107 protein-coding genes, 3 tRNA genes and 1 pseudogene (1 of these 111 running past the window's edge) are annotated in these 115,343 nt (G+C 63.3%); 44 read left to right on the forward strand and 67 right to left on the reverse strand.

All coding sequences use genetic code 11. The features are described from left to right. Positions 1-138: 138 nt before the first annotated feature. Both CH281_RS14805 and CH281_RS14810 read right to left on the reverse strand, forming a co-directional pair. A complete protein-coding gene (locus CH281_RS14805; protein ID WP_256983572.1) occupies positions 139-912 on the reverse strand; it encodes a crotonase/enoyl-CoA hydratase family protein in 774 nt (257 codons plus the stop codon). A gap of 58 nt (positions 913-970) precedes the next feature. Next, the gene (locus CH281_RS14810; protein ID WP_057473813.1) at positions 971-1,759 is read right to left on the reverse strand and encodes an SDR family NAD(P)-dependent oxidoreductase; all 789 of its coding nucleotides are present in this window, start codon (positions 1,757-1,759) and stop codon (positions 971-973) included. 93 nt (positions 1,760-1,852) lie between these two features. Between CH281_RS14810 and CH281_RS14815 the strand changes: the two genes are divergently transcribed. From CH281_RS14815 to CH281_RS14825, 3 genes are read left to right on the forward strand one after another with little or no spacing between them, the layout of a single operon-like run. Beyond that, positions 1,853-3,001: an acyl-CoA dehydrogenase family protein gene (locus CH281_RS14815; protein ID WP_094694652.1), complete on the forward strand. Its 1,149-nt coding sequence runs from the start codon at positions 1,853-1,855 to the stop codon at positions 2,999-3,001. A gap of 16 nt (positions 3,002-3,017) precedes the next feature. Then, a complete protein-coding gene (locus CH281_RS14820; protein WP_094694654.1) occupies positions 3,018-5,159 on the forward strand; it encodes an acetate--CoA ligase family protein in 2,142 nt (713 codons plus the stop codon). Continuing rightward, positions 5,156-6,208, forward strand: coding sequence for a CaiB/BaiF CoA transferase family protein (locus CH281_RS14825; RefSeq protein ID WP_094694656.1), 1,053 nt, complete (start codon positions 5,156-5,158; stop codon positions 6,206-6,208). Before CH281_RS14820 ends, CH281_RS14825 begins: the two co-directional genes overlap by 4 nt. 7 nt (positions 6,209-6,215) lie before the next feature. On the opposite strand, the gene CH281_RS14830 is transcribed toward CH281_RS14825, so the two are convergent. Together CH281_RS14830 and CH281_RS14835 are read right to left on the reverse strand one after the other, a co-directional pair. Next, a complete protein-coding gene (locus CH281_RS14830; protein WP_094694658.1) occupies positions 6,216-6,857 on the reverse strand; it encodes a TetR/AcrR family transcriptional regulator in 642 nt (213 codons plus the stop codon). 59 nt (positions 6,858-6,916) lie between these two features. Beyond that, positions 6,917-7,948 carry a TIGR03617 family F420-dependent LLM class oxidoreductase gene (locus tag CH281_RS14835; protein WP_094694660.1) on the reverse strand — a complete coding sequence of 344 codons (1,032 nt, stop codon included), beginning with the start codon at positions 7,946-7,948 and terminating at the stop codon, positions 6,917-6,919. A 286-nt stretch (positions 7,949-8,234) separates the two neighbouring features. Between CH281_RS14835 and CH281_RS14840 the strand changes: the two genes are divergently transcribed. Together CH281_RS14840 and CH281_RS14845 are read left to right on the forward strand one after the other, a co-directional pair. Continuing rightward, positions 8,235-8,459 (forward strand): OB-fold domain-containing protein, encoded by a 225-nt coding sequence (locus CH281_RS14840; RefSeq protein WP_057473807.1) that lies wholly within the window; start codon positions 8,235-8,237, stop codon positions 8,457-8,459. Next, complete coding sequence (locus CH281_RS14845) at positions 8,456-9,607, forward strand: thiolase family protein (protein ID WP_256983575.1); 1,152 nt, start codon at positions 8,456-8,458, stop codon at positions 9,605-9,607. The genes CH281_RS14840 and CH281_RS14845 overlap by 4 nt, the downstream gene beginning before the upstream one ends. Positions 9,608-9,678: 71 nt before the next feature. On the opposite strand, the gene CH281_RS14850 is transcribed toward CH281_RS14845, so the two are convergent. Then, entirely contained in the window at positions 9,679-10,083 is a 405-nt protein-coding gene (locus CH281_RS14850) for a MarR family winged helix-turn-helix transcriptional regulator (protein WP_057473806.1), read from the reverse strand. A gap of 67 nt (positions 10,084-10,150) precedes the next feature. Between CH281_RS14850 and CH281_RS14855 the strand changes: the two genes are divergently transcribed. Further along, entirely contained in the window at positions 10,151-11,065 is a 915-nt protein-coding gene (locus tag CH281_RS14855) for an SDR family NAD(P)-dependent oxidoreductase (RefSeq protein ID WP_162247535.1), read from the forward strand. A gap of 242 nt (positions 11,066-11,307) precedes the next feature. Here CH281_RS14855 and CH281_RS14860 read toward each other — a convergent pair whose 3' ends face one another. The 4 genes from CH281_RS14860 to CH281_RS14875 all read right to left on the reverse strand — a co-directional run bounded on the left by CH281_RS14860 (position 11,308) and on the right by CH281_RS14875 (position 17,318). Then, positions 11,308-12,351 (reverse strand): ABC transporter permease, encoded by a 1,044-nt coding sequence (locus CH281_RS14860; protein ID WP_094694662.1) that lies wholly within the window; start codon positions 12,349-12,351, stop codon positions 11,308-11,310. Continuing rightward, entirely contained in the window at positions 12,344-13,843 is a 1,500-nt protein-coding gene (locus tag CH281_RS14865) for a sugar ABC transporter ATP-binding protein (protein ID WP_179274200.1), read from the reverse strand. Before CH281_RS14865 ends, CH281_RS14860 begins: the two co-directional genes overlap by 8 nt. A gap of 39 nt (positions 13,844-13,882) precedes the next feature. Next, positions 13,883-14,941: a sugar ABC transporter substrate-binding protein gene (locus CH281_RS14870; protein ID WP_143544817.1), complete on the reverse strand. Its 1,059-nt coding sequence runs from the start codon at positions 14,939-14,941 to the stop codon at positions 13,883-13,885. An 802-nt stretch (positions 14,942-15,743) separates the two neighbouring features. After that, complete coding sequence (locus CH281_RS14875; RefSeq protein ID WP_094694668.1) at positions 15,744-17,318, reverse strand: amidohydrolase; 1,575 nt, start codon at positions 17,316-17,318, stop codon at positions 15,744-15,746. 296 nt (positions 17,319-17,614) lie between these two features. On the opposite strand from CH281_RS14875, the gene CH281_RS14880 reads away from it, so the two are divergent. Continuing rightward, positions 17,615-19,354: an amidohydrolase gene (locus CH281_RS14880; RefSeq protein WP_057473798.1), complete on the forward strand. Its 1,740-nt coding sequence runs from the start codon at positions 17,615-17,617 to the stop codon at positions 19,352-19,354. A 184-nt stretch (positions 19,355-19,538) separates the two neighbouring features. On the opposite strand, the gene phnA is transcribed toward CH281_RS14880, so the two are convergent. The 3 genes from phnA to CH281_RS14895 are packed head-to-tail and all read right to left on the reverse strand — an operon-like array spanning position 19,539 to position 23,211. Then, positions 19,539-20,897 carry a phosphonoacetate hydrolase gene (gene phnA / locus CH281_RS14885; protein WP_094694670.1) on the reverse strand — a complete coding sequence of 453 codons (1,359 nt, stop codon included), beginning with the start codon at positions 20,895-20,897 and terminating at the stop codon, positions 19,539-19,541. Then, positions 20,894-21,823 (reverse strand): LysR family transcriptional regulator, encoded by a 930-nt coding sequence (locus tag CH281_RS14890; RefSeq protein WP_094694672.1) that lies wholly within the window; start codon positions 21,821-21,823, stop codon positions 20,894-20,896. The genes phnA and CH281_RS14890 overlap by 4 nt, the downstream gene beginning before the upstream one ends. Further along, on the reverse strand, positions 21,820-23,211 hold the full coding sequence (locus tag CH281_RS14895) for a cation:dicarboxylate symporter family transporter (RefSeq protein WP_179274201.1): 1,392 nt from the start codon (positions 23,209-23,211) through the stop codon (positions 21,820-21,822). Before CH281_RS14895 ends, CH281_RS14890 begins: the two co-directional genes overlap by 4 nt. 299 nt (positions 23,212-23,510) lie before the next feature. Between CH281_RS14895 and CH281_RS14900 the strand changes: the two genes are divergently transcribed. Further along, entirely contained in the window at positions 23,511-24,674 is a 1,164-nt protein-coding gene (locus CH281_RS14900; protein ID WP_094694677.1) for an epoxide hydrolase family protein, read from the forward strand. A 53-nt stretch (positions 24,675-24,727) separates the two neighbouring features. On the opposite strand, the gene CH281_RS14905 is transcribed toward CH281_RS14900, so the two are convergent. Next, positions 24,728-25,585, reverse strand: a complete 858-nt coding sequence (locus CH281_RS14905; protein ID WP_032385625.1) for a MerR family transcriptional regulator — start codon at positions 25,583-25,585, stop codon at positions 24,728-24,730. A gap of 211 nt (positions 25,586-25,796) precedes the next feature. Here CH281_RS14905 and CH281_RS26905 point away from each other — a divergent pair, with 211 nt between their 5' ends. Continuing rightward, positions 25,797-25,940 carry a hypothetical protein gene (locus CH281_RS26905; protein WP_155289472.1) on the forward strand — a complete coding sequence of 48 codons (144 nt, stop codon included), beginning with the start codon at positions 25,797-25,799 and terminating at the stop codon, positions 25,938-25,940. A 30-nt stretch (positions 25,941-25,970) separates the two neighbouring features. Here CH281_RS26905 and CH281_RS14910 read toward each other — a convergent pair whose 3' ends face one another. Then, the gene (locus CH281_RS14910) at positions 25,971-26,621 is read right to left on the reverse strand and encodes a TetR/AcrR family transcriptional regulator (protein ID WP_256983578.1); all 651 of its coding nucleotides are present in this window, start codon (positions 26,619-26,621) and stop codon (positions 25,971-25,973) included. A gap of 86 nt (positions 26,622-26,707) precedes the next feature. Between CH281_RS14910 and CH281_RS14915 the strand changes: the two genes are divergently transcribed. Further along, a complete protein-coding gene (locus CH281_RS14915; protein WP_094694681.1) occupies positions 26,708-28,144 on the forward strand; it encodes an MDR family MFS transporter in 1,437 nt (478 codons plus the stop codon). A 134-nt stretch (positions 28,145-28,278) separates the two neighbouring features. Beyond that, positions 28,279-28,914, forward strand: coding sequence for a hypothetical protein (locus CH281_RS14920; RefSeq protein ID WP_200937324.1), 636 nt, complete (start codon positions 28,279-28,281; stop codon positions 28,912-28,914). A gap of 28 nt (positions 28,915-28,942) precedes the next feature. On the opposite strand, the gene CH281_RS14925 is transcribed toward CH281_RS14920, so the two are convergent. The 3 genes from CH281_RS14925 to CH281_RS14935 form a co-directional block, all read right to left on the reverse strand. Further along, a complete protein-coding gene (locus tag CH281_RS14925; RefSeq protein ID WP_057473790.1) occupies positions 28,943-30,187 on the reverse strand; it encodes a globin domain-containing protein in 1,245 nt (414 codons plus the stop codon). Positions 30,188-30,228: 41 nt separating this feature from the next. Then, on the reverse strand, positions 30,229-30,669 hold the full coding sequence (locus tag CH281_RS14930) for an RrF2 family transcriptional regulator (protein ID WP_048319493.1): 441 nt from the start codon (positions 30,667-30,669) through the stop codon (positions 30,229-30,231). 95 nt (positions 30,670-30,764) lie between these two features. Continuing rightward, complete coding sequence (locus CH281_RS14935) at positions 30,765-31,793, reverse strand: nitronate monooxygenase (protein WP_094694683.1); 1,029 nt, start codon at positions 31,791-31,793, stop codon at positions 30,765-30,767. A 26-nt stretch (positions 31,794-31,819) separates the two neighbouring features. Here CH281_RS14935 and CH281_RS14940 point away from each other — a divergent pair, with 26 nt between their 5' ends. Next, positions 31,820-32,755 (forward strand): LysR family transcriptional regulator, encoded by a 936-nt coding sequence (locus tag CH281_RS14940; protein ID WP_256983579.1) that lies wholly within the window; start codon positions 31,820-31,822, stop codon positions 32,753-32,755. 344 nt (positions 32,756-33,099) lie between these two features. Here CH281_RS14940 and CH281_RS14950 read toward each other — a convergent pair whose 3' ends face one another. Continuing rightward, on the reverse strand, positions 33,100-33,639 hold the full coding sequence (locus CH281_RS14950) for a TetR/AcrR family transcriptional regulator (protein WP_032393227.1): 540 nt from the start codon (positions 33,637-33,639) through the stop codon (positions 33,100-33,102). A gap of 98 nt (positions 33,640-33,737) precedes the next feature. Between CH281_RS14950 and CH281_RS14955 the strand changes: the two genes are divergently transcribed. Further along, positions 33,738-35,336 carry an MFS transporter gene (locus CH281_RS14955; protein ID WP_094694687.1) on the forward strand — a complete coding sequence of 533 codons (1,599 nt, stop codon included), beginning with the start codon at positions 33,738-33,740 and terminating at the stop codon, positions 35,334-35,336. 74 nt (positions 35,337-35,410) lie between these two features. Here CH281_RS14955 and CH281_RS14960 read toward each other — a convergent pair whose 3' ends face one another. The 6 genes from CH281_RS14960 to prpD all read right to left on the reverse strand — a co-directional run bounded on the left by CH281_RS14960 (position 35,411) and on the right by prpD (position 42,286). After that, positions 35,411-36,439: a methionine synthase gene (locus CH281_RS14960; RefSeq protein ID WP_094694689.1), complete on the reverse strand. Its 1,029-nt coding sequence runs from the start codon at positions 36,437-36,439 to the stop codon at positions 35,411-35,413. 26 nt (positions 36,440-36,465) lie between these two features. After that, on the reverse strand, positions 36,466-37,437 hold the full coding sequence (locus CH281_RS14965) for a putative oxygenase MesX (protein WP_094694691.1): 972 nt from the start codon (positions 37,435-37,437) through the stop codon (positions 36,466-36,468). 230 nt (positions 37,438-37,667) lie between these two features. Continuing rightward, positions 37,668-38,621 carry a LysR family transcriptional regulator gene (locus CH281_RS14970; protein ID WP_094694817.1) on the reverse strand — a complete coding sequence of 318 codons (954 nt, stop codon included), beginning with the start codon at positions 38,619-38,621 and terminating at the stop codon, positions 37,668-37,670. A gap of 130 nt (positions 38,622-38,751) precedes the next feature. Continuing rightward, on the reverse strand, positions 38,752-39,873 hold the full coding sequence (locus CH281_RS14975) for a bifunctional 2-methylcitrate synthase/citrate synthase (protein ID WP_094694819.1): 1,122 nt from the start codon (positions 39,871-39,873) through the stop codon (positions 38,752-38,754). Then, entirely contained in the window at positions 39,873-40,784 is a 912-nt protein-coding gene (gene prpB, locus CH281_RS14980) for a methylisocitrate lyase (protein ID WP_094694693.1), read from the reverse strand. The genes CH281_RS14975 and prpB overlap by 1 nt, the downstream gene beginning before the upstream one ends. Beyond that, positions 40,784-42,286, reverse strand: a complete 1,503-nt coding sequence (prpD, locus tag CH281_RS14985) for a 2-methylcitrate dehydratase PrpD (protein ID WP_094694695.1) — start codon at positions 42,284-42,286, stop codon at positions 40,784-40,786. The genes prpB and prpD overlap by 1 nt, the downstream gene beginning before the upstream one ends. Before the next feature lie 180 nt (positions 42,287-42,466). On the opposite strand from prpD, the gene CH281_RS14990 reads away from it, so the two are divergent. Further along, entirely contained in the window at positions 42,467-43,894 is a 1,428-nt protein-coding gene (locus tag CH281_RS14990; RefSeq protein ID WP_179274202.1) for a short-chain fatty acyl-CoA regulator family protein, read from the forward strand. 151 nt (positions 43,895-44,045) lie between these two features. Here the strand turns inward: CH281_RS14990 and CH281_RS14995 are convergent. From CH281_RS14995 to CH281_RS15025, 7 genes are all read right to left on the reverse strand, one after another. Next, positions 44,046-44,122, reverse strand: a tRNA-Leu gene (locus CH281_RS14995). Between the two features lie 44 nt (positions 44,123-44,166). Beyond that, the gene (locus tag CH281_RS15000; RefSeq protein WP_094694697.1) at positions 44,167-45,603 is read right to left on the reverse strand and encodes a short-chain fatty acid transporter; all 1,437 of its coding nucleotides are present in this window, start codon (positions 45,601-45,603) and stop codon (positions 44,167-44,169) included. A 116-nt stretch (positions 45,604-45,719) separates the two neighbouring features. Next, entirely contained in the window at positions 45,720-46,664 is a 945-nt protein-coding gene (locus CH281_RS15005; RefSeq protein ID WP_094694699.1) for a Ppx/GppA phosphatase family protein, read from the reverse strand. After that, positions 46,661-47,191: a DUF501 domain-containing protein gene (locus CH281_RS15010; protein ID WP_032371198.1), complete on the reverse strand. Its 531-nt coding sequence runs from the start codon at positions 47,189-47,191 to the stop codon at positions 46,661-46,663. Before CH281_RS15010 ends, CH281_RS15005 begins: the two co-directional genes overlap by 4 nt. Beyond that, positions 47,188-47,676, reverse strand: a complete 489-nt coding sequence (locus tag CH281_RS15015; RefSeq protein WP_256983580.1) for an FtsB family cell division protein — start codon at positions 47,674-47,676, stop codon at positions 47,188-47,190. The genes CH281_RS15010 and CH281_RS15015 overlap by 4 nt, the downstream gene beginning before the upstream one ends. A 259-nt stretch (positions 47,677-47,935) precedes the next feature. Beyond that, the gene (gene eno, locus CH281_RS15020; protein WP_027496113.1) at positions 47,936-49,222 is read right to left on the reverse strand and encodes a phosphopyruvate hydratase; all 1,287 of its coding nucleotides are present in this window, start codon (positions 49,220-49,222) and stop codon (positions 47,936-47,938) included. A gap of 87 nt (positions 49,223-49,309) precedes the next feature. Next, on the reverse strand, positions 49,310-50,020 hold the full coding sequence (locus CH281_RS15025; RefSeq protein WP_045842124.1) for a lytic transglycosylase domain-containing protein: 711 nt from the start codon (positions 50,018-50,020) through the stop codon (positions 49,310-49,312). 189 nt (positions 50,021-50,209) lie between these two features. Between CH281_RS15025 and efeU the strand changes: the two genes are divergently transcribed. From efeU to CH281_RS15045, 4 genes are all read left to right on the forward strand, one after another. Then, positions 50,210-51,091, forward strand: coding sequence for an iron uptake transporter permease EfeU (gene efeU, locus CH281_RS15030; RefSeq protein WP_027496111.1), 882 nt, complete (start codon positions 50,210-50,212; stop codon positions 51,089-51,091). Positions 51,092-51,105: 14 nt separating this feature from the next. Further along, entirely contained in the window at positions 51,106-52,245 is a 1,140-nt protein-coding gene (efeO, locus tag CH281_RS15035) for an iron uptake system protein EfeO (protein WP_094622315.1), read from the forward strand. Beyond that, on the forward strand, positions 52,226-53,476 hold the full coding sequence (gene efeB, locus CH281_RS15040) for an iron uptake transporter deferrochelatase/peroxidase subunit (RefSeq protein WP_094694703.1): 1,251 nt from the start codon (positions 52,226-52,228) through the stop codon (positions 53,474-53,476). The genes efeO and efeB overlap by 20 nt, the downstream gene beginning before the upstream one ends. A 95-nt stretch (positions 53,477-53,571) precedes the next feature. Beyond that, positions 53,572-54,213 carry a dihydrofolate reductase family protein gene (locus tag CH281_RS15045; RefSeq protein WP_094694705.1) on the forward strand — a complete coding sequence of 214 codons (642 nt, stop codon included), beginning with the start codon at positions 53,572-53,574 and terminating at the stop codon, positions 54,211-54,213. Positions 54,214-54,326: 113 nt separating this feature from the next. On the opposite strand, the gene CH281_RS15050 is transcribed toward CH281_RS15045, so the two are convergent. Then, positions 54,327-54,695 carry an ArsR/SmtB family transcription factor gene (locus CH281_RS15050; protein WP_027496107.1) on the reverse strand — a complete coding sequence of 123 codons (369 nt, stop codon included), beginning with the start codon at positions 54,693-54,695 and terminating at the stop codon, positions 54,327-54,329. 89 nt (positions 54,696-54,784) lie between these two features. On the opposite strand from CH281_RS15050, the gene CH281_RS15055 reads away from it, so the two are divergent. Beyond that, positions 54,785-56,764 (forward strand): heavy metal translocating P-type ATPase, encoded by a 1,980-nt coding sequence (locus CH281_RS15055; RefSeq protein ID WP_094694707.1) that lies wholly within the window; start codon positions 54,785-54,787, stop codon positions 56,762-56,764. Here the strand turns inward: CH281_RS15055 and CH281_RS15060 are convergent. From CH281_RS15060 to CH281_RS15075, 4 genes are all read right to left on the reverse strand, one after another. Beyond that, entirely contained in the window at positions 56,753-57,667 is a 915-nt protein-coding gene (locus tag CH281_RS15060; protein ID WP_027496105.1) for a MazG family protein, read from the reverse strand. The two genes, CH281_RS15055 and CH281_RS15060, sit on opposite strands and share 12 nt — an antisense overlap. Positions 57,668-57,669: 2 nt before the next feature. After that, positions 57,670-61,335, reverse strand: a complete 3,666-nt coding sequence (gene mfd, locus CH281_RS15065) for a transcription-repair coupling factor (RefSeq protein ID WP_048319481.1) — start codon at positions 61,333-61,335, stop codon at positions 57,670-57,672. 174 nt (positions 61,336-61,509) lie between these two features. After that, positions 61,510-62,154: a ScbR family autoregulator-binding transcription factor gene (locus CH281_RS15070; RefSeq protein WP_094694709.1), complete on the reverse strand. Its 645-nt coding sequence runs from the start codon at positions 62,152-62,154 to the stop codon at positions 61,510-61,512. 188 nt (positions 62,155-62,342) lie between these two features. Continuing rightward, on the reverse strand, positions 62,343-62,981 hold the full coding sequence (locus CH281_RS15075; protein WP_032364106.1) for a TetR/AcrR family transcriptional regulator: 639 nt from the start codon (positions 62,979-62,981) through the stop codon (positions 62,343-62,345). 253 nt (positions 62,982-63,234) lie between these two features. Between CH281_RS15075 and CH281_RS15080 the strand changes: the two genes are divergently transcribed. From CH281_RS15080 to CH281_RS15120, 9 genes are all read left to right on the forward strand, one after another. Next, a tRNA-Gln gene (locus tag CH281_RS15080) sits at positions 63,235-63,305 on the forward strand. A 53-nt stretch (positions 63,306-63,358) separates the two neighbouring features. Further along, positions 63,359-64,831, forward strand: a complete 1,473-nt coding sequence (gene glmU / locus CH281_RS15085; RefSeq protein ID WP_027496101.1) for a bifunctional UDP-N-acetylglucosamine diphosphorylase/glucosamine-1-phosphate N-acetyltransferase GlmU — start codon at positions 63,359-63,361, stop codon at positions 64,829-64,831. After that, complete coding sequence (locus tag CH281_RS15090; RefSeq protein WP_027496100.1) at positions 64,828-65,811, forward strand: ribose-phosphate diphosphokinase; 984 nt, start codon at positions 64,828-64,830, stop codon at positions 65,809-65,811. The genes glmU and CH281_RS15090 overlap by 4 nt, the downstream gene beginning before the upstream one ends. 148 nt (positions 65,812-65,959) lie before the next feature. Beyond that, positions 65,960-66,601 carry a hypothetical protein gene (locus CH281_RS15095; RefSeq protein WP_027496099.1) on the forward strand — a complete coding sequence of 214 codons (642 nt, stop codon included), beginning with the start codon at positions 65,960-65,962 and terminating at the stop codon, positions 66,599-66,601. Between the two features lie 18 nt (positions 66,602-66,619). After that, positions 66,620-67,819, forward strand: a complete 1,200-nt coding sequence (locus CH281_RS15100; RefSeq protein ID WP_032373017.1) for a sensor histidine kinase — start codon at positions 66,620-66,622, stop codon at positions 67,817-67,819. Next, positions 67,816-68,475, forward strand: a complete 660-nt coding sequence (locus tag CH281_RS15105; RefSeq protein WP_032364108.1) for a response regulator — start codon at positions 67,816-67,818, stop codon at positions 68,473-68,475. The genes CH281_RS15100 and CH281_RS15105 overlap by 4 nt, the downstream gene beginning before the upstream one ends. Before the next feature lie 81 nt (positions 68,476-68,556). Next, complete coding sequence (locus CH281_RS15110; RefSeq protein ID WP_032371206.1) at positions 68,557-69,312, forward strand: ABC transporter ATP-binding protein; 756 nt, start codon at positions 68,557-68,559, stop codon at positions 69,310-69,312. Further along, positions 69,309-70,691: an ABC transporter permease gene (locus CH281_RS15115; RefSeq protein ID WP_027496095.1), complete on the forward strand. Its 1,383-nt coding sequence runs from the start codon at positions 69,309-69,311 to the stop codon at positions 70,689-70,691. The genes CH281_RS15110 and CH281_RS15115 overlap by 4 nt, the downstream gene beginning before the upstream one ends. A gap of 197 nt (positions 70,692-70,888) precedes the next feature. Continuing rightward, on the forward strand, positions 70,889-71,746 hold the full coding sequence (locus CH281_RS15120) for a DUF559 domain-containing protein (RefSeq protein WP_057473764.1): 858 nt from the start codon (positions 70,889-70,891) through the stop codon (positions 71,744-71,746). Positions 71,747-71,854: 108 nt separating this feature from the next. Here CH281_RS15120 and egtD read toward each other — a convergent pair whose 3' ends face one another. Genes egtD through egtA form a run of 4 tightly spaced genes read right to left on the reverse strand, consistent with a single transcriptional unit; the run spans position 71,855 to position 76,113 of the window. Next, positions 71,855-72,820, reverse strand: a complete 966-nt coding sequence (egtD, locus tag CH281_RS15125) for an L-histidine N(alpha)-methyltransferase (RefSeq protein ID WP_032371208.1) — start codon at positions 72,818-72,820, stop codon at positions 71,855-71,857. A gap of 9 nt (positions 72,821-72,829) precedes the next feature. Continuing rightward, positions 72,830-73,570, reverse strand: coding sequence for an ergothioneine biosynthesis protein EgtC (gene egtC / locus CH281_RS15130; protein WP_094694711.1), 741 nt, complete (start codon positions 73,568-73,570; stop codon positions 72,830-72,832). Continuing rightward, complete coding sequence (gene egtB, locus CH281_RS15135; RefSeq protein WP_176457017.1) at positions 73,571-74,875, reverse strand: ergothioneine biosynthesis protein EgtB; 1,305 nt, start codon at positions 74,873-74,875, stop codon at positions 73,571-73,573. After that, entirely contained in the window at positions 74,872-76,113 is a 1,242-nt protein-coding gene (egtA, locus tag CH281_RS15140) for an ergothioneine biosynthesis glutamate--cysteine ligase EgtA (RefSeq protein WP_094694713.1), read from the reverse strand. The genes egtB and egtA overlap by 4 nt, the downstream gene beginning before the upstream one ends. 143 nt (positions 76,114-76,256) lie before the next feature. Here egtA and CH281_RS15145 point away from each other — a divergent pair, with 143 nt between their 5' ends. Further along, positions 76,257-77,426 carry an aminotransferase class V-fold PLP-dependent enzyme gene (locus CH281_RS15145; RefSeq protein ID WP_094694821.1) on the forward strand — a complete coding sequence of 390 codons (1,170 nt, stop codon included), beginning with the start codon at positions 76,257-76,259 and terminating at the stop codon, positions 77,424-77,426. A gap of 48 nt (positions 77,427-77,474) precedes the next feature. Here the strand turns inward: CH281_RS15145 and CH281_RS15150 are convergent. Further along, positions 77,475-78,302: pseudogene (locus tag CH281_RS15150) on the reverse strand (DMT family transporter); the annotation flags it as partial. Between the two features lie 74 nt (positions 78,303-78,376). On the opposite strand from CH281_RS15150, the gene CH281_RS15155 reads away from it, so the two are divergent. The 3 genes from CH281_RS15155 (at position 78,377) to pth (ending at position 80,508) form a co-directional block, all read left to right on the forward strand. Then, a complete protein-coding gene (locus CH281_RS15155; RefSeq protein WP_032371212.1) occupies positions 78,377-78,985 on the forward strand; it encodes a TetR/AcrR family transcriptional regulator in 609 nt (202 codons plus the stop codon). Positions 78,986-79,170: 185 nt separating this feature from the next. Continuing rightward, complete coding sequence (locus tag CH281_RS15160; RefSeq protein ID WP_027496086.1) at positions 79,171-79,833, forward strand: 50S ribosomal protein L25/general stress protein Ctc; 663 nt, start codon at positions 79,171-79,173, stop codon at positions 79,831-79,833. 81 nt (positions 79,834-79,914) lie between these two features. Continuing rightward, complete coding sequence (gene pth / locus CH281_RS15165; RefSeq protein ID WP_027496085.1) at positions 79,915-80,508, forward strand: aminoacyl-tRNA hydrolase; 594 nt, start codon at positions 79,915-79,917, stop codon at positions 80,506-80,508. On the opposite strand, the gene CH281_RS15170 is transcribed toward pth, so the two are convergent. Beyond that, entirely contained in the window at positions 80,509-82,143 is a 1,635-nt protein-coding gene (locus tag CH281_RS15170; RefSeq protein ID WP_094694715.1) for a fatty acyl-AMP ligase, read from the reverse strand. It abuts the gene before it with no gap. A 129-nt stretch (positions 82,144-82,272) separates the two neighbouring features. On the opposite strand from CH281_RS15170, the gene CH281_RS15175 reads away from it, so the two are divergent. The 3 genes from CH281_RS15175 (at position 82,273) to CH281_RS15185 (ending at position 85,377) form a co-directional block, all read left to right on the forward strand. Next, positions 82,273-83,955: a peptide chain release factor 3 gene (locus tag CH281_RS15175; RefSeq protein ID WP_027496083.1), complete on the forward strand. Its 1,683-nt coding sequence runs from the start codon at positions 82,273-82,275 to the stop codon at positions 83,953-83,955. Positions 83,956-83,964: 9 nt separating this feature from the next. Continuing rightward, positions 83,965-84,618, forward strand: a complete 654-nt coding sequence (locus CH281_RS15180; protein ID WP_032364119.1) for a nicotinamide mononucleotide transporter family protein — start codon at positions 83,965-83,967, stop codon at positions 84,616-84,618. A gap of 147 nt (positions 84,619-84,765) precedes the next feature. Further along, positions 84,766-85,377: a hypothetical protein gene (locus CH281_RS15185; RefSeq protein WP_027496081.1), complete on the forward strand. Its 612-nt coding sequence runs from the start codon at positions 84,766-84,768 to the stop codon at positions 85,375-85,377. An 11-nt stretch (positions 85,378-85,388) separates the two neighbouring features. Here CH281_RS15185 and CH281_RS15190 read toward each other — a convergent pair whose 3' ends face one another. From CH281_RS15190 to CH281_RS15205, 4 genes are all read right to left on the reverse strand, one after another. Beyond that, entirely contained in the window at positions 85,389-86,387 is a 999-nt protein-coding gene (locus CH281_RS15190; RefSeq protein WP_032373028.1) for an enoyl-CoA hydratase/isomerase family protein, read from the reverse strand. A gap of 45 nt (positions 86,388-86,432) precedes the next feature. Continuing rightward, positions 86,433-87,116 carry a DUF4166 domain-containing protein gene (locus tag CH281_RS15195; protein ID WP_027496079.1) on the reverse strand — a complete coding sequence of 228 codons (684 nt, stop codon included), beginning with the start codon at positions 87,114-87,116 and terminating at the stop codon, positions 86,433-86,435. A gap of 106 nt (positions 87,117-87,222) precedes the next feature. After that, on the reverse strand, positions 87,223-89,019 hold the full coding sequence (locus CH281_RS15200; protein WP_027496078.1) for an ABC-F family ATP-binding cassette domain-containing protein: 1,797 nt from the start codon (positions 89,017-89,019) through the stop codon (positions 87,223-87,225). Continuing rightward, positions 89,019-89,954 (reverse strand): 4-(cytidine 5'-diphospho)-2-C-methyl-D-erythritol kinase, encoded by a 936-nt coding sequence (locus CH281_RS15205; RefSeq protein WP_032390828.1) that lies wholly within the window; start codon positions 89,952-89,954, stop codon positions 89,019-89,021. The genes CH281_RS15200 and CH281_RS15205 overlap by 1 nt, the downstream gene beginning before the upstream one ends. 182 nt (positions 89,955-90,136) lie before the next feature. Here CH281_RS15205 and CH281_RS15210 point away from each other — a divergent pair, with 182 nt between their 5' ends. Both CH281_RS15210 and CH281_RS15215 read left to right on the forward strand, forming a co-directional pair. Beyond that, on the forward strand, positions 90,137-91,126 hold the full coding sequence (locus tag CH281_RS15210; RefSeq protein ID WP_027496076.1) for a helix-turn-helix transcriptional regulator: 990 nt from the start codon (positions 90,137-90,139) through the stop codon (positions 91,124-91,126). A 12-nt stretch (positions 91,127-91,138) separates the two neighbouring features. Next, positions 91,139-91,954, forward strand: a complete 816-nt coding sequence (locus CH281_RS15215) for a DNA/RNA non-specific endonuclease (protein ID WP_094694717.1) — start codon at positions 91,139-91,141, stop codon at positions 91,952-91,954. A gap of 10 nt (positions 91,955-91,964) precedes the next feature. Here CH281_RS15215 and rsmA read toward each other — a convergent pair whose 3' ends face one another. From rsmA to CH281_RS15230, 3 genes are all read right to left on the reverse strand, one after another. Next, complete coding sequence (rsmA, locus tag CH281_RS15220; protein WP_032364124.1) at positions 91,965-92,840, reverse strand: 16S rRNA (adenine(1518)-N(6)/adenine(1519)-N(6))-dimethyltransferase RsmA; 876 nt, start codon at positions 92,838-92,840, stop codon at positions 91,965-91,967. A 28-nt stretch (positions 92,841-92,868) separates the two neighbouring features. Further along, the gene (locus CH281_RS15225; RefSeq protein ID WP_027496073.1) at positions 92,869-93,996 is read right to left on the reverse strand and encodes a resuscitation-promoting factor; all 1,128 of its coding nucleotides are present in this window, start codon (positions 93,994-93,996) and stop codon (positions 92,869-92,871) included. Between the two features lie 102 nt (positions 93,997-94,098). Next, entirely contained in the window at positions 94,099-94,926 is an 828-nt protein-coding gene (locus CH281_RS15230) for a TatD family hydrolase (protein ID WP_094694719.1), read from the reverse strand. 21 nt (positions 94,927-94,947) lie between these two features. On the opposite strand from CH281_RS15230, the gene metG reads away from it, so the two are divergent. Continuing rightward, positions 94,948-96,498, forward strand: coding sequence for a methionine--tRNA ligase (metG, locus tag CH281_RS15235; RefSeq protein ID WP_032389925.1), 1,551 nt, complete (start codon positions 94,948-94,950; stop codon positions 96,496-96,498). 52 nt (positions 96,499-96,550) lie between these two features. Here metG and CH281_RS15240 read toward each other — a convergent pair whose 3' ends face one another. Beyond that, complete coding sequence (locus CH281_RS15240) at positions 96,551-97,930, reverse strand: WS/DGAT/MGAT family O-acyltransferase (RefSeq protein WP_048319650.1); 1,380 nt, start codon at positions 97,928-97,930, stop codon at positions 96,551-96,553. A gap of 187 nt (positions 97,931-98,117) precedes the next feature. Here CH281_RS15240 and CH281_RS15245 point away from each other — a divergent pair, with 187 nt between their 5' ends. Both CH281_RS15245 and CH281_RS15250 read left to right on the forward strand, forming a co-directional pair. Next, complete coding sequence (locus tag CH281_RS15245; protein ID WP_094694721.1) at positions 98,118-99,122, forward strand: alpha/beta hydrolase; 1,005 nt, start codon at positions 98,118-98,120, stop codon at positions 99,120-99,122. Positions 99,123-99,136: 14 nt separating this feature from the next. After that, positions 99,137-99,565, forward strand: a complete 429-nt coding sequence (locus tag CH281_RS15250) for an SRPBCC family protein (RefSeq protein ID WP_027496068.1) — start codon at positions 99,137-99,139, stop codon at positions 99,563-99,565. A 3-nt stretch (positions 99,566-99,568) separates the two neighbouring features. On the opposite strand, the gene rsmI is transcribed toward CH281_RS15250, so the two are convergent. Then, entirely contained in the window at positions 99,569-100,393 is an 825-nt protein-coding gene (gene rsmI, locus CH281_RS15255) for a 16S rRNA (cytidine(1402)-2'-O)-methyltransferase (protein WP_027496067.1), read from the reverse strand. 107 nt (positions 100,394-100,500) lie between these two features. Here rsmI and CH281_RS15260 point away from each other — a divergent pair, with 107 nt between their 5' ends. Beyond that, entirely contained in the window at positions 100,501-102,012 is a 1,512-nt protein-coding gene (locus CH281_RS15260) for a dolichyl-phosphate-mannose--protein mannosyltransferase (RefSeq protein WP_094694823.1), read from the forward strand. Positions 102,013-102,036: 24 nt separating this feature from the next. Here CH281_RS15260 and CH281_RS15265 read toward each other — a convergent pair whose 3' ends face one another. The 3 genes from CH281_RS15265 to CH281_RS15275 all read right to left on the reverse strand — a co-directional run bounded on the left by CH281_RS15265 (position 102,037) and on the right by CH281_RS15275 (position 103,573). Beyond that, positions 102,037-102,459, reverse strand: coding sequence for a DoxX family protein (locus CH281_RS15265; protein ID WP_027496065.1), 423 nt, complete (start codon positions 102,457-102,459; stop codon positions 102,037-102,039). A gap of 69 nt (positions 102,460-102,528) precedes the next feature. Further along, positions 102,529-102,897, reverse strand: a complete 369-nt coding sequence (locus tag CH281_RS15270; RefSeq protein WP_027496064.1) for a GntR family transcriptional regulator — start codon at positions 102,895-102,897, stop codon at positions 102,529-102,531. 7 nt (positions 102,898-102,904) lie between these two features. Beyond that, a complete protein-coding gene (locus tag CH281_RS15275; RefSeq protein WP_027496063.1) occupies positions 102,905-103,573 on the reverse strand; it encodes an SDR family oxidoreductase in 669 nt (222 codons plus the stop codon). 63 nt (positions 103,574-103,636) lie between these two features. Between CH281_RS15275 and arsC the strand changes: the two genes are divergently transcribed. Then, positions 103,637-103,984 (forward strand): arsenate reductase (glutaredoxin), encoded by a 348-nt coding sequence (gene arsC / locus CH281_RS15280; protein WP_094694723.1) that lies wholly within the window; start codon positions 103,637-103,639, stop codon positions 103,982-103,984. 13 nt (positions 103,985-103,997) lie between these two features. Here the strand turns inward: arsC and CH281_RS15285 are convergent, their stop codons facing one another. Beyond that, complete coding sequence (locus tag CH281_RS15285) at positions 103,998-105,236, reverse strand: arginine deiminase (protein ID WP_027496061.1); 1,239 nt, start codon at positions 105,234-105,236, stop codon at positions 103,998-104,000. 64 nt (positions 105,237-105,300) lie between these two features. Here CH281_RS15285 and soxR point away from each other — a divergent pair, with 64 nt between their 5' ends. Further along, a complete protein-coding gene (gene soxR / locus CH281_RS15290; protein WP_027496060.1) occupies positions 105,301-105,801 on the forward strand; it encodes a redox-sensitive transcriptional activator SoxR in 501 nt (166 codons plus the stop codon). On the opposite strand, the gene CH281_RS15295 is transcribed toward soxR, so the two are convergent. From CH281_RS15295 to CH281_RS15335, 10 genes are all read right to left on the reverse strand, one after another. Then, positions 105,717-106,619 carry an SDR family oxidoreductase gene (locus CH281_RS15295; RefSeq protein WP_032407705.1) on the reverse strand — a complete coding sequence of 301 codons (903 nt, stop codon included), beginning with the start codon at positions 106,617-106,619 and terminating at the stop codon, positions 105,717-105,719. The genes soxR and CH281_RS15295 overlap by 85 nt on opposite strands. A 74-nt stretch (positions 106,620-106,693) precedes the next feature. Beyond that, positions 106,694-106,849, reverse strand: coding sequence for a hypothetical protein (locus CH281_RS26910; protein WP_167329154.1), 156 nt, complete (start codon positions 106,847-106,849; stop codon positions 106,694-106,696). Positions 106,850-106,906: 57 nt separating this feature from the next. Beyond that, on the reverse strand, positions 106,907-107,581 hold the full coding sequence (locus CH281_RS15300; RefSeq protein ID WP_027496059.1) for a ScbR family autoregulator-binding transcription factor: 675 nt from the start codon (positions 107,579-107,581) through the stop codon (positions 106,907-106,909). A 190-nt stretch (positions 107,582-107,771) separates the two neighbouring features. Beyond that, the gene (locus CH281_RS15305) at positions 107,772-108,089 is read right to left on the reverse strand and encodes an AraC family transcriptional regulator (RefSeq protein ID WP_256983587.1); all 318 of its coding nucleotides are present in this window, start codon (positions 108,087-108,089) and stop codon (positions 107,772-107,774) included. A 116-nt stretch (positions 108,090-108,205) separates the two neighbouring features. Next, positions 108,206-108,658 (reverse strand): GyrI-like domain-containing protein, encoded by a 453-nt coding sequence (locus CH281_RS15310; protein ID WP_027496057.1) that lies wholly within the window; start codon positions 108,656-108,658, stop codon positions 108,206-108,208. A gap of 163 nt (positions 108,659-108,821) precedes the next feature. Then, entirely contained in the window at positions 108,822-109,694 is an 873-nt protein-coding gene (locus tag CH281_RS15315) for an SGNH/GDSL hydrolase family protein (RefSeq protein WP_179274204.1), read from the reverse strand. A 221-nt stretch (positions 109,695-109,915) separates the two neighbouring features. After that, positions 109,916-110,800, reverse strand: a complete 885-nt coding sequence (locus tag CH281_RS15320) for a glycosyltransferase family 2 protein (RefSeq protein ID WP_176458045.1) — start codon at positions 110,798-110,800, stop codon at positions 109,916-109,918. 167 nt (positions 110,801-110,967) lie between these two features. Continuing rightward, positions 110,968-111,588, reverse strand: a complete 621-nt coding sequence (locus tag CH281_RS15325) for an acyltransferase (RefSeq protein WP_256983589.1) — start codon at positions 111,586-111,588, stop codon at positions 110,968-110,970. Then, complete coding sequence (locus CH281_RS15330) at positions 111,585-112,427, reverse strand: glycosyltransferase family 2 protein (RefSeq protein ID WP_143544819.1); 843 nt, start codon at positions 112,425-112,427, stop codon at positions 111,585-111,587. The genes CH281_RS15325 and CH281_RS15330 overlap by 4 nt, the downstream gene beginning before the upstream one ends. 261 nt (positions 112,428-112,688) lie before the next feature. Beyond that, complete coding sequence (locus CH281_RS15335) at positions 112,689-113,822, reverse strand: hypothetical protein (protein ID WP_179274205.1); 1,134 nt, start codon at positions 113,820-113,822, stop codon at positions 112,689-112,691. An 82-nt stretch (positions 113,823-113,904) separates the two neighbouring features. Here CH281_RS15335 and CH281_RS15340 point away from each other — a divergent pair, with 82 nt between their 5' ends. Beyond that, a complete protein-coding gene (locus CH281_RS15340; RefSeq protein WP_027496056.1) occupies positions 113,905-114,453 on the forward strand; it encodes a hypothetical protein in 549 nt (182 codons plus the stop codon). A 49-nt stretch (positions 114,454-114,502) separates the two neighbouring features. Here the strand turns inward: CH281_RS15340 and CH281_RS15345 are convergent. Both CH281_RS15345 and sepX read right to left on the reverse strand, forming a co-directional pair. Further along, positions 114,503-114,575: transfer RNA gene (locus tag CH281_RS15345), tRNA-Ala, on the reverse strand. A 56-nt stretch (positions 114,576-114,631) separates the two neighbouring features. After that, positions 114,632-115,343, reverse strand: partial view of a divisome protein SepX/GlpR gene (gene sepX / locus CH281_RS15350; RefSeq protein WP_032371228.1) — the 3' portion only. 161 nt of this gene lie beyond the right edge of the window; 712 of the gene's 873 nt are visible here — the last part of the coding sequence; its start codon lies beyond the right edge, outside the window; the stop codon is at positions 114,632-114,634.

Consider the following 115,343-nt stretch of genomic DNA (forward strand, 5'->3'; position numbering starts at 1 on the left):
GTCCAACGCCTCGAAAAACCGCACCTTCAACCCAGCACATGCCACGATCCCCGCAACTCCCTCAAATCGAGGGTGTTGCGGGGATCGTTAGAACCCGCCAACTGCCGACCCGGGCCTTTCAGTGTCGTCGACCCACAGCTAGCGGTCGGTCCACCGCGCTGGACGCTTTTCCAGGAATGCCGCAATGCCCTCGTGGCGATCCGGAGACGACAAAGCAGGTTCTGCGATCGTGAACAGGGCATCGAACGCATCGGCTTCGGTCGCCCACGAATTTGACCGCCGCACAATCTCTTTGGTTGCCCGCACCGCGCTCGGCCCGTTCGCCGCGATCGTGCGCGCCAGAACCATCGCGTCATCGAGCGCTTCCCCAGGTTGCGCGATCGAACTGACCACTCCCCATTGGTGCATCTGCGACGCAGAGATCTTCTCGCCGGTCAGCGCCAATTCCATCGCTCGATGGTACGGAATCCGCACGGGCATCCGGATCAGACCCCCGCCCACTGCAACCAGGTTTCGACGCACTTCCGGCAATCCGAAAACGGCATCGTCGGCCGCCACGATAAGATCGCACGCGAGAGCGAGTTCCAGTCCGCCGGCCAGAGCAAAGCCCTCGACCGCAGCGATCACGGGCTTCGCAATCGACGTTCGGGTGAAATGGTTCTGCGCTTGCTGTCGCGAGCTGTACATCGGCTCACCGTCTTTGGCGGCCTTGAGGTCGCGTCCCGAACAGAACGACCCACCGGCCCCGGTGAGGATCACGACCAGAACGGACGGGTCGGTGTCACACCTGCGCAGCGCCGCGTCGAGTTCCGTGCGCAACTCCAGATTCAGGGCATTCTTCGCCTCGGGCCGGTTCAAGGTCACCACTGCGACATCGCCTTCCACTCGGCTCAGTACTACCTCGTTCGTCACGATCGCTCCCCTCGTGGTCGGTGGTCGGGTTGACGCCTCGGCACGCTCTCGGATGCACTCATAGCGCGAAGGAGTATCCGCCATTGACGGGAATCGTCTGACCGGTTACCCAGGACGAAGCATCGGAGGCGAGCATGAGAACCATGTTCGCCGCGTCGTCCACCTCGCCGGGACGACGAATGATGTAGCGGCTCATCATCTTTTTGACCGCGGCCTCGTTCTCCATACCCTTCTCCGTTCGAGGTGTTCGGGTAGCGGCGAGAGATACGCAATTCGCGGTGATGCCGAACCTTCCGAGGCTGGCGGCCAGCGAGCGCGTGAAGCCTGCCGTACCGGCTTTACCGGCGGCGTACGTTTCCCTACCCGGCTCCCCGAATCGAGCCGCGTCGGAGATCATGTTCACGATTCGGCCGTACCCGTGCTCGATCATCGCCGGAGCCACCGCATGGCACACGTTCAGCGGTCCGTACAGGTTGGTCCCCAGGTAGCCGTGCCACTCCGTGGGCGTCTGCTCCCAGAACGGACGCGTCATCTCGTCTGTCGGGTTGGGACCGGCGTTGCCGGCATTGTTGACGAGGATGTCGATGCTGCCGAACATCTGAAGCGACTGTGCAACTGCGTCATTGACCGATTCCAAATTCGACACGTCGCCGGCGATGGCCAACGCTTTCGCCCCCGCCGCCTCGACCTCCGCGGCAACGGCCTCCGCACGGTCGAGTCGGTAGTCGTTGATGACCACAGCTCCGGCCCCATGCTCCGCGAAATGCAGCGCTATCCGACGGCCGACGCCCTGCCCTGCACCGGTGACGAATGCGGTACGCCCCTTCAAAGCCAAAAGATCAGACATGTCAACTCCTTGTTTGCTGGACGGTCAGCAAGTATTCTAGATGGCGTAGGTCACAGATGTACAGAGGCGATCCGTCACAGGAAAGGTTTCGACATGGATTTCGAGCCGAACGAAGAACAGCGCCAATTGCTGCGCAGCATCAGAGGTTTCATGCAATCGGAGGTCGAACCTCTCATCGCCGAGCACGAGCGGTCCAAGACCTTCCCCCATGACCTGTTGCCGCGCCTTGCGCAGTTCGGTTACCTCGGTGGCTGGCTGCCGGAAAGCCTCGGAGGCATGGGGATCGACCACATCACCTGGGCGATGATGATGGAGGAACTCGGGTACACGTGGCCATCGCTGCGCACCATGGTCAACATCACCAATGCTCCGATGGAGAAACTCGCTCGGACCGGTTCCGACGAGCTCAAGGCCCGATATCTGACACCGCTGTTTGCCGGAGAAGCAAAGATCTTCAACGGTCTCACCGAGCCGGATGTCGGTTCGGACGTGTCCAGTGTTCGCTTCCGTGCCGACCTCGACGGAGACCACTGGGTCCTCAGTGGTACCAAGATGTGGATCACCGGAGGAGCCTTCGCAGATTGGGGAACGGTCGTCGCCCGTACGTTCAGCCCGACGTGCGACGGTGCCCTGTCACTGTTCCTGGTCGACAGAAGAGAATCGCCGTACGAGGTCAGGGCTATCGACACCATGGTGTTGCATTCGACCGGGACGGCCGAGTTGACCTTCGACAACGTGCGTATTCCGCGTGGGAACCTCATCGGCACGGAGGGTGACGCCCTCCGATCGACGTTGGCCGGACTCGCCGGGGCCCGTATCAACATCGCCATGGGTGCTGTCGGTGCCGCACAGAAGGCATACGATCTTTCGGTCGAATATGTCAAGGGGCGCAAGCAATTCGGGAAGAGCATCGCGTCGTTTCAGCTGGTGCAGCAACACATCGTGCAGATGCGAATGAAGATCGACGCGGCCCGGTCACTGTCGTACATGGCAGCAGCAGCGATGGACAACGGAAGACCGGCCACACTCGAGGCGTCGTTGGCCAAGCTGTATGCGAGCGAAGTAGCCCACGAAGTGGCGAGTGCGGCTATGCAGGTTCACGGGGCGATCGGCTATTCCACCGAATACCCGATCGAGCGAATCTTTCGGGACACCCGAGGAAGCAGCATCCCGGAAGGTACCACCGAAATTCAGACACTCATCGCCGGTCGAGAAATTCTCGGCATCTCGGCTCTTCGTTGAAGGACGTTCTGCTTTCATGACAACCAGTGATCTCACCCGCCTGTTCAACCCGAAGTCGATCGTTGTGGTCGGCGCATCGGAGAAGTCCGGCAGCATCGGCAACTGGGTGGTGAAGAACCTCCTCGAACATTCCGACTTCGAAGGCGCGCTGTACCTGGTGAACCCGAAGAAGAACGTGATCGACGGGATCACCGCGCTTCCCGACGTCGCATCGCTACCCGAGCCCGTCGACGTAGCCATCGTTGCGGTTCCTGCCTCGCACGTAATAGCTGCACTGCAAGAATGCGGCACCAAGAATGTCTCGTTCGCCCTGGTGTTGACCTCGGGCTTCGCAGAGACAGGAGATACCGGGATCGCGGATCAGCAGAAGATCAGCGACATCGCACAGCGAACCGGGATGCGAGTCATCGGCCCGAATTGCCCTGGGCTGTGCAATATTGCCGACAACATCGGAATGACCTTCTCCCCGTCCTTTCGTAACGACCGCAGTGTCGGACCGATCGGACTGGCAACCCACGGAGGAGGCCTGGGCCGAAACATGCTTCAGGCCGGAGCCAGAGGTGCAGGTGTGTCTCTGTGGGCGTCTCTGGGCAATGCCGCCGATCTCGATGTTCCTGATGTCATCGAGTATTTCGCGCACGACCCGCGCATCGCTGTAATCGCCACGTTGCTCGAAGGAATCGCCGACGGACCGGCCTTGATCCGGGCAGCGCGCATAGCCGCGGCAGCAGACAAACCTGTGGTGGCCCTGAAGGTCGGAAGATCGGAATACGGCGCAAGAGCAGTTCAGTCGCACACCGCAGCGATCGCAGGCTCTGCTGTGGTCAATTCAGCGGTACTGCGACAACTCGGCGTGATCGAGGTCGACGACACGGACGAGCTCATGGACGTCGGCTGGCTCCTGTCGAGGGCACAGCCCGCCCCGTCGACTCGGGTAGCGATCTGGGGCGCGTCGGGCGGTGCCTTATCTTTGTGTGCCGATCACGTGGGACAAGCGGGCCTGACACTCGCACAGCTCCAGGAAGATACCGTCCAGAGACTGTCCGCCATCCTTCCCAGCTTCGCCTCCACAGCGAACCCGGTGGACATCACCGCTGCTGCCATCGCCGATTCGTCGATCGAACAGAAGAGCTTGGAGATTCTCGCCGAAGACCCTGGAGTCGACGTGATTCTGGCTCCCCTGGCGCTGGACTACGGCGAGCGCACCGCAGGGACATCGCTCAGTCTTGCGGCAGTGCAGAAGCTGGTCACCGTTCCAATAGTTCCGATCTGGATGAGCGACGTGCACGGCAAGGGGTACGACATCCTTGCCGAAGCCGGGTTCTGCAGCCCGCGGGGGCTGTCCAAGGGGGTCCTCGCAGTCGCGCGATGGGCCGAATACGGGCGCTGGCGCGACGGACAGAGCACCTCTCCTACCCCGGCTCCCTTCGCAGTCCAACCCGCGCGAGACGAACTCGATCTGCCGCGCTCGGTCGCGACCGAGCCCGAAGCCAAAGCGTGGCTCGCCGAGCACGGGGTCACCGTTCCCCGGGGGTTCACCGTGCACGACGACAAGGGCGTTCACACTGCGATGAGCGGACTCCGTGCGCCCGTCGTCGCCAAGGTGGTGAGCACCGACCTCGCCCACAAAACAGACGTCGGCGGTGTCGTCGTCGGCCTACAGGACGCCGAGTCCGCCTGTCGGGCAAGACAGGACATCCTCGCCGCAGTCGCGGCCAAGGCTCCGGGAGCATCGGTTCGGGGCATACTCATCGAGGAGATGATGACCGGCGATTCGGTGGAAATGATCGTCGGCGTGCACCGCGACCCTGTCTTCGGTCACCTCATCACAGTGGGTGCCGGCGGTGTATTCGTCGAATTGCTGAACGACACTGCGCGCCATCTTCTTCCTCTGGATCGCAGCACGGCATTGAAGTTGATCGAGTCTCTGCGGATGTATCCGATTCTGGCCGGCATGCGTGGCGGCGCAACCTACGACATCGACGCGCTCGCCGACTTGTTGGTCTCGGTCTCCGACTGCGTGAGTGCGCATCGAAGCAGCATCGAAGAGGTCGACCTCAATCCTGTAATAGTGCGACCTGCCGGTTCGTCGGGGCCGGGATCCGTCGCACTGGACGCCCTCGTGGTGACCACGACCATGTCGAAAAGCCCGGCATGACAATGCCTCTGGAGGGCGTTGTCGTCGTCGACTTCACCGAGCTGCTTCCGGGTCCCTTCCTGACTCAGGCCCTGGTGGACATGGGGGCCAGGGTCATCAAGATCGAGCGTCCCGGCGGCGACAACGCCCGGCACCTCGGTGCGGGAGCGTTCGCGGCTGTCAACCGCGGCAAGGAGCTACGGACTCTCGATCTGAAGACCGACGCCGACGTCGAGGCTGCGTGGACATTGTTGCGAGACGCAGACATCATGATCGAGGGCTACCGCCCCGGAGTGATGGCGAAGCTGGGTCTCGGACCTGATGCCGTTCGGGCGCAGTTGCCGCACATGGTCTATCTGTCACTGTCGGGATACGGGCAACTGGGTCCGCTTGCGCAGACCCCCGGACACGACATCGACTACGCCGCCCGATCCGGAGTACTCGCCCTGGCCGGCGAAGCAGGACACGACCCCGTCTGGGGCCCCGGCGTTCCGGTGGGTGACCTCGCGGCAGCAACGTACGGCGTTGGATCCGTGCTCGCCGGCCTCGTCGCACGGCAGAGAACCGGGCAAGGATGCTTCATCGATCTCGCTATCCGAGACTGCCTGGCTCACTGGCTGAATCCTCGACTGGGTGCCTTTGCGGGAGGAGCGGTGGAGAGTGTCACCGAGCAACGCGTGGCCGCCCTGGAGCGGCCCGCGTACGGAGTATTCCGCTGCAGCGACGACGCTCTGATCACAGTGGCCGCTATCGAGGACCACTTCTGGAGTCGACTGGTGCAAAGCCTCGACTTGGACGACTGGGCAGGACCCCGATACGCCACGTTCTCGGGCCGTTCCCTGTGCGTCGACGAGATCAACAGCGCTCTTGCACAACGTCTCTCGACCATACCGAGTTTCGACGCGCTGCAGCTGTTGACGAGCTCCGGGGTGCCCTCGGCCCCGGTGCTCGCGCCCTACGCTGCGGTCGAGTCGGTACGAGAGAGGAGCACCTCTCTGGTGGTCGACGACCCCACAGCCGGCCCTCTCGTGCACTTCCCCGCCCTGTTCGACCATGGAACGCACACCTGAAATCTGCCTACGCGGCTATACCGTCGACAAGCCCCAGAACAGCCGTACGGGCGGCGTCGAGGTCGACGTCCTGCGGGTCGACGAGAAACTGCAGAGCCGCTCCCCGGAGTACACCCTCGAGGACCACGGCGTAACCGACCGGATCGACACTGTCTCGGATCGTTCCGTCTCGCTGGCCTCTGGCGAGCAGTTCGCCGAATTCCGAACGCATCACCGCAAAACTTTCTCGCACCGAACGCCTGATCTCCGGCGCTTCACTGATCGACTCGGTCGCCAACACCAACATCGCCTGTGCGGGAAGCGGATTGACTGCCAGTCTGCCCAAGTACGAACTCAACACATTACGCAAAGCATCGATGCCGGTTACGTCGTCGCCGATCAATCGTTCCGTATCAGCGTGATAGCGGTCCTGCACCGCGTGAATCACGCTCTCCATCAAGGTCGACTTGGTTCCGAAGTGGTACCCGATGAGCCCCCGACTCACGCCGGCCTCCTGCTGGATGCGTGTAAAGGTCGCGTTCCGAAATCCCTCGTTGACGAGGATCGACAGGGTCGCATCGATCAACGCGGACCGAGCATTCGAACTGCGTTCTTCCTGAGTCATCGAGCGTTTACCGTTGTCTTTGCTTCGCGCGTCTGTGGTTGCCATCTCCAACAATCCTAAGGTCGTTCCAGCCTCGCCCCGAGCCTGCCATGGATTCGCGTCGGCTACGTGCTCTCACGCAATGCAGTTACTACATCCGCCATCGACGTCGCCGAAACCGGGGTGCACGGATACAGCGCCACTCGATTCCACACGCCGTCGACGCGCTCGCGGAGAGCATGTGCAAGCTCGCGCTCGGCGGCAACGACGCCGATAGTGGTCAACACCTCGTCGTCGATCAGCGCTGTCATCACGTCCCAGCGTCGCGAGTCGTCGGTCTTGGAGAGGCGGTGCAGCTCCTCTCCGAGTGCTTCCCAGCCGTGCAGTGCCAAAACCGGTCGATATGCCGGCGTGCTGCCGTGAAAAGCGATCTGACGGCGCAACGCGTGGACGGAAGCCTCGAACGTTTCGTCGGACGATCCGGTGGCAATGAGGATTCCGCCGCTGACTTCGTACGGCTCGTCGGCGCGGATACTTGCGCGCCGAGCCTCGAAGGCCCTGGGCAGCAACACCTCCGACAGGTATCGACGAGTCGTGAACGGATGAACCAGCAGTCCGTCACCGACTCGGCCGGCCACGCGTGTCATTGCCGGTCCGACCGCAGCCACCGAAATCTTTGGGGAACCGAAGGGCATCTCACGTCGGAACGTCAAGTTCATCAACGTGTGCCGATAGAACTCACCGCGAAAATCGAGCGCGTCACCGGTTTCCCAACAACGCCAGATTGCACGAACGGCGTCTACGAATTCCTCCATGCGCTGTGCGGGACGGCTCCAGGGCATACCGAAGCGACGTTCGATATGCGGCCTGATCTGACTGCCCAGACCCAGGACGAACCGTCCTCGAGACAGGGACGCCAGGTCCGCCGCCGAAATTGCCGTGCTCATAGGGTTGCGCGCGAACGCCACCACTACCGCACTGGTCAGCCTGATCTGTGATGTTGCCGTGGACGCGACCGTGAGTTGCACCAGCGGATCGTGGCGTGCCTCGATGGCTTGAAGTCCCGCGTAGGGCCCCTGTTCGGCCGATGTGCATACCGACGAGAGCTCATCGAGATCGACCAGATCACCGAGGCGGAAGTCCACTGGTATACCCATCGCTCGATCTTGTCATTTTACTTGCTGTCTGTACAGCAAGTTGCTAACTTGGTGTTGCGCGACGGTCTTCGTCGAGAAACGGATTGCACCTCGATCTGGTTTCGGTTGCACGTGCACATTCGCTCTTTACCAACACTTCAATGCATTTCCTCGCTCAGAGAGAAGACTACGAATGCAAACAGATGCACAGCCCCTGTCGGGAATGAAATGTCGTCTTTGCGGAACGATCTGCTTGCCAGTTCAGACCTTCGGATGTGAGCGATGCGGCAGCGTCTCCCCTGATTTCATGCCTACGACTCTGTCCGGAAACGGACAGGTACGTTCCGCGGTGACAGTCAGCGAACATCCGAACAAATCTCTGTCGACCCCGCTCGCCATCGGAACGGTGGTTCTGGACGAGGGAATCGCAGTGCGGTCTCGACTCGAACCGGGATGCAGCGCGGGCGATCGCGTCGAAGCACGTGAGGCAGACGGCGCATTGGTCTTCTACAAGACGGAGGGCGAACTGTGAGTCGCGAGAACATGAGCACGTTGCGCCCAGTGTACGTCGTCGGGATCGGTCTGCATCCGTACCAGCGAAAGTCGGATACGAGCTTCGTCGATCTCGGCCTCACCGCAGTCCGTGCGGCACTTGCCGATTCCGGGGTGCCGTGGAACTCGGTCGAAGCGGCCTATACCGGGACGACGCGGATCGGAATGGCCGTGTCTCGACCCATCCTTCGCCATCTCGGAGTCACCGGAATTCCGATGACGCAGGTGGAGAACGCGTCTGCGTCCGGTTCCTCGGCATTCCGATGTGCCATTCGCGATGTCGCGGCCGGCTTCGCAGATGTGGTTCTGGCAGCGGGGGTCGACAAGGTCGGCGCGAGCGTGCGGGCGGAAAGTCTGACGGGTGTAACTCCCTACGACGATGGGATCCTCACTCCGCCGGTGCATTACGCACTTCTTGCGGCGGAATATCTCAGCACTCGCCGCGCCGACGTTTCCGACTTGGCCCGAGTCGCAGTGAAGAACCACAACAACGCGGCCAAGAACCCCTTCGCGCAACGGCGAACGGAACGAACGCTCGACGAGATACTCGACGATCGCCCTATTGCCGGCGCACTGACACGGTTGCAATGCTGCCCCGTCGGTGAAGGTGCCTCCGCCGTGATCGTCGTATCCGAGGATGCGATCGATCGCCTCGAACTGGACAGGAGCAGAGCAGTCCGAGTTCTGTCGAGCGCTCAGCGATCGGAGGAGCTCTACGGCACGAAGAGCCATGACGTCGAATTAACACGTGTGACCACTGCGGAGGCTCTCGCCGAGGCCGGCATCGGCACGGAGGACCTGGACGTTGTCGAACTGCACGATGCGTTCACGATCGAGGAACTCCAATACGTCGAGGCGATGGGTATCTGCGCAGAGGGCGAGGCTCCTGGCCGCCTGCGCGATGGTGAATTCGATATCGGTGGCAGAGTCGCAATCAGCCCTTCCGGCGGGCTCCTGGGTATGGGCCATCCCGTCGGACCCACCGGCGTCGGACAGATCGTCGAAATCACGCGACAGCTGCGCGGCGAGGCAGGAGAACGCCAGCAACCGTCGGCACGATATGGACTTGCCCACTTGGTTGGAATCGGCGCAGTCAGTATCGCCCACGTCCTGAGTGCACCCCAATAAGACCACATTCGACAGCAGCGATCCCACGCATGTGCAGCAACCTGAGATCACAGACAGCCTGACTCCCGGCTTCAACCGCGCAGGGCATCCAGAGTGCTCACGAACAACGCCAGTTCCTCCTCGGCCAGGCTCTTCAGCGGACTGACGGACGTCAGCGCCTGGCCGAGGCGTCCTCGTGCGCGCGCTCCGTCATCGGTCAATCCGACGAATTTGCGCCTCCCGTCGACCGGGTCGGGGGTCCGTTCGACGAAACCGCGGGCTTCCAATTGCTTGACGACGAATGTGGCATTGGAGGCATTGCATCCCAGTTGTGCGGCAACCTCGGACATCGTCAGGTCGGTTCGATCCGGGTGAACTTTCCAGAGTGCATGCGCCGTAACGAGTGTCAGGCCCTCCCGCGTGGCATACGGCAGAAAATCGTCGTTGATCCGAAGCGCAAGTTCTTGCAAGCGCAGGGTCGCCTCGAGAATGTCCACATCAGCAGACTAGCACTCCTTCAAGTCTTGAAGTACCTTGATAGTTCAAGACTTGAAGGAGATGCGGATGTTGAAACTGGATCGACTCGACGGGCGCACGGTCGCCGTCACAGGCGCTACGTCGGGAATCGGATATTTCGTTGCCGAACGGCTGGCGGGCCTGGGTGCCGAGGTGATCGTGGTGGCCCGATCTCCGGAACGAGGACGACATGCAATCGGCCTTCTACCCCACTCCGATCGCCACCGGTTCCTGGAGATGGACCTGACGGACATCGACTCTGTCCGTCGGGCGGGGGAAGAGTTGAGCAACACCGCACAACTCGATGGTCTGATCATGAATGCAGGCTTGGTTGCTGCACCCGCGTCGTTCGAGAGTGGTCCCTTCGGCGTAGAGCTGACTGTGGGCACGAATGCGCTCGCACATGTGGAACTACTCCGTCTCGCCCTTCCATCCTTGGAACGGGCACCGGGTGCCCGAGTCGTGAGCATCGGAAGCATGCTGACGCAGCGCATTTCGTTCGATCCGAACAACTGGCTGTCACAGCAGTCCTATCGCCCACGTGCGGCGTACGCCATGTCAAAACACGCGACGGAGATTCTGGGTTTCGAGCTGTCCCGCAGACTTCGGAGCCGGCATTCTTCGGTCGCGTCGATCGTTGCCCATCCAGGCGGAGCAATCGACGCATTGACCGCTGATCGGCCGGGGATCCACACTCGACCTGTCGTTTTCCGAGCAGCTGCCCGGGTCCTCGGGCCCGCATTCACGTCCGTGGTGCAGGGCAAGGACTCGGCTGCCGAATCAGCGGTAGCGGCAATCGCAGCTCGCGATCTACCGCTCGGGCAGGTCTACCTCGGTCCGCGAAGGAATGCCTCGGGCCCACCGGTGATCACCGAACCCGTTCGTACAAGCCGTGATCCGGAATTGGGCGCATTCCTCTGGAACGAAACCGAACGCATCATCGGTGCCTCCATCGTCGCGTGACGTGCCCCGATACTGTCCCCACGATGATCAGCTCCCCAGATTCGAATATTGGCTTCCGATCGGCGTCGGATATCCGAAAACAAAGAGCTGATGCGTGGTGCACACTGCCGCGAATCATGTTGTAAGCCTGACTCGATCCCGAGCATGGCATCCGATTGCCAAGAGATTCGTGTCGTCGACATCCCACCACGCACACCCCATTGCGGATGCAAAAGCACCGTCCGTAAATGCGCGCGGCGTCCTCAGGTCGATCGAGACTGAAGTTTGTCGAGCAGCACAGCCACGACCAGAACGGTGCCAGTAACAACCCCCTGCCAAAATGCGGAAACTCCCATCAAACCGAGTCCGTTTTGCAGGACGGCAATGAGAAGCACTCCTACTACTGTCCCGAAGACTCCACCCAGGCCGCCGTAGAAACTGGTTCCCCCGAGTAGAACGGCGGCACCGGCAGTCAAAGCCAAACTCGCACCAGCGGTCGGTGACGCTGATGCGAGTCGACTTGCATCCACCATGCCCGCCACCGAAGCGAAAAGTCCGCCGAGACCGTACACGCACACGTATACCCAAGAGACGTTGATACCCGCCAATCGTGCGGCTTCCGGGTTACCGCCCACCGCATAGACGGCGCGCCCGAACGACGTGAAGCGGAGCAAGTAGCCACTCAACACCAGGACCGCGAGGCTCAGGACAACCGGCACGGGAATGGTCATGATAGTGCCGTTTCCGAGCGCGTATAGAAGGCTCCCCTCCTCGATGGGTATCGTGTTGGTCTTACCGTTCGTCACAACGTTCAGCGCACCGGTGAAAAGGGACGTGGTGCCGAGAGTGACAACGAAGAAGTTGAGGCGAATACGTCCGATCAGCACTCCGTTCACCGCTCCACCCAGCAGAATTCCCGTAAGACCGCCCAGCACAAGAGCTATCACCTCCGGTAGTCCGGACTCCAGGGCGCGGTACGCGACATACCCGGCCGCGGCGTAGATTGCTCCAACGGAAAGATCGAAACCTGCAGACAATACTACGAACGTAAGACCAATAGCCGTAATCATCAACGCGCTATTGCCGGACAGCACATTCAGGATGTTTGCTTTCGTGAAGAAGAACTCCTGCGTTACCGATAGGTAGACGACCATGATGAGAAGCGCGGCCAATGCTACACCGAACCCGCGGAAGTTCTTCAGTACAGCACCCGCCGACGTCGACATCCCCGGACGTTCCGCACGGTCGGGCGTAGGCATCTCCGCGTCGGACGAATCTTTTGGCGCGGCAACGGTTGGTTCAGACATTAATAACTCCTGCGGCGAGTTCAGCAATTGTCAATTCATCGAGCTGATCGGATGGGCGGTCGGCGACAATCCGGCCACGAAACATCACCAGTACGCGATCGCACACACCGAGCAGCTCGTTGTTTTCGGAAGAACTGATGAGAACAGCCACGCCCTGCGACGCGAGCTCCCTCAGAAGCCGATAGATCTCGGACTTGGCACCTACATCCACACCTCGCGTGGGCTCGTCCATCAGCAAGACTTTGGGCGCGCTCGACAGCCATCGGCCTATGACCACTTTTTGCTGATTGCCACCCGACAGGCTTCCCGCAAGCAGACTCATGTCAGCTGGTCGAACCTGCAGTTCTTGCATGGCGCTGGAAGCAGCGACGCGCTGACTTCCTCTGTTGATGGGCAGGAGATTCAGCCTGTTGTTTGCAATGAGACTCAAGTTGTGGAACACGCTTGCGCCCGGAACGAGCCCTTCGCCTTTACGGTCGCCGGTGACGAACGCCAGGTCCCGCTGGATGGACCGACGAGGTGTCCGACGGGTGTAGGCCTTCCCCTCAACCGTCACATCTCCTGTACCTGCATCGGCACCGAAGATGGACCGGACGACCTCGACTCGACCACAACCCACCAAACCCGCAAGTCCGACGACTTCCCCGGGCCGAATGTCGAAACCAACGTCCTCGACGCGGTCAGGAGCCGACAGGTGACGGACCGATAGGGCCGGTTTGTCCGATGGGAATCGAGTCTTGGCAATTTCTCGATGGAAGTAGTCTGTGAGAGGCCTGCCGACCATCAATCGAGTAATTGTGCCTTCATCGGCTTCGGCCAGGTCCATCGTCTTCACCAGCGCGCCGTCACGTAGCACGGTGACGCGGTCTGCCACGGGTTCGATATCTTGAAGCCGCTGAGAGATGAATGCGATGGCCAAACCGAAACTCTTCATTTTACGAATGATGTCGAACAGCGATTCCGTCAATTCCGCAGTGAGCGAACTCGTAGGTTCGTCGAAAATGACAACCGAAGACTTCGACGCAATGGCCCGGGCAATCGCGACGACCTGACGATCACCCGGACCAAGAGTGCCTACTATTCGATCGGACCGTATCCCGGAACCTAGCTCGCCCAAGGCCTCGGTCGCGCTCCGGTGAGCTTTGGTCCAATCGATTCGGAATCGCGAGCCGGGCAAATTCCCCAACGCAATGTTCTCCGCGACTGTCAGGCTTTCCACAACGGGCACCTCCTGCGCAACCATTGCGATGCCGGCCCGGGATGCCTGAAGTGGGTTGGCGAACTTCACCGGCTCACCCCGTAGCAGCACATGACCGCTGCTGGCAGTGACTTCACCGTAGGCAATCTTCATCAGGGTGGACTTACCGGACCCGTTCTCGCCCAACAATGCGTGCGCTTCTCCAGCGCGGATCTCGAAGTCGACTCCCTTCAGGGCATGAGTTCGGCCAAAGCGTTTGTGGACGGACTGCATCTGCAAGAGCGGTGGTTCCATGCGTGTCTCCTGGGGAATCATTCCAATGCGCGTTCGAGACTAGTTGGCAAGTCTTACAACGTCTTCCGGGCAACCGCCGCCTTGTGCACAGGTGATTTCACCCGACTCGATCTGTGCCGCCGCGTCGGCCCACGGCAAACGATTGCCAGCGTTACCCGCGGTATAGAGCTCGGTTGGGCTTTCCACGAACGCAGGCACTTCCTGTCCGTTCAGAACGGCACGCGAGATCGACTCGAGTATCAGTCCGGTGCGCCACGGGACCAGGTCGATCGTCGCGCTGAGACGACCGTCCTCGACTGCCTTGATCCCATCCTCGTCGCCGTTCTGGCCCACGATCACCACATCGTCGAGACCGGCCGCCTTGACTGCAACAGCAGCTCCGATCGCGGCCGCATCGTTGTAAGCCATGATTCCCTGAATATCGTTCTGGTACTTCGTGAGAGCAGTCGCGACCACCTTCTGGCCGCCGGCGATATCATCGGTAGGGTCGTCGACACGGCCGAGCCAGTCGATGGCGCTGCCCTCTGTCGTGTTCTTCTCGTACTGTGACATCATCGTCTCGAGGATGGGAACCGGCACACCAAGGCCAACTCCCAGTACATTTCCCTTGCCGCCCAGTTTATCTTTGACAAAATCGGACAGCAGTTTGGAACCGCGATAGCTGCCGCCGGTATCTACATTCGACGTGAGGACTCCTGGATCGGACTCTGGCGATTCCAGACCGGCCCAACCGACAACTTTGATGCCCGCGGCGTTCGCCCTTTGAAGAGCCGGCTTCAGCGAATTTGCGTCCAACGGATAGACGACAATCAGGTCGACCTGTTGTGCTATGAGCTGGTCTACGTCCGTTACCTGCTTCGCGGGATCCAGTTGCGCATCGAGGGCCTTCACCGCGATGCCGTCCCGGGCAGCAGCCGAAGTGAACGTATCTTGAGTCATCTTCAGAATTGGCTGGGCACCCTGCGGATTCGAGATTCCCACGGTGAATTTCGAGTCTCCCTCGGGGCCAGGATTGGACGCGCAGGCACCCAAGACCAACGCTGCGGTGAGGACGATCGGCACGATCGTGGCTACAGAGCGGCGGGTTGTTTTCGTCAATTGGTTCCTCCAAAGAGCCGTAACGTTTTCCGGTGGTATGCGAGTCACTCTGAGCGAAAAAACTGCGGTCGAGGTGTGACGAGTACAACATGTGTCCGTGACCGGTTTATGGCGAAGTTTCGCTGAACGAAACAACCCGGAACAGGGTCTTGGATCGACCGCATGACGATGCCAGGTGGATCTGCAGCCGCGATTCGTTCCAATCCGTCGATGGATTAGTCGAACCTGCAGACCAAGCCTTTATCCGAGGCCGGCACACCGACCTTTCGCATCTTTGCGACCATGACGGGCCGAAGAACGGAGGACGACAGTGGATACCGCGCCCCGACACGACGGCAGAACAGCGAACACCCCCTCTGTGCGACTACGCCGAGGGCGCATTTTGCTCGGCAGACTTCTCGGGTACTGCCGCCTCGTCGATGGGCAGTCATCGGGCGTCCTGGTGCCGCTCGCTGTGGAGCTGGCGACACAAGCAGCTTTACGGCCGCGAGCCTCACCCGGCGTCTTGTGAGAGCGGTGTGCTCGTCGGCAGACCCCGTTTGCACACAACGACACCGAGGTGAATTCGATGACCGTAGAGCCATGTGCGCGCTGCGTTACAGCCCAACGGGAAGGCCGCAACGACCCACGTGACCCTGTTCGTTGGACGCACCTGCTCGAAGAGAAGTCGTGCTCCGGGACTACGAACAACACGTCCCCGTCACGACGTGGGACAGTACAAAAGCAGGTCTATCGCCGAAATCCTGTGACTGCGCACGGAAATTGACCACGCCGTAGTTCTTGTCGGGACATCGACTCCAACCTAGGCTTCGGCTTCGGCTTCGGCTTCGTATACGGTACGTCCAGCGAAGACCGTGCGAAGCACTTGTGTCCCGCCGATCGAGCTGGTCGGGATGTCGAACAAGTTGCGGTCGAGCACGATGAAGTCGGCATCCTTGCCGACTTCGATGGTGCCACGGTGCTCGCTCCGTCCCACTGCATGGGCCCCATTTATCGTCATCGCCGCCAACCCCCTCGCGAGGTCGATCGACTGTTCTCCGTGTTCGATGGCACCCTGCAGCGCTGGAAATAGATTCGGCGAGGCGGCGATACTCCAGTCTGTGCCGAAGGTCATCTCTGCTCCAGCTCGTGCCACCGAGTCGAATTCGTACAGGTGACTGACCCCGTGCTCCGGAAGATGCCATACGGCGGGCGACATCTCGGCACCCACTCGTAGCGCCGCGAAACGCTCGAAATCGTCTTTGTGGACCAGGCAGCAGTGCGCCAATTCATGCCGGGGTCCATCAGGTCCATTGACGGAACGAGCATGTTCCACGGCGTCGAGCGCTCGCCGGATGGCTCCTTCGCCGCCGCAATGCACCTTGACCATCAGTCCCGCAGCGTCGAACCGCACCATGGCAGCATTCATTTCATCCTGCGGGATCAGTAGGTTCTCCTCATCGACAGTGCCATCGTCGTGAATGCACGATTGAGTCCAGTAAGGCGGAATCGGTGACCCGTCGAGCCAGAACTTCACGAAGCGGGTGTCGACGTGGTTCGACGCGAAATCTTCGTGATGATCGATCATATGATCGAGGACATCAAGCCCGGCCATTCCGAAGGACTCTTCCCGCCAAACAAGATGCGCTGCCACGTGAAGCTGCAGTTCGTCGGCGGAGTCGAGCTGGCTCATCACCCTGAGCAGCTGCTCCGTTGACGAGGCATCCTGTACAGAGGTCACCCCGTACCTGTGGTTCAGATCGCGGGCGTAGCGAATTGCTTGCGACATGACACTGTCTGCATGTGTGCCAAGCGCACGAAACACCGGCCAACGGGCCTGTTCGTAAAGCTCACCCGTCAACCGACCCGTTGCATCTCTGATGACTTCACCGTTTTCGGTATCCGGTGTTCCGTCGTCGATGCCCGCAAGCCTCAGCGCACAGGAATTGACCAACACATTGTGCGCCGATCTGTCGTGGAGAACAACGGGCTCGTCCGGGAATTCGCGATCAAGGAAGGCACGGTCAGGGCCCTTGTCACCGAACGAATCAGGCCAATACCGTCCACCGATCAGCCACCGGTTACCCTGACGATCAACAGGTCTCGGCCCGTTCCAGCTGCGAAGGGCGTCCAAAATTTCGGCCTCTCCCGCGCCGTGCGGCAGCGCTACTTCCCAGCGATTCAGACCACTGACCAAGTGGGTATGGGCATCATGAATTCCCGGCATGACCATACGTCCACCCAAGTCGATGACCTCGTATGCCTCGGAGATTTCCTCCGCCAGTGAAGCCGAGTCACCGACAGCCGATATCTTGCCCTCGCTTTCGAGAATAACCGAAGCCCAAGATGCGGGTGACTGCCCCGTGTATACGGCCGCATTCACGTAAGCCTTCTGCATAAAAACTTCTCCCGTTCATTTCGTTCATGGCAGTCGGGTGTCGATTCGCAGTTGTGCACAGCTAGGGCTCATGACGTACAAATCCAACCGTCTCGCCCGAATTACGCTTTACCACTTCGTTATTCGATCGCGTTCACTCGCACATTTCACGAACCATACCGCTGCCACGTTGCACGCCTGGCACGAAATACTGGCCCGATTGTTTCGGTGAGCGAACCGATCGACTTATTCGCCAGACGGTCCGATCAGTGAACTCTCTCGCTTGACGCCGGTGACGACGAGCGCACTATGTACCTATGACTGCACTCGTGACCGAAGTTGCTTACGCCGATACAGTGCTACGGGGTGGCCCCGTGCTCGATCTGTCCGATTGGAAGCCGGGCGATCGCGTAACTCAGCCTTGGCGGGGAGAACGGCCTCGCGCAATTGCGATCAGGCAAGGCAATATCGTCGCGCTCGGAACCGCCGCGGAAGATCTGATCGGGCCAGATACGCAGGTCGTCGAACTGAACGGCAATACTGTGATTCCCGGAATCAATGACGGTCACCTGCACTTCACGGCCTACTCGGTCACAAGCCACACCTATGTAAAACTGGGTACCGACATCTTTACCAATGTCGATCAGCTGGCCGGCTTCCTGACCGCGGACCGGATCGATGAAAGCGGCTGGATTCGCGGGCACGGCTGGGACGCCCTCACCCTCGGCCGTAAGCTGACTGCGTCCGACATCGACAGCGTCCTTACGGTCAACGGCATCGCCGGCACCCCCGTCGTACTTTTCGACTGGAGCGGTCATTCGCTCACGGCGAATAGCATTGCTCTCTCGCTCGCAGGTATCACCGCCGACACACCCGACCCGGCCGGCGGTGTCATCGAACGCGACGCTGACGGGAACCCGGAAGGGTTTCTCACCGACTCAGCGATTTCATTGTTGATCGCAGTGGTTCCACCAGTGCCGAGAGAACAGCTACTCGATGCCTACCGCGCGGGCCAGGCCGATCTGCACGCACTCGGAATCACGGCCCTTACCGAACCTGGTCTCGGTCCTGGCCATCGGGCACTGTTGGACGGATCGGGTTCGGTCGAGGCATTGGACGCGCTGGCCGACCTTGCCGAGGCCGGTGACTTGACTATGCGAATTTCAGTACTGGTCCTGCCCAATGGAACAGGTGGAGCCAACGCCGCAGACGTGAAATTTCACCTGGACGCGGGTCTCGCCCATCGCTACGAGGACCGCGACGTCGACCCACGAAGGTTGACGATCGCCGGCGTCAAGGTTTTCGCGGACGGCACACCGCAGAACGGCACCACTTGGCACAAAGACCCCGTTCACGAGCAGAACCCTCCAGGGCATCACTGCGGACACATGGTAATAACCGGCGACACCGATGTCGACAAGGTCGCAGAGCTGCGCGAGATCATCAAGATCGTCGACGAGGCCGGACTTCAAGTCGCCATTCACGCAATCGGCGATCAAACAGTCGAAACCGTTATCGACACCATCGCCGAAATTGCTCCGAACAGCCCGTTGCGGCACTACCTCATTCATACCACCGAGTTGTACCCCAGCGGATGGGAAACGCTGGCTGCCAATGGAATTGGTGCGTGCTTCAATCCTGTGATCATGGGCACCTTCGTGCGATTTCTTGCCAAAGATCGAATTTTGCGTACGGAGCCGATCAAATCGACCCTTCACGCCGGCGTTCGTCCGGGGATTACCTCGGACGCTCCAGTGGTACCGCCCGACTGGCGCCCCGCAGTTGTCAATGCTGTGACACGTGCCCATTGCTGGGAAGGCCCTGTGCCGGCAGAGGACCACGAAGGCATAACCACCGTGGACGCCCTTGCGCTGTTGACCGGCGGTGCAGCCATCCGAGACCGTGCGGAACTGTGGCGCGGGACGCTGGCTGTCGGGCAACGCGCCGACTTGGCAGTGCTCGAGGGTGAATGGCCGAGTGATGAGGACGTCGAATCGCTGCTCGACCGTAGAATATTACGCACCTTGATCGATGGCGAAACTGTCTACACTGCTTGACAATAGAGCCCGGGGTTGTCGAAGTTGAGGCCAGCGCTCAACCCGGCATGAACTCGGCGGGACGGGCCATGGCCGGATGCTGGTTCGCCCCGTCGGGCATGACGTGTCCGACGGGGCGCCTCCGAGACTCTGCACTCGGCGTGATCGGCCTAACGAGGTCCTCGAGTCGTTGCTTGCCTGCTGCTCAGCCGGCGGCGAGAGCCTCTGCTTCGGCAACCAATGTTGTTGCTATCCAGAACGCGTCGTAGTTGTGCACCACCGCCGGCTCGCCGTAGGGCTCGTCCAGTTGCTCGGGCTGCGGCAATCGGCGGTTGATGATGAATGGGATTTGCAGTTCACCCAGCGCTCCATGCGAGCGGAGCGGTGCGTCCAATCCGCTGAGATCGTGCCAGTCAGCGTATCGACCCACCGCTGTCCCGGCTTCGGCGAGCAGAATGATGTCTCCGATCCGGTCCGCCGGCTGGTGGTAGATCTCCACAGCTTCATCTCGGGTGTGGACTGCCTGCACCCCGTCCAATTTCCGCAGTTGTTCGATGACAAAATTCCTGTCCGCGTCGGCCGGCAGGTAGATGCTGGCGAACGAACCGAGTGCCCCGTGGTGCACCGTGTACGGGTCGGTGATCGGGAGGATCACGCGAATGCCCTCTGCGCCCTCGCTATTGGCATCTGTCGGAGCGACTCCGAGAATGCGACGCACCTCGTCCTCTACATAGACCACACGCGTGACACCGTCGGCGTCGGTCTTTGCACTCATTCCGTGGTCGGCAGTCAGCACGACAACTGCTCCCAACGCGTCGAGTCGCGCTGCATAGGAATCGATCATCGCGTAGAAGGCGTTTGCGACGTCGGTCCCGGGGGCGTGCTTGTGCTGGATGTAGTCGGTCAACGTCAGATACATCAGGTCCGCACCACGGGATTCGAGGATCTCGACTCCGGCGGCGAGCGCGAATTCCGAGAGGTCCGCCGAATACACCTGCGGCAAGGGCTTTCCGACCAGTTCGAGGACGTCGTCGATTCCATTGTCGGCGATAGTTGCCTGATCGGCCTTCTCCGCCGAGAAGCAGATGCCGGTCCGGGACGGCATTTCGAATGTCCCGCTGCCGTTCATGCTTGGTCCCTCTTCGACGAGCCCGGCACCGAGCAGGCGTCGTAGCTTGTCTTTCGCGGTGACCACCACGACGTCGAGGCCGGCGTCGTTGGCTGCTGCGAAGACGGTGGGTGCCCGGAGAAACCGCTTGTCATTCATGAGTACTTCTTCGCCGGTCGCGGTGTCGTAGATGTAGTTGCCGCTGATTCCGTGCACCTTGGGGGGATGTCCGGTGGCGATGGAGATGTTGTTCGGGTTGGTCAACGCCGGCATAGCGCAGTGCGCGGGCCACGAACTCGACTCACCATCGAGGATGTTGCTCAGCCACGGCATCAGTCCGGCCTTCATCGCCTCGACGTGATAGTCGGGCTCACTGCCGTCGATGCAGATCACCACCACCGGCGCCTCCGGCAGGACGTAGGTACGGGAATTGACGCTGAACGTACGGGACTTCATGGTGTAACTCCTTGTTGTGAATGTGTCGTGGTGGGAATGCCGTCGGCGACGAGAGCGAGGAAATGCTCTTCGGCTCGGCTCAGGTGGCGGTCGTTACGATGTATCAGAGAGACCGGCCGGGGCGATGGCAGCGGGTCCAGGTTCAGCTCGGCAATCCTGTTCGACGCCAACGCATCTTGGCATGCCACTCGCGGCAGGAAGGACATACCCAAACCTTCCGCCACTGCGGATACGATCGCACCGGTACTCGCCAGAGTCCATGTGCGAACAAGTGGGATTTTCCAACTTTCCAGCAGCGATTCCTGGAATCGCCTTGTTGCAGATCCCTCTTCACGCAAGAGGACAACCGAGCCCCGCAGGGTTCGAGAATCACCCGACAACCCTGCCAACGGGTGCGCACGGGAGACGATGACTGTTTGTTCCTCCGGCGCGAGTGGCACGACGGTGAGCAAAGGGCTGTCCACCTCGTCGGCGAGAATTGCCACTCCGACATCACCGTCGAACACTTTGCGTAGCAATGTGGTCGAGTTCTCCACCCGCAGATCGAGAGTGACCTCCGGGTAGGCAGCTGTGAATTTTCGCAACGTAGCGGGAAGGAAAGAGCCCTCGGTGGTTGTCGTCGTCGCCCCTACGACGAGGGCCCCGGTCAACGGCCGCAGGCTCATCTTGGCCAAATCGTCCACAGCCTCGTCGGCGACAACGATCAGGCGACGGGCGTGTGCGAGCAGGACGTTGCCTGCCTCGGTCGGCGCGAAGTGCCGGCCGGTTCGTTCGATGAGCAGTGATCCCACTTCGACTTCGAGCTGCCGCAGCTGTGTCGACGCCGTGGATTGGGTGATGCCCAGAGCGCGCGCCCCAGCGGATACGCTGCCGGCATCCACGATGCCCACGTACACTCGTAGCCGTTGCAGACTGGTGAGCGTCATCGTGCCGAGGGGACAGGTTGTGGATCCGGCACGAGTGCCGTGGTGTCGAAATCCTTTGTCACCTTGTTTGATTCGAGCACGAAGCCCGGCTGGTGTCCGGCCATGATCGCGTGCACCTTGTCCGGCTCGATTTCACCCTGCCAGCGGGCGACGACGATGCCCGCCACCGCATTGCCGAGCGAATTCACCACCGCGCGGCACTCGGACATGAACCTGTCGACCCCGAACACCAGCATGACACCGGCCACCGGTATCAGGTTCGTCGCGGAAACACTGGTGGTGAGCATGACGAATCCCCCGCCGGTGACCCCCGCAGTTCCCTTGGAGGCCAACAGCATCACCAAGAGCAGGATTACCTGTTGGCCCAACGAAAGGTCGATGCCGAGTGCTTGAGCTATGAATACCGTCGTCAAAGTCAGGTAGATACACGTGCCGTCGAGGTTGAAGGAGTATCCGGCGGTGACACTGATGCCTGCCGTGCCTTTCGTGACGCCGATATTTTCCAGTTTGCGCACGATCCCCGGCAACGCGACCTCCGACGACGACGCACCGAGAGCGAGCAGAACCTCGTCTTTGAAGTAACGCAGCACTCGCCACGGCCGCAAGCCGACCAGCATGAGGATGCCGCCCAGGACGACGACGACAAACACCAGGGACGTGGCATAGAACGTCGCAATCAGTTTGGCCAGCGCACCCAACGAAGCGGCACCGAAATTTCCTGCGGTGAAGGCCATGGCCCCGAATACACCGACCGGTGCCGCCCACACCACGATTCTGACGACCTGAAAAAGCGCCTCGCTCAGCCGTTCCACACCGCGAGCGATGTCACGTCCGCGCTCCCCCATCAGCTGGAGGCTGATGCCGAAGAGAATTGCGAAGAACAGAATCGGGAGGATGGCACCGTCTGCCAAACTGGCAATGATGTTGGACGGGATGATCTGAAGGATGTAGTCGTACCAGGAGAGGTCCTGGCCGGCGGCGATGCCGTCCGCGACCTTGTCGGTCACTTCGAGCGAGTCGACTTCCGTGTTCAGGCCCGCGCCCGGTTCGATCATATTGACGGCAAGGAGGCCGAGGCCGAGTGCGATCGAGGTGACAACTTCGAAGTAGAGAAGCGACCGCAGAGCGACCTTTCCGACCGAACCGAGATTCGCGACCGCGCCGATGCCTGCGACGACCATGCACAGCACCAATGGTGCGAGCGTCATCGTCAGAAGGCTGACGAAGGCGTCGCCCAGTGGTTTGAGGGCTTTGCCGGTCGTGGGCCAGAGGAGGCCGACCGAGGTGCCGAGGGCCATGGCGATCAGAACCCAGATGTACAGATGTCGGTACCACGGGGTTCGTCGCGCTGCGACCACAACCCGTTCCGCGCTCGATGGATATGACATGGCCAGTCCTCCTCGTGGCGATTCGGTACCGCCTGTGACCATGGTCCGAACCGAATCGGGCACACCAGTGAACGAACAATGGCCGGAGCGTGAACGGGGCAACCAATCTTACCGACGACCCGATGGGCCCCTATCGCCGAACTGGATGGCCGAGGACTTCGACCCCTTCGGTATCGAATCGATCGGTAGTGGCCGAAGCTCTGTAGCGACGAAACTGACTCTGGCACAGCGGCGGACGTGACCACGTGGTCCCACCGACTCCCCTGACCCCGGCCACATCAGGACGTAGACTCCCCTTCATGACGCGTCCCGAACCATTCGTTTCGACGACTCTTGCTGCGGCGCTGGATGACCTGAGAACACGACTTCGCGCAACACGGTGGCCGGACAGTCCTGCCGATGCTGGGTGGTCACTCGGTGTCGACGTCGGTTACCTTCGTGAACTCGTCGAATACTGGGCCGACGAATTCGACTGGGGAGTGCAGGAGTCTGCCCTGTCGAAGCATCCTCGATTCCGGGTCGACGTCGGCGATCTGGGCATCCACTTCGTGCACGCGCGGGCAGTGGCACCTGTGGGCCCGGTTCTTCCCGTGGTGCTCAGCCATGGATGGCCGGACTCGTTCTGGCGCTACTCGAAAGTGGTGTCGCTACTGACCGATCCGGGCGCACACGGTGCCGACCCCGCCGATGCATTCGACGTCATCGTGCCCGACATGCCAGGTTACGGCTATTCGGATACACCGGCAGGCACCCCTTTGAATTCGATTGCGGTTGCCGGTCTTTGGGCCGAGCTGATGCACATTCTGGGGTACACCCGTTATGGGGCTGCCGGAGGCGACATCGGAAGCGCCGTGAGCCGCTACCTGGCACTCGATCACCCCGACTCTGTCGTGGCCGTCCACCGTATGGATGCGGGACTGCCCGTGTTCACCGGCGACCGCGCCGAACTGTCACCGCAGGAGCAGGACTTTCTCGACAGGTCCGCCGCGTGGGGCAGTACAGAGGGTGCATACGCTGCGATGCACCGCACGAAACCGCAGACCGCTGCCGTCGGGTTGACCGACTCCCCGGCCGGGTTGGCCGCATGGATCGTCGAGAAGCTGCGAGGGTGGACCGACGGCGACGGTGACATCGAGCGCAATTTCACCAAGGACGAGATCCTCATGAACGTCACCCTCTACTGGCTCACCGAGACCATCGGCTCGTCGATGCGTATGTACAACGCCAACGCGTCCATTCCCTCGGAGCAGCACGCCCGCCGCGTCGAGGTGCCGTCGGGGTTCTCGTTCTTTTCGGGTGACCTCTTCACGAATCCGCCCCGCGCGTGGCTCGACCGCGTCGCGAATGTCGTTCGTGTAAGAGAACTTCCGCGCGGTGGGCACTTCGCTCCGTTCGTGGAGCCCGAGCTGTACGCTCGAGAACTACGCGAGTTCTTCCGACCGTATCGCGCAGCCCTTGCGTAGAGCGCCCCAACACACCTGAATTCCTCTGCGCCCATCACCTGATTCCCGAAGCGCTACCGGGGTTCGTCGAGTTCCAGGGCCAATTCCATGCACCGCAGGCGTGCAGGAGAGAAGTCGTACGGCATCATCCGGACGGCCTCGGTGAGGCTCGTCGACCCGCACGCCGGACCGGCGTCGGCGGGAGCGGGGTGCGACTCGTCCCAGGCGTCGAACCGGGCGTCGTCGGCCTGCGCCAGGCCGGAGCTCTCGATGACCGCATGGAGGGCGGTCTCGAAGGCGTGCCGTTCGGCCGCGACCTCCGCCACGCGGGGGTCGTCGACGGAGACCGAGTCGTCGAGCGCCCCTTCAGCGGCGTCGACTCGGTCGGAATACTCTCGCAAGTCCAGGTGGGTGGCCAGGGCGATGACACGCGATGCCTGGACCGACGCGCCGAGCTCGCCGAAGATCCGCTCGGTCACGAGCAGGGTGTCCAGGTCGTCTTGCCGCACCGCTCCCTGGGGCAAGTCGACGAGGCGCTCACTCACCACATCGGAGAGCAGGCCCAACCTGCTCCCCCGCGCACGCATGCGCTGCACGGCGGTCCGTTGCCGCTCGAGTTCGGCCTGCCGGGCGACGATGACCCCTTCGAGCCGATCAAGGATGCGCGCGACGTCGCTGTCGGAGGTGCCGGACGCGTCGGCCAACGCGTCGCGGATATCGTCGAGGGCAATGCCGGCGTCCGCCATTCGGCGGATCCACATCAGCCGAATCATCTCGTCGTAGCCGTAGCGGCGGCGGTCGTCGCTGCCCCGCTCGGGCTCCGGCAACAGACCCATCTGGTGATAGTGGCGAATCGCTCGCGGAGTGGTGCCGACGAAGGCGGCGGCTGCCCCGATCGTGACTTGGCGCGGCGGGATGAAGGACGAGAACATGTGCGAGCCTTCCTCATTGGGCGGAATATGCTCACTGCACCACATGACCCTACGGAAGGTGCAACTCGCCACCTGATTTCGCGCGTCGGGCAACGCCGCACCGAAGTCTCACATCGCCTCCCCTCTTTGCGCAAACAGCAAACTTTCTTGCGCATCCATACGTCTTCGTCGATCCTGTGGAGAACACCGAACGAGATGGAGATGCCCGACAATGACCTCGACTACGAACAACGACTCGGATCACACAGGCGATGTTGTCGTCACGGAGGGCAGACATGAGCCCTTCTCGGCCGCCATGGAAGCCCTTGTGGCCGAACGCGTTCTCGGAGATCGCCGCCACGGCGTTTCCATCTGACGACTGGACCCGACTGGACAGCAACGGTCTCTAGCGCGGGGAATACGCACGAACGAAGGCGTGCACACCGTCGATCATTGTCTGGCGAATGCCCTGAGCGTCGCGATTGGCTGGGCCGGGGTGTCGGTCGAATGCCAACAGAACAGTCAATGCGAAGAAATGCTCTGCCGCCAATTCTGGACGGTCGGTCTCTACCAACCCAACGTCCACGAAATGCCCGAGACGCTCGGCGAGGGCCAGAACAACGGCGTCCGTTGCGATGTCGTCTTCGGTCGATGGCGTACGCAGTCGTTCTTGTGCGACGAGTGCGAATCCGTCGCTGTAGTCAGCCGAACCGACAACAGATTGCCCCAAGTCGATGGCAACCTCGGTGAGCGTCTGCTGCAACTGCGGCACGGTCGTGATGAGCGCCGTGTCCGACAGATGCTTGTCGAGCGTGACCTGCACTGTCGTCAGTAGGGACTGCGAAACATCGGCGAGTATGGCCAGGAAAAGGCGGCGTTTGTCGCCGAAGTATTCGTAGACAGTCGCTTTGGACACCTTCGCACTGGACGCAACGGCATCCATGCTGACGCGATCGACTCCTTGCTGGACGAAAAGCTCGCGCGCTGCGGCGACGATCGCCGCGCGCTTGAGTGGGGATCCTTCACGGACCGGCTTCGTAGCCTTGCTGTCGTTCACCCGCGTCATCTCCTTCGAATCGGCCTGCGAAGTGAACTGTACCGTACAGTCTTGCGCTACTAAACTGAACCGTCTAGTTTAGCTGCATGACAACTTTCTCTCCCCCTTCTGCTGCGGTAACCGACCGCAGACTGAATGCCATCAGCCTGGTACTGGTCCTCGGTGCCTTCACGACGCTTCTCGACACCACGATCGTCAATATCGCTCTCGATCACCTGCATACGGCTTTCGGCGCATCGGTGGCGCAAACCCAATGGGTGACAACCGCATACCTACTCGCGTTCGTCGCGGTCATACCCGTCAGCGGATGGTTCTCCGAGAGAATCGGTTCGCGAAATGCGTGGATGGTTGCGGTCGGAACGTTCTTGGCCGGCTCGATCCTCTGCGGAGTGGTCGACTCGCTGCCGGCGCTCATCGGATTCCGAGTGCTTCAAGGAATCGGCGGAGGCATGGTTCTCCCCATCACGATCTCGATCCTCACGCGCGCGGCGGGTAAACCGCGAATCGGTCGCGCGATGATCGCAGTGGCACTGCCTGCCCAACTCGCGCCCATCCTCGGATCGGTTCTCGGAGGGCTGATTCTGCAGTCACTGCACTGGCATTGGCTCTTTTTCGTGAACGTCCCCTTCTGCCTCGCTGCGCTCGCACTGGGACCGTGGGTTCTCCCCGCCACTTCGGGCAGCCGTCATCATCGGTTCGATTCTCTCGGTTTCGCTCTCCTCACCCCAGCAATTGTCGCCATCGCCTATGGCATCAGTCAGGCACCCGAACACGGGGGATTCCTCGCCGTCGCGGCGTGGTCGCCCATCGCGGGCGGGATTGCACTACTGGCAGCATTCACGTTCCACTCCCTGCACGCCCGACGCCCGGCGCTGCTGGACGTCCGGTTGTTCACGCGACGCAGTTTCGGCTTGACCAGCATCGTCACTTTCGTCAGCGGATTTTCGGTGTATGCCGTCATGTTCTTGCTGCCGCTCTTCTATCAGCAGGTCCGTGGCGAGTCGGTGCTCGCCACCGGATTGTTGCTCATCCCGCAGGGGCTCGGAACGATGTTGTTCTTCCTCGTCCTACGCAGACTCGCTGCCGCCGTGGACGCCCGGATCGTCGTCGCCGCAGGGGTGCTCATGACGATGATCGGGATCCTGCCGTTCGCTCTCGCGGGTGCGGAAGGCGGGACTGCGTTGATGCTGGCCGGCCAGGTTTTGCAGGGTATCGGTTTCGGTGCCGCAACGTTCCCGGTGATGACCCTCGCCTTCGCGAGCCTCGGTCACGACGAAGCGCCGAGAGGCAGTGCTGCATTCAGCGTGGTCCAACGTGTTGGGGCGCCCTTCGGCGTCGCAGTCATCGCCATCATCCTCCAAAATCTGCTCAACGGTGCCACGACTCAGGCCGGCCAGCTCGCGGCCTTCGCCCATAGCTTCTGGTGGACAATAGGTTTGAGTGCTATCCCCCTAATCATCGCCTTCTTTCTGCCGGCAGCCGAAACAAGCAACGAACCGGCACCTTCTGCGTCGGTCGAGTGAAAACCCGTCAACCAACCCCGCGCCACGAAGCATCGGCGCACCCAGTCGATTCGAGGACCCCCGTGCCCCAATCACCAGCATTCATAGGAAATTTGGCACAATCGGCGTTGGGTCGACGGGCTCGCGTGCTCGACGTGAGTGCTCCGGCCCCCGGCTTCATCGAACTACAGCTGGCTGCGGACGCGCCACCGGGCGGGTGGCACCCGGGCCACGAGATCCAGTTTCGAGTGACCCCCACTCTCGGACGCCGCTACACCGTCCGAACGGTAAACAACAGCCAAGAGTTGGAACGCATCGGAATCCTCGTGGACACCACGCCATCGGGACCGGGAGCCGCATGGATCAGCCGGCTGCGGCCCGGCGACGACATGACCCTGCTGGCGGGCAGGCACCGTTCGTCGTTCAGGAATGGAACCCGACGCCTGTGTCTCGGTGACTCGTGCTCTCTCGGCACGCTCGATGCCTACGGCCAGGACAACCCAGTGGCCGACATAGTCATCGAAGTGAGAGCGAAAGCTCTCCCCTACTTGGCAATCCGATGGCCGAAGTATCGCTTCGTGCCCGCAACCGACGCACCCGGTGACGCACTGCAGTCATGGCTGGAGGCCGCCATCGTCGCCGGGGACCTCGGGCATATCAGTGGAGCCTGGCTGCTCGGCCACGCCCAATCGATCCAACGCCACAGGAAAGCACTCATCGAGGGGCTCGGCTTGGCAAGGCGCAGCGTTACTGTGCGACCGTACTGGGCCGACGGCAAGTACGGACTTTGACCGAAGGTAGCCCGGGACGCCGGCGCGGCTACCGGCCGACGCTTGCGCCGAGCAACCACTCGTCCGGGGCGAACAGTTCGCAATGGACACGCGACTTGTCGACCCCACAGTCGACGAGTTGCGAAGTGACGGCCCGCACGAAACCGATACCGCCGCAGACGAAGAACGTCGCACCCTGCGGAAGGTCGACAAGAGTGAGATCCAACCGCCCATGGTGTGCATCGGCCACATCGCCGGGCTCCTCGTACCAGAGTTCGAGGACGGCGTTCGGCAAGGCGTCGACCAGTTGTCGCTGACGCGTCCGAAGCGGATGGCTGACGGGGGTACGGTCTGCGTGGACAACCAGCACCTCGGATCGACTGTCCGCCAGAACGAGGTGTTCGAGGATCCCGTTCATCGGCGTGATGCCGATGCCGGCCGAGATCAATACGGCGGGCCCCGCAGAGATGTCGGCTGTCGGCAGATCACCGAACGGGATGCTGATGTCGACCAGGTCTCCCGGGCGTAGCGTGCTCGAGATCCAGTTCGACACTTCACCTGCCGGGCAGCCACCGCTGGCGACGACAGGCTTGACGGCGAACGTCAATTCGCCTGTGTCACTGCCGGAGATGAGGCTGTACTGGCGGATCTGTCGCGCGCCGTCGGGCAGAGTCACTCCGACCGAGACGTACCCACCCGGGTGCTCTTTTCGAAGCTCCGGCCAGTCGCCGGTCACACCGATCACCTTTACCCCGGACGGATCTTCGGTGCGCGTAGTGACGATTCCGCGGTGAAAGACCTGTCCCGCAACCACTCCCGCGCTCTCGTAAAGGCGGTTCTCGAGATCGACGAGAGTGTCGGCCATCATCCAATACACCCGGTCCCAGGCTTCCGCGACTTTAGTCGTCACTGTCTCGGCACCGAGTACGTCGACGATCGCAGCGAAGAGGTGCTCGTACACGATCGAGTACTGGTCGGCGGTAATTCCGAGAGATGCGTGCTTGTGTCCGATCCGGGACAGCATTTCGTCCGGGTGCGGCAGCGTCGGGTCCACCAGATGAGTGGCGTACGTCGCGATCGACGCGGCCAGAGCTCGTTGCTGCGCTCCCTGTGCCTGATTCCCGCGGTTGAACAGATATCGCAGCAGCTCCGGTCGTGCGGCGAACATGCGCGCATAGAAGTTTGTTGTGATGGCGTCGATATTGGCACCCACCAACGGCAACGTCGCTCTGACGACGTCGACGTGATCGGGTTGGAGCTCGTGCTCGACAGTGAGGGGACCGAACGTGGACACAGGTATTCCTTCCAATGGACCGCCGACGTCGAAATGGCAGGTCAGGGTGAGGGAAAAGCGACCATTGCGAGTGGAATGGTCGGGGACGCGGCTAGATCGTCGATCGTGTAGCGGTCGAGTTCGCCATAGAACGCTTCTTTGGCGACGGCCAGGGCATGCCGCAATCGGCAAGCGGCAAGAAGTGGGCAGGGCTGGTCCCCTACGCACTCGACGACTTCGCGATCGCCTTCGAGCTGACGGATCAGGTGGCCAACCGATATCGATCGGCCCGTGTCGGTGAGGAAGAGCCCACCGGTGCGGCCGCGCTGCGCACGGACGCAGCCCAATCCGACCAAGCGTGTAATCGCTTTCGCTACATGGTGTTCCGACGCGTTGACTCGAACTGCAATGGCTCCGGTGGTCATCCGTGGGCCGTCCGGGCCGGCGGCTGCCAGCAACATCATCGCCCGTAGGGCCAGATCGCTGAAGCGAGTCAGTTGCATGTCTACGACGGTACTCAATCCCGTACACCCGATGCGGGTTTTGGAGCGTGGGTTCAAACACCACGATCCGTGCGGTTTTTACACCTGGACATTCCTCACAACTCCGAGGCCAATTCTTCGATAATTCGCGCTGCCGGGTCAGCGGAAGCGCTGCGGTGCCCGGCACCGGCCCACAGGTTGATGCCGTGAGGGTCGTTCGCTGCGGCCTTGCGGATGCCGCCGGTCAGCGTGTTCACGGCGGGGTACTGGCGTGACGATCCTGTATCGAACCGATCGACGAACTTGTTGCGCAAGGCTCGGGCGGGACGGCCGCTGAAGGCTCGAGTGACCACCGTTTCGGTGAACCGAGGATCGACCAAGGCGGCGGCGTGGGCAGGCTTCGTCCCGGCTTCCGGCGACCGGAGCAGGGCGGTTCCGACCTGAGCCGCCACTGCCCCGTAGCCCAGGACTCGACGGACATCGGACGCGGTGGTGATCCCGCCAGCCGCCACGAGGGGAACCGACACTGCTCGGCGTATCGCAGGAATCAACTCGTCGAGGGCAATGTCCGAACTCTCGGCATCGATGCGAAAGGTCGAGCGGTGCCCGCCGGCATCGGGGCCTTGCACGCACAGGGAGTCGGCACCTGCATCGACCGCCGCGCGCGCGTCCTCTTCATCGGTGACGGTGACGGTGACGGCGCTCCCGGCGTCGTGCAGGCGGGCGATGATGTCGGCACTCGGGCACCCGAAGGTGAACGACACGACCGGGATGGCTTCGGCCACGACGATGTCGAGCTTCTCCTCCCAGTAGTCGTCGATATTCTCGGCAAGGGTGCTGTCGGCGGGGAGTTCGACGCCGAGATCATCGGCGTAGGGCTGGAGCAGCGCGCGATACCGCGCAATGTCCTCAGTGTCGACAACCTGCCCGTCCTCGGGGACGAACAGATTGACCCCGAACGTTTGTGTGCCAGCACCGCGAACGGCAACGATGTCCGCGGTCAACCTTTCCGGGGTGAGATAACCCGCGGCAAGGAACCCCAGTCCACCTGAATTCCATACTGCTGCAACCAAGTCAGGCGTCGTCGGGCCTCCCGCCATCGGCGCTCCGACGATAGGCACCTGCAACGACTCGTAACGAAACATCGAAACTCCTAGTGAAGGGTGGGGCAGTGAGTCCGAGAGTAGGAGCCATCGGCGCAGCAGGCCAATACGCCGAGCACCGGTGGATATACGCTGGACGTATGGAGGTCGAGCTGAGACACCTGCGCGCGTTGGTCGCTCTGGCGGACTGTGGCACTCACACCGCCGCAGCCGCCGAACTGCGCGTTTCGCAGCCGACACTGACGCGTTCGGTTCGTCAACTCGAACAGCGTTGCGGGCGTCGATTGATCGAGTCCCGTACTGCCGAACTGACCGAGGACGGATTGGTCGTGCTGGGGCGTGCACGCAGAATCCTGGGAGAGGTGGATTCACTGATCGCAGATCTCGACGACCACCCGGTCGTGCGGTTGGGCTTTGCATGGTTGCTCCCCGACGGATGGTTCGCTGCCACGCGTGCCTCTCTCGTACGTCAATACGCCGCGGACGTGGACGTGCGCCGCGTCGACGACCCTCTCGCAGCTCTGGATGCGCGCCACGTCGATGTGGCGCTCTACCGAAGTTGCCCACATCATTTGACCGCCGGCACGGTGACTCGTCAGGTCGGCACCGAACGACGAATTCTTGCGGTGAGCCGGTCGAACCCTTCCTTCGGTGATGCCACCGAGGTGCGGTGGGACTCGCTCCCACCCGGTCCATTGGTGGTCAACACGCTGTCCGGTTCCACAACAGCCGACTCCATTCCGGTTGCCGAAAACGGTGTACCGCGAGTGGTGATCACCTGCCGAAATTTCGAGGAGTGGCTCGAGAATATCGCTGCTGGACGCGGAATCGGCATTGTTCCGGAACTGGCCGCACGACGGATCTCTCACCCCGGACTACGGTTTCTCCCTATCGACGGCGCACCGCCGACCCAGGTGCGGCTGGCGTGGCGTGATGGACCGATGCCGCCACGAGCCGTTCGTTGGTTTCTCGACGTTGCTTTCACCGATTGGCAAAATGCTTGAACTGACCGACCGCCTTCCAGTCTGATCTCCGGGGAAGGGTTTTCCGTGCGATGATCACGGAAAGCGCGGTAGCACAGGCGAGTACGACGAACGCAATGGTGAATGCAACTCGGTAGCCATCGCCGATGACCGGCGCGACCATCAGCGGTCCTAGCATCTGCCCCAATCCATAGACGGCGGTCAGGGGTGCTGCGGAATTCGACCCGATCAGTGCTTGTCCACATTCATGGCGTGCATCGGGCAGCGTTCGCCCCGCAAGCGGGAGGGACGCCCTTCTGAAGTCACCACCCAGCACTGCGAGCACGGTGTGAATGCAGCGTCGGGCGATGAGCCACGTGGCTCCTTCAGGGACGAGAGTCGATGAGCCTGTGTACAACGCCTACCAACGCCTCGATGTGGTCGGGCGATCGGTGGTCCGTTCCGGCCGATGCTGCGGCGAAGTAGAGGCCGTCGCCCATCAGAAGGACCGCTTCTGCGACCGCCGGATCAGCGATCTGCTCGTTCAACGCATCCAACCAGGATTGCCGGATTCGCTCCAGGGTCTGCTGCGCAACCTCGTTCGCACCCTGGCTCAGCCGCATCGTGGCAACCACGGCACGATCGACAGCAGTGTCGTGGAACGTCGATGTGCGTATGTGGTAATCCGCTGGGCCCTCTGGATGCTCCCTCATCCGTCGAACATCCTCGGCCGCGAGCTCCTCCACGACACGCATCAAACCCTCCACCAAGGCTTCCTTGCTGGGGAAGTGGTACATCAAGCCGCCCTTCGAGATCCCGGCAGCAGCGGCAACCGCATCGAGGGTCGCCGCCTTCTCCCCCTGCTCCAGCACGAGCTTGACGAAAGCGTTCAACGACTTGTCACGCGCTACAGGAGGAGGAGGCACAGGGCGAGTTTACGGGCGAACGCGGCTTCGGCTTCGTTACTGCACCGTCTGGTTGGTACAGTAACGAAGTCCCGCCCAACCTCATCGGAAGACGGCACATGCCTGAACTCACAAGTCCGCCCACTCCGGGCCACCTCTCGCACGACAGAACGGCGGGGGTTCGCCAATGGTGCGCGCTCGCTGTCCTGATGCTGCCCGTGTTGATCATCGCGATCGACAACACAGTGCTGTCCTTCGCTTTACCTTCGATCGCCGAAACTCTCGAACCATCCGGCGCACAACAACTCTGGATCATCGACGCCTACCCCCTCGTCTTGGCAGGGCTGCTCGTCGCGATGGGTAGCCTGGGCGACCGAATCGGACGACGACGCTTACTGCTCATCGGCGCGACCGGCTTCGCAGCGGTATCCGTTGTTGCGGCCTACTCGCAGACGCCCGAGATGTTGATAGCCGCACGTGCCGGCCTCGGCTTTTTCGGTGCCACCTTGATGCCCGCGACCCTGTCTCTATTGCGCAATCTGTTCACCGATCGCTCCGAACGCCGTCTGGCGATCGCGATCTGGTCGGCCTCCATCGGAGCGGGTGCGGCTATGGGACCTGTCGTCGGCGGATTCTTGTTGGAGCACTTCTGGTGGGGTTCGGTGTTCTTGTTCGCGATTCCACTCCTGGTGCCGTTGCTGATACTGGCACCGGTTCTGGTACCCGAATCGAAGGACCCCGATCCTGCGCGTATCGACGGCATCAGCATCGCCCTGTCCCTACTCGCCATGACCCCGATCGTCTATGCAATCAAGGATTTGGCAAGTGGAGGAAGCTTGTTCGGCACGGCGCTACCCGCGCTGATCGGAGCACTGGCAGTCTGGATGTTCGTACGCAGGCAGCTCCGCCGACCCGACCCGATGCTCGATGTTCGCATGTTCACCGTGCCTGCCTTCGCCGGCGCAGTGTTGGTCAACCTGCTCGCGATATTCGCGCTCGTCGGATTCTTGTATTTCGTATCGCAACACCTTCAGCTCGTCGTCGGGTTGAGCCCGATGCAAGCTGGGCTCCGCTTGCTGCCCGGCATTCTGGCGATGATCACCGCAGGCCTCCTGGCAGTCGTACTGGCACGAATGCTGCGGCCTGCCATGATCATCTCGGGCGGAATGATGTTGGCGGCGTTCGGATACGCAACGATCGCGGTGTTCGCCGAGCCGACATCGGTGTGGTCCTTCGTCGCGGCGTTCGCGGCCCTCGGAGCAGGTATCGGAGTCGCAGAGACCATCTCGAACGACATGATCTTGTCCACAGCTCCCCCGGAAAAGGCCGGTGCCGCGGCCGCTATTTCCGAGACGGCCTACGAGCTCGGTGCCGTCACCGGTACGTCCGTGCTCGGTGCAATCCTGTTGGCGCAGTACCGTGCCAATGTCGTCACGCCCGAGAACGCCGGTTTCGACACTTCCGCGGCGCGAGAAACCCTCGGCGGTGCCCAAGCCGTAGCGGACCGACTGCCGGCCGAACAGGCCAGTGGATTGCTCGACTCGGCTGCAGACGCCTTCACCAGTGGCGTGACCATCACGTCTGGTATCGCCGCATGCTTGATGGTCGTCGCAGGCGGCGCCTCCTGGCTGATCATGCGGAAGATCCCAGCAGGCCAACGCGACGGCTCCGGTGATCACGCCGACATCGAGGTACACGAAACCAACCGGGCAACCTGACACCGTCGGTCGAACTCGAAGTTGTGGACGGAATCCGGCCGAAATCCATCCACAACTTCGAGTCCGGCAGAGAGCTACTTGGACAATTGACGTCGCAGGAGTTCCGCGCCAGCGGTGAGCGCGACCATCTTGTCTCGTGCGACGCGTCGGTCGAGTGGCGCCATACCGCAATTCGTACTTGGGTAGAGCTTGTCTGCGTCGACGAACGGAAGTGCGCGACTGAGGGTTTCAGCGACTTCTTCGACAGTCTCGACGGTGTCGCTTGCTACATCGATCGCACCCAGCATGACCTTCTTACCTCGAAGCAGTTCGATCAAGTCGATAGGTACGCGCGAATTGTGACTCTCCAGTGACACGATGTCGATCGAAGACTGTTGCAACAGTGGGAATGACCGTTCGTACTGGCGCCACTCGGCCCCGAGAGTTGCCTTCCAGTCGGTGTTGGCTTTGATGCCGTAGCCGTAACAGATGTGTACGGCTGTTTCGCAATTCAGCCCTTCGATTGCACGCTCGAGTGTCGCGATTCCCCAGTCTTCGAGCTCGTCGAAAAACACGTTGAATGCGGGCTCGTCGATCTGAATGATGTCGACGCCTACCGCTTCCAAGTCTTTTGCCTCTTGGTTCAGAAGAGTCGCGAACTCCCATGCCAGCTTCTCGCGACTCTTGTAATGGTCGTCGTAGAGCGTGTCGATCATTGTCATAGGGCCAGGCAGTGCCCATTTGATCGGCTGGTCGGTCACTGCTCGAAGGCGCGTCGCATCTGCGGCAAACACTGATTGTTCGCGGCTCACCGCACCGACAACCGTCGGAACGCTCGCATCGTATCGGTCCCGAATTCGCACAGTTTCGCGTCGATCGAAGTCGACACCCTCGAGATGCTCGATGAACGTGGTCACGAAGTGCTGACGCGTTTGTTCACCATCGCTGATGATGTCGAGACCGGCACGACGCTGCTCATCAGCTGCGAGCGCCTGAGCGTCGAGTCTTCCTTCGCGCAGTTCGTCGTCTGGTAATTTCCACGGCGACCAGAGCTTCTTCGGCTCACAGAGCCACGAGGGCTTGGGTAGGCTTCCGACGATCGAGGTGGGCAGGAGTGGGAACATCTCTTATACCTTTCGGTCTCGCTCGGTCAGGCGCATCGATCGGTAGCCCACCGCTTCAGGACTGACCCATACGGTTGCATCAGATTCACGTCGGCGAACTCTGCCTGTGTCGTCGCAAGTCGATTGCGCTCGACACGGTCGTAGCTCACCTGCGGAAGTGAATAGTTTTCGTTGTCGAGACTCGGCTGGTAGACCTCCGAGGCAGCAGTATTCGCGTTGTAGATTTCAGGCCGATAGATTTTTTGGAAAGTCTCCATCGTCGCGATCGTGCCCGCGAGTGCCAGGACCGAATAGTCGTTGAGCAAGTCACCGCAGTGGTAGAACGCCAAGGGAGCGACGGATCCCTTGGGCATGAAGTAGCGAACCCCGAGACCCATTTTTCCGAAGTACTGATCGGTGATCGAGGTGTCCTCTGCCCCGTATTCGAGCCCGAGGACCGGGTGATGATTCGTGAGGCGACGGTAGGTACTGGAAGTCGACACACTGATACAGATGACAGGTGGTTGCGAGAACCGTTCACGGTACTCGGGCGAATCGACAAAACGCTGAAAGACCTGACCATGTACATCGCCGAAGTCGTTCGGAATTCCCGTCGCTCGGTGCTTCGGGAGCTGAACAACGAAATCGTGGTCGCGAATGTATGAGGAGAAGTTGTTTCCGACGATGCCCTCTGTGCGGGTGCCGGTAGTGGTATCGACTATTCCGACATCGAGAATTTCGATTACCGGAAATGCGGCGTCGGCCCCGACGGATACTAGTTGCAGATCCACCGAGATGATGTCGAGTTCGAGTGCGTAGCGGTCACCACGTGGATTGTCCCAGTGAACCACCTCGTTGAGACGGGTGTTCATCATCGTCACCGCGTTACGCAAGTTCTGTCGACCATCCTCGCCGCGTGCAAGATTCGCAAAGTTGGTCGTGCGACGCGAGTTCGTCGACGGGGTGTAATCCTCGCCGAAGCGCGTCGTGCTGATGCTGAAAGTGCAGTCGTTCCTCATGCTGATTAGTAACCCCAATCACGTGCGGTGAATGTGGTGACGAACGCGTCACCACACGGGTTCACTGCCTGAGCCCTCGCAACACTTCGACCGAGTTACTCGATGGTCGGGCCGATTTCTCAGGTCCATAGAACCGGGAGGCAGCTGTCCGAAGCGGCCTGAGCATCAGCCTAAATCGACCAGTCGACATAGCCTAATCACTCTCGATTATGGCTGGCCATAGGCAATGGCTATGTCAATAAGTCGACGCCGAAACCAGACACGACGTCGCGCATCTCCGCCACGAAGCGCTGAGCCTGGACGGTCAAAGACACCGAGGCATGACCGATCCAACCGATCTCGATGCGATCGTCGACATCGAGCGGAACAGCGACGATGGACGGATCGAGATCATCCGAGACAATGCCGGTGGAGATCGTGTATCCGCCCAGACCGATCATGAGGTTGAAGATGGTGGCACGATCGCTCACCCGGATTTCTTGTTTGGACGAACGGGTGGAGAGTATTTCTTCGGAGAGGTAGAAGGAATTGTTCGCGCCCTGGTCGAACGTGAGACGCGGAAATTCTTCGAGATCACTCTGCTCCACACTCTTTCGCCCCGCCAGGGGATTCGTGCGAGCGATGAAAATATGCGGCGATGCCAGAAACAGCGGCGTGAAAACAAGACCCGCTTCGCGAATCAGCTTGTCGATCACGCTTGCATTGAACTCGTTGCGATAGAGGACACCGAGTTCACTGCGGAGCGTGCGGACATCCTCGATGATTTCCCACGTACGGGTCTCTCGAAGACTGAACGAATACTCCGGAGCCTCAGAGGCTTTCACCATGCGGACGAAAGCGTCGACGACGAATGAGTAGTGCTGAGTCGAGACGGCCAAGAGTCGGCGAGCGGGCCCGCGGCCGAGGTACCGCTGTTCCAAGAGTTCTGATTGCTCGACCACCTGGCGCGCGTAGCCGAGAAATTCGGTTCCATCCTCCGTGAGTGTCACCCCACGGGTCGAGCGAACGAAGAGGGTCCGACCCACGCGACGTTCCAGGTCTTTCAATGCGGCCGACATGGTCGGTTGCGCGATGTAGAGCAAGTCCGCCGCGGCACTGATGGACCCCTCGGCGGCCACTTCTACGAAGTAGCGCAACTGCTGAAGGGTAATGCCTCGCACCGTGCCCGTGACGTCCCGTGCCATGACAGAAATCATCGCACTTGTTCATCTCTCCGCACCCGAGCCGTCGAAAGCGGGCTCGATCCAGCGACCAGGTCGAGAACAGCGGCCACCCGACGTGCAGTGGGGAATCGGACCAACGGGTTGGCCGGCGTCAGGCGACGACAGCGCGTTGCGGCACTCCCGAGTACTGGCTCAGTGGTCGGATCAGCGCATTCGACGCACCTTGCTCGATGATGTGAGCCGTCCAACCGGTGATGCGACTCATGACGAAAATCGGTGTGAACACGTCGATGTCGAAGCCCATCAGGTAGTACGTCGGACCGGTAGGAAAATCGAGGTTGGGTTTGATGCCGGTGGCATCGTGCATGGTCTTTTCGAGGATATCGTACATGCGCACCCACTTGTCTCCGCCGGTCACCGCGGCGACGTCGCGGAATGCTGCGTTCATCGTCGGTACGCGTGAGTCGCCGTTCTTGTAGACACGGTGACCGAACCCCATGACCTTGTCTTTGGCTGCGAGTTTGTTCTGCAGCCACTGCGCGGCCCGTTCGGGGTCGTCGATCTCGAGCATGTCTCGCATGACAGCTTCGTTGGCACCGCCGTGCAACGGACCCTTCAGCGCTCCGATGGCGGCGGTGACGGCGCTGTAGATATCCGACAGTGTCGAGGTGACCACGCGGGCAGCAAAGGTGGAGGCGTTGAAGCTGTGCTCGGCGTACAGGATCAGGGAAACCTCGAAGGCCTTGACGATTTCCGGTTCGGGAACGGAGCCGAAGCACATGTAGAGGAAGTTTTCCGCGAATCCCAGGTGTGAGTGAGGGGCGATGGGATCGAGGCCGTGTCGGCGGCGATGGTCGGCGGCGACGATGGTCGGCAACACTGCCGTCATACGCAGCGCCTTGGCCAGGTTCGCAGATGCCGAATTGTCCTCCTCGGCAGCGTCTTCCGCACCGAGATAGCTGATCGCGGTGCGCACCACGTCCATCGGATGACAATTGTCGGGCATTTTCGTCACGAGCGAGAGCAACGAGCGGTCTGCTCGCCGTTGGGCTCGCTCGCGCTGAACGAACAGTTCGAGTTGCTGCACGGACGGGAGCTCACCGTGCCACAGCAAATACGCGACCTGCTCGAAGTTGCAGTGCGAGGCGAGATCCTGCACGGCGTATCCGCGGTAGGTCAACGAGTTCGTCTCGGGTACCACCTTGGAAATGGCGGTGGTGTCGACCACGACACCGGCCAGCCCTTTGTAGATCGTGGGAATCGCCTCGGTCATCACTGCTCTCCTAAGCTGAAATTGAAAATTCCGGTATCGAATTCGTTGAAACGCTCGTAGTCGAGCAACTCGTACAGACGTGAGCGGGTCTGCATCCGGTCGAGGAGTCCTTTCTGCGTTCCGCAGTCGTGGATCTCACGGAGTCCGGCTTCGATGGCACCCATGGCCAGTCGCAATGTGGTGACCGGATAGATAACAGCGTTGTAGCCGATGTCCTCGAGTCTCTGCGCGGCGATCAGCTCGGACTTACCGAACTCGGTCATGTTCGCCAGCAGCGGAGTGTCCACTGCAGCACGGAACTTCGCGAAGTCGCCTTCCTCGACGAGTGCCTCGGTAAAGATCAGATCGGCTCCGGCGTCCGCGTACGCTTTCGCTCGTTCGATCGCGGCGTCGATTCCGTCGATACCCGCTGCATCGGTGCGGGCGCAGATGACGAAGTTCGGATCACGCCGCGCGGTGACGGCCGCACGGAGGCGTCGCACCATCTCGTTTGTCGGGACGATCGCTTTGCCGTCGAGGTGCCCGCAGCGTTTGGGATTGATCTGGTCTTCGAGGTGCAGCCCGGCGATCCCCGCATCCTCGGCCGCCAGCACCGTGCGTGCCGCGGACATCGGCTCACCGAATCCGGTGTCTGCGTCGATCAGTACGGGCAACTCGGTGACCGCCGCGATCTGCGCACTGTGGGTGATGACCTCGGTCAACGTGGTGAGTCCGATGTCGGGCAGACCGAGCCCGGCAGAGAATGCGCCGCCGGAGATATAGACCCCCTCGAAGCCGATCTCCTGAATCAACTTTGCGGTCAGCGGGTTGATGGCGCCAGGTAGCCGTGTGATCGACGTCGACGACAGCGCGGCGCGTAGTGCAATTCGCTTGTCCGCGGCCGAGGTCGAGGCCGCGATGAGGCCCGGCATCAGAAGATGCCCTTCGGGGTCTTCGGAGCCCGCGCGAGAACATCGTCGGCGACGGTGAAGGTCAGCTGATCGAGTTCACCTGCGGCGAGCTCGGGAGCCCGCTCGGCTGCGCGAAGGAAGCGATCCTGTTCCGAGGGTGCGATCACACCATCGGCCAACGAACGGAACTTCGCGATGTACTGCTCGCGGGCGAACGGGCGGGCACCGAGGGGGTGCGCGTCGGCGACCGCGAGTTCGTCGACGATGACCGTGCCGTCTTTCAGCGTGATCTCCGCGCGTGCACCGAACGCCTTTTCGTCCGGATCGACAGAGTGGTATCGGCGCGTCCACTCGGGGTCCTCTGCGGTCGAGATCTTGTTCCACAACGCGACGGTGTTCGGCCTCTGCGCGCGTTCGGGGGCGTAGGAGTGCTCGTGATGCCAGATTCCGTCCTCGAGCGCAACTGCGAAGATGTACATCACCGAGTGATCGAGGGTTTCCCGGGAGGCGGTGGGATCGAACTTCTGTGGATCGTTCGAGCCGGTGCCGATGACGTAATGCGTGTGGTGACTGGTGTGCAACACGATCGTCTCGATCTGTTCGAGATCGGAGATCTTTTCCCGCATTCGTCGGGCGAGGTCGATCGGGGCCTGACTCTGGTACTCGGCGGAGTGTTCCTTCGTGTAACTGTCGAGAATTGCACGCTTGGCTTCACCCGGGCTGGGAAGCGGCACATGATATTCCGCGTTCGGTCCCCCGAGAAGCCACGCGATGACCCCGTCCTCACCCTCCCAGATCGGCGACGGGGCACCCTCGCCGCGCAGTGCTCGATCGACGGCTTCGACGGCAACCTTCCCTGCGAGCGCAGGGGCGTAGGCCTTCCAACTCGAGATCGACCCCTTGCGGGACTGACGGGTGGCTGTCGTGGTGTGCAGCGCTTGCCCGACGGCCTGGTAGATGGTTTCGGTGTCGAGGCCGAGCAGGGTGCCGATACCGGCGGCAGCAGAGGGACCGAGATGGGCAACGTGGTCGATCTTGTGCTCGTGCAACGAGATTGCGCGAACGAGGTCGATCTGAATCTCGTACCCGGTGGCCAGACCGCGGATCAGATCGCGCCCCGAGCGCCCGGCGTGCTGGGCGACTGCGAGGATCGGCGGAATGTTGTCCCCCGGGTGGGAGTACTCGGCGGCGAGGAACGTGTCGTGAAAGTCCAGTTCTCGCACCGCTACCCCATTGGCCCACGCGGACCACTCGGGTGAGTACTTTCCACCGATTCCGAACACAGTGGCACCGGGGCTGTACGGGTGCGCCTGCGCCTGTGTGCGAGCACTCGTCACTGGACGGCGCACCAGCGAGGCCGCAGCCACCGAGGCATTGTCGATGATCCGGTTGACGATCATCTCGGCCGTCGCTTCGGGTACCTCCACTGCGTCGGTGGCGACCTCGGCGACCTTCCAAGCCAGGTGCTCGGACTGGGGAAAGTCCTCGGCGGATGTACGGGTGCGTACGAGATGGGTCTTCACAGAAAATCCTCCGTGCTGATGAAAGGGCTTACTACGCTTCATTCACAAGCTACGCACGAGTCCGGACCTGCGGAAGACATCGCAAATGCCTATTTTTGCGAGGCAATTCCTGCAAATCGGCAAATGTTGCGAAGTCCAGTTCGGCTACAGTGTCGACACCCGAAGGAGGCAGCGACAAAGATGCAGAAGATCTACGCAGGCGGGCGGCTGCGTCGCCTACGCGAGGAACGACAGCTGACGCAGTCCGCGCTGGCGAAGACACTCGAGCTCTCGCCGAGTTACCTCAACCAACTCGAGAACGACCAACGACCTCTGACCGTCCAGGTACTGCTCAAGCTCAACACAATGTTCGAGCTCGACCCCTCGTTCTTCGCCACCGACACCGACGCTCGCCTCGTCGCCGACCTGCACGATGTACTCACCGAAACCTCCGACCGAGGCGAGGTGTCGATGTCCGACATCCAGGAATTGGTCGCGCGCATGCCGGACATCGGGCGCACCCTCGTGTCGCTGCACCGCAAGCTCCATGCAGCGACCGATCAGGTGGATCGGCTCACGGTCGGACTCGACGGGCCCAAACCCGATGTCCCGACGGGCGGTCACGCCCCGATGCCCTACGAGGAAGTCCGAGACTTCTTCTACGACCGGCGCAATCACATCCCCGAATTGGATACTGCGGCTGAGGAACTCTTCGAGCGAACTGGGCTCAGTATCGGGGCGCTCGATCTACAACTCGCACGGGTCATCGAAGCGGACCACGGCATCACGGTGACTATCGGCGACGACGATCCCGGCGCACTCGGCCCCAAACGAATCTTCGACGACACCGGCGGGACTCTCCTGCTCGCGCGTCGACTGACCGCCGGGCAACGCGCCTACCAGATCGCAACCCAGCTGGCATTTCTCTCGCAGTCGACGACAATCGACACGATCGTCGATGCCGATACGAACCTGAGCACTCAGGCCCGAGAGCTGGCCCGCGTCGGGCTGGCCAACTATTTCGCCGGAGCCCTGCTGTTGCCCTACGGACGGTTCCTCGCCGCTGCGGAGTCGCTGCGATACGACATCGATCTGCTGTCGCTGACCTTCGAGGTCGGCTTCGAAACCGTGTGTCACCGATTGTCCACGCTGCAGCGACCAGGGGCGAAGGGCGTTCCGTTCTTCTTCATCCGCACCGACCGAGCCGGAAACATCTCGAAACGTCAGTCCGCCAGTGCATTCCACTTCTCACGTGTCGGTGGAAGCTGTCCACTGTGGGTTGTGCATGACGCATTCGCGGCATCGGGGCGAATTCTCACACAGATCGCCACCATGCCCGACGACCGCTCCTATCTGTGGATTGCGCGCGCCACCGACAGTGGCGGACTCGGATACCGATCACCACGGAAAAGTTTCGCGATCGGCCTCGGATGTGACATCGCCTATGCTCACAAACTGGTCTACGCCGACAACCTACCGCTGCACTCCCCCGGCGCATCGATTCCCATCGGTCCCGGATGCAGGGTGTGCGAACGCACCTCGTGTTCACAACGCGCATTCCCACAACTCGGACGCCAGCTACTCGTCGACGAAGACGTCGACACCGACCTGCCCTACCCCTATACGTGAACAGGGTGCGGGACGATCCGAGATCGACACCCGACAGCCGACAGACGCGGCGAGGAACGCCTTGGCCCGTATGTCAACTCAACTCAGTCGAACTCGAAGTTAGGGACGAAATCCGCCCGAAATCCATCCCTAACTTCGAGTTCGGCGGCACTGGTGCCCCCAGTCGGACTCGAACCGACACTGTGCGGATTTTAAGTCCGCTGCCTCTGCCAATTGGGCTATAGGGGCCACCGCCGGAGACTCGCTCCAGCGGTGACGATCATATCGGGCTGCTATTGCGCCGGGATGACCGGCGGCACGAAGTCGAAGGTCATGCCGAGGAGCCACACGAGCAGCAGGACCACCGGGAAGTGGAAGATGAACTGCAGGAACGTGAATCCGATCAGATCCCGTGCTCGCAGACCCAGAACGGCCAGCAACGGGAGCATGAAGAACGGGTTGATCAGGTTCGGCAGCGCCTCGGCGACGTTGTAGATCTGGACGGTCCAGCCGAGGTTCATTTGCACGTCGGTGGCCGACTGCATGACGTACGGCGCTTCGACGAGCCACTTGCCACCGCCGGACGGAACGAAGAGCCCGAGTACGACGGTATAGACCGCGATGACCACGGCGAATCCACCGCCGCTACCGATGTCGGTGAAGAAATTCGCGAGGTGCTCGGAGATCGTCACGCCTCCTCTACCCTCCGCTTTGGTCAACATGGCCGCCATTGCGGCGTACAGCGGGAACTGCACGAGGATCCCCGCAGTGGCGGGGACCGCCTTGCTGACCGAATCGAGGAACCGTCGCGGGGTGCCGTGCAGCACGAGACCGAGCATCAGGAACACCAAGAGATAGCCGTTGAGACTGCTGACCACCGACAGCACCGGCAGCGTCAACAGTTGAGACACAAGCCATCCCAGCGTCATCGCGCCGGCGAAGAGCGGAAGGATGCGGCTGTACTCGAGCCACTCCCCTGGCCTGGTGCGCGGTGCCGGCTCCGCGACGGTGTCGTCGAGATCGACCTCCATGTCGGCGGCAGTCTTGATCGCGGCACCCTTCGGAGCAGACACGTGTGCGATGACGACCGTCAACACGATGATGATGACGCACATCAGCAACGACTGCCACGTGAAGATGGTGGTGCCGAAGTCGAGTACACCGGTGACCGAAAGCAGTGTCGCCGGAAGCGAACTGGCCGTCGCCTGCAGCTGAGCAGCGGAGGACGACATGCCGAGCGCCCAGACCGCGCCGAGGCCCATGAACGCCGCAGCTCCCAGAGCCCGATAGTCCGTCCGCAGATCGTCACGGCGCGCGATGGCACGGGCCAGTAGACCAGCGAACACCAGACTCAGACCCCAGTTGAGGAACGAGACCGAACAGGACAGCAGTGCAACGAAACTGACTGCGCTACTGGAGCTCTTGGGCACTTGCGCCAATCGGGTGATCAATCTGGCGACTGGTGGAGAGGTTGCCACGACGTACCCGGTGAGCACGACCATCGCCATCTGCAGCGTGAAGGCCGTCAGGTCCCAGAAACCGTTTCCGAATGCGTCCACCACATTCTGCGGAGACGACCCGTTGGCGAAGGCGGCAACAGCCACAACCACCACGCCGACGAGGGCGAAGATGTACGCGTCGGGGAACCACTTCTCGGTTCCCTTGGCGAGCGCTTGCGCTACGCGCGCCAGACCTTTCTCGGCCGGGTCCTGCTGGGCGGGTGTCGTCATCGGTGGTCCTAGCCTCGTCGGGAGCAGTGACATGAGCCACAGCGTCCTTCAGGCTTCACCGAAAAGCGAAGCGATGCAACCTACATCGCCGCAGATCGCGTCTGCAGAATTGCAGATCAGATCTTGATCGACATCGCGATGCCGTCGAGTATGTCGTGCTCACTGACCGTCAACGAGCTGACAGCACCGCGTCGCTCGAACTCTTCGGCGAGCACGCTGCATACGATTGCTCCGCCGCCGATGACGTCGACCCGTCCGGGGTGCATGGGGCCCAATGCACTTCGCTGCGTATGGGTCATGCCGATGAGCCGCTCGCACACCTCGAAGAGCTGATCGAACGGAACCCGCGAAAGGTGCACCGCATCTGCGTCGTATTCGGGTAGTTCCTTGGCGATGGCCGCGATGGTCGTCATCGTGCCGGCCACACCCACCCAGCTCGACGCGTCGCCGATCGACACGTCCTCGAACGCCTCCGCCAACTTCTCGCGGGCATACTCACGTGCACCGTTGATCTCGTCCACGGTGGGAGGATCCGAGTGCAGGAACCGCTCGGTCAACCGGACGCAGCCGATGTTCGCCGAGAACGCCGCCTTCACGCCTTTGGCGTCGCCCAGTACGAGCTCGGTAGAACCGCCGCCCAGATCGACGACCAGGAAAGGTCCTGCGGCAGAATCGAGTTCACCGACCGCTCCAGCGAAGGACAGCCGCGCTTCTTCGTCTCCGGTAATCACCTCGGCCTCGGCACCGGGAATGACCTTGCCCAGTACCTCACGCACCATCGAGAAGAAGTCCTCCCGATTCGACGCATCACGGGTGGCGGAGGTGGCGACCATGCGCACCGCGGTGGCCCCGGTCTTACGGATGATCTCCGCGTACTCCACCAATGCAACACGGGTGCGCTCGATGGCCTCGGGCACGAAGGCTCCGGTCGCGTCGACGCCTTGTCCAAGTCGCACCACACGCATCTCACGAGCGACGTCGGCGAGGGTCTTACCGTTGTTGTCTGCGACGAGCAGGCGGATAGAGTTGGTGCCGCAATCGATCGCTGCAACCCTGGTCATGATTTCTCCGCACGTAGTTCTTCGATGGTCGGCCAATCGGCCGGAATAGCTTTGCCGCGCAACGAGTTCTCGGCTGCCAATGCCACCGACTCGTCGCCGAGCGGATTGACTCCTGGCCCCTTGGCCAACGAATGCGCGATCAACACGTGCAGGCACTTGACGCGGTCGGGCATACCGCCGCCGGTGAAATCCGTTCCGAGAGATTCGATCTCGTTGCGCTCAGCCAAGTACGACTCGTGGGCACGCAAATACGCGGCAGCCAATTCCGGATCGGTGCCCAAGCGTTCCGTCATCTCACGCATGACTCCGGCCGATTCCTGCCGACTGGCTTCCGCCGTCAATCGCGGGTCGGTCAGGTAGTACAGGGTGGGAAACGGAGTGCCGTCGGGAAGCTTCGGGGCAGTTTTCACCACACCCGGCCTGCCGTCCGGAGATCGATACGCGATTTCGAGTACGCCACGCGGTTCACGTCCGAGCTGCGATGCGACCGCATCGAGATCTTCCTGCGAGACTGCCGAGGAATTCACCCGACGGGTCCCCCTTCTGGTTCTGGCACCGGCGGGGCCGGAGCGGGTTCTGGCTGTACGACGGGCATGGGCGCGGACGTGGGCTCCGACGGCTCGTCCGATCCCTGCGGCTGCACCGCGGTGTTCCACAGGTCGGTGTACCACGGCCCGGTCGGGGTGTTGTCCACCTCGAGATCCTTGGAGTTCGGCGAGTAGTCGCCGGGGAGCTGCACCTGATACGGCGTCTCCCCCGGCATGACGAACCGCAGCCGCTCGCGAGCATCGGCAGCGATACGGGACGGTTCGTTGAGCTGAGATTTCTGGGTCTCGAGCGCGTCGACCTCATCCTGCAGGGTCTGACGCTCGGCCAACACGGACTCGAGCTCACCGCGCTGCGAGAAGTAGGTCCTGAGCGGCACGGCCAGCGTCAGCGCCAACGCGCACACCACGACACCGAGAATGACTGCGCGTCCGGTGGACAGCCCGAAGAAGGTGCGCTCGGGCATCTTGGGCCTACGAACACCGACACGTCTGGGAGCAGCTCTGCCACCCACCACGGCGTCACGCGCCTGATCCGACGGCTCCGGTGGAGTGGCCGGCCGACCGGAGGCGGTCTCGTCGCGAGACGCACCCCCGGTCGGCTTCGAGCGATTCGGAGAGGACGGACGGCCGCGGGGTCGGGGGTCCCGTCCACCTGGACTGGTCCCGGACCTCCCGCGTCGCGCCATCATTCACTCTCCACTTCGTGCATACGTATCGGTTGACTCAGCCCTCGTAATTGAACCGGGGGAAAGCCAGCTCGCCTGCGTAACGCGCCGCGTCACCCAGAGCTTCTTCGATTCGCAGCAACTGGTTGTACTTGGCGACGCGCTCGCTTCGGGCGGGGGCACCGGTCTTGATCTGCCCGCTGCCGACGGCAACTGCCAGGTCAGCGATGGTGGTGTCCTCGGTTTCGCCGGAACGGTGGCTCATCATCGTCTTGTAGCCGTTGCGGTGGGCCAGATCCACTGCATCGAGGGTCTCGGTCAGCGTGCCGATCTGGTTGACCTTGACCAGCAGTGCGTTGGCCGCACCCTTGACGATGCCGTCTTCGAGACGCTCGGGGTTGGTGACGAACAGGTCGTCGCCGACGAGCTGAACCTTGTCGCCGATCGATTCGGTGAGTGCGACCCAGCCGTCCCAGTCGTTCTCGTCGAGCGGATCCTCGATGGAGACCAGCGGGTAAGCGTCGACGAGCTCGCCGTAGAAGGCCGACATCTGCTCGGCGGACTTGGTCTCACGCTCGAAGGCGTAGCCGGTGCCCGCGGTGTAGAACTCGGTGGCCGCCACGTCGAGGGCGAGCGCGACATCCTGGCCGGGCTTGAGACCGGTCTTGCCGATGGCCTCGAGGATCAGGTCGAGAGCTGCCTTGGTGCCGGCGAGATCGGGAGCGAAGCCGCCCTCGTCGCCGAGGCCGGTGGACAGGCCCTTGGCCTTGAGCACTGCCTTGAGTGCGTGGTAGACCTCGGCACCCCAGCGCAGCGACTCCTTGAACGTGGCCGCACCGATCGGCGCAATCATGAATTCCTGGACGTCGACGCCACTGTCTGCGTGCGCGCCACCGTTGATGATGTTCATCATCGGCACCGGCAGGATGTGGGCGTTCGGGCCACCGAGGTAGCGGAAGAGCTCGAGTCCGGTGGACTCCGCAGCAGCCTTGGCGACGGCGAGCGAGACACCCAGCAGGGAGTTCGCGCCGAGGCGGGACTTGTCGGGAGTGCCGTCGAGGTCCAGGAGGGCCTGGTCGACGGTGCGCTGCTCGATGGCGTCGAGGCCGATGACGGCGGGTGCAATCTCGTCGAGCACCGCGTTGACGGCCTTCTCGACGCCCTTGCCGCCGTAGCGGTCTCCGCCGTCACGAAGCTCGACGGCCTCGTGCTCACCGGTGGATGCGCCGGAGGGAACGGCTGCACGGGTCAACGTCCCGTCGTCCAATGCGACCTCGACCTCAACCGTGGGGTTGCCACGGGAATCGAGGATCTCGCGAGCTCCGACCTGCTCAATGATGGCCACGAATGCTTCTCCTAGTAACGGGGACCGGCGGACTGTGCCGGGTGCAAGACTAGCCGCTCACCGGCACTGCCCGCGATGCACGGAGTTCTACGGCCTGGTGCCCACCGAGTACGCGGCCGCTCGATCTCGCACGTCGCGCAGGTACTGGCCCGAGAGGTTGTACGCCATCAACGCGCTCTCCCACCCCTGCGCCGTCCGCAGATCACCGCCGCGCGCGCAGAGATAACGCGCCGCCGTCAGAGCGGCGTCGTCGATGTTGTCCGGATCTGCGATGCCGTCGCCGTTGGCGTCGACACCCCATTTCTTCCACGTCTCGGGGATGAACTGCATGGGTCCCATCGCACGATCGAACTCGGCATCGCCGTCCATCGATCCGCCGTCGGTGTCCGGGATCTCGGCGACGCCCGGTCCGCCGTCGAGTGGGATTCCGCGAATCGGCGGTGCGACGAGTCCGTCGGGTTGCACGGAAGACCCCTGGTAGGTGCCGTGCCGACTCTCGATGTACCCGATCCCGGCCAGTGTCGTCCAGGCGATGCCGCAGTCCGCGTCGGTCTCGGCCATGATCGCGGCAGCGTGCCCGTACGACGCGAGTGCGGTCACCGAGATACCGAGCGCATCGGTCTGCGGCTCTGCCCAGGCAATGAGCAGATCGGCCGTTCGGCCGGGCGCATTGAAGTCGATGATCGGCACCTCCGTGCCCGGGCCGGGCGGAATGCCCTCGGGAATCTCACGCTTCGGCTCGCTGCTGCCACATGCGGTGAGCGCAAGGAGTACCGATGCGGTGGCGAGCACGCAGATTCGTGAGATCACCTCACCATCCTGCACACGGAAGGTAATAGAAAGCTAAAGGCCGGTAAAACCCCAGTACAACGTGCATAAGGACCAGGTTGCAGGGTGTATGTTTCTGTCAACCTTCACGCATGAGGGTCGCCTACCCTTCGCGAGGCAAGGCGTACCAATGTTCGACGCACAACAGGAGCACCTTCCGTGTCCGTACTGGCTGCCGCAGGATCTGCGCCGTCGATCGCTACCCAGATGTTCGGCAGCGGTCTGATCGGTCTTCGCGAGGGTCTCGAGACCGGCATCGTGGTGATGATTCTCGTGGCCTTCCTCGTCAAGGCGAACCGCCGCGACGCCCTCAAGTGGGTGTGGCTGGGAGTCGGCCTGGCCGTCGCGATGGTGGCGGCGATCTTCTTCGTGATCCACTACGGCACGTCCACCGTCACCGGGCTGACGGCCGAGATCATCGCGGGAGCGGCCTCGCTGGTCGCCGTCGTCATCGTCACGGCCATGGTCCTGTGGATGCGCACCGCCGCCAAGAACATCTCCGGCGAGCTGCGGGCGAACATGGAGAAAGCACTCACCGTCGGGCCTGCGGCAGTGCTGACGCTCTCGTTCTTCGCCGTCGGCCGTGAGGGCGTCGAGACGGCACTGCTCATGGTCGGGTACGCCGAGAACACCAACGGCAGCCTGTGGCCACTGCTCGGACTTCTACTGGGCATCGTCGTCGCCGCAGTACTGACGGTGTTCCTGTACTTCGGCGCGGTGCGCATCAACTTTGCCGTGTTCTTCAAGTACACCGGCATCTTCCTCATCGTGGTCGCCGCCGGAATCCTGGCCTACGGCATCCGCGCCCTGCAGATCGGCGGAGTCCTACCCGGTGGCAGCGCTGTCGCCTTCGACATCACCGCACACTTCGATGCCTCGAGCTGGTACGGCACCGTGCTCGCCGGCATCTTCAACTTCCGCCCCGAACCCACTGTCTTCCAATCGATCGCGTGGGTGCTGTACATCGTCGTCGTGTTGTTCCTCTTCCTCCGCCCGGTCCGCGTTCCAGCGGCTCCCGAGCCTGTACTTCAGAACTCCTGAAAGGCACCACCACCATGCGTCGTACCACCTACGCTCTGGCCGCGGTCGCGGTTCTACCGATGGCCCTGGCCGGATGCACCGAGAAGTCCTCGACCGAGGCCGCATCGGGCGATATCGCCGTCACGGCCACCGACTCGTCCTGCGACGTCGGTGCAACCGAGGGCACCACCGGAAACTCCACGTTCCAGATCACCAACAACGGCAGCAAGGTCACCGAGTTCTACGTCTACGGCGAGGGCGACCGCGTCATGGGCGAGGTCGAGAACATCGGACCGGGTCTGACGCGTCAGCTCATCGTCGCTCTGCCCGACCCCGGCACGTACCAAACCGCCTGCAAGGCAGGCATGGTGGGCGACGGCGTCCGGGCCGATTTCGTCGTGACCGGCGATTCGGTTCGCCAGACGGACGAGGACGGCTTGCTCACCGAGGCAGCCGACGGCTACAAGCGCTACGTCGTCAGTCAGATCGACGCGTTGCAAGAGACCACGACGTCGTTCGTCACCGCGGTCAAGAGCGGCGACGTTGCCGCCGCCAAGGCCCAGTTCCCCATCGCGCGTAGCTATTACGAGCGCATCGAGCCGGTCGCCGAGAGCTTCCCGGACGATCTCGATCCGCGCATCGACTTGCGCGAGCCCGACGTCGAGCCCGGCGCGGAGTGGACCGGCTTCCACCGCATCGAGAAGGACCTGTGGACGCAGGGACTGCAGACCGACACCAACGCGATGGCCGATCAGCTCGAGGCCGACATCACCGAACTCGCAGACAAGATCAAGGCCGACGACTTCACCATCGACCCCGTCCAGGTCGCCGGTGGCGCACAGGGATTGCTCGACGAGGTCGCCAAGACCAAGATCAGCGGTGAAGAGGACTTCTTCTCGCACACCGACCTGTGGGACTTCCAGGCCAACGTCGACGGCTCGCAGGCAGCCATCGCGGCCGTGCGTCCGATCCTCGACGAGCGCAACGCCGAACTGGGCACCGCGATCGACGCCCGCTTCGCAGAACTCGACGCCGAACTCGCCAAGTACCGCAGCGGCGACGGCTTCGTCTTCTACGACACCGTGACCGAACCGCAGCGACAGGAACTGTCGAACAAGATCGACGCCCTGTCCGCCGAAGTGAGCCAGGTGCAGGGTGTCGTTGCCGGACAGTAAGACTGGACAGTTCTCCCGGCGGCGCCTGTTCGGTGCCGTCGGGACCGGGGCTGCACTCGTCGGAGTCGGGGCCATCGCGGGACACGCGACGGCCTCGGGAGCCGAGGTGCCGACGTCGGACGTCGTCGAGTTCCGCGGCGACCATCAGGCCGGCATCGTCACCCCGGCACAGGACCGCATGCACTTCGTCGCGTTCGACGTCACCACCGACTCTCGCGACGAGTTCGTTGCGCTGCTGAAGAAGTGGACGCTGATGGCCGAGCGGTTGGTGCATGGCGAGGAGACGTTCGACGGCGGAGCTGTCGACGGCGGCCAGTACAACCCGCCCACGGACACCGGCGAGGCTCTCGGCCTGACGGCATCGTCGCTGACGCTGACGATCGGGTTCGGTCCGGCACTGTTCGATCGGTTCGATCTGGCGTCGAAAAGACCTGCCTCCCTTGCTGATCTGCAGCACTTTCCGGCCGACAACCTCGACCCGCGCCGCTCGGGTGGCGACCTCTGCATCCAGGCCTGTGCAAACGACCCTCAGGTTGCCGTGCACGCCATTCGCAACCTCGCCCGCGTCGGCTTCGGCACGGTCTCGGTCAAGTGGTCGCAGCTGGGCTTCGGGCGCACCTCATCCACCTCCACCACCCAGGACACCCCGCGAAACCTGTTCGGCTTCAAGGACGGGACCGCCAACCTCAAGGCCGAGGACCCGTCTTTGCTGGACGAGAACGTCTGGGTTGCCCCTGACGACGATCAGGAGTGGATGGCAGGTGGCTCCTACCTCGTGGCCCGCCGTATCCGCATGCTCATCGAATCGTGGGACCGCACCACGCTGAAGGAACAAGAGCGAGTGATCGGACGCAGCAAGGGAACTGGCGCACCGCTCGGCCAGAAGGACGAATTCGACGCACTCGACTTCGAGTCACAGGGACCGGAAGGCACCTTCATCGACAAGACCGCACACGTGCGTCTGGCGTCGAAGGAAAACCTCGGCGGCGTCCAGATCCTGCGTCGGGGATACAACTTCACCGACGGATCGGACGGCTTCGGACACCTCGACGCCGGACTGTTCTTCATCGCCTACTGCCGCGATCCCCTGACCCAATTCGTCCCGATGCAGTTGGCCCTGTCTCGCAAGGACGCACTGAACGAATACATCCAACACGTCGGGTCTGCGGTATTCGCATGCCCACCCGGCGTCGGAGAATCCGAATACTGGGGTTCGACGCTGTTCGAGTGATTCTTCCGCCGGCCCCACCCCGTCCGGGCGGTGAGTTCGTGCACGCGGTTCGGTCTACACCGTCGAACGTTTCGTCATCGACATCGGGAGCACATATGGGTCAGCTGGTTCGGGTACAGAATTTCACCGTCTCGAGCGACGGGATCGCTGCGGGCGAGGACCAGAGCCTTGAGAGCCCGTTCGGCCTCGACCATCTGGCATTGATGAGGTGGTACTTCGCCACCGCCAGTTTTCCTGGAGACGCCGGTTCGACCGGTAGCCGCGGACTCGACGACTATTTCGCCCGCGACTTCGCCCGCAACATCGGTGCCGAGATCATGGGCCGACACAAGTTCGGGCCACAACGCGGCCCCTGGGCCGATCACGAGTGGCAGGGCTGGTGGGGTGACGAGCCGCCGTTCCACACGCCCGTCTTCGTGCTCACCCACCACGAACGGCCGTCGATCACACTCTCCGACACCACGTTTCACTTCGTCGACGGCGAGCCCGCCGACGTACTGAAACAGGCGAAGGAGGCGGCCGACGGGAAGGACGTGCGACTCGGCGGTGGCGTCACGAGTATCCGCGAGTTCCTCGACGCAGATCTGGTCGACACCATGCACATCGCCGTCACACCCATCGAATTCGGCTCGGGCCTGAAGCTGTGGGATTCACCCGACGAATTCAACGACAGATTCGAGCACGAAGTTGTCCCGAGTAGCAGCGGTATGACTCATCACCTGTTCTGGCGTAGGTAGCCTGGCCGGATCAATGCGCCTTCGTTGCACTCTGACCGACTGAAACCCACATTGATCCCAACCGAGGCACGAGGAATACCCCCAGCGCGAGTATTGGGGCAAGTGAGAACATCTCAGGCGGAGTCGGCGTCGGAGGGGAAATCCGATGCCGACATTCCGAGGTGCTCGATGTGATAGACGGCCTCGTCGAGCAACATCGCGACGTGGTTGTCGTACAGGCGATAGATGACGCTTCGGCCCGAGCGAGTCCCGGTGACCAGTCCCATGGCGCGTAACAACCGGAGCTGATGCGACACCGCCGACTGTTCCATTTCCACTGCGTCGGCCAAATCGTTGACCCCGCTCGGCCCCTGCCGTAGCTGCGTCAGAATGCGCAGTCGGCTCGGTGTGGCCAGAGCCTGGAGGGTCGCGGCCACCGTGGCGGCAGATTCGGCATCGAGCTGCGCAGGTGGCGTGCTGCGTCCCTCGACTCCATGTCCCATGCGACAACTATAGTTTATGTACACATGTAAAGGTCTTCATGTAATCCTGTACGGTGAGGTTTGCCCTTTCCGACGGAACGAAGGCCCGCATGACTTCCACCAGCACCGCCCCGGCACCGGCCGACGTGCGACATCCAGCCGGCGCAAGCCGCACCCGTCTAGTCGACATCGCCGAAGTCAGATGGGCGCTGGCCGCGACAGCACTGTTCGCCCTCGGACTTCTCGCGCAATTGATCGACGCGCCGACATGGACGTACTGGGCGCTCTACCTCGCCTGCTACGCCACCGGTGGGTGGGAGCCTGCGCTGGAAGGACTCCGGGCGCTGCGGGACCGAACGCTCGACGTCGACCTGCTGATGATCGTCGCCGCACTCGGTGCCGCGGCGATCGGGCAGATCTTCGACGGCGCACTGCTGATCGTCATCTTCGCCACTTCCGGTGCCCTCGAAGCGGTGCTCACCAGACGCACCGCCGACTCGATTCGGAGTTTGCTGGATCTGGCACCCGAGACCGCGACCGTGCTCGACACCTCCGGCCACGAACGAACGGTCGATGCATCCGACCTTCGTCCAGGCGACATCGTGACAGTGCGCCCCGGCGAACGCATTTCGGGTGAAGGCACCATCGTCGACGGCGCATCCGACATCGATCAGGCCTCGATCACGGGGGAATCGGTACCCGTCTCGAAATCCGAGGGCGACGAGGTGTTCGCCGGCACCATCAACGGCACCGGCGCACTACGGATCAGGATCGACGTCGACCCGTCCGACACGATCATCGCGCGCATCGTCACCATGGTCGAGCACGCGTCCGAGACCAAGGCCGAGAAGCAACTGTTCATAGAGAAAGTCGAGCAGTACTACTCGAAGACCGTCGTGCTCTGTACCGCAGCGATATTCGCGGTGCCGATGCTGCTCGGGAACGACCTCGAATCGTCGTTGCTGCGAGCGATGACGTTCATGATCGTCGCGTCACCGTGCGCGGTGGTCCTGGCGACCATGCCGCCCCTACTCGCAGCGATGGCCACCGCGGGCAGAAACGGCGTACTGGTCAAGTCTGCCGTGGCGATGGAACAGCTGCGCTCCATCGACACGGTCGCCTTCGACAAGACGGGGACCCTCACCGAGGGAACACCCCGGGTGGAGTGCATCGATATTCTGGGAACCCTGGACGAGCACGAAGTGCTCCGCCTGGCAGCTGCGGCCGAGAACGGAAGCGAGCACCCGATCGGACTCGCTGTCGTCGACTACGCCACGAGGCGAGGCGTCGCGATCACCACGGCAACGCACTTCGATTCGACACCCGGCATGGGAGTCACGGCCACGGTCGACGGCCGCACCGTCACGGTCACCAAACCCGAAGCCGCACCGCACAACACGAACGCCCCGGCCGAGCGCACAGCCGCCCTTCGAGAAGCCGAGGGCATGACGGCGGTGATCGTGCACCTCGACGGAGAAGCGATCGCGGTGATCGGACTCGTCGACATCGTTCGCGCCGAAGCCGACACCACGGTCGCAGGTCTCGAACGTCTGGTCGGCACCCGACCGGTGCTCCTCACCGGCGACAACGACCGCGTCGCTCGAGCAGTGGCAGCGCGCGCCGGCATTGTCGACGTACGCGCGGGACTGCTGCCCCAGGACAAGGCCGAGGCCGTCACACAACTGCAAAACGAACGTACCGACGGCGAGACCCCGCGGCGAGTGCTGTTGGTCGGCGACGGCGTCAACGACGCGCCGGCGATGGCCACGGCCGACATCGGTGTCGCCATGGGACGTCGAGGATCCGATCTCGCGCTCGACACCGCCGATGCCGTCCTGATCCGCGACGACCTCGGGGCCCTGGCGTCCGTCATCGCGCTTTCGCGGCGGGCTCACCGCATCGTGGTCGCGAACCTGGCGATTGCGGCGACGTTCATCGTGGTGTTGGTCGCCTGGGATCTGATCGGTACCCTTCCGCTACCGATCGGCGTGGCCGGTCACGAAAGCTCCACGGTCATCGTCGCTTTGAACGGGATGCGATTGCTGTCCTCGCGTGCCTGGAAGCAGAAAGCGTCCCGATCAGCCCCGTAGACCCCAGTGTTCGATCCAATCCAACGCACTCATCTCTCCCGGCGTGACGCCCGCATTGCGGGCCGATGCCTCGGCATTACGGATCAACGCCGCGAAATCGAGTACTCGACGCCGTAATGCGTCCTCGGCACTGTCCCCGCCGTTCGAATGGTCGACGCCGATGTGGACGACCCGTAGACCGTCCGGAACGAGCTCGTCGGGCAGTCCCGCCTTGCTGGCGCGTCCGATCACCTTCTGCGCCAATGCAAGTGACGGCTGAGACATCGCGATGCCGTCCAGGCAGGAGCCCCTGGCTTTTTCCGACGCCTTCTTCTCTTCCCACATCCGCTCCTGCTCGACGATGTCGATCGGTCCGGTGTCGGTTCGGCTCAGATGCGGGCTGCGGTGTGTCAGCTTCCGCACCAGACCTGCGGCAACGTCATCGACGTCGAAGGGGTCCTCGGCGGCGTCCTGAGCGATCCGGGAGTGAAAGAGCACCTGTAACAACAGGTCTCCCAGCTCTTCACGGAGGTCGACCAAGTTGCCGGCGGCGATGGCGTCGAGCAGCTCGTAGGTTTCTTCCAGAAGATAGCCGCGCAGCGACTCGTGCGTCTGCTGAGCTTCCCAGCCGCCGACGCTACGCAAACGGTCCATCAGCTGGACCGCCGCGATGACGTCGTCGCCAGGAAGCTTCTCGGCCGCGACGACGCGTTCGCCGCGGGCGATCCGGTTCTGTACATCGGGATTGGTCCGGTCGGTGCTCACCAACACGGCATCGACGTCGTCGGGCGCGGCGGTGCCGGAGAACAACCAGCGCACCTTCACCGGAACCTCTTCGGTGAACTGCACTGCGCCACCGAGAAATTCGACGGCGTCCACCGGTACCTGAGTAGGACGAACAGGGTCGAGCAGAACGATCGTCACCGCTACACCCCCACAGTTTGCTCCAACAGGACGGACCGAGATGGCTTCCCGTCCAAGGATAGGATGAGATCGGCGATGAACTGCACCAATTCGACATCGCGGACGCGCGCCGCTCCGACACCGCCGCCTTCGACGCGGGGCAACGGCAGCTGCACCACTCCGGTGGTCGCACGATACGTCGCGCTCGGGTAGAGGCGCTTGAGCCTGATCTGCTTGGAATCGGGCAGGTCCATCGGAGCCAATTTCACCTGTGTCCCGGCCACATTGACGTCGGTCAGGCCGTACTCCTTGGCGATCAAGCGCAGCTTCGCGATGGAGACCAGGCGGCCGACCTCCTCGGGTAGCGGGCCGTAGCGATCGACGAGTTCGTCGATGACGGCGTCGATGCCCTCGGAGTCGGCCGCGGCGGCGAGCTTCCGGTAGCCCTCGAGCCGAAGCCGGTCGCTGGTGACGTAATCCGGCGGGATGTTCGCATCGACGGGGAGGTCGATACGCACTTCCTTGGGTGCCTCGTCCGTCGTGATCGGCTTACCGTCGGCGGCAGCGCGGTAGGCCTCGACCGCTTCACCGACGAGCCGCACGTACAGATCGAATCCGACGCCGGCGACGTGGCCCGACTGCTCGGCTCCCAGAACGTTTCCGGCACCACGAATTTCGAGGTCCTTCATCGCCACGGCCATACCGGCTCCGAGGTCGGAGTTCTGCGAGATGGTCGCCAAACGGTCGTAGGCGGTTTCGGTGAGCGGCTTCTCCGGCGGGTACAGGAAGTACGCGTACCCGCGTTCGCGGCTACGACCCACTCGACCGCGCAGCTGATGCAGCTGGGACAGGCCGAGCGAATCGGAGCGTTCGACGATCAGCGTGTTGGCGTTGGAGATATCGAGACCGGTCTCGATGATGGTGGTGCACACCAGCACGTCGGTCTCGCGTTGCCAGAAACCCTGCACGGTGCGTTCGAGCGTTTCCTCGTTCATCTGACCGTGTGCGGTCGCCACTCGCGCCTCGGGGACGAGATCCCGAATCTTCTTGGCGGCCTTGTCGATCGAGCTCACTCGGTTGTGCACGAAGAACACCTGGCCGTCGCGCAGCAATTCACGCCGAATGGCGGCCGCAACCTGCTTGTCGTTGTAGGCACCGACGTAGGTCAGCACCGGATGTCGCTCCTCGGGCGGGGTCAGGATGGTCGACATCTCGCGAATGCCCGCCAGGCTCATCTCCAGCGTTCGCGGAATCGGGGTGGCCGACATCGTCAGCACGTCGACGTGAGTACGGAGCGACTTGATGTGCTCCTTGTGCTCGACGCCGAAACGCTGCTCCTCGTCGACTATGACCAGGCCGAGGTCCTTCCAGGCGACACCGGTCTGCAGCAACCTGTGCGTGCCGACGACGATGTCGACGGTGCCGTCGGCCAAACCGGCCATCACTTCTTTGGAATCGGCACCGTGGGTGAAGCGCGAGAGCCCTTTGACCGTCACCGGGAACGACGCCATCCGCGCGGTGAACGTCTGCAGATGCTGTTGCGCGAGCAGCGTTGTCGGGACCAGGACGGCCACCTGCTTGCCGTCCTGAACTGCCTTGAACGCGGCACGCACGGCGATCTCGGTCTTGCCGTAACCCACATCGCCGAGGATGACGCGGTCCATCGGGACGGCCTTCTCCATGTCGGCCTTGACCTCGGTGATGGCCGTCATCTGATCGACCGTCTCGGTGAACCCGAACGCATCTTCCATCTCGCGCTGCCACGGAGTGTCGGCCCCGAAGGCGTGTCCCGGAGCCGCCTGGCGAGCGGCATACAGCTGCACGAGTTCGCCGGCGATCTCGCGAACCGCCTTGCGCGCCTTGCGTTTGGTGTTCGCCCAGTCGGACCCGCCGAGCTTGCTCAGTGTCGGCAGTTCGCCGCCGACGTAGCGCGAGAGTTGATCGAGCGAATCCATCGGCACGAACAGGCGGTCGCCGGGGTGACCGCGCTTGCTCGGCGCGTATTCGACGACGAGGTATTCGCGCCGGGCACCGCCGATGGTGCGCTCGACCATCTCGACGAACCGGCCGATGCCGTGCTGATCGTGGACGACGCTGTCACCGGCGACGAGAGCCAGCGGATCGACCTGATTGCGACGCTTCGCCGGTAGCTTGCGCCCCTCCCCCGCCGCCGCGACGCGGTTTCCGGTGAGATCGCTCTCGGTGACGACCACGAGCTTCGCGTCGGGAAACACCAGACCGTCGTGCAACGATCCGCACAGGACGTTGACGACGTCCGGAACCGGGACGGCACCGGAATCGAGATGTGCGGCAGGCACTTCGGCCTCGGCGAGGCGCTCGATGATGCGCTTGGCGGTACCGGCTCCGGCCACGGAGATGACGGCCCGTCCCCCGGTGGCGATGTGAGCTCGCAGGGTGGCGTACAACGCCGTCAACGCTTCCTCAGAACCTCGCACCTCGGGCACCGGATCGACGGCGAGCTCCACTTCTTCGCCGTTGCCCGACGCCAAGGGGCTGATGGTCCACCACGGCCGGCCGTGCACCTGGGCCGATTCACGTACCTGCCGCAGCGAGCGGTACGCGGAGGCACCGAGATCGAGCGAGGCCCCCTCCAGGCTGGACGTATCGAGGGTGGACGTATCCAGTGGCGCGGCTCCGCCGATGGACGCCGCAGTCCAGGACGCTTCGAGGAACTCCTGGCCCGTGCGCACCAGATCTGTTGCGCGCGTGCGGATTCGCTCGGGATCGCAGAGCAACACATGCGTTCCGGCGGGGAGGGTATCGGCGAGCAGTTGTAACTCGCCGGGTTGCAGCAGCGGCAGCAGCGCCTCCATGCCCTCCACCGGGACTCCGGCCGACAGCTTGTCCAGCATCTCGACCAACGCGGTGTCCCCGGCATTGTCGGCTGCGAGAACCGCGGCTCGGTCGCGGACCTCCTGTGTGAGAAGCAGTTCCCGGCACGGCGGCGCGATGACGAGATCGACCTCGTGATCGGGGAGCGATCGCTGATCGGAGACGGCGAATGCGCGAAGCTCGGTGATCTCGTCGCCCCAGAATTCGACGCGGACCGGATGGTCGGCCGTCGGCGAGAACAGGTCGAGAATGCCGCCGCGGACTGCGAATTCGCCGCGCTTGCCCACCATGTCGACACGCAGGTAGCCGAATTCGACGAGGCGATGGATCAACCCGTCGAAGTCGAGGTCGAGCCCGACCTTCAGCGTGACGGGTTCGATCTCGCCGAGGCCCGGGGCCATCGGTTGCACCAGCGAGCGGACGGTGGTGACGATGACACGCAGCGGATCGCCGTAGTCACTGTCACCGGGGCGCGCGAGACGACGGAGAACGTCCAAGCGCTTTCCGACGGTGTCGGCGCTGGGCGAGAGCCGCTCGTGCGGCAGCGTCTCCCACGACGGGAACATGGCGACGCCGCCACCGAGAATCTGGGTGAGTTCACTGGTGAGGTCGTCGGCTTCGCGTCCCGTCGCAGTAACGATCAGCAATTGGGTGTGCTGTGCGATTGCGGCGGCCACGAACGGGCGCACCGAGTGCGGCCCGATCAACGTGTGCTCGGCCGTTCCGATCGCGTCGGCAACCGCGACCATCGACGCATCCGTCAACGCGACACTGGCGAGCCCCGAAAGATGAAGCGCCGCGTCGGGAACGATCGGGGCCGGCCCGGACGTGGTCATGGCAGGCAGAGAATCGGAAGACAACAGCAATGCTCCTGAACGAGTCGAGGCGATGGCTGCGCGCGCACAGTCCCATCGAGTCTATGGGAGCGCACCGACACCGTGACACGCGGGAGATGCCGCCGAACCAGGACCGACCCCGGGAATCGGGGCCTCGAAAAACGAAGCCTGGAACTACGGACCGAAGCGAATGACGCGACGGGCAGCGAATTCGCGGAAGTAGTCCAACTTGTTGGTCGGCACCAACGCGGGGAGCAGGTAGTACCAGAGTCGCTCCATGCGCGAGGGCAGTTCCTCGGTGGTGGAGGTAGCGACGGCGACCATGTGAACGCCGGTGAGGATTTCGAGCACGAGCGAACCGATGGTGCTCGGATCCGAACTGGGGTCGATGTCGCCCTGTGCGATGGCCTTGGCGGCGAGCTTGTCGAACGCGACGCTCCAGCCGGCCATGACATTGCCCTCGGTGCCGCGGTAATCACCGATCTGATGGCTCAAACGCAGCATCGCCGAGACCATCGGGTCGGTGACGGACAGGTCGACGACGATGTAGGAGATACCGATCGCAGCTTCCAGAGCCGGGATACGCCCGTCGTTGAACTGCAGGCAGGCCGCGGTCAGACGCGCATTGCCCTCGTCGATGACCGCACGTGCGAGTTCTTCCTTCGACCCGAAATGGAAGTACAACGCGCCCTTGGTGACCTGGGACTGAGAGATGATTTCACTGAGGCTCGCGTTCGCGTACCCGAGGCGCAGAAAGACATTCGCTGCGCCTGCAAGCACGGTGTCGCGAGTGATCTCAGCGCGAGCCTGCCTGACCATAGGATCCGCCTCTGCGATTGAACTTCCACTGCGCAAATTACGCCCGAACGGTACCACTGAGCAGCTTTACGTTTGACGCCAACATGCATCGGTCCGGATGACGATCGCCCCTGATGTGTTGCGGCCCTCCCGCCCGACAAAGGGGACGATACCCCCTTTTTTCCTCGGTGAGAGCCGAAACAGAGTTGTCATTCCTCGGTCAGTCGAGGGTCCGCCTCCAGATTCGTCAGCCCGTTCCAGCACAGGTTCACCACGTGCGCCGCAACCACTTCCTTGGGCGGCGTTCGCACGTCGAGCCACCACTGGGCCGTCATCGACACCATTCCGACCAATGCCTGCGCATACATCGGCGCGAATTCCGGATCCAGACCACGTCGCGAGAAATCCCCCGCGAGCATGTGCCCGACGCGTCCCACGGCCTCGTTGAGGAGAGACGAGTACTTGCCGTCCTCGGCCGATGCCGGCGAATCCCGGACCAGAATGCGGAATCCGTCGGTGCGCTCCTCGATGTACGTCAGCAGGGCGAGCGCGACTCGTTCGACCCGAATACGCGACCGGTTGAGTTCGAGAGAACTGGTGATCATGCCCAGCAGCGTCGACATCTCGCGATCCACGATGACGGCATAGAGGCCTTCCTTGCCCCCGAAGTGTTCGTAGACCACCGGCTTGGACACGTTCGCGCGTCCGGCGATCTCCTCCACCGACGCCGCCTCGTACCCACGCTCGGCGAACAGCGTGCGCCCCACCTCGATCAACTGCTCGCGTCTCTGTGTCCCCGTCATGCGGACACGAGGTGTGCGTTCCTGCTCGGAGGCTGCGCCTGTCATCGAAAACCGCTTCCGTCACCGACCGTGGGCAATTCGGACGTCGAATCGACGCCTACTACAGACTAACGATGCCCGATCCATCCGTTTTTCCTGTCGCAGGGGCCGCGCCGGAACGACGCAAGTGGTCTGTTATGCGTCGCGGTTCGACTCACCGCCACCTCTCATGCGAGGATCGGTGCGCTCAGTGGGAGCGCAGCGGCTAACGAAGGCGTCGTTCGATTCGTCGGCCACTGCTGCCACCGCTGGTCGATTATCCGCCGTGGTGTAATGGCAGCACCTCTGATTTTGGTTCAGATAGTTCAGGTTCGAGTCCTGGCGGCGGAGCGAGCAAGACCATTCGTGCATGCCCGTTTCGCGTCATCGCCCCGAGGAGCTCAATGCCTGTGCAGACCGCCGTGGTCGTTCTCGCTGCGGGTGCAGGTACCCGAATGCGGTCCAAGACTCCGAAAGTTCTGCATCCCCTGGCCGGCCGCACCATGCTCGCCCATGCGCTGCACGCCGCCGCCGATCTTGGTCCGGACCACCTGGTCACCGTCGTCGGCCACGATCGCGAACGGGTGAGCGCCGCAGTTCACGATCTGGCCGCCACGTTCGGCCGCACCATCCACACCGCAGTGCAGGACCGACAGCTCGGTACCGGGCACGCCGTCCAGTGCGGCCTTGCGGCGCTACCGGACGACTTCGAGGGCACCGTCCTCGTCACTGCCGCCGACGTCCCGCTGCTCGACGGCCATACCCTCAAAGCTCTGCTCGACGAGCACCTGAGCGCTCCCCGCCCGGCGGCGGCGACGGTACTGACCTTCCTCCCCGAGGATGCCAACGGCTACGGCCGCATCGTGCGTACGAACGACGGCGAGGTGGCCGAGATCGTCGAACATGCCGACGCCACCCCCGCTCAGGTCCTCATCGGTGAGGTCAACTCCGGCGTCTACGCATTCGACGCGGTCGCTCTGCGCACGGCATTGGGCAAGCTCAGCACCGCCAATGCGCAGCACGAGCTGTACCTGACCGACGTCGTCAAGATCAGCAAGGCCGACGGCAAGGCCGTCTACGGCACCCAGCTCGCCGATCCGGACCTGGTGGTGGGCGTCAACGATCGCGTTCAGCTGGCGCACGTCACGTCCGTGCTCAACCGCCACATCATCGAACGACACATGCGCGCAGGAGTGACCGTCGTCGATCCCGCGACCACCTGGATCGACATCGACGTAACCCTCGGCGCGGACGTACGCATCGAACCCGGCGTCCAACTGCACGGCAAGACGCACATCGCCGACGACGCGGTCGTCGGTCCCGACTCGACACTGCGGGACGTCGAGATCGGCGAGCGCGCCTCGGTCGTGCGCACCCACGCCGAGCAGGCTGTCATCGGACCGGATGCGACGGTCGGGCCGTTCACCTACCTGCGCCCCGGAACTGTCCTCGGCACGGGCGGCAAGCTCGGTGCCTATGTGGAGACGAAGAACGCGACGATCGGCAACCACACCAAGGTCCCGCACCTCACCTACGTCGGCGACGCCACGATCGGGGAGCACAGCAACATCGGCTGCTCCAACGTCTTCGCCAACTATGACGGCGTCAACAAGAGCCGCACGGAAATCGGATCCCATGTACGCACAGGATCCGACTCGACGTTCGTCGCCCCTGTGCACGTGGGCGACGGCGCTTACACCGGTGCAGGAACAGTGGTTCGGGACGATGTTCCTCCCGGCGCACTGGCCGTGTCCGGTGGCAAGCAACGCAATATCGAAGGCTGGGTCGTTCACAACAGGCCCGGAACCGAAGCTGCACAGGCAGCGGCGCGCGCAGATCGTGCTCGGCAAGAACTAAAGGACGGCGAAAAGCAGTGACCACCCCTAATTGGATCGACAACCAGAAGAACCTCATGTTGTTCTCTGGCCGAGCACATCCGGAGTTGGCCGAGCAGGTCGCCAAGGAACTCGGTATCGACGTCACCCCGCAGACGGCACGTGACTTCGCCAACGGCGAGATCTTCGTGCGCTTCGAGGAGTCGGTCCGCGGATCGGACGCATTCGTTCTGCAGTCGCACCCGTTCCCGCTGAACACCTGGCTGATGGAACAGCTCATCATGATCGACGCACTCAAGCGTGGATCCGCCAAGCGCATCACCGCGATCCTCCCGTTCTACCCGTACGCACGCCAGGACAAGAAGCACCGCGGCCGCGAGCCGATCTCCGCTCGCCTCGTCGCCGATCTGCTCAAGACCGCCGGTGCCGACCGCATCATCACCGTCGATCTGCACACCGACCAGATCCAGGGCTTCTTCGACGGCCCCGTCGACCACATGCATGCACACAGCCAGCTCGCCGATCACATCCGCGGCAAGTACAGCCTCGAACACATCACCGTTGTCTCCCCCGACTCCGGCCGCGTGCGCGTGGCCGAAAAGTGGGCCGACTCGTTCGGCGGCGCACCGCTCGCCTTCATCCATAAGACGCGTGATCCCCTGGTGCCCAACCAGGTCAAGTCCAACCGCGTCGTCGGCGAGGTCGAAGGCCGCACCTGCATCCTCATCGACGACATGATCGACACCGGCGGCACCATCGCAGGCGCAGTCAAGGTCCTCAAAGAAGCCGGAGCGGGTGACGTCGTCATCGCCGCGACCCACGGCGTGCTGTCCAACCCGGCCGCCGAGCGCCTCGCGAACTGCGGTGCCAAGGAAGTCGTCGTCACCAACACCCTGCCGATCAGCGACGAGAAGCGCTTCGACACGCTGACCGAACTCTCGATCGCACCGCTGCTCGCCCGCACCATCCGCGAGGTCTTCGAAAACGGTTCGGTCACCAGCCTTTTCAACGGCAGCGCGTAACAGTAGGTCTGTTTCGCTCGATCCGAAACCCGCTCCGCCCGCTCCCCACCTGCACTGCATGAACTACGTCACGCCCGTGGCCGGAATATGCAGCTCGCGAGACGGGGGCGTGCGGGGCGGGTTTTGTTGTCACCTAAGATGACTCGTCGTGATCGACGCACATTCTCTCAACGCCCCGGCCGGAACTACTACCGTCAGAATCGCTCGATGGACGCCGGGCGGGTGCGTCTGGTGCGGCAGCACCGACAGCGTCGAAACCTTCCGTAACGAGCCGCGGTGCGGCCTGTGCCGAGAGAAGGAAGCCGTCATCGACGAGGCGAAGCACTTCATCGGCATGTACGGCCTGCGGCCTCTCGGTGGCACGCTCGCGTCCGACGACGAGGAGGAGCGCGAGTACCGCGTCACCGCCCGCGATGCGCGTGAGGTGCTCAACCGCATTCGACTCGAGAAGCTCCCCGACCCGGCCGCGGTCCGCAAAGCGTTGCGGCCCAGAGCCGCTGCTGCAGTGAACGCAGCGGCGTCTTCGTCGGCGACGACGTCGGGGTCTGCTCCGGCGAAGGCACCCACCAAGAAGTCGCAGGCCGGTGTCACAGGCATCGACGCGATCGAACTGCAGTCGCGGGTGGAGAAGTTGCTGACTCAACTCACCTCGGTGGACGAACAGATCAGCGCACTCGACGGCGCGCAGGGCCTACCGGCACGCGCACGTATGAAGGATCTCGAGAAGCAGCGGACGACCGTTCTGACGACGCTGGCCGCCCTCGAGAAGGCGCGTCGCCGCACCAACTGATGCACGTAGTCTGATCGAGTGCTGCGCAAGCTATCGATCTCACGGCAGGTACTCGACGCCGCGTACGCGGTCGTGTTCGTCCTGCTGCTGCTGGCGTCCACCGTGAACGGAGTCGCCGGCACCGCAGGTGTGGGCGTTCTGGTCGGGTTCGGCGTTGCACTGGCCATCCGACGCCGATCACCACGATGGTCCTTGGCGCTCGCCTGGGTGCTGGCCGTCGTGCAGATGGTCACCGGAGTGCTGCCGCTGTCTGCGGACACTGCGATCTTCGCAATTCTGTATTGCACGGCCGCGTACGGCGACAACGTGGTTCGACGCCTCGGGCTCGCGTCCGCCGTCGGCGGCGGAGTGATCGCAGCGGTGTATCTGGCCTACGTGGACGGAAATCCGTTCGGCCCACCCACGGAAGAGGGCTTTCAGGAACCCCGACTCCTACAGTTCGCTTTCCTCCTCGCGGGCCTGTGGGCGATACTCGGGTTGTCCTGGGCCTTGGGTCGCTTGGCCTACGCGCGGCGCACATCGATCGAATCCGCGCACGCCCGTGAGCTCGCTGAGGTTCATCAGGCCCGCGCCGAGCACGAGGTGGCAATCGAGCAGGAGCGCAACCGAATTGCCCGCGACATGCACGACATCGTGGCGCATTCGCTGGCCGTGGTGATCGCACAGGCCGACGGCGCGCGGTACGTACGCGCTGTCGATCCCGCCGCGGTGGACACCGCACTGACCACCATCTCCGATACCGCTCGCGCCGCGCTGTCCGATGTACGGGTGCTACTCGGCCAGCTGCGACACAGTCAAGGCGACCTGCCGAACCCTACGTCTGAGGATCTGGATCGACTGCTCGCCTCGATGCGGGCCACCGGTCTGCAGATCGACGCCACCATCGACACCACCGGCTCGTCGTTGGGGGCCGGAGCGCACCTGGCGCTGTACCGCATCGCACAGGAATCGTTGACCAATGCGCTGCGCCACGGCGACCCGGACGAGCCGGTGTCCGTCACCATCGAATCCGATTCTGCCGGCGTCGAACTGACGGTCCGCAACAGTGTCCGTCCCGGCCGTTCGGTCACCGAATCCTCCGGCCACGGGGTCGCCGGCATGAAGGAGCGTGCCGGTCTCTCGGGCGGTACGTGCATTGCGTCCGGTGACGACTCGTCGTGGACCGTCACTGCGTGGCTGCCTGCCGCGTCCGAAGCCAGCAAGGGAAAAGTGTCATGAGCGAGCGCATCAGAGTGGCCCTGGTGGACGACCAGCAACTGTTCCGGGCGGGCATTCGTATGCTCATCTCCTCCCAGTCCGACCTCGAGTTCGTCGGGGAAGCCGGGAACGGCGTCGAGGCCGTTGCGCTCGCTGCGTCCGCAACGCCGGACGTGATGCTCATGGACGTGCGGATGCCGGTGCTCGACGGTATCGCCGCCACCGAGCAGATCCTGGCCGCATCCGAGCACCCGCCCCGGATTCTGGTCTTGACGACGTTCGACCTCGACGAGAGCGCTGCACGTGCAATCCGTTCCGGTGCAAGCGGATTCGTACTCAAGGACGCCGACCCTGAGTTCCTGCTCGCGGCGATCCGCACGGTGCACGCGGGCAACTCGGTCATTGCCGCGTCGGCGACGACCGGCCTGCTCGCGCACTTCACCCCGACTCCCGCTGTACCGAAGGCACCGGCCGAATTCGCCACTCTCACGGCGCGGGAGAAGGAGCTGTTCAGGCTCACCGCACGCGGGTTGAGCAACTCCGAGATCGCCGAGCTGGAGTACCTCAGCGAAGCCACCGTAAAGACACACATCAGCCGCATCTTCGCCAAACTCCACCTGCGTGATCGGGTGCAGTTGGTGGTCTACGCCTTCGAGCACGGACTGACTGGAGACTGACACCGAAGTCATCCTGCAGATGTACGACGCGAAGACTCGCGCCTGATTACTTCGGTCCGGCGAATTCATAGCGTTGTTGCCATGACCATCACAGCAGGCCCTGTTGCACGGGCATTTCAAGTCAGCAAGCATTTCGGCGACTCGTCCAACCCGGTGAGCGCGCTCGACAACGTCTCTCTCGACATTCACGGCGGCCGGTTCACCGCCATCATGGGGCCATCGGGTTCCGGCAAGTCCACCCTCATGCATGTCATGGCAGGGTTGGACACCCCCAGTTCCGGGCAGCTCATGCTGGCCGGAGCCGACATCACGTCGGCGGGCGACGACGCTCTGACGACGTTGCGCCGCAAGCAGGTCGGCTTCATCTTCCAGTCGTTCAATCTCGTTCCGACGCTCGACGTCAGGGGCAACATTCTGCTGCCGTTCGAGCTGGACGGCCGCGCGCCCACCGCTGAGGAGTCGGCCTGGATCGAGCAACTCATCGACACCCTGGGGTTGCAGAGCCGCGTCGGGCACCGGCCCCATCAGCTCTCGGGTGGGCAGCAGCAACGCGTCGCGATCGCTCGCGCTCTGGGTACTCGGCCGCAGCTGATCTTCGCCGACGAGCCCACCGGCAACCTCGATTCCCGCACCGGGCGTGAGGTTCTCGGCCTCCTCGCTGCGGCGGTACATCAGTACGGTCAATCCATCGTGATGGTCACCCACGATCCAGTCGCGGCCAGTTACGCCGATCGCATCGTCTTCCTCGCCGACGGCCGCATCGTCGACGAACTGGGACGTTCGACGCCGGAACAGATCTCGAACTACATGCTGGGAATGGAAGGTGTTCTCCGATGAGCGTGTCCACATCTGCTCGGGCGTCTCGGGAACACGGTGCGAGCATTCTGGTGACGGCGCTCGCGTCGTTCTTCGGCGTCGTGCTGATCCAGGCCACTGCGTTTCTGGTCGACATCTTCGACGACGGCAGCGACAGCACCGGAATCGTGGCGTTGTACTGCGTAGCCCTGGTGTTCATCGGCCTTGCCCTGTATGTCGCGGCTGTCGTCACCTCCAACACGTTCGCGACGATCGTGGCCGGCCGCACCCGCACCATCGCGCTGCTCCGCCTACTGGGTGCCCGGGCTCGCGATCTGCGTCGATCGGTCGCCCGGGAAGGCTTCCTCGTCGGGTTGTTCGGTGGCGCAGTCGGTCTGGTGCTCGGTGTCGGTGTCAGTCACCTGGCCCGCGCCGTCGCGGTATCGGCCCGCCAATTGCCGGACGTGCAGTACACGTCCGTACAACCGCTCGTGGTCCTTCCCGTCGTCACCGTGGTTCTGACGACGACGCTGGCGTCGTACGTCGGATCACGGAAAGTTCTGGACGTCACTCCGATTCAGGCGACCGGCGGTGCCGTCGACACCGGAATCGAGACCCCACGGTCGAGGCGGGTACGGACGGTGTTGTCGATCGTGCTCATCGCGGGCGGTGTCGTGCTGCTCGGCCTCGGTGTGCTGATCGGGATGGTCAACCCCGGCGGAGTACTGGTCGCGTTCTTCGGCGGTGTGGCATCGTTCACCGGCATCATGGTGGGTGCGTACCGCATTCTGCCCGGCGTGCTCCGACTCGTCGGAAGGATGGCGGGCCGCGGGCCGGCCGCACGATTGGCGTCCGCCAACGCAATTCGCTATCCGGATCGCAGCACCCGCACTGCAGTGGGCCTGCTCATCGGGGTGACCTTGGTGGTCACCTTCGCAGTCGCGATGTACAGCTATCGATCGATGCTCGTCGACGAGTACGACGAGGAGACCATCGGTCAAGTGCTGACGGTAACCGTCGGAATCATGACCGGCCTCATCGGTTTCTCCGCCGTCATCGCCGCGGTCGGCATGGTGAACAACCTGCTGCTGAGCATTCTGCAACGTACCCGGGAAATCGGTCTGTTGCGCGCACTCGGATTCACCCGCAAGCAGATTCGTTCCATGATCGTCTCGGAGAGCACCCAGATGGTGGTCGCGTCGATGGGCTTCGGGCTGATCCTCGGAATCGGATACGGTTGGGCCGCAGCACAATCGCTGCTGGGTTCGCTGAGCGGCGGCGGCGTGTCTGCTCCGACACTCCCCTGGGCCGTCATCGCAGGCACGGTACTGTGCGGCGGGCTTCTGGCGCTCGGAGCATCGTTGGCACCGGCGCGGCGGGCGAACAAGATCTCGCCGGTACTCGCGTTGGCGGACACCTGACCTCGAGGCTTCCGGGTTGGCTACCAGGGGCATGGTTGCGCACTACCGACGCCGATCGACGGAAATCCGTCGATCGGCGACCGTAGCGTGCAACCGTGCCCGCTCCGCCGGGCAGTCCTGTGGATAACGTCGTCGAGTTATCCACAATTGCGAGATTGCCACTGTTGCGCGGGCCCGTCAGCCGCAACGGTGTAGCAATGGGGGTTTACACAGTGCAGCAATTGCTCGCACAAGGAATCAGCACGAGCACGATTTCGAGGCGGTCGCGGTCGGGTGAGCTGGTGCGACTGCTGCCGAAGGTCTACGCGACGGAGAAGCCGGACTATTTCGGACTGTGCCTCGGGGCCACCCTGTGGAGACCGGACGCCGCACTGAGTCACGAAAGTGCGGCATGGTTATGGGGACTGATCCAATACGAACCGCGTCTGGTCGACGTCACTGTCGGCCCGACCGGCCAGTCGAGGTCGGTGCCCTGGATCCGAGTTCATCGCCGAGTTCTCGGCGACACCACCACGCGACGCGGCATGCGAGTGGTGTCCCTGGAGCAAACGTTCGTCGATGTCGCGACCTGCTTGTCGACGCCCGATCTCGAGAAGTTCTTCGACAACGCCATAGACAATCACGTGCCGTGGCGTCGGGTCGCTGAACTGTGTGACACGGCAAAAGGCATGGACGGGATGGCTGCAGTGCGCAAGCAGCTTCGAACCTGTTGCCCGAGAACTCTGTCGGAGCCGGAACGGGTGGTGGCGCGGGCATTGAAAGCTCGCCACTTCACAATGGAGATCAATGCGCGCGTAGGTAGGTTCTACGGCGACCTGGTCGACTTTTCCGCACGAGTCATCGTCGAGATCGACGGACGAGAGTTCCACACCGATCCCGCGACGTTCAACAACGATCGTCGACGCCAGAACGAGTTGGTGCTCGACGGATGGTTGGTGCTGCGATACTCGGCGGCCACAGCGCTTGCCGAACTCGATCGCGTCGTGGACGAAATCATCACGGTGGTGCGTCGTCGCCGGAAGTCGGTTGCAGCAACGGGACGTCGACTCCCGTGAATACGCGGCATCGACGGGCAGGGTTGCCCACTACCGACGCCGATCGACGGAATTCCGTCGATCGGCGGTCGTAGCGTGCAGTGGTGCCCGCAATGCCGGCTCTGTCGTTCAGACCCTTCCGGCCAGGATCAGAGCGAAGCGCGAATCTGCGTCGGACCACAGATGGAGGACGTCGAAGCCCGCCATCTTCAATTCACCGGCAATGCCGTCCGGCCGGAACTTCGCGGAGATCTCGGTACGTAGATCTTCTCCGGACTCGAAGTGCACGTGCAGGTCGAGATCCTTCAGATACACCTCTTGCGCGGCTGTGGCCCGCAATCGCATCTCGATCCACTCGTCCTCGGCGTTCCACAGTGCCACGTGCTCGAAGGCCTCGGGTTCGAAATTCGCGCCGAGTCGAGAGTTGAGAACCGACAACACGTTTCGATTGAACTCGGCTGTCACACCGGCTGCGTCGTCGTACGCGGGAACGAGCACGTCCGGATCGATCACCAAGCCCACCCCGAGCAGCAGAAACTCGCCGGGGTCGAGTGCGTCCGCTACGGCCGCCAGGAATTCCTCACGTTCCTGCGGGATGAGGTTCCCCAGAGTGCCGCCGAGGAAGGCGATGGTGCGGCCGGTTCCGGAGGGAAGATTGTGCAGGGTATCGGTGAAATCGCTGACGATGCCGTGCAGTTCCAGCGTCGGGAACTCCTTCGAGATCTGCTCGATAGCACCCTCCAAGGCGGTACTGGACACATCCTGAGGCACATACGTTGTCAGCGAACCGTGTTCGATTCCGGCAGACAACAGCAGCTTGGTCTTCTCCGACGAACCCGAGCCCAGCTCGATCAACATCGACGATTCGGTGGCCCGGGCGATGTCGAGTGCATGCTCCTCGATCAGCGCGCGCTCGGTGCGGGTCGGGTAGTACTCCGGCAGCACCGTGATCTGCTCGAACAGCTCACTGCCGACGGCATCGTAGAAGTACTTGGGCGAGAGCCACTTCGGGTCGGCCGTCAAGCCCTCCCGCACGTCCTTGCGCAATTCGTCCAGCAGCGTCGTGTCGGTCAGATGTACGTCCACCGTGCTCATGACTCTCCTTCATTCTTCCAGGGTCGAAACGGTGACACCGGTCGCTGTCGCGACGACGATGCTGCGGTCGTCGATAGAGATCCATTCGGGATCGCCGTCGACGGGTTCGGAGGCGATCGTGACCGAATCCTCGGTCTGCAGTACCGACAGCGAATGATGCACCGCCGTGGCATACATAGACGTGCCGTCCGAGAGCAGAAAATTCAGGCGCGCCTTGGGCGACCTGGCCAGAACCTCTCGAACCAGCATGCGCAATGCCGACTCGGGATCGTGTGTGCGCAACAGGTTTCGCAGCACGATCCACAATCCGGCGGCGTCGGTAGGGGCCGGCAGCATCAACGCATCGGTCGGCGGAATCTCCGACCACAGCTCCGCCAACGATTCCGGCCAACCGAACACGACGCCGTTGTGGCTGAATGCCCATCGCTCGTCGGTGAACGGGGCACAGGCACTGCGTTCGACCGGCATTCCCACGGTGGCCGATCGGACCGCCGCGATCACCGACGTCGACTGCAGTTGCGGCAGAGCATCGTCGATCGCAGGGTCGGTCCAGATGGGCATCGGATTGCGATAGCTGCGTACGGTGTCGTCGCCGTCCCACCAGGCAACGCCGAACCCGTCGGCGTTGATGGTGCCGCCGCCCCGCATGTCGGTGGGCGCGAACGATTGTGTGCGCAGGGAGTTCTCGCCCCGGGTCAGCAGTGACCCGACCGAGGTAGTTGCTCCGAGGTACCCGAGATGACGGCACATTCAGTGCGACTCGACGTCGCGGGCCAACCGGAACCCACTGAAGATCTGCCGACGAATCGGGTGATCCCAATTTCGGAACGTCCCGCGGCAGGCCACCTCGTCGGTGCCGAAAGAGCCGCCACGCAACACCTTGTAATCGCCGCGCAGAAACACCTCCGAGTACTCGGCATACGGGAATGCCTCGAATCCCGGGTACGCCTCGAAACCCGAGGACGTCCACTCCCACACGTCACCGATGAGCTGATGGACCCCGGCCGAGGACACACCCTGCGGATACGCCCCCACATCGGCCGGTTCGAGATGTCGCTGATTCAGATTGGCATGTGCTGCAGTGGGTTCGGCGTCTCCCCAGGGATAGGCGCGGGAGGTGTTCGACGCCGCGTCGTACCGCGCGGCCTTCTCCCATTCCGCTTCCGTCGGTAGCCGCTTGCCTGCCCAGCGCGCGTAGGCGTCGGCCTCGAACCAGCACACGTGCACGACGGGTTGCAGCGGACGCACCGGCCTGCGCACCCCGAAGCTCCGACGCCACCAGGTGCCGTCGGAATCGGACTCCCAGAACTGCGGGGCGGTGAGCTGCGCGTCGACGCGGTGCGCCCACCCCTTCTCCGTCCACAACTCGGGGCGCTCGTAGCCACCGTCGGCGATGAAGTTCATGTACTGCGCGTTGGTGATCGGGGCCCGGTCGATGGCGAAGGTCGGCACGTGCACGGCGTGCGCAGGCCGCTCGTTGTCCAGAGCCCACGGGTCGAGTGACGTTCCCATCGAGAACGGCCCACCGGCAATGATGGCTTCCCCCGCCGCCGGCATCGTGGACGTCGGTGGTGCGGGAGCAGTGAGAACGGCTGGACCGGAACGTAACTGGTGGGTTGCGAGCATGGTTTCGTCGTGCTGCTGCTCGTGCTGGGCGATCATCCCGAACGCGAATCCGTGCTTCTCGACCGGTCGGCCCTCGAACGTGCTGTGCTCCAACACGTCCCAGGCCTTGTCCCGCACGGTATGCACGTAGGCGCGCGCTTCCTCGGGCGTCAGGAGCGGCAGGGACGTTCGCGACGAACGCGAGTGCTTGAACGCGTCGTACAACTCGTCGATGTCCGGCCGCACCGGGTCGCGGCCACCGACATCGCGCACGAGCCAGAGTTCTTCCTGACTGCCGATGTGTGCCAGATCCCAGACCAGTGGACTCATCAACGGCGAATGCTGAGCCATGAGTTCGGTTTCGTCCACGCACTCGGTGAGCGCGGCGCTGCGGGACCGGCTCCGAGTCAGCACGGTCTCGATCCTGGTCCTGAGTTCTTCGGCGCTCACACCGATTCCTTTCGGCTTTGCGATGTCGGCGACACCGCATCGAATTCGTGGGGCGAAATACCGGCGCGACATCTCCGAGATGCCGCACGCAACTGCTGGGAGAACTCTCCTCCCGCGGATGATGCGAGATCGAGCAGTTCGCTTGCGGCCCTACGCAGCTCGCCATCGGCCATACCTGCCCGGGCCGCATCGAGCCACCGACCGGCTGTGCCTGCGCCGAGTTCGGTGGCCTGGGAAACCAGATCGGGAGTGGACAACAGCGCCTCGAACGCGGCGGCCGGTATCACCCATTGACCGTCGGGTTGCGCGTCGAGGTAACGGATTTCGAGGTGGCCGCAGGCTCGGACATGCGGGAACAGCGTCGTCAGGTGGTAATCGAGATCGGCGTAGGTTGCCGGACGACCGACAACGCTCGGATCGTCGAGCCACTGCGCAAAAGTGATGCCGGACGGCGCTTCCCAGTTCTGGGTGGTTCCCCGAATACAGAGGAGCGGAACGTCGAGTGCCCACCGCGCGTAATCGGCAATCGGATCGCCCGTGTTCGGTACCGTGGTCCGGCTGGAATCGAGTTCGAGCCAGGTCCGCATTCGCTGCGATGCCCACGCACCTGTCGGTGCCCCGGCGAGTTCGGGAGAGCGCGCGAACGCGGCGACGAAGGCCGGGCCGATGGCGTGCAGCATTTGCCATCGCGAAGTGACCTCGGCCCGATCACGTCCGGCGTCGACACTGACCTGGGTGGCGGCGGTGTTGCACATCATCAGCTTGCCGAAAGGCCCGATGGTGGTGAAACGGTTTTCCATCGCGCAGTAGCGCGGTAAGACCAGTAGTCGTTCGGGATCTCGCACGGCGTCGGCGGGAACTGCGCTGATGGAGATGCCGTCGCGACCGAGCATGTCGTGCAACAGTCGGGCATCGGCGTCGAGCAACGGTTCGAGCTGGGAAACGGAAATAGAAGGCGAACTGGACAATTCGACTTGGCCGCCCGGTTCGACGGTGACGATACTTCCGCCCGGCAACGTCAGGGCGGGTGACTCGGGAGCGATACTGCGCGGGGAGTGATCACCGAGCGCAGCGGCCAGAGCTGACAGGGAGGGCCGCGAACCGTCGTCGAGGGCGGTGAGCCATTCGAGTTCGGCACCGATGAGCGACGGTGGCCCCAGCTTGAAACACACCTTCGACACGTATGCCTCGATGGCTGGGCGCGTGCTCAGCTCGAGGGACTTCTCGTTGGAGGACACATTTCCTTCTTTCCCACTCACCGCGATCCGACTACGCAATGTACCCAGCTGCCAGGATCGAAAACGCCGAGATCCCGCGTCGTATCGAGGCTACCGATTGTGGAACCCTGATGCCCGAGAGTTCGCTACCGGAAGGACTATCGATGCTCGATCACGACCGCATACGCCGCGACACCCCTGGTGCGTCGGGCCGGGTATTTCTCGACAGCGCCGGCTCCTCGCTGCCGCCCACCGTCGTCGTCGACACCGCGATCGCCCATCTGCGCCGCGAGGCGGAGATCGGCGGGTACCGGGCCGCGAGCGAACGCCTCGACGATCTCGCGGCGGTCAAGGCATCGATCGGAACCCTGATCGGGGCACCGGCGTCGACCATCGCTCTGAGCGATTCCGCGACTCGTGCCTGGACCGACTTCTTCTACTCGGTGCCGTTGTCGGCCGGGGATCGAATCCTGCTGTGCGAGGCCGAATACGCCAGCAACGCCATTTCCGCGCTGCACCGTGCCGAGGTCTCCGGGGCCACGGTCGAGGTGATTCCGAGCGACGCGTCGGGGTGCATCGACATCGACGCCCTCGAACAGATGCTCGACGACCGAGTCCGGGTGGTGTCGGTCGTGCACGCGCCCACCAACGGAGGCTTGATCAACCCGGCCCGCGCGGTGGCCGATCTCGCCCATCGACACGGTGCCCTCGTTCTGCTCGACGCGTGTCAGTCCATCGGCCAGCTGCGGGTTGACGTGGACGAACTCGGCGTCGATGCGCTGTCGGCCACCGGTCGCAAGTGGCTACGCGGGCCCCGAGGTACCGGGTTCCTGTACCTGCGTCCGGAATTGGCCGCGAGCTTGCATCCACCGGCTCTCGATCTGCACAGCGCGCAGTGGGAGGACTCGTCCACCTACCGGATGGCCGATGACGCAACACGTTTCGAGTTCTGGGAATGCGACGTCGCAGCCCGCCTCGCCCTCGGCGCGGCCGTCGACTATCTACTCGAACTGGGCATCGACGACGTCGCGGATGCCATCTCCGAGCGCGCCGAGTACCTACGTGCCGGAATGCGAGGCATTCCCGGGGTCACCGTCCACGATCTCGGTGACCGCAAGAGCGGCATCGTCTCGTTCACCGTGGACGGTGAGGAGCCGGTGGCCGTCCGCGACCGGCTTGCCGACCGAAACGTGACGGTCACGGTGAGCCATCGCGGTTCCACTCGACTGGACATGACGGGCCGGGGACTCGACGCCGTCGTCCGTGCATCTCCGCACTACTTCGTCACCTTCGCCGAACTGGACACGATGCTCGCTGCCCTCGCCGGTGTGTGAGCGGGCTCTACGGTCCGGATGTGCGCTGAGGTAGGCGGCGACCCCGATCCCCGAGACTGCGAGGCCCGCGAAACCGAACCAGGTGACCGCGTCGCCGAACATCACGAAAGCCCAGAGCATCGTCGTCGGCGGTGTCAGGTAGAGCAGCACGCTGGCACGAGTCGGTCCACTGCGGCGCACGACGAACAGGTACGCGCCGTATGCGCCGAAGGTCGACAGCACCACCGTCCACGCCACCGCAGCCCAGAAACCCGTCGTCATCGGCGGTACCGCGTCACCGGCAAGTGCACTCCACGTCATGAAACCGACTGCACTGATGCCACATTGGATGGCCATGGCCAGCGCGATGGGTTCTTTCGGATCCAGTAGCCGTTGCCCGATCGTCCCGGCCGACAGCGCCAGCATGCCCGCGGCGGGCAGCAGGTAGACGGGCCAGGCAAGATCGGCACCGGACAGGTCACCGACGACGACGAGCGTCACTCCGGCGATGCCGACGACGAGGCCGAGAATTCCTCTCGATCCGACGCGTTCGCCGAAGATCCTGCTCGAGGCCAGCGCGACCACCAACGGCTGCAACGCAGCGACCAGGGCGGCGACGCCCGGAGGGACGCCCATGCCGATGCCGGTGATGGTGGCACCGAGGTAGAGGAACTGACAGAAGAGGCCGAGGACTGCGTGGATACGCAGCGCGTGCCACGTCGGGGTGAGTCGTCGCCACCGGCACCACGCGACGAGGAGCACGACTGCCACCAGGTACCTCCAGGCCAGCAGCGTGTGGGCCGGAGCTTCGGCGGTGCCGAATTCTGCTCCGATGAAGCCCGAACTCCACAGAATCACCAGAGCTGTACCGGCGAGAACATCGATGCGTGAGGTCATGAGAGCGATGTAAACATACAGGTCTGTATACTCGCAGTGCACCCCACTCCGACCAGCGCTTTCGAAAGGTCGCCATGCACGACAAGCCACTGACCCCCGCAGCGGAACGAATTCTCGCCGTCGCGAGCGAGCTCTTCTACGACCGCGGAATCCGCGCCGTCGGCGTCGACCTGATCGCCGAGGAAGCCGGCACGACCAAGAAGACCCTGTACGACCGCTTCGGCTCCAAGGACGGCCTGGTGCAGCGCTATCTGAAGCGGCGATACGACCTCTGGTGTGCGCACGTGACGCAGTACGTCGACTCCCTCGACCAGGGTGAGCAGCGTGTACTCGGGGTCTACGACGCACTCGACCTGTGGATGCGCGACAACCATCGCGGCTGCGGATTCGTCAACGCATTCGCCGAGTTCGGCGGCACCGACAGCCCGGTGTTGGCCATCATCGAATCGGAGAAGGCGTGGACGCGATCGCTGTTCGCACGCCTGGCCGCCGATGCCGGATACCCCGATTCAGAAGAACTCGGGACTCGATTGTCACTGCTGCACGAGGGTGCGGTGGTCATGGGAACCGCAGGCGGTCGGGACGACGCCATCGCCGTCGCCCGGTCGGTGGCCGCCGAGTTGCTCGCTGCGCTCGCACGTGAGCGGAAGTTCGTAGCAGGGGTCGAACTTCCGCGCACGTGACCTGGTCGTGTATTGTCTTCCAGGTTGTCTCGGCGAGGGTAGATCCGGCTCATCAGGATCCACCGTTATCGACGCGGCTCGGCCCCGTTGGCCGCGCTCGTTCGTGTCCGCCCCGACGAGTTTGACAGCCCGACGAAGTACGCCGCACGAACCACAGATCACAGTTATCAGGAGCATGTAGCACCATGGCATCGAAGGTAAACAACCTCACCGCACAGGTCCGCACCGAATTCGGCAAGGGTGCCGCACGCCGCGCTCGTCGCGACGGCCTCGTTCCCGCCGTTCTGTACGGACACGCAACCGACCCCCAGCACCTGGCACTCGACGCCCGCGCATTCGCTGCCGTGCTGCGTAACGACGGCACCAACGCTGTGCTCACCCTCGACATCGCCGGCAAGTCGCAGCTGGCACTGACCAAGTCGATCGTCGTGCACCCGATCCGTCGCAGCATCGAGCACGCCGACCTCCTCGTCCTGAACAAGGGCGAGCGCGTCACCGTCGAGGTCAACATCATCGTCGAGGGCGACGCCGCACCGGGCACCCTCGTCACCACCGACTCGACCGCCGTCGAGATCGAGGCCGACGCGCTCGAGATCCCGGAGAACTTCGTCGTCTCCGTCGAGGGTGCCGAGATCGGCACGCAGATCACCGCGGCAGACCTGGATCTGCCGTCCGACGTCACCCTCATCTCCGACGGCGAGACCCTCCTGGTCAACGTCGTCGAGGCACCGTCCGAGGAAGACCTCGAGGCCGACGGCGAAGGCACCGAGCCGATCTCCGAGACCGGCGAGGCCGAGACTCAGGAAGAAGCAGCTTCCGAGGACGAAGACAGCTCCGACGAGAGCTGATTCTCTCCCCTGCATCTCGAGCGGCGCGCTGTTCTCCTTCGGGAGACGGCGCGCCGTTCGTTTCGAACCATCGATGGAAGAATGACGCCCGTGAGCACCGAAAACGGCCCCGCCCTGATAGTCGGGCTCGGCAACCCCGGTCCGCAGTACGACAAGACTCGGCACAACGTGGGCTTCATGGTCGCCGACGCACTCGCCGGACGCGTCGGCTCGTCGTTCTCGTCGCACAAGAAGTCCAATTCCGACATCGTGCAGGCCCGGCTGGACGGCCGTTCGGTCGTCGTCGCGAAGCCGCGAACGTTCATGAACCTCTCGGGCCAGCCGGTGGCGGCACTGGCTCGGTTCTTCTCCGTCGACCCCGCGAACATCGTGGTGGTGCACGACGAACTGGACATCGACTTCGGCGCACTGCGACTCAAGCTCGGCGGCGGCGAGGGCGGGCACAACGGTCTGCGCTCGATTTCTCAGCACCTCGGCACCAAGGACTACCTGCGGGTCCGCGTGGGCGTCGGACGGCCACCGGGACGAATGGATCCGGCGTCGTTCGTGCTCAAGCCCTTCTCGACGCCCGAACGCAAGGACCTCGGCGTCGTGATCGAAGAAGCCGCCGACGCCGCCGAGCTACTGCTGAAGGTCGGTCTCGAGGCGGCCCAGAATCGGGTGCACCCGCGCTGATCAGTTCAGCAGCGATACCGAATTGGCCCGTCGCAGTTTGCCGCTCGACGTCTTCGGGATGCTGCCCGGCCCCAGGACTGCCACCGTGCGCGGGCGTACTCCTACCTCCGAATGCACCGCGTGGATCACTTCACGCTCGATCCGCTTGACCTCGTCGGGGTTGTCGATATCGTTCGTTTCGACTGCAACGGCGAAGCTTTCGCGCTTGTCGCCGGCGTCGAGGCGGATCGCGACGGCGTTACCGGGCCGAACTCCCGCGACGGTGCCCGCCGCTCGCTCGATATCGGTGGGATAGATGTTGCGGCCGCCCATGATGATGACGTCCTTGACCCGGCCGCAGACGACGACCAGTTCGTCCTCGGTGATGTAGCCGACGTCGCCGGTATCGAGCCAGCCGTCGGCGTCCTGTGTCGGCACGGGGCCGTCGACGGTGATGTATCCGGGAGTGACGGCCTTGCCGCGGACCTCGATGATGCCGACACCGCGCGCGGTGAGCACCTGCCCTTCCTTGTCCACGACGCGGCCCTCGAGACCGGGAACGAACTTTCCGAGAGTGGCCAGGGATCGGGTGTTGCCGCGGGTGGACGGGACTGCGCGGCCGAGTGTTTCGAGTAGATCCGCGTCGACGACGTCGATCACCTGTCCTTGGCCGGGGTCCGGAATCGACACGGCGAGAGTCGTTTCCGCCATTCCGTACACGGGCGCGAGGGCCGCGGGATCGAGCTTGTACGGCGCACCCGCTTCTGCCAACGCGATCATCGTGTCGGGGTCGACGGGTTCGGCACCGTTCCACGCGTAACGCAGCGTGGACAGATCCAGATCCAGATCGTCCTCCGCCTGACGCAGCCGACGCGCCAACAGCGAATACGCGAAATTGGGTGCAGCGGTGACTGTTCCGCGGTACTTGTCGATGAGCTTGGCCCACAACAGTGGCGAGCGCAGGAAGTCCAACGGCGTGATGCTCACGACCTCGGCACCCACCTGCATCGGCACCGACAGAAAGCCCACCATGCCCATGTCGTGGAAGAGCGGCAACCAACTGACCATGACGTCGGAATTGACGTCGAACTCGATGCGATCGATCATCGCGTACGCATTGACGTAGAAGTTCTCGTGCGTGATGCGCACGGCCTTGGGCGACCCGGTGGAGCCGGACGTGAGCTGCTGCAGCGCGATGTCGGTCTCGGCCGTCGGCACCGGATCGATGTCGCGACCGGACTTCATCTCGTCGATCTTCAGCACTGTGATGCCGCGCTCGACGAGCACCGGTGCGGCGATGTCGAACGGAGCTCCCAGAATCACCGCCTTCGCGTCGATCATCCGGACGACGGTTTCGGTGTCCTCGCCCCAGACGGCCAGATCGGTCCGCGGGGTGGGCTGATGCAACATCGTCACCGACGCTCCGCGCATCCACGTGGCCTGGCAGGCAGGTGCGATGTCGACGGGCTGGCCGGCGAGAATACCGATCGCGTCGCCGTGTTCGCCCCCCGCGTCGGCCAGTGCGCCCGCCATCCGCCGCGCCTGCTCGTGGATCTCACCCCACGACTGGCGCAACGCCGCCTCGGGCTCGCCGGTGACCAAACCACGTTTGCTGCTGCTTGCGGTCTCGAACATCTCGTCGGTGAACTTGCTCAACGCGTCATCTCCTCGTTCGACGGTCCTTCCGCGTCCCTCACCCTAAGCAATCCCGCGATGACCGGTGACCGTTACCGGCCGCGTATCCTTGACCTTTGCCGTTGCCGTGACTACGAGATAGAGGCCTTCGTGAGTACCCCGCCCAGTTCCCCCGACGTCGATGCAGCACTCGACGGGTCAGGACCGAACTCCGGCCCCGCTCGACACTCGGCCAGGGAACTCGATTTCGAGGTGGCGAGGCGTCGAACATTCGCGGTGATCTCACACCCCGATGCCGGTAAGTCGACGCTTACCGAGGCCCTCGCCCTGCACGCGCGCGTCATCTCCGAGGCCGGTGCCATTCACGGCAAGGCCGGCCGTCGCTCCACCGTCTCGGACTGGATGGAGATGGAGAAGGCGCGCGGCATTTCGGTGAGTTCGACTGCGCTGCAGTTCAATTACCAGACCTCCCCCGACGCCGAGGTCACCAACGTGATCAACCTCGTCGACACCCCCGGCCACGCCGATTTCTCCGAGGACACCTACCGCGTCCTGACGGCGGTCGACGCGGCCGTCATGCTCATCGACGCCGCGAAGGGCCTCGAGCCGCAGACCCTCAAGCTGTTCCAGGTGTGCCGCCAGTTCGGCATCCCGGTCATCACCGTCATCAACAAGTGGGACCGCCCGGGTCAGTCCCCGCTCGAACTGCTCGACGAGATCGAGTCACGCATCGGCCTGACGCCGACGCCTCTGTATTGGCCCGTCGGCATCGCTGGTGACTTCCGTGGCCTGCTCGATGTGCAGGACGGCAGTTACATCCGCTTCACCCGAACTGCGGGTGGTGCCACGATCGCGCCAGAAGAATTCATGACGGCCGAGGCCGCCGCGCAGCGCGAGGGCGTCGACTGGGACACCGCCGTCGAGGAGAGCGATCTGCTGATCTCGAGCGGCCAGCAACACGACCAGGAGATGTTCCTCGCCGGCCAGACGTCACCGGTGATCTTCGGATCGGCGATGCTGAACTTCGGCGTGCGCCAGATCCTCGACACCCTGGTGGCGCTGGCCCCCGCACCCGGCCCCCGGGCCGACGTCTCCGACGGGGTGCGCGCGGTGACAGATCCCTTCAGCGCCGTCGTGTTCAAGGTGCAGGCCGGCATGGACACCGCACACCGAGACCGCCTGGCCTTCATGCGCGTGGTCTCGGGTGTGTTCGAGCGCGGCATGGTCGTCACGCACGCACAGACCAAGAAGCCGTTCACCACCAAGTACGCGCTCACCGTCTTCGGCCGTGACCGGACGACGGTCGAGAACGCCTACCCCGGCGACATCGTCGGTCTGGTCAACGCCACCGCGCTCGCGCCCGGCCACACGTTGTACACCGACAAGAAGGTCGAGTTCCCACCGATCCCGTCGTTCGCACCCGAGCACTTCTCGGCACTGCGCGTCGACAGCGCCGACAAGTACAAGAAGTTCCGCCGAGCCGTCGAACAACTCGACTCCGAGGGCGTGGTTCAGGTGCTGCGCAACGACATTCGCGGCGACGCCTCCCCGGTTCTCGCGGCCGTCGGCCCGATGCAGTTCGAGGTGGTCACCGCACGAATGAAGACCGAATTCGGCGTCGACGCTCGGATGGAACCGTTGGGTTACTCGCTTGCTCGGCGCACCGACGCGGCGTCGGCCGTCGAATTGGGCCGTCAGCGCGGCGTCGAGATCTTCACCCGGACCGACGGTGCCCTGCTGGCTCTCGTCAGCGACAAGTGGCGACTGCAGTACATCCAGAAGGAGATGCCCGAGCTCACCCTCGAGCCCCTCGTCGCCGCAGGCGATCAGTAGCCTGTCGCGGTGCTGACAGATCTGCTCGACGCCGAATTCAGCGTGCTGGGCCACCCGGTGCTGTGGCGCGAGGTGATCGGGAACGGCTTCGGACTGCTCTCCGCGGTCGGCGGGATGCGTCGAGTCGTGTGGGCATGGCCGGTGGGGATCATCGGAAATGCGCTGCTGTTCACCGTCTTCATGGGCGGGGTGTTCCACACTCCGCAGGCGTTGGATCTGTACGGACAAGCCGGACGGCAGCTGATGTTCATTGCCGTCAGCGCCTACGGGCTGGCCCGGTGGATGCGCGGCTCGAAGAACTCGGGGGCCGCCGTCGTTCCGCGCTGGGGCACTGCCCGTGAGCGACTGGTGATGATCACTGTCGCAGTCGTCGGAACGATCGTGTTCGCGCAGCTGTTCGGGTACCTCGGTTCGTTCGGCAAGTGGGCCGATGCGTGGATCTTCACCGGTTCGATGCTGGCGACGTTCGGCATGGCCCGCGGGCTCACCGAATTCTGGCTCATCTGGATCGCGGTGGACATCGTGGGCGTCCCGCTGCTGGTGATTGCCGGTTTCTACCCGTCCGCTGTCCTCTACTTGGTATACGCCGGGTTTGTGACCTGGGGTTTCGTGGTGTGGTTCAGGATCCAGAACAAGCCTTTGGACCAAAAAATGGCGATCTAAACAATCGTGATGCTACTCTCAGGCGGTCCGAACAAACTTCGAGTACGTTTTGGCGTGCTCGACGCCGAGTTGGGCGTCATGTGAGTTCTCCGATCATGGCGTCTCGGCGCGGAACCACCCGAGAATCACGATGAAGTGGAAAACGACATGACTAAGGGAACGAACTACCCATTGGCCGGGATCAAGGTCGGTGGCGCTCCCGCGCATCGTTTGGCGACGCCGCCGAAGTCCGATTCCACTCCGTCCAACGGTGCCCGCACCGACAGTTCGGTAGCTGCACCCGCCGAGAAGGCGGCCGAAACCACCACCGATTTCCCGGCGGCAGTGGTCACGTCCACCGACACGGCATCCGCTCCACAGCCCGCAGCATCAGAGAAGCCCGCCACGGAATCGAACGAGGTTGAAGTGACCACCAGCGATCAGATCTCAGAACACGGCCTGCCCACCAACGGCCGTTCCACCGCTCACGCCTCCAGCGGCAGCACGTCGCCGTCTCTCGGCCGCGGCCAGGCACCCGACCGTCGTACCGCTATGGGCGTCGCCTCGGTTCGTATCGCGGGTCGGCTGACCCAGAACGAACTCGGCAGCCGCACCGGCGACATCCGCACTCCCGACACCTCCGTCGGCCCCGACGAGCTGCTTCAGCTCCTCGGCGAATACCTCGTCTCCGGTGGTCTGCAGAACCCGGAGATCCACGTGCGTTCCAACGGCCAGACCATCGTGCTGGACCTGCAGAACCCCGCCAAGGGTTACCGCTGACCCACTGACGGTCACAGCAGCTGCTGGAAGGCCTCTGGTCGCACCATCTCGAGCACCAGAGGCTTCCACTGCGGCGCGCGGTCCTTGTCGACCAGCACTGCGCGCACACCCTCGGCGAAGTCCGGTTCCGTGATGATCCATGTCGCCAGCCGCAACTCGCGATCGAGGCACTCCCGCAACGTACTGTCCGCAGCCCGCTCGATCAGGGCATCGGTGGCCATCAAGGACGTCGGCGACAGCGTTGCCAACTGAGTCTTGGTCGAGCGAGACCACGCGGTATCGCACTCCAAAGCATCGATGATGTCGACGAGCGACGTCTTCTCGAACACCGTGGCCACCGCTTTCGCGTCGAACGACAATTCCGTCGTCGGCGGCGGGGTCGTGTGTCGATCGAGCGCTGCACCGAGATCGGTGCCACCGAGAATGTCGTCCTTCAGCGCCTGAACGGATTCGCTGGGACAGAAGTGTGTCGCCAATCCCAGTGTCACAGCGTCGGATCCGGTGATCCGGGTGCCTGTCAGTGCCAAGTAGCGTCCGATGTGATCGGGCAACCGGGACAGAAAGTAGCTCGAGCCCACATCGGGAACAAATCCGATCGCCGTCTCCGGCATCGCCAGAAGAGCGTTCTCTGTCACGATCCGCACGCTGCCGTGCACCGAGATTCCCAGCCCTCCCCCGAACGCCGCGGCCTCGATGACCGCCACATACGGCTTGGGGTACGTCGCAATGATCTCGTCGAGGTCGTACTCGGCAGAGAAGTAGCGCGGCCCGGCTTCTCGGTCGCCGTCGATCACGGCCTGCCTGATGGCCTTGATGTCTCCGCCGGCGCAGAACGCGCGCGGTGAACTGCTCGTCACCAGAACCGAACCGACGGTGTCGTCGTCCCGCCACGCATCGAGTGCCGCACGAATGCCGTGGATCATGGCCTCGTTCAACGAGTTCAGGGCCTCCGGCCGGTTCAGGACGATATGCCCGACACCACCGACTACCTCGGCTTCGACTACGGCCACTGCGGACTCCCTTTCACCTGCTTCGATCGACGCGTAACAGTAGCGCTATTCGCGTGATTCGATCGAGCGCGGCCGCGCGTCGGACGGTATGTCGGCGGGACGGCACTCGCGCTCCTCCGCGGTGAACCACCCGCGATACAGGAACAACTGGCCGAGCATCGGGCTCTTGACTTCGATCTCGATGCGGTGCCGTTCCTCTGCCGCGTCCCACCATTCCCGGCCGATCGTGACCGCAGAGGCCACCTTCGGCAACTTCGGCGCAATGGGACCGAGCAGAAACCGCGGCACCTCGCTCTCGAGCACCAACCCGCCGTCGGAGTCGACCGCACACGTGGTGTGCACCACCATGTCCGACGAGAACCCCAGGTAGTCGAGCGCATATGCGTCGGATTCTGCCGACGACACCATCACCGAATTCATCCCCTGCGGACGCGCAGCGAACGCGAAGCGACGCACGAAAGACATTGTCTCACGGCCCAATTCGTCGACGTATGCATAGTTGGCGATGGTGAAGGGCACATCCTTGCCCACGCCAGCAGGAAACAGGCCTCGCTTACGACCGGCCCACAGCAGCGGCGGAGGAACGAGACGAGAATGAGTCATCTCCTCCATCACACCGACCCCGAACTGAGCCCGATGATCCGAGGACTGCAAACCGAAACGCCATTGGACCTTGGGATGCAGACGAGCGAAATCCGAACCCATCACTTCTGCGACGACCGATGCCATGTGCACAGTATGCGCTGCGCGCATGTGCATGAAACTTCGTAGCAGGTTACGAGTTACCACTCACATGGCGCAGGCTCTACTCAACCACTCACATGGGCGAAGCCCTCTACTCCAGTTCGGCGGCCAATTCCATCCAGCGTTCCTCGGCGACGTCCTTGTCGGCGAGAACCTGCTTGAGTTCGGTGTCGAGGGCCACGAGCTTGTCCGGCGCAGTGGCAGCCTCGGCGAGTTCGGCGTGCAGTTCGGTCTCCCGCTTGGACAGGCGAATGACGAGCTTCTCGAGCTTGCTGAGTTCCTTACGGGCCGCGCGCTCCGAAGCCGCATCACGGGTTGCCTTCCGCGGCACCCCGCCGGTGGTCAACGAGTCCGGCGTCGCGTCGGCGGCGAGGACGGCCCGCCTGCGCAGGTAATCCTCGATGCCGCCGGGCAGGTTGGTGAGCTTGCCGTCACCGAACAGTGCCCACGTCGAGTCACAGATGCGCTCGATGAGGTACCGGTCGTGACTGATGACGACGAGCGTGCCCGCCCAGCCGTCCAGGATGTCCTCGAGCTGCTGCAGGGTGTCGATGTCCAGGTCGTTGGTCGGCTCGTCGAGCAACAGCACGTTCGGCTCGGCCATCAGGACTCGCGTCAACTGCAAGCGACGGCGTTCGCCACCGGACAGATCTCCGACGGGCGTGCGCTGGCGTGCGGGGGTGAAGCCCAGCCTTTCCGCGAGCTGCCCCGCAGAAATCTCCTTGTCGCCCAACGTGATCCGCTCGGCCACCTCCTTGACCGCGTCGAGGACCCGCAGCTTCTTGGGTAGGTCGTCCAATTCCTGCTTCAGCCAACCGATCTTGACGGTCTGGCCCTGGATGCGCTTGCCCGCAGCGGGCTGCAGTTCACCGGCGAGCGTACGCAGCATCGTCGTCTTACCCGAGCCGTTGACGCCGACGAGACCGACGCGCTCGCCGGGAGCCAGACGCCACGTGAAGTCCTTGACCAGCTCACGGCCGTCGGGAGTTTCCAGGCGCGCGTCCTCGAGTTCGATGACGACCTTGCCCAGACGGCGCTGCGCAAAGGAGGACAGCGCGACGGAGTCACGAGGCGGCGGTACGTCGGCAATCAATGCCTCGGCGGCCTCGATGCGGTATTTGGGCTTGGACGTTCGCGCGGGAGCACCGCGGCGCAGCCATGCGAGTTCCTTGCGGGCGAGGTTGCGACGCCGCTCCTCGGATGCGTCGGCCTGACGGGAGCGCTCTGCACGCGCGAAGACCCAATCGTTGTAGCCACCCTCGTAGGTTTCGATACCACCCCCGACGACCTCCCACGTCTGATTGGCGACGGTGTCGAGGAACCACCGATCGTGCGTGACGACCAGTAGCGCGCTCCGACGGCTCACCAGGTGCGCGGCCAGCCACTGCACGCCCTCGACGTCGAGGTGGTTGGTGGGCTCGTCGAGCACCAAAAGATCCAGATCCTGAACGAGGGCTGCTGCCAACGCGACTCGTCGGCGCTCGCCACCGGAGAGGTTGTCGATCGGCGCGTCCAGTCCGGAGCTACCGGCCGGACCCAGATCGGCAATACCGATGCCGGTCAGGATGTTTCGTACCCGCGAATCGCCGGCCCACTCGTGCTCGGCCATCCCGAGCGGATCGAGTACCACCTGACCGACCGTCGACCCGGGCGGCAACACACCACGCTGAGTGACGACGGCCATCCGCAGTCCGTTGACGCGGCTGACGCGTCCCGAATCGGGGGGTTCGATGCCGGCGAGAACCTCGAGGGTGGTGGTCTTGCCACCGCCGTTGAGGCCGACCATGCCGATGCGTTCGCCCTCCTGCACACCGAGGGAGACGCCGTCGAGCAGAGGCTTGACGCCGAAGGACTTACTGACGTTTTCGAGATTGACGAGATTGACCATCAGGAAAAACCATTCGATTCACTAGTGACCACACGAGCACCGGGAACCGGTCCACTCGCAACACGGACGGTGCGGCACACGCCTGCACCGGACAATTCAGCGCTCACCGACACCGCCGCATCGGCGTCGGCGCACAGGAACGCACACGTGGGGCCCGAGCCGGACACGATGCCCGCCAACGCACCCGCAGTGACACCCGCTCTCAGTGTGCGACGCAACTGCGGCATCAGCGAGACCGCAGCGGCCTGCAGATCGTTGCCCAACAGCGGGGCGAGGGCCCGCGCATCACCCGACGCGAGGGCATGCATCAAATCCTCGGTTCCGCCGAGCCTGGGCGGATCGCCCTTGGCCCGCAACTGATCGAGCTCGCCGTACACGGCAGGGGTCTGCAGACCACCCTTCGCCAATGCCAGAACCCAATGAAAGTTGCTACGCGAGAGCACCGGAAGCAACTTCTCACCGCGGCCGGTACCGACGGCAGTCCCGCCGTGCAACGAGAACGGCACATCGCTACCGAGTTCGGCCGCCAGCTCGTCGAGCTCGTCACGCGAGAGTTCGAGATGCCACATCGCGTTGAGCGCAACCAACGTCGCGGCAGCATCGGCACTACCGCCCGCCATGCCGCCGGCGACCGGAATGCCCTTGTCGATGGTGATCTCCACCGACGGCTCGCGCCCGACCCGACGGCCCAACAACTCGGCGGCCTTCCAGACCAGATTCCGCGAATCCGTCGGAACGACCTTCGCGTCGTCGCCGCGCACCCGAACCGACAACGCCTTCGCCGGAACGACCGACAACTCGTCGGAGAGAGACAGCGCCTGGAACACCGTCGTCAACTCGTGAAAGCCGTCGGGACGCAGGTCACCGACCGAAAGATGCAGATTCACCTTCGACGGGGCCCGAACGACAACGGGCGTGGGAACGACAGACAGCACGTTTAACCACAGTAGTGGAGAAACAGGGGCTGGGTTCACCATCAGACGGCCCACCTGGGGGTACTCAATGTCACGTTCGGTGGACTTTTCGGGGGTCAATGTCACGTTGAGTGGACTTCGGTGGCGGGGTCGGGTCGGTAAAGAGGACCGAAGATGTCCGCATTCGGTGGCATTGTGTGGACATGAAGGAAACCTCGGCCCGACTGTTGCGGCTGTTGTCGCTTCTGCAGACCCGGCGCGATTGGGCGGGTGCAGAGCTGGCGGAACGGCTCGACGTGACGCCTCGCACGCTGCGGCGGGACGTCGACAAGCTGCGCGACATCGGCTACCCGGTCAATGCGACGCCGGGCGTCGGCGGCGGCTATCAGTTGGGGCCTGGTGCCGAGATGCCCCCGCTACTGCTCGACGACGACGAGGCCTTGGCGGTGGCGTTCGGTTTGCAGTCGGCGGCCGGTGGGTCGGTGGCGGGGATCGGCGAGGCGTCGTTGCGTGCGTTGACGAAGCTCCGGCAGGTGATGCCGTCGCGCATCCGGCATCGGCTCGACGCCCTCCGGATCGACGTGGTGGAGCACACGCCGCGGTCTGCGGTGGATGCGGCGGTGTTGTCGACGGTGGCTGCGGTGTGCCACGGTCACGAGCGACTGAGATTCGATTACCGCAAGCACGACGGTTCGGAGTCTCGGCGCGAGGTGGAGCCCTACAGCTTGGTTCGGGCGGGAGCGCGGTGGTATCTGCTGGGTTGGGATGTGCTGCGCCAGGATTGGCGGTCGTATCGGGTGGACCGGCTCACTCCGAAGATTCCCACCGGCCCGCGGTTCACCCCGCGAGAGTTGCCTGCAGGCGGGGCGGCGGCGTTCGTCTCGAAGGGAATCGACCGCGCGTTCACCCAGGTTCAGGCGCGCATTCGCTTGCATGCGCCGATCGAGACGATCGCCCCGATGATCGACGAGCACTGGGGCACAATCGAATCCATCGACGACACCTCGTGTGCGGTGGTGCTCTCGGGAGACTCACTGCCGTCGATCGCCCGCTGGCTGGCGGCCTTCGACACCGACTTCACCGTGCTCGACCCGCCGGAACTGAAAGAGGAATGCCGCGTGGTCGCCGCGCGTCACGCGGCCCTCGAACGGCGATACCTCGCCGCGGTTCACCCTCCGGTAACCGACGCGTGAGTCAATGGGTCCATGACGACCCCACTCGGTTTCGACCCGACCTTCCTGGCCGACATCGACGTTCCGCTGCCGGATCGAGCAGGCCTGGTGGTTCTTCCGTACACGCATTTCTCGGTGTCCATGGATCCTGCCCGACGCCTCGCCGCGGTCACCGGCGTGAACATCGACGGCTCGAGCCTGAAAGACGTGGAGCGAGGCGATGATTGGCGTCTGGACGAGCGGCTCCCGGCGTCGCAGCAGGCGGGGAACGAGTTGTACTCGAACAACGACCTCGACCGTGGGCATCTCGTTCGCCGACGAGATCCGGTGTGGGGCGAGCTGTCGGTCGCGACGCGTGCCAATGCGGATACCTTCCACTACACGGTGTGCGCTCCGCAGACGGCCACCCTGAACCAGTCGAAAACTCTGTGGCTGGGGCTCGAGGATTACGTACTGGGCCATGCCGAGCAGTACGGGCAACGGCTCTCGGTGTTCAGTGGCTGCATCTTCGCCGACGACGATCCGATCTACCGAGGCATTGCCATACCGCGTCGCTTCTTCAAGATTGCCGCGTGGTCCCAGGATTCGGCACCGGCGTGCACCGGATACGTGCTCGATCAGTCGCCGTCACTCGACCCGCTTCTCGACAAGCCGCTTCGGGTCGAGACCGATCCCCCACCGCTCGGCCCGTACCGCACGTATCAGGTTCCGGTAGCAGACATCGCGTCGGCGACCGGCTTGGAGCTGGGAATTCTCACCGAGGCCGACCGGTACGCACCTGTTGCAGCGGCACGCGCCGAGGCGTCGAAGTGGACCGAACTGACGCGACTGTCGGACATTCACCTGTAAGAACGAGACGTCAGGCCTCGGTAGCCGCCAGACGAACGAACGCTGCCGCGTCGATCGTTTCCCCGCGGGCCGTGGGATCGATTCCGGCCTCGCGAAGTCTGCGCTCCGCGGCGACGGGTGAACCGGCCCACCCCGCGAGGGCTGCTCGTAAAGTCTTGCGGCGCTGGGCGAATGCGGCGTCGATGACGGCGAATACCGACTTCCGGTGTGCAGTGTCGGTCGGCCACGGCGGCTCGGCGTATCGATCGATGCGTACCAGCCCCGATTCCACTTTGGGAACCGGCCAGAACACCGAACGGCCTACTGCCCCGGCCCGTTTGACGTCACCGAAAAATCGGGCCTTGACGCTGGGAATGCCGTAGATCTTGCTTCCCGGTACCGCGGCGAGGCGATCGGCAACCTCGGCCTGGACCATCACCACGGCCACCCGCAGGCTGGGTAGCTCCGAGAACAGGTGAATGAGCACAGGCACCGCGACGTTGTACGGTAGGTTCGCCACCAATGCCGTCGGGTGTCCCGGAATGTCCTCGGCCCGTACGCGCAACGCGTCGGCTTCGATGACCGTCAACCGTTCGGCGAGGGTGGGGGCGCGGTCGGCCACCGTGATGGGTAACCGGGTCGCGAGCTTGGGGTCGATCTCGACCGCGACAACGGCGTCGGCCACATCGAGCAGAGCGAGAGTCAACGATCCGAGGCCGGGACCGACCTCGAGGACGGTGTCCTGAGGTCCGACACCGGCGGAGGCGACGATGCGTCGCACGGTGTTGGCGTCGTGCACGAAGTTCTGGCCGAGTTGTTTGGTGGGTCGCACGTCGAGCTCGGCAGCGAGAGAGCGGACTTCGGCAGGACCGAGCAGAGCCGCAGCTCCCCTCACATGTTCGGACACGGTGCGAACTCTACGGGCGGGCAGGTGATCAGCGGTAACCCAGACGCGAGGTGCATGCCGGCCATGCGCCCCAGCCCTGCGACTTCTGCGTCACCGATGCGATGGCGATCTGTTCTTCGCGGGTGGCGAGGTCGGCGCGCGGTGCGTATTTTAGGCCGCCCTGGCGTTCCCAGGTGTTCTGGTCGAATTGCACGCCGCCGTAGAAACCGTTGCCGGTGTTGATGGCCCAGTTGCCGGTTGCCTCGCATTGAGCAAGCGCGTCCCAGATCGCACCGTTCTCCACGGGTGGGACCTCGGTGCCGGGCTTGGCTCCGACTCGAACGGTCTTCGGCTGCGCCGGCACCTTGACCACTTCGTCGATCTTCTCGCGTCCGGCCTCGACCCCGTTGACCATGTTGATCTTCCAGGTGATGTCGGAGACGCCGGGAGCGCCGGGGTTCTCGACGACGGTCTTGCTCATGTTCATCGTCGGATCTTCGATGCGCTGTTCCGGGGCATCGGTGTCGGTGGTCTCGGTCTTGGTGACGGTCCGGTCGCGCGTGACGACGATCTCGGCACCGTCGGTGACGGCGGCATCCGGATCCGGCGACACGGTGTCGGCCTCTTCCAACGGCTTGCCCGCTGCTTCGAGGAATTCGCGCACGGTCGGAGCGGCGAGCGTCACCGGCGTTGCCGGACTGCCTCCGTCGACCAGCGAGACCTGCTTGGGCAGGGCCACGTCCAGTTCGGTGCCGTCGAGGGGCAACCGCTCGGAGCGAGACGCCGACACGTGGACGTCCTCGGCGAGGCCCGTCTGCTGCAGAGCTTCCTCGACCGTCAACGCAGTGGTCCAGATCTCCTCCGGCTTGCCGTCGACGTTCAGCGTGATCTCGCGAGCGCGGCGCAGCACGACGGTGTCGCCGTCGCTCAGCCCGGAGTCGGGCGCGGGAACGACCAGATCCTTGTCCGACGGCGTGTAGCCGGCATCGACGAGAGCGCTGTTGACGTCGGTCTTCATCGTGCTCAGCGAAATCATGTCGCCGTCGACGTCGATGGTCACGGTTTTGTGACGGCTCACCGCCATCACGCCCCCGGCGACCAGCGTCATCAACAGGGCCGCGATGACCAGGTAGAGCGTGGTCGAACGAGCGGAGTTGAGGCGTCTGATAGTCGACAAGTTTCGTATTCCTGGCGGTTGCAAGCGTGACTTCGGGGTCGAAACGCCCGAGTTCGGTCACGGTACGGTAACGAATTAGTACCTCCGCCGCAACCCAAGGAGCTAGAGCCCGTACACCCGCTCGGCATTCGCCGTGGCATGCGCCGCCAGTTCGGCCGGGTCCTGGCCACGAACCTCGGCCAGCGCCCGGGCGGTGTATGGCAGGCAGTACGGCTCGTTGGGTGCACCGCGAAACGGATGCGGAGTGAGAAACGGAGCATCCGTTTCCACCAGCACCAGCTCGTCGGGCACCAGCACTGCGGCCTCACGCAGCGCATGCGCGTTCTTGAAACTGACCGTCCCCGAGAAACTGAGAACGTAACCGGCGTCGACGCAGGCCTTGGCGGTCTCGGGCCCGCCGGAGAAGCAGTGGAAGATCACCGTCTCCGGAGCGCCCTCGGCGACCAGGACCGCGAGCAGATCCTCGTCGGCCTCGCGGTTGTGAATCATCAGCGGCTTCCCGAGACGCTTGGCGAGATCGATGTGCCAGCGGAATCCCTCGTGCTGCTCCGGGACCGTCGCACAGTCGTCGAGCTTGCCGGGCCAGTAGTAGTCCAGACCCGTTTCGCCGATGGCGACGACGCGGGGATCGGCCGCGAGTCGTTCGATCTCGGCCTTCGCTGCGTCGTCGAGCACATTCGCGCGGGTGGGATGGATCGCGACCGCCGCCCACACCCGTGGATCCCAGGATGCAGCGTCGACGGCGAAGCGCGCGGCCTTGAGATCGTCGGCGATCGTGACAACCCGGGTGACCCCCACCGACTCGGCGCGATCGACGATCGCGGCCACGCTCGCGGCATCGGTCGCTCCGCAGGCATCGAGGTGGGTGTGGGCGTCGACGAGGGGGCCGACGGCATCGGGCAGCGGTGGCGCGGGACGTTCTCTACTCACGCTGGATAGAGTAGGCGCACCATGACTGCGCCAGCTGATGCCTCACGGCCACCCTTCTACGTCACCACGGCAATCGCGTACCCCAACGGAGCACCCCACATCGGGCACGCGTACGAATACATCGCCACCGACACGATCGCGCGCTTCAAGCGCCTCGATGGCTACGACGTGCGTTTTCTGACGGGAACCGACGAGCACGGCCTCAAGATGCAGCAGACCGCGCAGAACGAGGGCATCGACGTCCGCGAGCTCGCGGCGCGCAATTCCGACGCCTTCCAGGCGGCGCACGATCTGCTGCAGAGCTCGTACGGCCGCTTCATCCGCACCACCGATGCCGACCACCATGCCGCCAGCCAGGAACTGTGGCGACGGATGGAGGCGAACGGCGACATCTACCTCGACTCCTACTCCGGCTGGTACTCGGTCCGCGACGAGGCGTTCTACACCGAGGCCGAGACCACCCTGAACGAGGACGGGTCCCGCGTCGCGACCGAGTCGAACACACCCGTCGAGTGGACCGAGGAGTCGTCGTACTTCTTCCGGCTCTCGCAGTACCAGGACAAACTGCTCGAGATGTACGACGCGTCGCCCGATTTCATCGCGCCGAACACGCGCCGCAACGAGATCGTGAACTTCGTCAAGGGCGGTCTGCGCGACCTGTCGATCTCTCGGACCACATTCGACTGGGGTGTGCCGGTACCCGGCGATCCCGCGCACGTGATGTACGTGTGGGTCGACGCGTTGACCAACTACCTCACCGGTGCAGGTTTCCCGGAGACCGACTCGGAGGCGTATCGGAAGTTCTGGCCCGCCGATCTGCACGTCATCGGCAAGGACATCACGAGGTTCCACACCGTCTACTGGCCGGCGTTCCTGATGTCCGCAGGCATCGAGCTACCCAAGCGGGTGTTCGTGCACGGGTTCTTGAATGTCAAAGGCGAGAAGATGTCCAAGTCTCTGGGCAACGTGCTGACTCCCGACTCGTTGGTGGAGAACTACGGCCTCGATCCGGTGCGCTTCTTCTTCCTCCGCGAGGTCTCGTTCGGGCAGGACGGCAGCTACAGCCACGAGGCGATCGTCGCCCGCGTCAATGCCGACCTGTCCAACGAACTGGGCAACCTCGCGCAGCGTTCGCTGACGATGGTGGCGAAGAACCTCGAAGGACAGCTCCCGACACCGGGTGCATTCACCGCCGAGGACGAGGCGATGCTGGCCCGCGCGGACGCGCTGCTGGAGATCTGCCGCCGCGAATTCGACGTGCAGGCAATCCATTCCGCACTCGAAGCGATCTGGTCGGTACTCGGCGAGACCAACCGCTACTTCTCGCTGCAGCAGCCATGGGTGCTGCGCAAGACCGACCCCGATCGCATGGCCACCGTGCTGTACGTGACGATCGAGGTATTGCGCATCGTGAGCATCCTGGCTCAGCCCGTCATGCCCGATTCCGCGTCACGCATCCTCGACCTACTCGGGGCGTCGAACCGCGAATTCGCCGACATCGCAACACGTTCGGTTCCCGGCACCGCTCTCCCGGCCCCGACGCCGGTGTTCCCCAAGTACGAAGAGAAGTAAGCCCTTGTGAGTGGAACTTCGTAGCCCACTACGAGATTCCACTCACGTGGGGCTACGCCGCCTTTTCGAGCTCCTCCAACGTGTTCTCCAGATGCGTGAGCATCCGCTGCAGGTGCGGCACACTGCGTCGGCAGCCGATGAGCCCGAAGTTCAACGAATCGCCGTTGCTGGCGACGGTGATGTTCAGCGCCTGTCCGTCGCACACGATGGACGCCGGGTAGATGCCGTCGAGTTTCGCGCCGTTCCAGTAGAGATCCTCCTTGGAACCCGGCACGTTGGAAATGATCACGTTGAACGGCGGCGGGGTGTAGTCGACGAATCCCGGCACCGGCCCGAACAACAACGGGGCCATGGTGATTGCACCGACGGCAAGCGCTTCGAGGGTGTTGAGCTCCCCCATCATCTGCTTGCCTCGGACGGTGGACTCCTTGATGCGTTCGAGGCGAAGCAGCGGATCGGATTCGTCGGTCCCCAGGTTGCACAGAATGGTCGTCACGGAGTTACCGGCGTCCTTGCTGTCACCCTCCTTGCGCAGCGAGACCGGCACCATGGCGATCAGTGGCTCCTCGGGGAGCGCGTTCTGATCGATGAGGTAGGCACGCAAGGCACCGGCGCACATCGCGAGCACCATGTCGTTCAGCGTTGCATCGAGGGCGGTACCGACCTTACGAATACGCTCGATCGACCAGCTCTCCGCCGCGAAGCGTCGAGCGCCACCGATGGGCACGTTGAACATCGTCCGCGGTGCCTGCAGCGGTAGTTGTGCGCCTTGTTTCTTCAACGCGCGCAATCCGATTCGCGCGGAGGCAGGCGCAAAATCCACCAGGTCGCCGGCAATCTTGCGTCCCACCGAAAGCCCGCTGCCCAGTTGCGCCAGCCGCCCGGGCTGCTCGGCGACGGCCTGATTCTTGCGCTTGCGGAACAGCGACGGGTCCCAGGTGGCCACCCCGTTGCGGTCTTCCGGATCATCGGTGAGCGTGCGCATCGACAGCTTCAGAGCGCTGACGCCGTCGACCAGCGAGTGATGCATCTTGGTGTACAACGCAACTCGGCCGTCGGCCAGACCCTCCACGATGTGCAGTTCCCACATCGGCCGGTACCGATCGAGAGGGGAACTGTGATTGAGCGATAGGAACTGGAACAGCTCGCGGATGCGCCCCGGCGAGGGCAAGACGGCCCGTCGGACGTGGTACTCGAAGTCGACGTCCTGGTCGAATGCCCACGCCAGGTTTCCCATGATCTGCACGGGCCGGGCAGGCCGTTTGCGGAACAACTCGTGTACCTCACCAGTGGTGAACTTGCGATGCACCTCCTGCGCGAACTCGTGCGGATCCCCCGGTGGAATGAACAGTTGCAACCCGCCCACGTGCATCGGGTGCTCCCGTGACTCGGCGATCAGAAACATCGATTCGGTGATGGGCATGAGTGCCATGAGCTGTCCTTTTTCCATTTGTTTTATGTCACGGTACGGCACCGAATGTGACTCAGAACACGACCTTACGTGCGCTCACGAAATCCCACCCGCTATTGTCCGTTACCAGGGGTTCCAAACAGAACGGGGATCCGACGCACGGCGCACACGCGCCCTGCAACAGCCAACGGGGATGGAGGCGACGGCTATGAATCCGGCGCTCACCGTAGTGAAAACGTCCGACGCGGCAGCCACTGCGCGCCGCCGCGATATCCGCGGAGCAAGCCTGCAGTCGCAGATCCTGTCCAAATACCTGCAGTTCACCGTGCGCCCGTTCCTGACGGTGTGGGCGCAGGCACCGTCGCTGCCGTGGCCGATGGGTTTGGTCGATTACGCGGGTCTGCTCGTCCCCCAGATCAGCGGCACCACCCGCAGTCGCGTCATGCTCTCCGAATGCGAGGCCGAATGGATTCGGGCCGAGGGCAGCGGTACCGATCGTGTCGTTCTGTACATGCACGGCGGCGCCTTCGTGTGCTGTGGACTGCGGACTCATCGGCGGATGACGTCACGCGTCTCCAAGAGCGTCGACGGCCCGGTGCTGTCGGTGAACTACCGCATGATGCCGCGCAACCCGATCGCGCACGCCGTCGAGGACGGAGTCGACGCCTATCGCTTTCTCCTCGACTCCGGCTACCGGCCGGATCAGATCCTGATGGGTGGGGACTCGGCCGGCGGATACCTAGCTTTCATGGTCACCCTCGCATTGCGTACCGTCGGCCTTCCGGCACCTGCCGGCATCTTCACGATGTCGCCGCTGACCGACATGGATCCCACCGGCAAGCTGACTCACGAGAACGCCAAGAAGTGTTCGGTGTTTCCGTCCAACGCTGTTCCCGCACTAACCGCCCTCGCCGATCGGGTCGACGCACGGATCGTCATCGAAGGTGAACGCGGCCCTCGGGTCTCACCGGTCGACGGAGATCTCGCCGGCCTGCCGCCGGTGCTGATCCAGGTCGGATCGACCGAAATGGTCTATGCCGACGCCGAACTCATGGCGGAGCGCCTCGCCGTCGCCGGCGTCGACTGCGAACTACAGGTCTTCGAGGATCAGGTGCACGTGTTCCAGGCCGCCGATTTCGTTCCCGAAGCCCGACGCGCACTACGCGCCATCGGCGAGTTCGCCCGCAACGTCAGCCCCCGTACAGAAAGCTGAGATACCTTCTCCCCATGGCAGTCACAGTGAACAAGTCCGTCGACATCGAGGCGGACGCAGCGACAATTCTCGACGTCCTCGCCGATGTCGAAGGCATCCCCTCGTGGTCTCCCGTGCACAAGAAGTGCGAGGTGGTCGACCGCTTCGACGACGGTCGGCCGAACCACGTCAAGATGAAGGTCTCGATCATCGGTATCAACGACGAGCAGTTGGTCCAGTACACCTGGAGCGAGAACGAGGTGTCGTGGAGCTTGGTGGAGAGCACCCAGCAGAAGGCCCAGGAAGGCCGATACACGTTGACGCCCAAGGGCAACGGGACGCACGTCGAATTCGAGCTGACCGTCGACCCGAAGGCTCCCCTGCCCGGCTTCCTCGTCAAGAAGGGCACCAAGACCATTCTCGAAGCAGCGACCGAAGGGCTACGCCAGCACGTGGTGGGCTGAGCGTCACTGATCCTTGCGGGCGGCGAGAACGGCCTCGTACACCTCGCGTTTGGACACGCCTGCGACGGCCACCTGAGCGCAGGCGTCCTTCAATCGCATGCCCGACGCCACGAGCGATTCCACCTCGGCCACGAGATCCTCGGGTTCCTCGGCGACGGCGACCGCTCCTTCGAGTACGACGGTGATCTCACCGCGCACTCCGTCACGTGCCCAGTCGAGCAGCTCCCCCAGTCCGCCGCGGCGTACCTCCTCGTAGGTCTTGGTGAGCTCTCGGCACACCGCAGCGCGGCGGTCGGGGCCGAGAACGTGCACCGCGTCCTCGAGACATGCGACGAGCCGATGCGGGGCCTCGAAGAACACGATGGCACGCGGTTCGGCGAGCACCGACTGGAAATACGTGCGCCGCTGTCCCTGCTTGCGCGGGGCGAAGCCGTCGAAGCAGAAGCGCTCCACCGGCAGCCCCGACAGCGCCAGCGCGGTCGTGACGGCCGACGGTCCGGGCAGGCAGGTCACCGGCAGGTCGGCGTCGACGCAGGCCGCGACCAACCGGTAGCCCGGATCGCTCACCGACGGCATGCCCGCGTCGGTCACCAGCAGTACGGTCTTTCCCTCGGCGACGGCCTCGACCAGTGCGGGTAGCCGCGCCGTTTCGACCTGGTCGTAGAAACTGACGACCCTGCCCCCGATCGTCACGCCGAGGGAGGACGCCAGTTGTTTGGTGCGTCGGGTGTCTTCGGCGGCCACGACATCGGCACTACCGAGGGCATCACGCAGGCGCTGCGAGGCATCTCCGACGTCGCCCATCGGGGTGGCAGCAAGGATGAGCATGTCTCCAGTGTCTCCCATGCGGTGCAGCGGCCTGCCGCCCACTCCGGAACACCGCCTACGATCGGTACGTGACCTTGCTGACCTCTGAGCGCTCCGGCGACCGGTCGATGGTCAGTCCCGGGCCCACCGTTGCCGCACGCGACTGGTTCCACGACACCGACGTACGACGCGGCTGGATCGTCACCCTCGTCGTCACCGCCATCTGCGCGATCACGCGCTTCACGATGCTTCGGTACCCCACCGACGCCGGAACGCCGGTGTTCGACGAGAAGCACTACGCACCGCAGGGTTATCAGGTGTTCACCGGCGGCGGGCTCGAGGACAATCCGGCCTACGGACTGGTGGTGCACCCGCCTGTCGGCAAGCAGCTGATCGCCATCGGCGAGGCGTTGTTCGGCTACAACGGTTGGGGATGGCGTTTCTCGTCCGCGATCGCCGGAACGCTGTTGGTACTGCTGGTGATTCGCATCGTCCGACGCCTCACCCACTCGACGCTCATCGGTGCGATCGCAGGCATTCTGCTCATCGTCGACGGTGTGACGTTCGTCAGCAGCCGCATCGGCATGCTGGACATCTTTCTGGCCCTGTTCGTCACCGCTGCTCTGGGTTGCCTGGTGGTAGACCGCGACGACGTGCGAAAGAGACTGTGGACGGTCCGAGCCGAGGGCCGCATGGACGTCAGCGATCTCGGCCCTCGAATGGGTGTGCGGTGGTGGCGTTTCGGGGCCGGCGTCATGCTGGGTCTCGCATGTGGCACCAAGTGGTCGGGTCTGTATTTCATCGCGTTCTTCGGCTTGCTGAGCGTGGCGTTCGACCTGGCTGCTCGTCGCTCGTACGCGGTTCGCCGACCATGGCGCGGAACTGCGGTGCGCGACATCGGACCCGCGCTGTACGCGCTGGTGATCGTTCCGATCGCCGTGTACCTGATGGCGTACTGGGCGTGGTTCACCTCCGAGACCGGTGTCGACCGACACGAGGTGGGCAACGGAATCGGATTCGGCGGGCCGTTCTCCTTCGTTCCCGGTGCCCTGCGGTCGCTCTGGTACTACAGCGGCAGTGTGCTCGATTTCCATGAGGGACTGACCAATTCGGCAGGTAATCGGCACCCGTGGGAATCCAAGCCGTGGACGTGGCCGATGGGCCTACGCCCCATGCTGTACTACTTCGCCGACGGCGAGAACGTGTCGGGTTGCTCGGCGTCGTCGTGCGTGAAGGCGATCATGCTGATCGGTACGCCCGCGATGTGGTGGTTGGCCTTGCCGATGCTCGCCTGGACGCTGTGGTCCGTTCTCGTACGACGAGATTGGCGCTACGCCACGGTTCTCGTCGGTTACGGTGCCGCACTGTTGCCCTGGTTCGCGACCCTCGACCGGCAGATGTACTACTTCTATGCGGTGGCGCTCGCGCCGTTCATGGTGATGGGCTTCGCGCTGGTACTGGGCGACATCATCGGAAAAGCGAGCGCCTCGGCCGAGAGACGCGGCACCGGACTGCTTCTGGTGTGCCTGTACATCGCGGTGGTGATCGCCAACTTCGTGTGGCTGTGGCCGATCCTCACCGCGATGCCGATCACCCCGCAGATGTGGCAGGAACAATTGTGGTTACCGAGTTGGCGCTGAGCGCCCCACTCGGCTCGCTACCGACTACTGCAGAATTGCGGTCTTGCCCTTGGTGATTCCGTCGATGCTGATGCGACCGGCACCGAACGCCGCGAGCATCAGGGCGCCGACGCCGAGAGCGACGACGAGCTCGTAGCCGTTTTCGGTGGCGAACACCCCGTTCTCGAAGTGGACGAGGAATGCAGCTCCCAACATATCGGCGAACAGCAGCAGACCGGCGATCGGAGTGAAGATGCCGAGAACCAATGCGCCGCCGCCGATGAGCTCGACGAACGTTGCGAAGTAGGCAGACGCCGTGGGTACCGGAATGTTCATCGCCTCGAAGCTGGCAGCAGTGCCGTCGAGGCCGAAGGTGTTGAGCTTCTGCCACCCGTGGGCGATGAAGACGACTCCCAGGCCGATACGGGCTACGAGGGCGACGGCGTCACGGACGAGTGTTGAGTTCATTGATAGGCATCCTTCTGGCGCGGCTGAATGGGCAGCACCACCCTGACAGAAGGAGGTTGAAGCGTCAACTTACCGGCCGCCTGCCCCTTTCAGAGCAGCTTCGAGAAACGTTCGCGCCTGGTCGTCGTCGAGGCCGATAGATCTGACGGCCCGGACGAATTCCGTTGCGGCCCTGGCTGCAATATCTCGTGACGGGTCACCGCCGGACGCCACGAACGATCCGGACCTACCCCGCGTCTCGATGATTCCCTGCTGTTCGAGCTCCCGGTAGGTCTTCGCCACCGTGTTCGGCGCGATCTTCAGCTCTTCGGCAAGCCCACGTACCGTGGGGATCTTTGTTCCGGCGATGAGATCCCCGGACCGCACCAATCCCAGAATCTGCATCCGCAATTGCTCGAACACCGGGGTCGTGTTCGACGGATCGATGCTTACGCGCACGATCGCCTCATCGAACCGCGTCGACAGCGTCGGCGATGGACGTCGATCCGGACGTGAGCATCAGCGTTTTGCCGATGGCACTGCCGGTGTCGATCAGACGGGCGACGACCGCTGCCACGTCGGCACGGGTCACCTCGCCCGGGTCGAGTGGAGGCTCGGTGAGCGAAACCGAGTCCGTCGCATCCTCGTCGGTCAGCTTGCCGGGGCGAAGAACGGTCCAGTCCAAGCCCGCGCGGGACGAAACATCTTCTTCCGCAGCAGTTTTGGCCCGGATGTATGCTTTCCATCCCTCGTCGAGGTCGTCCGCGACCGGCTCACCGGCCCCGAAGGAACTGATCAGCACGTAGCGGCGAACGCCGGCCTTCTCGGCGGCATCGGCCAACAACACCGCACCGGCCCGGTCGACGGTGTCCTTGCGCTCGGGACCGCTGTTGGGACCTGCACCGGCCGCGAACACCACTGCGTCGGCACCGGAGAGAACGTCGGCCAACTCGTCGACGGACGCAGACTCCAGATCGATGACCTGCGGCAGCGCACCGAGGGCCGTGACGGCATCGACGTGATCGCTGTTGCGAATGAGCGACACAGCGCGGTCACCGTGCGCCGTGAGAACCTGCGTGAGATGTTGGGCGATCTGGCCGTGCCCACCTGCAATGACAATGCGCTTGTCGGTCATGCGACTACTCCCGTTCCTGACGTGATCTGTCGCGTTGGCTACCCGCGTGACAGGATTGCAAACATGACCCGGGCCGCAACCATTTATCACAACCCACGCTGCAACACCTCCCGCACCGTTCTGAAGACGATCGAGGATGCGGGCATCGTCCCCCAGGTCGTCAAGTACCTCGAGACGCCGCCGACCGAAGACGAACTCCGCACGCTGCTCGCCGACGCGGGACTCGAACCACGTCAGGCTCTTCGAACCCGAGAGAGCATCTACAAAGAACTCGAACTGGCGGAGGCCGACGACGAGACCTTGATCGCGGCGATGGCGGCGCACCCCATTCTGATCGAACGCCCGATCGTGGTCACCGACAAGGGAACCGTGTTGGCTCGCCCCGCCGACAAGGTCCTGGCCGTCCTGTAGAAACGCCTGTCCGTCAAAGCCTTTCGCGAGACACCGGGCACGACATACACCGGGGGCCACCCCGGCCCGAGCCCAACTCGGACCCGGAGATTCGCAACACCTCGATGCCCGACGCCTCGAGCCGCGCATTGGTCTCGACGTTGCGCTCGTAGGCAACGACCACCCCCGGGGAGATCGCGAGGGTGTTGTTGCCGTCGTCCCATTGCTCGCGTTCGGCGGTCACATGATCGAGTCCGGTGTCGATCAACCGGAGTTTGCCGATTCCCATCGCATCGGCAGCGGCTTCGAGGAACGGGTCGGCGCCGCGAATACTGACGCCGGCATCCTCGCGGTGAATCGTGAACGCGGACAACGTGTCCTGAATAGCCGGATACATCACGACCGCGTCGGTGTCGACCATGGTGCAGACGGTGTCCAGATGCATGGACGCACGCTCCTGCGCGATCGGCACCACCAACACGCTGTGCGCCAGATCGTCCTCGAAGAGACTGCGTGCCAACGCTTCTGCGCCCGCAGGGGTGGTGCGCTCCCCCACACCCACCGCGACCACTCCAGGAGCGAGCAGCAACACGTCACCGCCTTCGACCGGAGCGGTACGGGATTCGTACGCACGTCGCACGCCTTTGAACATGGGATGGAATGCGTAGATCAAGTCGGTCAGCGACGTTTCCCGTACTCGCGCAGGCAAGGCGAGGGAGGTGATCGCCACTCGGTTGTCGATCCAGAACGACGAGTCACGGGTGAACAGCAGATTGGGCAGCGGATCGATGACGAAGTCGCCCCCGTGATGCATGCGGCGAACCAGCGAGGCACCACTGGGCTCGGCCTCACCGGACTCGGCTTCGAGCAACTCGTCGAACGTCATGCCCGCCATCAGGATCTGAGCCAGTTCGGCTGCCGGGATACCGCGCAGGTACTGGGCGAGATCCTCGGCGAGCGCCCGTCCGAGCCGGCGGGCGTCGACGGCAGCCGAGATGCCCTGCATCCGAGCGGCACCGCTGACCGTCATCGCTTCGGTGAGGAGTTCGCCGAGCAGCAGCACCGTCACGCCGCGGCTGCGGAGCAGCTCCGCGAACGCATCGTGCTCGTCCTGTGCCCGGTCCACCCACGGCAATCCGTCGAACAGCAGTTGGTCGTTGTTTCTCGGAGTCAGGCGCCGCAGCTCGTCGCCCGGGCGGTGCAGCATCACAGTGCGGAGCACACCTACCTCGGAATTGGCTCCCAACGGGCCCGCAGCGGAGTCGACGCTCATGAACGAACGGTAAACCCATTCGTCGTTCAGCGCTGGCATCCGGACCTGAAGTAATGTCGAGGTCGTGCCGATGCCCGAGTGGAACGTCCGTGAACTGACTCCAGGCCAGCTGTCGGAGCGCAGCGGCGTCGCCGTGTCCGCGTTGCATTTCTACGAGAAGCAGGGCTTGATCAGCAGTCGACGAACATCGGGCAACCAGCGCAGGTTTCACCGCGAGACTTTGCGCAGAGTGGCGTTCATTCGTATCTCGCAGAAGGTGGGAATCCCTCTCGCGACCATCCGTCAGGCGTTGAGCGAACTTCCGGACGAGCGAACGCCCACCCGCGAGGACTGGGCCAGGCTGTCGACGCGGTGGCATCGCGAACTGGACTCGCGTATCGAGCAGTTGGTTCGCTTACGGGACGATCTGACCGGGTGCATCGGCTGTGGTTGTCTGTCGTTGGCCGGCTGCGCTCTGGCCAACCCGCACGACCGGCTCTCCTACTCCGGCCCCGGTGCCCGCACACTGGACGTCGACTTCGACGCCCCGTCGGTGCGACGCGGCTCGAGCAGTTTGGAGAACTGATCGTTCGCTCGTTGCAGCACGAACTCGTAAGGTGGCGCGAACTTTCGCGAGATCCAGTAACCGAAGCGAATGTCGTTGGAGGAGTACACGAGGTACTTGCGTTTGGCGATACCGGCGAGAATCGCATCGGCCACGACCGACGGTTCGACAGCACGCTTCTCGAACCGGTGCTGCAGCTTCTGCACCCGAGGATCGTCTCGATCGATACCGGCGATCTGCAGCGTCTGCACCAGGCCGGTCTTGACCCCACCGGGCACGACGAGGCTGACGCCGATTCCGTGACGTTTGAGGTCGTATCGAAGAACTTCGGACACGCCACGAAGGCCGTACTTGCTGGCGCTGTACGCAGCGTGCCAGGGCAGAGGAATCAATCCCGCCGCGGACGAGACGTTGACCAGATGCCCACCGCGGCCCGCCTCGATCATCGGCGGGAGGAATTTCTCGATGACATGGATGGGACCCATGAGATTGACATCGACCATGGACTTCCAATGCCGATGCTCCAGATTCTCGACGGTGCCCCACGCCGAGATGCCCGCGACGTTCATCACGACGTCGAGGCTGCCGAACTCGGCGTGAATATCGTCCGCGAAGGCGGTGACCGCTTCGAAATCGGAGACGTCGAAGGGCAAGGAGTGGCTGACCGTTCCGCCCGCTCGACCGACCAGGTCCACGGTCTCGGCAAGCCCGGAGGCGTTGATGTCGGTCAGGAACAGTTCAGCTCCCACAGCTGCAGCCGCGATGGCCGTCGCCCGGCCGATTCCGCTGCCCGCTCCCGTGATCAACGTCTTCTTGCCGCGCAGATCGTATGTAGCCATCGAAGCTTGTTCCCCCACCGGTTGCCACGTGTCAGGTCGATTCCGACCCTACGCGGTGACGACCGACAGGGCCGTCACAATCTCTGCGACATCTCGTCTCGGTAATCGGCGACGGTGTTCTCGATACGCGTCGCCTCGTCGTCGGCACCTCGTTTTCGCGCGTCGTCCGCGCGGTGCTGCAGAGTGCCGATCGCTTTCCGGAGCTCGTTGTCCGACATTCTGTGTTCCATGTCACACAGTGTGCGCCTCGCATCGGCGCGCAGCAAGCACCCCGGGCGACGAGAACGTCAGACGGTAACCGAGCTCGAATCGATGTTCTCGCGCACGAAGCTCGAGAGGCTGCGAGCTGCGAATTCGCGGAAGTAGGCCAGCTTGTCGGCAGGCACCAACGACGGCAGCACGGTGTTCCACACCTTCTCCATACGAGACGGCGCATCCTCCAGACGCGACTGCGCCTCGGACACCATCAGAACCCCGGCCAGCATTTCGCACACCAGCAGTGCCGCGTTGCCTGCGTCCAGGTGGTCGGCGACGTCGCCGTGCTCGATGGCCCGCTCGAAAAGATGCTCGAAGATGTTGCCCCAGGTGCCGAACACGCTTCCGCGAGCGGTGTCGGACCCGTCGATCTCCATCTGCAACCGGTACATCACACGAACGAGCGGATCCGACGCTGCCAGTTCGAGAACCGAGTACGAGATTCCGATGACGGACTCGAGGGCTGGGCTGCGGCTGTCCACCAGCCCCGCGCAGGCCGTGGACACGCGCTCGTGACCTTCGTCGACGATGGCGCGAGCGAGTTCTTCCTTGGACGCGAAATGGAAGTACAGCGCGCCCTTGGTCACGCCGGACTGCGCCGACACCTGACTCAGCGTGGCATTGGCATGCCCGACGTCGAGGAAGAGATCTGCTGCAGCGCGCAGCGCCGCCGCGCGAGTGGCTTCGGCCCTGAGTTGTCTCACCATGTTGCTACACCCCTGCTCAGTCGATCCTGCGATGACATCGACACCTTGTGGTCCGCGCTGGCTCCCGGGTGCTGAACCCACGAACTCGAATTCACGTTCCCTATACGGGCTTGTCAGCGCTCGCCAATAGTAACCGGTTCGTCGGCGATTTTGTGATTCGAAAGTGACAAATACATGAAGAAGACCTCGTTTACAAAACGATCGAAACGAAAAGTTCCACTTCTCCAGCATTCGTAACGACTTCTACTTCCTCGGCGTAAGCACGGAATAGCGTCCCGGATCGAACGCACTCGTCGACTTGCGCCCAGACGTCTTCGATCGGATCCGCGAGACCACCACCGGGCACGAACACTGCAAACACACCAGTCGGTATGGATACGAACACATCTCCCACAGCGACGTCACTCGGAGAGTCCAGCGGGACACCGACGAGTGCATTGACGGTGCCGTGCGCATCGGGGACATACACGGTGGTCACCTCCGTGGCGTCGATGTTCTTCTCGCGCACACGATCTCGGAGGAATCCCATCCATTCGCTGCAACTGGCCTCGGCACCGGGCTCCACCCGCGGTGCCACCAACCCACCGAACAATTCGGCACTGCGCGCGGTGATCCGAAAGCTCATCACGAACCGCCGGGCTGCGTGATGGCCAAATACAGGTCGACTTTGTAGGCGTGCGGGTAGCACTCGTAATCACCGGTGAACGATCGCACTATCTCCCCGTTCTCCTCGGCGTGATCGATCTGATTCCACAATCGAGTGAGAACGTCGGGAAAGTAACCCACCGCGGAGAATCGGGCATATTTTGCAGACGGCACTTTTGCGATCAAATGCCCACGCGTCACCTGCCCGAGCGACGAGCACTGGTAACCGACTATCTGTGTATTGTACGATCCGATTCCAGGGGCGAAGTCCGTGTAGATCGACGCAAGCGGTCCGGCAGTCTCCTGATTGAGCACTGCGGACCACGCCTGGTTGAGGGCAGGATCGTTCAACCGCCCGAGTGCTCGTTTGGGACTGCGAACGGGGAGACCGGCGACCCACGTTTCGGGGAGGTCGACGATCTCGAACGACATTCACACTCCGTATGGAAGTTGCAGGGGCAGATCCAGCGCTCGGATCGTCGGTTCACGATATAACCCGTCAATCTACCGGGCCGACCGGTACGCAGATGATCGTTTGTTCAACAGGATGTGTCACTGGGTCTTGTCCCCGCGCATTGTGACCGACGAAGCGACGTCACCGACCGATTGCGTCGAGCACCAATCCCGCCATCGCAGCGCTGCCCAGCGGGGTCGGATGCAAGAACGGTGTCGGACCGAACGTCATCGAGCCCGTGAACCAGCGCTCTGCAATCGGTGCGCATGCGTCGTGGCCGACGGCCGGCCCCGCCACATCGACGAACGTCGCCCCATGTCTGACGGCACTGTCTCGAAGCACGGAATCGAACCGGACGAAGAAATCCTGCACGAACGCCGCGTCGGCACCGTGCAGATTCGAGTCCGGGAAACAGCCCTGATGGTCGAAGTAACCACCGTGGCCGACCAGCACGACGACGGCGTGTGGTGAACGCTGCGTAATCGCGTCGAGTACGCCGTCCAACACCGGCCCCAGCTGCCCGAGCCTCTGATCGATCGCCTGGAGGACCACGGGGTTGTTCCGGCACCGAGGATCTTCCTGCGGCACAGGTTGCAGGCACGGCCCGATCAACTGCGCCCAATTCAGGTCGTTGCCGCCTATCGAGAGGGTCACCAGCGTCGTATGAGGCCGCAGCGCATCGATCTGAACCGGGACACGACGAGGCAGTGGCGTGTACGTGCTCTGCGGCGTGGACACGACGTGTGCGCTCGTCGCCCCACTGCACGCGACGCTGGCGAAGGACACAGGGTGCAGTGCGCTCGCGATCATGGCCGGATACGCCGCGTCGGATCGTCCACAACCGTCTCCGCCGGCATAGGACAACCACGCGGGCCCGGCAGCCCCGGAGTCGCCCAGAGCGACGTAGTGGACGGGGTTGTCGACGACGACGTCCGCCGACGCAGTCCCGACGAGCTGACCCGTCAGCAGGGATACGGCAAGACCGACGACGAACGTCCGAACATCGAAGCGCACGGCACGCCCCCGCCTGCTATGCGGCCGCCCGACCGGCCCACCCCGACTCGACTCTCGGATGCCCGCGGGTCGAAGAACTACGAGACAGTAACACCGCGTCGGCGATCACGCGGGCCTGTATCGGAACCGTGGGGTCGGTTCCGGGGCGGCAGCAGATACAGCGAGTCTATCGGCGCTACCGATCGGACAATTGTCGCGTACCGCTCGAATCAGCCGTGAATTTACTCGGCCGACGCCGTGGTGGCATATTCGCCATCGCGAACAGGTGACGAATATTGTTGCGATGTCACGCCCTCGTTCGAATGCGACACCGGCAGAATTCGCGACTCGCATCCGGACAAAATTCGAGTCAGCGGCCAATGCACGGTATGCAGAATCATGTCCGCGATCAACAGTCGACGCAGCGCCTTGTTCGCCAAATCGTGGTGGGCCCATGTTCGGTAGGAACTCAGCACATAATGACGATATTCGAGGGGCGGAGTCAGCAGCCGGCGACCGGACACCTCGACGCACATCGTTTTGATCAGAGCGATCTGTAGACCGACGCGGTACAGGCACAGCGAGAGATCGATATCCTCGTGCAGGTCGGTACGCAGACTCACGCGGTCGCGGGCGGCTTCCCATGCGGAGCGGCGAATGGCGAAGTTGTTGCCCGATGCCGCCGATACCCGCAACTCGTCGGGTTTGCGCTTGGTGGAGTAGTCCACGTACGCGCCGTACGGTGCAGCCCACGGGGAGTCGTACAGGTAGATCGGCCCGGTCACCGCCGCGTAGTCCAGTCTGCGGTCGAAGAAATCCAGGATCGACTCGGCCCAATCCGGAGCTACCCGAGTGTCCGCATCGATACGTCCGATGATGGATCCTTCGGCCCGATCGAAACCGGCGTTGCGCGCATGAACGACGCCTCGCTTCGACTCCCGGACCAGAACTATCTCCGGAAACCGGCGGCTGTAGCTCGCTACCACGCCGGCGGTATCGTCGGTGGAATTGTTGTCCACCACGATTATTTCGTGAATGTGTTCACGTTGCGCCAATAAAGCGTCCAGGCATCCACCCAAATGCGCCTGTTCGTCGAATGCGGGCACAACAACAGAAAGAGTGTTCACAACGCCAACCCCTGACACCTTTTTGGCAATGCGTAGCTCGACAATTTCCGAAGCGAATGCAAAGAGTGCCGAGCCTCTGACGCAGATGATGCTACATCATCAATTCGACGAAATAAGTCGTCCAATTTCGGATCGATAATAGTCTTTTGTCGATATCGGCAAGTGCTTTATCGATCGTTCGCCAGAGTATTGCTCTCGAAATCAGGCGTCGCGCCCGCTATGGCTCGCGCGTCGGGTAGATCGTTCAACTCCCGGCGACGAGCGGCTGGGCTGCCGACGTACACCGCGTCCGGTTCGCAATCCTTGGTCACCAACGAGTTCGCCCCGATGATGCATCCCTCACCGATGCGGACCCCGGGCATGATCACCACACCGGACCCGATCCACGTGCCTCGCCCGATGGTGACCGACTCGCCCCGCAGCAAGCCTGCCCGTCGCCACGACGGTCCGACGTCATGGGTACTGGTGATGATCCGAACGTGGTCCGCCAGGAACACATCGTCACCGATCACGATGTCGGCAACAGTGTCGAAGTGGCACCCGAAATTCACGAAGACCCCGGTGCCCATCCGTACCGACCCGCGACCCTGGATCATCGCGCCGCCGTATATCAAGCACGGCCCGTCCGTCCGGACTCCCGCCGGCCGCAGCAAGGTCGCCCGCAGTACCGCCGGAACGAACGGCAGGTTCGCCACCGACACGAGGGTTGCCTGACGCATCTGAAAGAGGGCCCACTTGACGTTCGATGAGTCGCTCGCCCAAGTTGGGATCAGGGAGCGCAGGTTCACGCGGCCTCTCGCATCCGTTCGTCGGAGAGCGCACGGTCGTCGACGGGCAGTGCGCGCGAGGGCACCGCCGAGAACATTCTCGAGATTGGCCAGCGCAGCGTGTGCAGGAGCCAATCGATCGCAACGATCCGGGCCAGCTTGGCCGATGCGAGGCCGTGCTCCCTGTAGGAACGGTAGCCCGCGATCGCGTAGTTCACGTACTTCACCGGAGACGTAGCCGATCGCCGGCCGGATACCGCAGCCTTCATACGGCCGTTCAGAGCAAGCGGCAACTTCTGGCCGACCAAAGACAAGCACAGATCGATGTCCTCGTGCACGCAGGTCTTGTCGCTGACGACATCCCGAACCTGGTGCCAGGCAGATGCGCGGATCGCGAAATTGTTGCCCGATACCGCCAAGGCGCTGCGCACCGACGGGTCACGCTGCTCCGCTCGTGCATGTTGCCACGCCAGAGGCCGGGCCCACGGCGACTCGTACAAGTAGGTTCGCCCGCCCGCTGCCGCAACCGTGGAGTGCTCTCCGAAGAATTCGATGATGGAGCGGGCCCACCCGGGCCGGACGCGCGTATCGGCGTCTATGCGGCCGATGATGGACGACTGCACGAGATCGAAGCCTGTGTTCCGGGCATGCACGACGCCCCGATTCGGCTCGTGCACCAACTGCACCTTGTCATTGACCTCGCACAGGGTCTCGACCAGATCGAGCGTCCCGTCGGTCGAGCCGTTGTCCACCACGACGATACGGTCTATGCAGTTTCCCTGATCGAGCAGCAGATTCAAGCATTCGCCGATGTGGTCGACCTCGTCGAGCACCGGAATTACCACACTGAGAGTGTTCATTTCGATCCCCTGATTGAATTCGACACCTACCGAACGCGCAGGCACGCGTATAAAGATACGACATCAGCCACGCGAACACTAAAGTCAGCCGAAGAAGCAGCCCCAGCTCAGAGCGCCGAAAACTGCAGCGTGACGCGATTATCGGCGCTAAGCAATCCAAAAGACCGTTTCGGGTCAATGGTGCTCATAAGACGTTCGAAAGAATTCGATTCCCGTTAATAATCGAATGTTGTTCGAATCCGCCATATTGCCGGAAATGCCTCAGCTCACGCGACGACGTATGAGGCCGATCGATATCGATCGTGCTCGTCGCAAATACGACGCAGCCTGTCGCAAGCGCCTTCGGCGGATCGCCGTGTCTACTGCCGCAACCACACCATCGTCGGTCACGCCTGCCTCCTCCATGGCAGCAAGTCCGTTTCGCAGGTGGTGGCACTGGCGGTTCGTCAACGTCAGGGACCTGACCGCATGGAGATCGATGGGTCCAGGCAGGGCCTCGCTCTCCGCACCTGCAGCGGCCAACCCGATCTTCGTCCTGATGCACTTGAAGCACACTCCGCAGTTGAATCGACCGTCGAGATTCTCCCAGCACACCCGTAGATGCTTCATCGCCGTCTCGTCCAGGCCTATCCGCCGGAGCTTGCCGAGCCGATTCACCTCCAACTCGTGGTGATCGAACGTGACACTGCTACTCGACCACAGCGGGTCCAGATCGGGATGGGAACCCCACGGCAGCAGATCCCAGCGACTGTTGGACGACGGAATCATGACGGTGCTCACATGCTGCGACAACGCCAGCCCCACGTGAGCCAGGGCGGCTCCGTGAAGGTCGTATCCCCAATCGAGCGGCAATCGGTCTCCGAACGCCGACCTCAACGTGGTCTTGACCTCGATCAGCGGCTTGCCGAGCTCCGCGGCCGCGTCTCGGGCACTGGCCAGTGCCCGAGAGGCCAAATCCTCGTTCCCGGCGGAGATGTCGAAACCGTGAACGAATATCAAATGGGTGATGCGATCGGATTGGGTGATTGCCGAATAGAAGCTGTCCACGCCTCCACTGAAGAAGCAACCCACCCCTCGGCCGTCGGACAGTGCATCGGAAGGTTCAGCCGATACCGATATCCCATGAAACCGTCTGGGATACCAGTCGAGAAACACTTTCTGCGCCTCGGGAGCGCCTCGAAGTGCCGTCGAATCCACCGGGCCGTCGAAAGCGATACTCCACTTCTTTCGCATTCCCGCTACCAGCATCGGAGGAAGCCACGGAGTCGCCGAATGGTCCAACTCGTAATTCGACGCGGTGGTCACCACAGCCTCTTTGCCGAGAGGCGTCACTATCCGGGCCGCAATTCGATGAGCCTCGGTGTCCTCGACATGCACGGTCATCTGGCTGGTCACCGTATGAAGTGTGACACAGGCGCCGGCGACGTAACGCCGCACCGACAACTTACGGAACCGGCTGGTCGGTAGGGTCGGATGTGTGCACACGGTCAGGATCGAGACTGCCCTGTACGACGACGTCGAACTCGTCTATCAGGACGACTCCGTGGCCGGCTACTACCTGTCGACGCCATCCAGCCGCGTCACGTTCGTTCGCACCGGACCGCAGACCGCGGACAGGACTCCCCTAGGCACCCGACGGTCCACAGATATTCGCGCGACGGTCGGCGGTGACCCGATTGCGGTGCAACTGGGGTCCGCACGAGTCGTGAAACGCTCGTATCGAGTACGTCTGGCCTACCGAGACCGCGTACTAATGCTTGCCGCGAAAGACCTCGAGTCCAGCGCACTGATCCGCGGCGACACGGACCGCGGCAACGACTCGTTCGGCGACCTCACTCGCGAGTACGACGGCGGAGTGAGCGCGTTCTGGGGCCTACCGTTCACGTTCTTGCGCACGAAGCTCGAACCGCCGACGCCGACGGCGGACGAAGCGTTGGTCGGCATGACCGCCGCAGCGGCATTCGGCACCGGAGGACTGTCCGTCACCACGATCGCAATGAGTGCACTGAGCTCTGTATTGCCTTGATTCACAACGAAAGCCGCCACTCGAGGTGAGTGGCGGCTTCGTTTCGGGGTGGAGCTGAGGGGAATCGAACCCCTGACCTTCTCGATGCGAACGAGACGCGCTACCAACTGCGCCACAGCCCCGTTTGCCGTCGTCTCGACCGGCTGGGCAACTCTAGCAAAGCCCCTCGGGACCGCTGTTACGCGCCCTGTGCCCGACGGAAATCGCCGTCATCGTCGCGGCGTGCCTGGAACGGCTCCTCGTAATGATCGAGATGCTCGAACTCCGGGTCCTCGTCGTCGATCTCGAGCACCACGGCTCCGGGTCGACGCAGACGCTGCGGCACGAGTTCGAGCTCTTCGTCGGTCTCCGATTCCACACCGAGGCGCGAGCGACCCATGCGGGTGAGTCGTCGTCGACGAATCTCTTCTTCGATCTGCACCTGCCTGCGCAGGTAGTACAGGTATCCGACGAGGACTGCGACGGACAGTCCGCACAGCCACCACACCGTCGGGGAGATGATGAACGCCAGTGCCGCGGTCGTGATGGCGGCGAACACCAGGCCGAGAACCGCGCGCTGACGGAAGGCGTATCGGGCGGCCCGGGCGATGGCGTCGGCCTCGGGATCGAATCCGCCGCGGCCGCGTCGGCGAGGCACGAAGTCGTCGTCGACGACTCCCGGCTCGTGTGCGGGAGAGCTCGCGCGAGGTGCGTCGTGGACCGGTTCGTCGCGTTCGAGGTCGTTTTCTTCTTCTGCGTGAGTGTCCATGGGGTCCTCCGCGGTACCGGGTAGATCGGGTGAGTCCGAACGAATCGACGCGAATTTCGGGCCGAAGATCTCGCTGGCGGGCGCGGAGACCCGCAGGTCGTCCTCCGGCCGCCAGTCGGGATCACTGCGGTGGCCGGTCGCG

Origin of the sequence: Rhodococcus sp. 06-221-2 (genome assembly GCF_002258365.1) — a bacterium.
In the GTDB taxonomy this organism is placed as follows: Bacteria; Actinomycetota; Actinomycetes; order Mycobacteriales; family Mycobacteriaceae; genus Rhodococcoides; species Rhodococcoides fascians.

What these genes read in the sequence shown, in the direction of transcription:
- CH281_RS15050 (WP_027496107.1), bottom strand. Translation starts at nt 54,695, where the DNA reads ATGGGACATGGAGTCGAGGGACGCAGCACGCCACCTGCGCAGCTCGAT.
- metG (WP_032389925.1), top strand. Translation starts at nt 94,948, where the DNA reads ATGACTGCGCCAGCTGATGCCTCACGGCCACCCTTCTACGTCACCACG.
- CH281_RS14855 (WP_162247535.1), top strand. Translation starts at nt 10,151, where the DNA reads ATGTTGAAACTGGATCGACTCGACGGGCGCACGGTCGCCGTCACAGGC.
- CH281_RS14895 (WP_179274201.1), bottom strand. Translation starts at nt 23,211, where the DNA reads ATGTCATATCCATCGAGCGCGGAACGGGTTGTGGTCGCAGCGCGACGA.
- CH281_RS15260 (WP_094694823.1), top strand. Translation starts at nt 100,501, where the DNA reads ATGGTCAGTCCCGGGCCCACCGTTGCCGCACGCGACTGGTTCCACGAC.
- CH281_RS15200 (WP_027496078.1), bottom strand. Translation starts at nt 89,019, where the DNA reads ATGGTCAATCTCGTCAATCTCGAAAACGTCAGTAAGTCCTTCGGCGTC.
- CH281_RS15145 (WP_094694821.1), top strand. Translation starts at nt 76,257, where the DNA reads ATGCTCGATCACGACCGCATACGCCGCGACACCCCTGGTGCGTCGGGC.
- glmU (WP_027496101.1), top strand. Translation starts at nt 63,359, where the DNA reads ATGCCTGTGCAGACCGCCGTGGTCGTTCTCGCTGCGGGTGCAGGTACC.
- phnA (WP_094694670.1), bottom strand. Translation starts at nt 20,897, where the DNA reads ATGAAGTCCCGTACGTTCAGCGTCAATTCCCGTACCTACGTCCTGCCG.
- CH281_RS14955 (WP_094694687.1), top strand. Translation starts at nt 33,738, where the DNA reads ATGCCTGAACTCACAAGTCCGCCCACTCCGGGCCACCTCTCGCACGAC.
- CH281_RS15055 (WP_094694707.1), top strand. Translation starts at nt 54,785, where the DNA reads ATGACTTCCACCAGCACCGCCCCGGCACCGGCCGACGTGCGACATCCA.
- CH281_RS26905 (WP_155289472.1), top strand. Translation starts at nt 25,797, where the DNA reads ATGACCTCGACTACGAACAACGACTCGGATCACACAGGCGATGTTGTC.
- CH281_RS15110 (WP_032371206.1), top strand. Translation starts at nt 68,557, where the DNA reads ATGACCATCACAGCAGGCCCTGTTGCACGGGCATTTCAAGTCAGCAAG.
- CH281_RS14900 (WP_094694677.1), top strand. Translation starts at nt 23,511, where the DNA reads ATGACGCGTCCCGAACCATTCGTTTCGACGACTCTTGCTGCGGCGCTG.
- CH281_RS15005 (WP_094694699.1), bottom strand. Translation starts at nt 46,664, where the DNA reads ATGACCAGGGTTGCAGCGATCGATTGCGGCACCAACTCTATCCGCCTG.
- CH281_RS14890 (WP_094694672.1), bottom strand. Translation starts at nt 21,823, where the DNA reads ATGACGCTCACCAGTCTGCAACGGCTACGAGTGTACGTGGGCATCGTG.
- CH281_RS15330 (WP_143544819.1), bottom strand. Translation starts at nt 112,427, where the DNA reads ATGAACACTCTCAGTGTGGTAATTCCGGTGCTCGACGAGGTCGACCAC.
- CH281_RS15155 (WP_032371212.1), top strand. Translation starts at nt 78,377, where the DNA reads ATGCACGACAAGCCACTGACCCCCGCAGCGGAACGAATTCTCGCCGTC.
- CH281_RS14970 (WP_094694817.1), bottom strand. Translation starts at nt 38,621, where the DNA reads ATGGCACGGGACGTCACGGGCACGGTGCGAGGCATTACCCTTCAGCAG.
- egtC (WP_094694711.1), bottom strand. Translation starts at nt 73,570, where the DNA reads ATGTGCCGTCATCTCGGGTACCTCGGAGCAACTACCTCGGTCGGGTCA.
- rsmI (WP_027496067.1), bottom strand. Translation starts at nt 100,393, where the DNA reads ATGCTCATCCTTGCTGCCACCCCGATGGGCGACGTCGGAGATGCCTCG.
- CH281_RS14905 (WP_032385625.1), bottom strand. Translation starts at nt 25,585, where the DNA reads ATGTTCTCGTCCTTCATCCCGCCGCGCCAAGTCACGATCGGGGCAGCC.
- CH281_RS15160 (WP_027496086.1), top strand. Translation starts at nt 79,171, where the DNA reads ATGGCATCGAAGGTAAACAACCTCACCGCACAGGTCCGCACCGAATTC.
- CH281_RS15250 (WP_027496068.1), top strand. Translation starts at nt 99,137, where the DNA reads ATGGCAGTCACAGTGAACAAGTCCGTCGACATCGAGGCGGACGCAGCG.
- CH281_RS14930 (WP_048319493.1), bottom strand. Translation starts at nt 30,669, where the DNA reads ATGCAACTGACTCGCTTCAGCGATCTGGCCCTACGGGCGATGATGTTG.
- CH281_RS14990 (WP_179274202.1), top strand. Translation starts at nt 42,467, where the DNA reads ATGCAGAAGATCTACGCAGGCGGGCGGCTGCGTCGCCTACGCGAGGAA.
- CH281_RS14825 (WP_094694656.1), top strand. Translation starts at nt 5,156, where the DNA reads ATGACAATGCCTCTGGAGGGCGTTGTCGTCGTCGACTTCACCGAGCTG.
- CH281_RS14830 (WP_094694658.1), bottom strand. Translation starts at nt 6,857, where the DNA reads ATGGCAACCACAGACGCGCGAAGCAAAGACAACGGTAAACGCTCGATG.
- CH281_RS15115 (WP_027496095.1), top strand. Translation starts at nt 69,309, where the DNA reads ATGAGCGTGTCCACATCTGCTCGGGCGTCTCGGGAACACGGTGCGAGC.
- CH281_RS15070 (WP_094694709.1), bottom strand. Translation starts at nt 62,154, where the DNA reads ATGGTCAGGCAGGCTCGCGCTGAGATCACTCGCGACACCGTGCTTGCA.
- CH281_RS14915 (WP_094694681.1), top strand. Translation starts at nt 26,708, where the DNA reads ATGACAACTTTCTCTCCCCCTTCTGCTGCGGTAACCGACCGCAGACTG.
- CH281_RS14975 (WP_094694819.1), bottom strand. Translation starts at nt 39,873, where the DNA reads ATGACCGAGGCGATTCCCACGATCTACAAAGGGCTGGCCGGTGTCGTG.
- CH281_RS14935 (WP_094694683.1), bottom strand. Translation starts at nt 31,793, where the DNA reads ATGTTTCGTTACGAGTCGTTGCAGGTGCCTATCGTCGGAGCGCCGATG.
- CH281_RS15285 (WP_027496061.1), bottom strand. Translation starts at nt 105,236, where the DNA reads ATGAGCGTCGACTCCGCTGCGGGCCCGTTGGGAGCCAATTCCGAGGTA.
- CH281_RS15045 (WP_094694705.1), top strand. Translation starts at nt 53,572, where the DNA reads ATGGGTCAGCTGGTTCGGGTACAGAATTTCACCGTCTCGAGCGACGGG.
- CH281_RS15275 (WP_027496063.1), bottom strand. Translation starts at nt 103,573, where the DNA reads ATGACCGACAAGCGCATTGTCATTGCAGGTGGGCACGGCCAGATCGCC.
- CH281_RS14815 (WP_094694652.1), top strand. Translation starts at nt 1,853, where the DNA reads ATGGATTTCGAGCCGAACGAAGAACAGCGCCAATTGCTGCGCAGCATC.
- CH281_RS14840 (WP_057473807.1), top strand. Translation starts at nt 8,235, where the DNA reads ATGCCTACGACTCTGTCCGGAAACGGACAGGTACGTTCCGCGGTGACA.
- CH281_RS14875 (WP_094694668.1), bottom strand. Translation starts at nt 17,318, where the DNA reads ATGCAGAAGGCTTACGTGAATGCGGCCGTATACACGGGGCAGTCACCC.
- CH281_RS15210 (WP_027496076.1), top strand. Translation starts at nt 90,137, where the DNA reads ATGAAGGAAACCTCGGCCCGACTGTTGCGGCTGTTGTCGCTTCTGCAG.
- CH281_RS15195 (WP_027496079.1), bottom strand. Translation starts at nt 87,116, where the DNA reads ATGGCATCGGTCGTCGCAGAAGTGATGGGTTCGGATTTCGCTCGTCTG.
- CH281_RS15105 (WP_032364108.1), top strand. Translation starts at nt 67,816, where the DNA reads ATGAGCGAGCGCATCAGAGTGGCCCTGGTGGACGACCAGCAACTGTTC.
- CH281_RS15120 (WP_057473764.1), top strand. Translation starts at nt 70,889, where the DNA reads ATGGGGGTTTACACAGTGCAGCAATTGCTCGCACAAGGAATCAGCACG.
- efeO (WP_094622315.1), top strand. Translation starts at nt 51,106, where the DNA reads ATGCGTCGTACCACCTACGCTCTGGCCGCGGTCGCGGTTCTACCGATG.
- CH281_RS14860 (WP_094694662.1), bottom strand. Translation starts at nt 12,351, where the DNA reads ATGTCTGAACCAACCGTTGCCGCGCCAAAAGATTCGTCCGACGCGGAG.
- CH281_RS15000 (WP_094694697.1), bottom strand. Translation starts at nt 45,603, where the DNA reads ATGACGACACCCGCCCAGCAGGACCCGGCCGAGAAAGGTCTGGCGCGC.
- CH281_RS26910 (WP_167329154.1), bottom strand. Translation starts at nt 106,849, where the DNA reads ATGGAACACAGAATGTCGGACAACGAGCTCCGGAAAGCGATCGGCACT.
- CH281_RS14820 (WP_094694654.1), top strand. Translation starts at nt 3,018, where the DNA reads ATGACAACCAGTGATCTCACCCGCCTGTTCAACCCGAAGTCGATCGTT.
- CH281_RS15215 (WP_094694717.1), top strand. Translation starts at nt 91,139, where the DNA reads ATGACGACCCCACTCGGTTTCGACCCGACCTTCCTGGCCGACATCGAC.
- CH281_RS15075 (WP_032364106.1), bottom strand. Translation starts at nt 62,981, where the DNA reads ATGACAGGCGCAGCCTCCGAGCAGGAACGCACACCTCGTGTCCGCATG.
- CH281_RS14880 (WP_057473798.1), top strand. Translation starts at nt 17,615, where the DNA reads ATGACTGCACTCGTGACCGAAGTTGCTTACGCCGATACAGTGCTACGG.
- pth (WP_027496085.1), top strand. Translation starts at nt 79,915, where the DNA reads ATGACGCCCGTGAGCACCGAAAACGGCCCCGCCCTGATAGTCGGGCTC.
- CH281_RS15310 (WP_027496057.1), bottom strand. Translation starts at nt 108,658, where the DNA reads ATGTCGTTCGAGATCGTCGACCTCCCCGAAACGTGGGTCGCCGGTCTC.
- CH281_RS15295 (WP_032407705.1), bottom strand. Translation starts at nt 106,619, where the DNA reads ATGGCTACATACGATCTGCGCGGCAAGAAGACGTTGATCACGGGAGCG.
- CH281_RS15185 (WP_027496081.1), top strand. Translation starts at nt 84,766, where the DNA reads ATGACTAAGGGAACGAACTACCCATTGGCCGGGATCAAGGTCGGTGGC.
- prpB (WP_094694693.1), bottom strand. Translation starts at nt 40,784, where the DNA reads ATGCCGGGCCTCATCGCGGCCTCGACCTCGGCCGCGGACAAGCGAATT.
- CH281_RS14965 (WP_094694691.1), bottom strand. Translation starts at nt 37,437, where the DNA reads ATGAGGAACGACTGCACTTTCAGCATCAGCACGACGCGCTTCGGCGAG.
- mfd (WP_048319481.1), bottom strand. Translation starts at nt 61,335, where the DNA reads ATGACCACGTCCGGGCCGGCCCCGATCGTTCCCGACGCGGCGCTTCAT.
- CH281_RS14865 (WP_179274200.1), bottom strand. Translation starts at nt 13,843, where the DNA reads ATGGAACCACCGCTCTTGCAGATGCAGTCCGTCCACAAACGCTTTGGC.
- CH281_RS15245 (WP_094694721.1), top strand. Translation starts at nt 98,118, where the DNA reads ATGAATCCGGCGCTCACCGTAGTGAAAACGTCCGACGCGGCAGCCACT.
- CH281_RS14960 (WP_094694689.1), bottom strand. Translation starts at nt 36,439, where the DNA reads ATGTTCCCACTCCTGCCCACCTCGATCGTCGGAAGCCTACCCAAGCCC.
- CH281_RS15240 (WP_048319650.1), bottom strand. Translation starts at nt 97,930, where the DNA reads ATGGCACTCATGCCCATCACCGAATCGATGTTTCTGATCGCCGAGTCA.
- CH281_RS15265 (WP_027496065.1), bottom strand. Translation starts at nt 102,459, where the DNA reads ATGAACTCAACACTCGTCCGTGACGCCGTCGCCCTCGTAGCCCGTATC.
- CH281_RS15015 (WP_256983580.1), bottom strand. Translation starts at nt 47,676, where the DNA reads ATGCCCGAGCGCACCTTCTTCGGGCTGTCCACCGGACGCGCAGTCATT.
- CH281_RS15300 (WP_027496059.1), bottom strand. Translation starts at nt 107,581, where the DNA reads ATGGTGAGACAACTCAGGGCCGAAGCCACTCGCGCGGCGGCGCTGCGC.
- CH281_RS14835 (WP_094694660.1), bottom strand. Translation starts at nt 7,948, where the DNA reads ATGGGTATACCAGTGGACTTCCGCCTCGGTGATCTGGTCGATCTCGAT.
- egtD (WP_032371208.1), bottom strand. Translation starts at nt 72,820, where the DNA reads ATGAGCACGGTGGACGTACATCTGACCGACACGACGCTGCTGGACGAA.
- CH281_RS14810 (WP_057473813.1), bottom strand. Translation starts at nt 1,759, where the DNA reads ATGTCTGATCTTTTGGCTTTGAAGGGGCGTACCGCATTCGTCACCGGT.
- arsC (WP_094694723.1), top strand. Translation starts at nt 103,637, where the DNA reads ATGACCCGGGCCGCAACCATTTATCACAACCCACGCTGCAACACCTCC.